This is a genomic window from Verrucomicrobiaceae bacterium, from assembly GCA_016713035.1.
Classification (GTDB): Bacteria; Verrucomicrobiota; Verrucomicrobiia; order Verrucomicrobiales; family Verrucomicrobiaceae; genus Prosthecobacter.
Genome location: JADJPW010000016.1, coordinates 1 through 115,343 on the forward strand (window position 1 = coordinate 1; position 115,343 = coordinate 115,343).

Consider the following 115,343-nt stretch of genomic DNA (forward strand, 5'->3'; position numbering starts at 1 on the left):
GCTTTTGGCCGTGGCACTGCTAGCCCAGGCTTTCTTTTTCGTGAAGCTTGTTTTTGATTTCATCAAAGCTCTTTTCGATATCCCAACGCATACGGTAAAAGGTGCGCGAGCACCGGAGTCACGTCCGTTTCGGTCAGATTAGATGAATTTTCAAAAGATGCGCCCGCTTTGCCCTTCCCCAGAAGCGTGGGCGCGTGCTGCAGTGTAACCCCGCAGGTGATTACGGGGTCGACCACCGTCGGCAAAGTTAATGCCTGCGTTCGATGGCATCCTTTGAGTCAAAGGAAAAAGCGTGCCGCAGACCATGAGGCTCATATTCTCTTTGCGGCGGGCTGCGAATGTAGATGCTACCGCCTTAAGCTTCCACCTAAACCATTGCGCGAAGTCGATGCCGGCGCACTGCATGGCGCGATGCGCGCAGTGGCGATAAGCGAAGCCATAAACGTACCTCGTGAGCGAAGCGAAGGACAATCCCAGATAATGAGTGTCTTGCCACCTTGAGGTGTGCCGTGGCGAAGTTGTTAAAGGATGTTCTGGCGCTTGACGCTTTCCGCATGTCGTGCTCCTTGTCCCGCTGTGCTTCGATCGGCGACGCACAGTGACTTAACGCGCCGCTACGTAGGTTGTGCGTGTAGAGATGTCCTTCAGTGAGGCGGTTGCCTTTGGCATCAAGCGGATCATGACAAGCATGGTCGTGGCTGTGACCATCGCCAGCGTAGATGGCATAATCATTGAGGTGGTGGTGCCACAATGGAGCGTATCGGGCAGTGTGCGGCAGAGTAGAGAGCGTAGGTGCCTATTGAGTTGACGGCACAATCGCAGGCGGCGCTCACTTTTTAAGGAGGCGAACCAGTGCGAGTGATCGGGGCAGAGATCTTGGAGCAATTGAGGCGAGAGTTTGCAGAAAGCTATGACTGAGGGGTAAGTGCTTGGATGCAACGAGCAACTCCCAAAGTGAGCCACCGTGCATCGGATAGAGTTCGGGACAATGACGAGGAGAGCACTCCGAGAAGAGCGGAAGAGCCGGAGCGAGTGGAGTAGATCGAAGACGGGGGAGTAGAGAGGTTTATAGAGGCCATAAAAAGAAAAATTTCGCTTGACCCCGCATAGTCACGACAGAGATGCGGTTATATTGCCCGCGGTGAAGTGGTATTATGGATCAGAGAATCATTTCCAACTCCATATCCCTCTACGCAGGACTCTGTCTGATTCACTACAGGACACCCATGCTCCTGCTATTAAACTGCTGGACCATTATTTTTGGACCAATCTTAGACACCGTTGTCGGTGGGGAACTTTGAGCACTGCTCAAAGTTGTTGCATTCTCGCTTTTGTGGCTCTGGTGGCTGCATTGTCCGTCCCTCGTTGCAATATGAACTCCCACGCTGCGCTTCCGCCTGTTGGATCTGCTCAGAAAACTGCCCCCTCGAAGAGCAGCTTTCCGTCGGGGTAAATGCCAAAACTGGCCCATATCTCATGATCGATGCCGGTAAATCCCCTGCGCAGGGTGAAGGGGCTTCCAGCCTACAGACAGAATATGTCCCTTCATGTCATGTCTCTCACCGCGGTGGGGCGGTGTTTGGGATGATGTGGAGAAGGAGGTGCGCTGCGCAGGGCATGTGGCGGCTAGCGGAGTTCTGTGAGATGGCTGCTCACCTACTGCGTAGATGGGGAACCACTTTCATGCGCTTGTGGAGGTGCCGGATCAGAAGAGGTGAGGAGCAGTTTGGTGGACCGCAGGGGGAGGTGAAAGCGCGATGCAGATTCAGTGCTGTATAGCAAGGGTGTTCGTAGAGCAGTTGCAGGAGATTTTTTGGTGGAGTTGCGGAAGGGGCTCTGAGGCGGTGGTGCAGCATCGGCTGGGGCTGTCGCGTTGATTTTGCGATGGCGGTGTATATGCGTGAGGTGAAACAACGATTTTCGCGTGGTGGAAAAAGACAACAAACGCCACAAGAGGAAAGGGACGCCCTGGATGGATCGGTCTCAGTGTGTGGTGGAGGGAAAGGGTGATCCGCTCTTGGCGATGGCGGCGTATATTGATTCAACCCTGTGCGAGGTGGACTGGTGAGTGATCCGAAGGATTACCGGTGGTGCGGGTATGCGGAGGCGCTGGGAGGAACAAAGAGTGCCAGAGAGGATTTGCCGTGACGGGACGAGATGCCAGTGAAACGGATTGGGTGAAGAGCGGAGCGCGGGGAGGGGTATCGACGAATCTTGTTCACGACCGGACGAGGTGAAAACAGCGGATGGAGGGCGATAGCTCCGCGAGGGTGAGTGTGGAGCAGGCCGAGGAGGTTTTGAGCTGGAGGGAAGTTATCGCTGGGTGAGTTGGTGCGCGCTCGCAGGTGCGGCATTTCACAGCGGGAGCGGTGATTGGCTCAAGGAATTCGTGAATGGCTATTTTGAGCGGTATCGCGGGCAATTTGGGGCCTCTCGCAGAGATGGCGCGAGCAGATTCGTGCTGCGGAGGGCTCCTTGCATGCGTTGCGCGATTTGCGGGCGGACTCTTCTTTCTCCTCTTAGAGTTGACGACTGAGGTTCCTCTCGCCTGCTAGTTTTCGATTCTCTACTTTGCCGATTTCCCACGTCAGCTGGCCATCTGGGCCCTGCGAGGTAGCTGACAGCTATGGGTGTTTTGTCTTTCCCAGGTGGAATGACACGTCCACGGGAGTCAAATTCGGTATTGCGAGTGTCGTGATAACGCGTCCAGCCACTTGGCGCGGAAGTATCTCCTTCGTAATGCAGGATGTCTCGCCAGGTTTTCCGGAGTGGTTATATTCGGTGGCACCCAGGCTGGCGCAGGGGAGCGCCCAGAGCACCTGCGAGTAATATCTGGCTAAGGACGGTGAGATGCAGGCCTCGTAAGGCATAAATCTCGCCCTGGAGAGTTTCTTCGGATTGCTAACGATCTTGTAATCAAGATCAGTTCCGCTGGAGGATGCTCACCAGGCTGAGGCGTCGGATTTCGGCACGGAGATCTTGCGGCAGCGGTGCTTTTCGGTGACTTGTCTGCGAGCGCGAGGATGGCTCTCTGCTCACGGACAAAGAGCAGCGGATCTGCGAGCAATTTTTCTAGCGCTTGGAGCAATGCGAGCACGCAGGGACGCGATTTCGGCCCTGGGAGGCTTTTGCAGTGCAGCGGCGATTTCGTCACGGACGATAGCGCGGAGCTTCTCTGCTGCGTCTTTCTGAGCAGGATCTCGCGCCAGAGTCTCGGCGGCGATGTGGCGTTGTGGATGTCGCGGCGAGTTTTGCGTATCGTATCGAGTTCTTCAGATGAAGGCTCCTTCGAGCAATCTGGCCAGTAGGAGGCTCCATGTCCCTCACACGAGTGAGCGCATCCATGAGCAGGAGCCAGCGCGGATCTTTATCCTCTGCGGGTAGGCCTGCGTCCGTGTTATGCGTTTGATAATGAATTTCGCTCACTCGGCCCTTTTCATCATAAAAGTGCATCTCGTTCGGCGGCATGTAGAAGCTGATGATGGCGGGTGCGCTGATTGTTTTCCCATCCGTGGCAAAAGACGCCGATGTCGATGCGGTGGCTGCGGATGCCGCGTGCGCCACGCACGGTGGCTGTCTGCGCACACGGATGCGTGAGGGCGCTGTCTGGCTGCTTGTCGATATGGACAAAGCGTGGATCACCCTGGAGCAGATGGTAGCTGACGGCGACTTGCCTACCGGGAGTCGGCGCTCTGCTGCGGCTGACACTCACGAGCATGCCATATTCGGTGACATTCCCGGCGCATCACGCGGGCGATGTTTACTGGCGTCGTAGCAAGCTCGATATTCCATTTCCCGCCTTGGGGCTCAAAGTCATCACGCCGTTCTCCAGCTTGGTTTCTTCTTTGACCTCCAGGAGGCTAGCGGTGGCACAGAATCTGGCTGCATCGAATGGGCTAGGCGGACCATCTTCTCCTCATCCATCTGTGTGCCATCGAAGACGACAGGATGGGCTTTGCCCGTGAGGTAATCTGCTGGCGTAGTGACCATCTTGTTGCTCTGCCGGAAGATGGACTGGAGTGTCGGCATGAGGATTTTATTCTCGATGAGAAAGCGCTGTGTTTGGGAGAAAAAGGCAGCCGTGGCACTGAGAAAGGCCTGCACGAAGGGCTGATCACTGAACGATGACCCTGGGAAATGACCAACGTAGGTGTGTTCAGTGGCAGCAGATCGCCGTAGCCACCGACGCCATTGCCACCCGCATCATGATCGAGGTGCTCAGGGTAAATGAAGAGGTTGTTATTCACATACTGCTGGAAGAGAAACACCGAGCCACCGGGCTCACCATAATAGACACCGCGCGGCAGGCAGCCGATCTGCTCTGGCGCAGAGGCCATGGAGCAGTTCCCGATGACGGGCTGCTGCCGCACTTTGCTGGCGGGGCCAGTTTGGCCATTCTCTGGCTTGATGATCTGGAGGCCAGGGTAGAGTGAGGTATTGAGCGCGGAGTGGCCCCATCGCGGTTTTCATAGCTGATGGCGGAGAGACCGGCGGCGGTGCCTTCTTCATGCCATTGATTCAGCAGCTTCGCGACAGGGTCTGTGCGAGACGTCACGATCTCCGCCGCGCAGTGAGCGTAGAGCAGGAGGAACAACACGGAGGAGAATCGGGTAGCCACACACCGAGTCTCGCGGCTGGGCATGCAGATGGCAAGCGCCGGAAGCAATTTCCCGCTCCGAAATGCCCTCTCTCCCAAGAAAATCGCCCCGCAGACGTGATTCGCCATCGCATGGATCGCCGTTTGACCTGGCGCATTCATGCGCCATCTCCATTCCCGTGTTCCAGGCACTTCATTTGCTCCTATTCATCCTGCTGCCGCTCGCATTGACGCTGAGGGCCGCACTGCACCGGAATGGCGATGCCCTGACGGAGTCCACCTCTGCGCTCTATTTTTGCCTGGGCATCGCCAAGGCTGTCCTGCTCGTCATCCCACTGATGGAGATCTCGCTACTGATCCTGCATGCAGGGGCAGCAAATGTCAGTCTCAGCGCGGCGTGGGTTTGCGTGCTCGCCTTGGCATTGTTCATCGGCTTATTCATCAGCAGTGTGCGTGATGTCGCTACTGGGCTGAGTGGGCTCTTTGGAGTCCAGCCATCTACCATCGAAAAAAAAGCCCCACTCTCGCGGAGTCGCTCGCTTCTGATGCTGCTAGCTGTCGTACTCGGTATGATGCTCGCCTTGACGCTTTCGCTCTCTGAGTGGGCACACTTCATCAAGGCGCTCATCTGGCCGCCACCCCGTAGCATTTCGGTCCTGATCCAAGATGCACGCGTGTGGACGGATTATCACATTCTCAGCCTTGCTGCCTCCGCAGCCATTTTCTTCCTCACCCCACCGACCACCGAGTTTCTGCGTGTGTGGCGGCCATGGAAGGCCATTTGGAGCCTCAGCGTGTTCGCCTTGGCTGCGGTGATGCTCTGGACTCGCTACATCCCTGTGTCATGAAACCCACCGCACAGCCCATCGATCCGACCAAGCGCACCGAGGTCAAACCGGAGCGCATACTGACGCGTGAGGAGGCATCACTGGTCCTGCGCATCTTTTTGCTCCTCCTGCTGCTGCCCTTCCTCTTTGAACTGGGCAGGCTCGTCACCAAATCGAATGCACTCACCACTAGCGCACGCAGCTTGATGCAGCGTGTGCTCACCTGGACGCTGAAGGAGGGCAGCCCGCAGGTCCACCTAGGCCAAGAAGGCTGGCTCTTCGATCAACGCGAGCTGAACTGGCTGCTCCGAGCCCGTGATGGCACCGAGCCAGCACAGAGCGCCATCACCGACCTCGCAGAGACGCTCAAAAAGCAAAATATCCCCCTCGTGCTCGTCGCCGTGCCGCAGCGGGCCACGCTTTATCCTGAAAAGCTCCATCTGCGCAATTACTGGGACCCCGTGCGCTCGAATGGCGAAAAAGCCCGCCTCGATGCCCTGCGAAAAAGCGGCATCGATGTGCTCGATGCTACCGATGCACTCTGGAAGCTGCGTGATCGCAAACAGATCTACTTCCGCCGCGATAGTCACTGGACCCCAGATGCCATGAAGCAAGTCGCCCTGCTCACCGAGAAGCATCTGCGTGAGAAGCACGCCACACTCTTCGGTTCAGAGACGCCACTCATCACGGCCACAGCACCTAGCCATCTCGATGCAGGTGATCTGACACGAAAACTCGATCCCCGGTCCCCCGATGCGCTCTTTGGTCTGGAGCAGGCAGATGTGCTCTCCATCGGCGGCATCAGCATGGATGAAAAATCTCCCGTCTTGTTGCTCGGGAGCGATTTCATGTGGATCTATGACGATGAGACTCAGGGCTTCGGTGGCGATAGCAGCGCGGGGTTTGTCACCCAGATGGGTCTGCTCGCCCAGCGCCCACTTGATGTCGAAGTGTGGCCTCTGAGCGATGAGAAGCGGCTGGAAGGGAAAAAACTCGTGGTCCTCGTCCTCCCTATGTCGCAGATTTTGCCATGAAGAAGTCTCAGCTCATTCTGCATCTGCTCTTTGGCGGCTTATTTATCTATGCAGGCATCGTCAAAGCGGCCGATCCGCAGTCCTTTCTCGATGACGTGCGCAGCTTCGACCTGCTCCGAGACCCCTGGTCCGCCTGGCTCGCGATGGGCCTGCCATGGCTGGAGATTTTTGCCGGATTGGCCGTCGTGACGGGCTTTTTTCGTCCAGGTGGCCTCCTCGTGCTCAATGCCGCCCTCATCGCCTTTCTCGGAGCCATCGGCATCGCGTGGTATCGCGGCATCGACATCCGCTGCGGCTGCTTCGGAGCCAGCGCCGCCACCTCCGACTACCTCAGCCTCCTCGCACGCGACCTTGTCCTCCTCGCCCTGGGTCTATGGCTCGCTTGGCGGGCGCGAGCGAATCAACCACAACAAAGCAATGGGCACTTGGGCATCGAATAATTTCGGCAACGACGGAGCCTGCGATCGGTTTTGATATTGATACTTTAAAGCATGTCGTGCTGCGAATCTACGGTGCCGATATCGACGATTATTGCCTTGATCCAGACTACAAGCAGGAACGTCGTGAAGTGGATCTGCCGCACGTTCAGTGAACTGCCTCGACGTAGCCAACACGCGATCATGGAGCCCTTTCACTTTTCTCCGACTCCCACCGTGCTCTGAATGTTAGGCGGATGCCGAACTTGGCGTTTTCCATGGCATGCGCGGTCTCTTCTTTTTTCTCATCGCTGCCACAATCCATGCGGAAAAGGCGCAACTCAGTGAACAGGGCCGCGCTTTGATGCCGGTGGTGCTTCAGAGTGAGGAACTACGGCCCGCTGCTACGGAGCTCAGTGACATGCTCCTGCGCATCACGGGGGCGGAATTTCATATCGAGAGTGGTCAGGAGCCGCGCGGCATCTTCCTGGGGCTAGAAAAGGCTGCGCCAGCACTAACGGAGAGGGAGGACTACTCGCTGCTTTCCAAAAAAGGTGCCGTGGTCATCCGTGGACGTAGCGCGAAGGCGGTGCGGCATGCGGTGTGGGATTTGCTGCACCGCTGCGGCTTCCGCCAGCTCCTTCCTGGTAAGAAGTGGGAAATCGTGCCGCGAGTGCCCTCGCTCAGCATCGACGTGAATGTGGAGGAATCGCCGGATTACCACGCACGGCGTATATGGGCCGGATTCGGCTATCTCAAGGAAAGGGAGGCGGATTGTGAGCAGTGGAACATTCGCAACCGAGCCACCAGCGGCATCCTGCTGAATTCCGGCCATGCGTATGATGGCATCATGAGGCGCCACGAGGCCGAATTCGCCGCGCACCCGGAGTTTTTGGCTCTAGTGGACGGAAAACGCCAAAAACCGAAGTTCTGCATTTCGAATGCGGATTTGCGCAAACTCGTCGTGGCGGATGCTTTGGCCCAATTTGGCGAAAAGGCCGATGTGGACTCGATTTCGTGTGATCCGAGTGATGGAGGCGGATGGTGCGAATGTGGCGAATGCGCGAAAATCGGCAGTGTGAGCGACCGTGCGCTACTTTTGGCGAATGAAGTCGCGGAAGCCGTCGGAAAGAGCCTCCCAGGCCGCCTCATCGGCATGTATGCCTACAATGAGCACTCGCCGCCGCCTTCCATCGAAGCGCATCCGAATGTGGTCATCAGTGTGGCGACGGGATTCATCCGCGGTGGCTTCACCGTGGACCAGCTCACTGCTGGATGGGGTGCCAAGGTGAAGACTCTCGGCATCCGGGAGTATTACAGCGTCAATACCTGGGACCGTGATCTGCCCGGTGCCGCACGCGGCGGCAATATCGAGTATCTGAAGACGTCGATTCCACATTTCCACGCTGCGGGGGCTCGCTTCATGTCGGCTGAGGCCAGTGACAACGCGGCATCGAACGGCCTGGGGTACTACCTAGCCGCTCGCATGCTGTGGGATGTGAAGGAAGCACAAAACATCACGGCACTGACGGCGGATTTTATCGATCGGGCCTTTGGCCCCGCACGTGTGCCGATGGCGCGGTTTTACGCGCTGCTCGATGGCACGAAGAAGCAAGTCACCAGCGATGATCTGATCGGTCGCATGTTTCGTCTGCTGGATGAGGCCCGTGCCCTGACGACTGACGAGGCAGTGCATGCGCGGCTGGATGATCTCGCACTCTACACGCAGTACTGCGGTCTTTATCTCGATTACAGCAGCGCGGCGGGCAAAGAACGCCAAAGCGCCTTTGAGCAGCTCTTCCGCTTCATCTGGCGCATCAGACACACGGGCATGGTGCATGTGAAGGCTCTGTGGCGTGATGTCCCGAATCGCGATAAGTCCGTGAAACTCCCACCGCTGGGTAGCTACCATGATCCAGATGCGACAAACCCATGGAAGAGCAGTGAGGCCTTCTCACGCGAGCAAATCGTGGCTTTTGCCCGCGAAGGCGTGGCGAAGCGGAAGCTGCTGGACTTTGAGCCGGTGAGCTACAGCACGGACCTGGTGCCTGCGGCCAAGTTAAAGCTCCCTGCGGTGCCGCGTGGCAATGCGGGCATCTATTTGAGAGGCGTCCGCGATTTCTGGACATGGATCGAGAAGGAGCCGGCCACGCTGAAGCTCACTGGCACCGCTGGCATCATCTACGCGGACCGTGGCACGGCCAAAGTGGAGCTTTACCCGCTGGCGGAGGCGGAGCTGAAGTCTGTGCATCACGCCGAGATCGAGCCGGACAAACAAAAGCAGGTGATGCATCTCGAAACGAGATTCCCTGGCCTGCACCGCATCGAGGTGAGTGATTCCTCGCAAGGCACGCTCATCGAATGGCCGGAGGGCATGCCGATGACCATCGTGAGCAGTCAGGAAATGCCCGCGCAGCTCTATGGCCGCTGGCATCTCTATTTTTACGTCCCACGTGGCACGCGGGTCATCGGCGGCTTCAGCAGCGGCGCTGGCTTTCTGCTCGATCCAGGTGGCAAAACGGCCTACACCTTTGCGGACAAGCCCGGATACTTCAGCGTGCCCGTGCCCACGGGGCAGGATGGCAGCTTATGGAGCTTCAAACACAGCGCGGGCAGCCGCCAGCTCCTCACCGTGCCGCCTTGCCTAGCCCGCGATGCCAGTGAGCTGCTGCTGCCTGCTGAGGTGGTGGTAAAGGATGCTGGAGAATGAGTGGCCTCAGGTCACGGGGTGACAATATTGACACGGCTTTAGCACTTGAGGATGGCGCTGGAATGCTTCCTGCTGTAGGAAGCCCGACAATGGAGTCGCGCAATTAACTCGATCCTCACTATGAATACTCTTACTCACTTTAGCCGGGCTTTCGTCGAGTTCGGACCTTTTACCAAAGAAGAAGTCCTAGATTTCCACCGGCGTGGGATGATGAAGGAGACGGATTACTTGCGTGATGATGGCACGAAAGAATGGCTGCACTACGAGGAGTGGCTGACTGGTTCCCCTACGCCGACTGTCGCTGCCAAGAAGCCACGTGCGGCGAAAAAGGCTGCCAAGAGTGCTGCACCCGTGGTGAAGAAGGCTGCGAAGAAAAAGGAGTAACTAGGGGACTCAGTCTGCGGGTTTTTTTTCGGTGGCTGGCTTTTGATGCTGCTGCTCCCACCATGCGTCGATGGCAGGGAGATCAAAGGAGCGGAAACGGCGCTGGGTGCGCTGCTCGAAGCAGATTTGTGCGTGCTTAGCGACATCCAGCGATGGATCGGCATGCATGGCTGCGATGAGGCGTGCATCGGTCTGGGGGTCGGTACTGTTTTTGAGCAGGATGGCGGCGCGGACACGTGCCTCCCAGGGTTGCTTGGCGTGATCTGCGAGGAGGCTGTGGAGCTGCTCTGTGGTAAGATCTGCCTCGGAGGTGATGGCAGAGTTTTTGAAAATCTCGCCGACGGGGAGTCGGTAGCTGGGATTCTCACGCTGGAGGAACCAGATGGTGCGGATGACGCGTAGGTACTCCGCCTGAGCGGCGTCATGGAGGTGCTCAGAGCCACTGTCACGCAGGTATTCGACGATGGTTTCGAGCGGTTTGCGCAGGCCAGTAGCGATGGCTTCATCCGCGTAGGCGGTGAGGCGGTTACGCTCTTTGAGCTGGATGAATTCTTTTTGCGTGGGGGTGATCTGCGGGACCATCTCCGCGATGCGGGAGGAGCCAGGAGTGCCTGCATCGAGGGTGCCAGCTGGGATGAGCAAGGGCTGGCCAGCAGATGCGGCTGCGGTGGTAGAGACGCGTTCGATGCTTTCACGCAGCTCTTTGTGGGCTAGGAGCTGCTCGCGTCGCCAGGTATCGAGCTGAGTCTGCAGGGCGGCCATCTGCTGCTGGAAATCGGCGCTGCTGGAGAGCGAGGATACAGGGGCCGCAGGTACCGGAGCGGCCGGAGGACGCTGCGCGAGGGCCTGAGCGACAGCTTTGTCAATGGCGGCACCAGTCCAGTAAATAAGCGCGGCGGCGGTGCCTAGCGTGACGAGGATGGAGATGCCAAAGAGCTGAGAGGCGACATTGGCACGGCGGAGATTCCCGAGTGAAGCACCGACGAGGTCACGCCCAGCGCTTTTACCAGCGGCGATGTCGTCATGCGTCTGTTCTGGTCCGATCGGGGGCTGCTGCGCGGCTTTGGAGGGAGCTGCGGGGGCTTTGCCGGGGTTTTCTTTTGGGTTGGAGCTGGCCATGAGTGTTTAGTGTAAAGAAAAGGGCAGAGGGGAAAAGTTGCCAGCACGGATTTTCCGGGGCAGCGTCGTTTCTCACTGACACATGCCGTCTGATTCGTCCAGCCCCGCTCCAGCGATTCCTTCCCCTTCTCCATCTCAATCGGCGAGGGTAGAGAAGGCTACGGGCAGTGAGAAAATCTGGCAAATCGCACTCGGTGTGCTGGCTGCGGTGATGGTGGTGCTCTATCTGGTGCAGCCGTATCAGCATTGGGAGTTCGGTTTTCGGATGAGTGTGCTGCGTGGCTGGCTGGCGTGGGTCACGAAGTATTCCGACTGGCAGTTTTGCCTAGTGGTGCCGGTGATCACAGGGTGGCTAGTATGGCTGCGCCGGGCAGAGCTACGGAGACTTCCGTGGTGTGGGAACTGGCTGGGCCTACTGCCGCTGCTAGCGGGGCTGTTTGTCTATTGGGTGGGCTATAAGGCGGACACGGGCTATCCGGGCTTCCTTTCCATCCAACTGGTGCTGGCAGGGATGATCCTGACAGTGCTGGGCCTTGAGTGGATGCGTAAGCTGTTCTTTGCGTGGCTGTTTTTGTTCTTTGCGTGGCCGATGCAGCCGCTGGAGGACAGCGTGGCCTCCCCACTGCGCCCGCACACGGCGGCGATGACCGGGCGACTACTTTCAATGGTGGGGATGCCATCCGTGAGTGAGGGCTCTGCTCTGCAATCTGCGCCGGATAAGGCGGCGGGGCTGGAACTGGGGGATCGCTTTAGCCTCGACATCGACGCCAAGTGCAGCGGCATCAACTCGCTCTTTGCGCTGATGATGATCGCGGCTCTACTGGGCTATCTGGCGCTGAAAAGCCCTCGCTCGCGATTGATTCTCTTTGTTTGTGCAGTGCCGCTGGCGGTGCTGGGGAATATCGCCCGGCTGGTGATGCTGGCGTTTGGCAGTGTGTGGCTAGGATCGGATGTCGCGGTGGGGAAACGCATCGGCGATCACCAGGAGATGTCGCTTTTTCATACCTGCGCGGGCTTCGCTGTCTTTGGCGTGGCTTTGGTTGGCATGTTCACCCTCTGCTGGCTGCTGGAGGGGCGAGAAATGAAAGTGAATCTGAAAAGGCTCCAAAAAACTGCCGCAGCGCCCATTTTGGGCCATGTAGGTGCTTTGGGAGCAAGGCGACAAATCTTGCTACATACGGGAGTAGTGGTGGCATTTGCGCTGCTGACTCTGGGAGTCTGCCAAATGACGGATACCCGCTATCTGGTCGCAAATGCCGGGGTGCGTGTGGAGTTGCCACTGGAGATCGGGACTTACCAGGGCCGCGAGCTTGAAGTCATGGCACTTGAGAAGAAACTACTCGATGAAGGCGTAAAACTAGCCCGCACTGCCTACATGAATGTCCAAGGCCGCCAGATCATCGCCTCAGTGATCCTCAGCGGCATGATAAAACGTAGCCTGCATCGCCCAGAAGTCTGTCTGCCAGGCCAGGGCTGGACGATCGCGGAATCACGCCCCACGCAGATTTCACTCAAAGATGGATCGAGCTTCGATGCGACGATGCTACGCATTTTCGTGGACAAGATGGGCGAGGACGGACGCCGCAAACGCATGCGTGGGGTGAACATCTATTGGTATGTCGGCTCGGATGACACGACCTGCGCCTCGCACTACGAGCATGTCTTCGTCACCTACAGGGATGCGATCTTTCGCAATGTGAACCACCGCTGGGCGATGGTATCGATTTTCATCCCGATCCCAGAGGAGTCAGGGGATGAGTTCGTCCATCCAGAGAGCATGTTCGCGGAGTTCAATGCCATCGAGGATGCGCGTGAATTCGCAGGGCAGTTCTTTCCCGCGATCCGAGAGCCTCAGCACTGAGAAATGAGACGCAGTCATGCCGGACATGAAGGCGAGCCTGATAGCTAAAAAGGCTTAACCAAATACTAGATTTACGAGATTGGTTTTGCATTGGCGAAACGTGAACCTTAGATTTTCGGGTAACTACAATGAATCTGCCATGGGGCGATCCATGGAGTTCTACATTCTAGCGCCTTCATAAAACCACAATGGCAGAGGAATTACCGCAGTTCGGAGCCCTGAGCATATCCCGTCGAGCAGACGGGAAGCCCGTGGTTTTGCAGCGGTCCCCGGATGAGATGGTCTTTCTGGCCTTTGACATGCGCATCCGTCGGCTGGTAGAGCTGCACATCCTACGTAGCGGGGAAGAAATGCCGGAAGCTGAGAAGACTTCCGCTTTGGACCGATCTCGCCAAGCCAGCGAAGTCTGCATGCCCTCTTTCATGCGGGTGCTGGAGGTGGGTGAGGATAATGGGCTCGTCTATTACACCGCGCATCTGAATGATGGAGAGTTTGTTCATCATTATATTGCTCGTCGTGGGCCGCTTTCTCCGCCGACAGCCTTTGCTTTGATTTTTCAGATGCTGGAGGATCTCCTTCAGTTGCGGGTCCGATTCCCGCGTTTGCTGGAGCACCTCACTCTCGATCAACTGCTTGTCGGCACGTTGGAGGATACGTTCTTGCAGTTCCGCGTGATTGATTACGGTCTTTCAAAATCGGAGTCCCCGCGCCCGACGGATGCTGGCAGGCTCGTGGAGGAGGTCTGTAGGCTCATTTTTCTGCTTCTGACGGGTGTGGAGTATGCGGGAGAGAATCCAGACCGCTTCCCAGCTCTCACAGCGCTGCCATCCAGCCTTCGCACGACGGTAAGAGCCGCACTGACCAGCAAAGAGAATGCCCCGACCTCGCTTGAAAAATTGCGTGATGAAGTGCGTGAAGCATTCTCCACCCTCAGCAGCGGCCCCCAGGGCAGAAATCTGCGGAAGCATCTCGTCGTCATCGGCCCGCTACAGCCGCTCCCCCAGCTCCAAAACCTACTCCTGGAAAACGTACCCGTACAGACGCTCTTTGGCAGCAACTTCCGCGTCGAGGATGCCGATCAGCTGCGCCGTTATCCTTTTTCCATCCCAGCACTGAATGCAAAGACGGAGCAACCTGTCACCGTCCACATGCTGCCGCCGACCCGCCTCGTGGATCGGACGAAATACGAAGCCGTGCCGCTGCAAATGTGGCGCTTCAATCCCGAGCGGCATCCGAACATCCTCCGCTCTCTGAGCCTGTGGGAGACGCCCGACTGGACCTTCCTCACCGAGGAGCGCGAGCCAGGCTTCCCACTCAGCCGCCTGATGGCAGAGCGTGTCGCACTCAATCCAGGGGAGGTGCTCGTCCTCATGCGCCAAGTCCGCTCTGGACTAGAGCAGGCCCAGGAGTGTGGCGTCCCACGCGTAGATCTCCATCCCTCAAACATCCTCCTGCGTGTCGGCAAGCATGGCCCCAATAAAATGCGTGAGACAGACCGTCTCATGCAGCGTCGTCTCGATGCCTGGCCCCCTTTCGCCGTGAAACTGCGGCCCCACATGACCATGCGCAGCCTCTATGAGCCTCAGTTGCTCGACATGGAGCTGCCCACGAACCGTAGTGAAGAACATGAATTCGACCGGGAATACCGTCATCGCTCCTTCATCGCCCTAGCAGCCTATTTACTAGCCGGGGAGCGGCACATCAGTGGCGGGCTCGAATTTAGCGAAGCCGTACCAGATGCCACAGCGGTGCTGATGCGAGAGATGTACCGCGCTACGCAGATCCCCGGCGCAGCCCCTTCCCCAACAGACTTTTTAGAAAAATTCGAGCAGACGCTCTCTGGTGCCACGGGCACAGACCTCGCCACCCGCCTGCGCGGCGAGACGGTGCCGATCGAAAGCATGGAAAGCGTGGGCGCAGTCTCTGATTTCGATGAGGACATCGACCCAGACCAAGCAGAGTCCACAGATGCTCCCTCCCTACTACATGCGCAGAAGCATGACTTCCGCCCACTGCATTCCACCCAGAGAGATGGCCTGCCATGGGTGGTCTGGGCAGCCGCAGCGGTGATCCTGCTGGCCCTGGGGGCCTGGATGTTGCTCGACAGGCCCATCACGGTGGATCATGCAGGACAAAAGGTGTCCGATGTGACCGTGCCGATCACCACCGAGACGGGTGGCGGAGGCCCAGTAGCCAAACAGGCGGCGCCAGTCCAGCCCACCGCATCCGCCCCTGAAAAGACAGTCACCCAGCCTCCGAGCACAGAGCCACAGCCCGTCATCATACGAAAAGCACTCCTCCCCACCGCTGAGGAACTCGAAAAAATGCGCCAAGGCCAGGTGAAGCAAGACATGATCGGCCGCGAAACCGGCCAGGACACCCCCAAACCAGTCGCCGATTTGGCACGGTGAACAGCCATTTTACGACGTTGGGTGTCCGATCTGCTTGGTTAAGGAAAGCGAACTAATTTCTAGCGTGTATTTTGCTTGGACTCTAGGCGAGCCAGCAGGTAAAACAATTATCCGTCACTTTGCACGGAGGTGGATCATCCAGACTCACTTTCACATCGCTGACACATCCCAAGTTGCATTCCCACAAGCTCCCTTTAACTCAAACCGCGAACCCTAGGAGAACCATCACTGATGAAGGTAAATAATGTTATCGTCGTGTCTATCGGCCAAGCCGGAAACCAGATCGCGGCTTCCTTTTGGAAAACCATCTGCCAGGAGCACGGCATCGACCCACTCACTGGCCAAACCCAGCAAGCACAGGAGCCGCGCGGGAACTGGAGCGCCTTTTTCTCACGCCTCGGCGATGGCTCCAGCGGCAGCTTCGTCCCCCGTGCCGTCATGGTCGATCTGGAGCCCAGCGTGATCGACAACGTGCGTGCCAACAGCGGCTCCCTCTTTAATCCAGCCAACCTCATCAGCCGCACGGAAGGTGCCGGTGGCAACTTCGCCGTCGGCTACCTCGGCGCAGGCCGTGAGGTCCTCCCAGAGGTCATGGGCCGTCTCGACATCGAAATCGACAAGTGCGACAACGTCGGCGGCATCATCGTCCTCCACGCCACTGGCGGCGGCAGTGGCTCCGGCTTCGGTGCCTTACTCATCGAGACACTGAAGGAAAAACACAGCGAGATCCCCGTTCTCTCCTGCGCAGTGCTGCCCAGCCCACAGGTCTCCAGCGTCGTCACAGAGCCCTACAACACCGTCTTCACGCTCAATTCCCTCCGCCGCAGCGCAGATGCCTGCCTCATCTTTGACAACGAAGCACTCTTTGAGCTCGCGAACCGCAAATGGAACATCGAAAGCCCCACCGTCGATGACTTGAACCTCCTCATCACCGAGGCACTCGCCGGGCTCACCGCCAGCATGCGCTTCAGCGGCTTCCTCACCGTCGAGATCAGCCTCCGCGAGCTACTCACCAATCTGGTGCCGCAGCCCAGCCTGCACTTCCTCATGTGTGCCTTCGCAGCGCTCACACCGCCGGATCGCAGCAAATTCGAAGAAATGGGCATCGAGCCGATGATCCAGTCCCTCTTTGACAATGGCAGCGTCTTCGCCGCCTGCTCGCCCATGGAGGGCCGCTTCCTCTCCACCGCCGTCCTCTACCGCGGCATCATGGATGACAAGCCCCTCGCAGACGCCACCCTCGCCGCCATGCGTGAGAAGCTCCCCCTCACCTACTGGATCCCCACCGCCTTCAAAATCGGCTACGTCGAGCAAAGCGGCATGTCCCACCGCAAGAGCATGGTCCTCCTCGCCAACAACACCGAGATCGCTCGCGTCCTCGACCGGATTTGCCACAACTTCGACAAGCTCTGGCAGCGCAAAGCCTTCGCCAACTGGTACCTCAACGAAGGCATGTCCGAAGACCAGATCAATGAACTCCGCGCCTCCGCGCAGGAGCTCATCCAGAGCTACCAAGTCGCCGAAGAAAGCGGCGCCAAGGCCAAAGTGCAAGACTCCAGCGCCAGCCGCGTCGCCGCCCTGTCCCCCACGGCAGACTCCACCGCACCGCAGGAAACACCCACGACCAATGTCAGCCTCCGCGACCTCGTCGATCGCCGCTAAACCGCCTCATCACCCTCACCGTCCCACTTCATCCCGAAAAAAGTCACCACCATGAGAGAGATCCTAAGCATCCATGTCGGCCAGTGCGGCAATCAAATCGCAGACCGCTTCTGGCGCCTCATCCTGCGTGAACACGGCCTCACCGAATCCGGCACCCCCAAGGCTGGAGCCAACATCGCCGCCAACACCAACATGGAAGTCTTCTTCCATAAAGTCCGTGACGGCAAATACACCCCCCGTGCCGTCCTCGTCGATCTCGAGCCCGGCGTCATCGCCCGTATCGAAGGCGGCGACATGGCCCAGCTCTTTGACGAAAGCAGCATCGTCCGGAAAATCCCCGGTGCTGCCAACAACTGGGCACGCGGCTACCACGTCGAAGGCGAAAAAATCATCGACCAGATCATGAACGTCATCGACGCCGCCGTCGAAAAGACCAAAGGCCTCCAGGGCTTCCTCATGACCCACTCCATCGGTGGCGGCAGCGGCTCCGGCCTCGGCTCCCTCATCCTTGAGCGCCTCCGTCAGGCTTATCCAAAGAAGCGCATCTTCACCTTCTCCGTCGCCCCATCGCCCGTCATCTCCGACTCCGCCGTCGAGCCCTACAACGCGATTCTGACCCTCCAGCGCATCCTCGACAACGCAGATGCCGCCGTCCTCCTCGACAACGAAGCCCTCTTCCGCATCGCCAAGTCCAAGCTGCATCGCAGCCCCAACTACATGGACTTGAACCACATCGTCGCCCTCATCATGAGCAGCGTCACCGCCTCCCTCCGCTTCCCAGGCCGGCTCAACACCGACCTCAGCGAATTCGTCACCAACCTCGTCCCCTTCCCCGGCAACCACTTCCTCACCGCCTCCTTCGCCCCCATGCGAGCACCCGGCCAGGAAGGCCAAGTGCGAATCAACTTCCCCGACGTCGCCAAAGAAACCTTCGCACAGGACAACTTCACCGCCGCCATCGACTGGCAAAACGGCGTCTATTTGAGTGCCTGCGCCCTCTTCCGTGGCGACGTAAAGGCCAAAGAAGTCGAAGAAAACATGGCCGCCATCCGCAAGACCCTCAACTTCGCCTCCTACGTCCCCACTGGCGTCAAACTCGGCGTCGCAGAGACCGCCCCCGAAGGCTTCGCCTCCTCCGGCCTCGCCCTCGTCAATCACACCGGCATCGCCGCTGTCTTTGAACGCCTCATCACCAACTTCGACATCATGTTCGACAACCACGCCTATACCCACTGGTATGAAAACAACGGCGTCTCCCGCGACATGATGGCCAAAGCCCGCGACACCATCGCCAACCTCGCCAAATCCTACCGCGACGCCTCCTAATTCAAGATTCTGGATTCCTGAATCCTGATTCATGAACCCAGAACCGCTGAATCAGCACTCAGGAATCTTAAAATCAGGAATTCAAAGTGGAACCCACCCTCGAGCAGCAAATCGGCTCCGCCTCCCGCAGTGTCGAAGAGGCGCGGCGGATCGCTTACCATGACACCAGCCGCATCGGAGCCCTCGTCGAGCAGATCAGCGTCCTCGCCGACCTCCGCCAAAAAGAAGGCGACTTCCGCAAAGCCGAATCCCTCTACCGCGAGGCCCTCTTCCGTGCCCAGGAAAGCCGCAAAACCGACTACGAGCTCCAAGTCGGCATCCTCAGCCTCCTCGCCCACCTCTATGATCGCTGGGGCAAAACAGACCAATCCCTCGAATTCTACGAAAAGGCCCTCCACATCAGCGAAACACGCGGCCTCGATGGTGGTGAAGCATCCGCCATCATCAAAAACAACCTCGCCATGATCTACAAGCACCGCCGCGACTATGAAAAAGCCGAGCGCTGCTACCAAGAAAGCCTCCACGCCTTCCAGAAGCTCGAAGGCGAGCACAGCTCCCGCGTCGCCTCCCTCTACAACAACCTCGGCGTCCTCTACTACGCCCAGCTAGAAATCGACCGCGCCCTCGAAATGCATGAAAAAGCGCTCGCCATCCGCCAGCACAATCCCGTAGGCCCCATCGACCCCGCAGACCTCTCCCAGACCTACATCAACCTCGCCGCCGTGTACAAAGCCACCGGCGACTTCAAGCGGGCCGAAGCCAGCATCACCCGCGCCAAGCAGCTCCGCGCCAGCATCAACGGCCACCACCCCGCCCCACGACGCGCCGCCACCCTCCTCATCGACAAAAACCTCTGAGCCACCACCCATCATCCCACCCATTCCATTCCATCCCATTCCATCCCATCCATGAAAAAAATCCTCCTCTCACTCCTCCTCATCGCGGCGGCCAGCTTCGCCGCCAGCATCCCAGACAGCGCCAAAGTCGGCCAATTCTACGCCGGCTGCCAAGCCTACAGCTTCCGCCTCTACACCGTCTTTGAAGCCATCGACAAAACCGCCCAAGCAGGCGGCAAAACCATCGAATTCTACCCCGGTCAGAAATTCGACGACACCGCTAAGTGGGACCACAACGCCACCCCCGAGATGATCGAAAAAATCAAAAAACACCTCACCGACAAAGGCCTCACCGCCGTCGGCTACGGCGTCGTCAAACTCGGCAAAGACGCCGCCCAGGACCGCAAAGTCTTCGAATTCTGCAAAACCATGGGCATCAGCGTCGTCATCTCCGAGCCAGACGTCGCCGGCATGGACGGCATCGAAGCCCTCGTGAAGGAATTCGACATCAAAATGGCCATCCACAACCATCCCAAGCGCCCCCTCGACCGCGCCTACATGTTCTGGGACCCCAACTACGTCCTCGACCTCGTCAAAAACCGCGATCCCCGCATGGGCACCTGCGCCGACGTCGGCCACTGGGTCCGCAGCGGCCTCAATCCCGTCGATTGCATCAAAATCCTCAAAGGCCGCATCTTTGACAGCCACATGAAAGACCTCAACGAATTCGGCAACGTCAAAGCCCACGACCTCCCCTTCGGCACCGGCAAAAGCGACATCCCCGCCATCCTCGCCGAATATACCGCCCAGGGCTACCCCGGCCCCCTCCACTGCGAATACGAGCACAACTGGGAAACCAGCGTCCCAGAGATCACCCAGTGCCTCGACTTCGTCCGCAACTGGAAGCCCGCCAAAGAATAAACCACGCCGCAGCACATCTCATCCCACCACCCAAAGCCGGAGCCCCCACGCTCCGGCTTTTTTTGGGTTCATCCGGGAAGTGGATTCGGAGAGTGCCCGTTTCGTTCTCGTCCTCCTACTCGTCCTCCTACTCGTCCTCGAAAAGGCGTGTGGAGTGCGGCGCGGAGCTTCAGTGGTGCCTGCGGCGCGGAAGGATCGAGGACGAGTAGGAGTAAGAGGACGAGTAGGATCACCTGCGGTGGGCTTTTCTTGCTCATCGACCACAAGGACACGGAGAAGCACAGAGATTTCAGAGGGTTTTGCAACGGGCTCACATCTCCGGCTTTTTTTGTCCGCACACTCCACACTTGCCAATTCAGCCATCAACCAGAGAATCCAGCGCATGAGCACGCCAGATCAAGACAAAGCACCGCTCCCACCTGCCGCAGAGGCGGTGCAAGGCTGCCTTTTTCTACCTGGCTGCTTGGGCCAAATATTTGGAGTCGTCTTAGCACTCACCACTGGAGCATACCTGATAGGCTTGTTGTTCTCGCTCGTCGCTGGCGGGCGGGCACCAGACTTCCCCATCCGCCAATCAGCCTACGAGTGGTTTAAACTGGGCCTGATCATCCTCAGTTGGGTCGTCTATCATTCGCTACGAACCAAAAAACAATTCCCCTATGTTTTCTGGCTCACCACGGCCTGCGGACTCGGATGGATCGGTTTGATCGCCTTCTCCGAGCCCAGCTACATCACGCAGCGCAGCCCAGGCACTCCAGAGCGGCCCCTCATGGATTCCCGCTGGATCATTGTTTTCGTGATCGCCCTGTTTCTGCTCCAATTCACACTCAGTCGGCAAAACCACCGCTACTTCAGACTCACCGACAGGCCGCCAGCACTGTAGCCCATCGCAGCGCCCATGGCCCGCCCCGCCGTCGTGGGAAATCAGACGGGCATTTTGAGAACCCGCCTCGGCCGCAAAAGCACCCTCGGCTCACACGTAGTAGCGTGTCCTCATGCCCGTTTGCAGACTCACCCTCCTCAGCATCCTGCTGCCAGCCGCACTCGCGCTCGCAGCAGACATGACGCCGGACCAGCGGGCCTTCTTTGAGAGCCGAATCCGCCCCGTGCTCATCAAGCACTGCTACGAGTGCCACTCACAGGACTCCAAAAAACTCGGCGGCAAGCTACTCCTCGATGCGCCCTCCGAAATGATCGCGGGTGGCGAATCTGGCCCCGCGCTCATCCCAGGGAAGCCGGAAGAGAGCCTCATCGTCCAAGCGGTGCGCTACGACGGCCTCGAAATGCCACCGAAAAAGCGCCTACCCGCCCACATCATCACCGACTTCGCCGAATGGATCAAAATGGGAGCCCCTGATCCACGCACCGACGCACCCAAAACCGCTCCAAAAGCCCCTCAGCAGCCCCTTTGGTCCCTCCAGCCGATTTCTGATCCCAAGGCACCCATCATCCAAAACACCTCCTGGCCACGCCAAAGCCTAGACACCTTCATCTTGGCCAAAATCGAGCAAAACGGCCTCCAACCCGCCCCCGATGCCGAAACGGCCATCTTACGCCGCCGCCTCTCCTACGACCTCATCGGCCTCCCGCCCGCCAACACCCCATTCACTCATCTGGAGGCAGAAATCGACCGCTTGCTCTCCAGTCCCCACTTTGGCGAGAAATGGGGCCGCCACTGGCTCGACATCGCCCGCTACGCCGAATCCAACGGCAACGACGGCCTCAGCCGCAATCCCAGCTTCCCCCATGCATGGCGCTTCCGCGACTACGTCATCCACGCCATCAATGAAGACCTGCCCTACGACCGCTTCATCACCGAGCAGCTCGCAGGCGATCTCCTACCCGCCACCTCCCCCGCGCAGCGTGACCGCCACCTCATCGCCACCGGCCTGCTCGCCCTCGGGGCAAAGCCCGCCAAGGCCATGAACGACAACTTCGACATGGATGTCGTGGCAGATCAGATCAACGTCATCGGCACGGGCATCCTCGGACTCAGCATCGGCTGCGCACGCTGTCACGATCACAAAACCGATCCCATCCCCACCCGCGACTACTACGCGCTGGCTGGTATCTTCCGCAGCACCGAAACCATGTGGGGAGCCGCCGCACACCAGGGCCTCACCGCACCCCAGACACCCCTGCACGAGCTGCAAACCGCCGCCAAAGTCAGCCTGCGCAGCGAATTGGAGCCCATCCTCGCCCCGCACAAACCACGCCGCCCACCTGCCAAGCCCAGCTTCAAGTACGCAGATGATGCCCCACTCGCCATGGGCGTGCGAGACGCCAAAAAAATCGAGGACTGCAAACTCAACATCGACGGTGAATCGAAAAAACTCGGTGCCGCCATCCCCCGTGGCTTCCTCAGCGCCTGCGGCGGCGGCCCCATTACCGAAAAGACACAAAGCGGCCGCCTCGAGCTGGCCCGCTGGCTCACCAGCCCGCAGAACCCGCTCACCGCACGCGTGCTGGTGAACCGCGTCTGGCTCCAGCTCTTTGGCGCAGGCCTGGTCGCCACAGCGGACGACTTTGGCCTCACGGGCGAGCGTCCCACGCATCCAGAGCTGCTCGATCACCTCGCGACCCGCTTCATGCGCGAGGGCTGGTCTCTCAAAAAACTCATCCGCCACATCGTCCTCAGCCGCACCTATCAACTCAGCTCCAAGAAGGATGCCATGGAGTCACCGAGCGCGATGGAAAAGCGCCGCGCCCTCTTCGGCCAGCAGCGTGTGCGCAGACTCGATGCTGAAACCATCCGCGATGCCATGCTCTGTGCCACCGGCCAGCTCGATGCCCAACCCACCACCGGCTCCCTCATCCAGCACCGCGACGTACTCATCAATGAACTCCCACCGCTGCATCAGCCCAGCCATCACCGCAGCGTGTACCTGCTCATGCTGCGCAATTCCATGCCGCCCGAGCTCACTCCATTCAATCTACCAGACGCCACCACCGTCACCAGCCACCGGGACACTGCCGCGCTCTCCACCCAGTCCCTCTACTTGCTGAACAATGCCTTCATCCTCGATCAGGCACGCAGCTTTGCCACACGCCTCTTGCACAGCAGCCCAGATCCCACCGCACGCATCCAAACAGCCTATCACAGCGCCCTAGGCCGCACCGCGAGTGACTCCGAGCTCCTTCGCGCCCGCGATTTCCTCCGCGAGGCAGACTCCATGCTCGTCTCCACCTTAGAAAACGAATCCCAGCGTGAAACTGCCACCTGGGCCGCCTTTTGCCAGGCCCTCCTCGTCAGCAACGAGCTACGCTACATCGACTGACCTGCGACTCCACACCGCTGAACAGATTCACTCCCGGCTGCGCCCCGCTGCGATGATCGCATCCAGTCGCGTGACCAGTTCCTTCACCTTCTCTGGCTTCTCCACGCTCAGATCCTTCTTTTCCGCAGGATCATCTGGCAGGTAAAAAAGCCGCAGCGCAGCGCCAGGCCCATTCGGCTGCTGCGAAGGCGTCTTAGCCTTCTTCTTCAGCGCACCACCTTTAGGCGTGCGCACCAGCTTCCAATCACCGACGCGTAAGCCCATGCTCGCACCGGCATTATCCTGTTGGAGCAAATGTTCGCGCCCCTTCGCACCCGGAGTGCCCAGCAGTGCAGGCAGCACGTTCTGGCTATCCAGGCAGGCTTCACGCGGCAGCGTGCTGCCCGTCAGCGCAGCAAAACTCGCTGCTAAGTCGATCGTACACACCACCGCGCTCGACACCGTGCCCGCTGGCACATGGCCCGGCCACCGGGTGATGAAAGGGGTCCGCGTGCCGCCCTCCAGCACACTGTATTTCCCACCGCTAAAAGGCCCTGCTGGCTGGTGCGTGCCCAGCTTCTCCACGGCACCATCTTTATAGCCATCATCGAGCACCGGCCCATTGTCCGAGCAGAGCACGATCAGCGTTTTCTCCGTCAGCTTCAGCCGGTCCAGCGTGCTCATCAGCGCACCCACACACCAGTCAAACTCCACGATGCAGTCGCCACGGAATCCCAGCGACGTCTTGCCCTGGAATCGCTCATGCGGCATGCGCGGCACATGGATGTCATGACTGGCGAAAAAGAGGAAAAACGGCTGCTCACGATGCGCCTCGATCCACGCGACACTGCGCTGCACCCACTCATCGCCCAGGTCTTCATCACGGAACCGCGCCGCCTGCCCACCCGTATAAAAGCCGATCCGGCTAATGCCATTATGAATCGTCTGGTCATGCCCATGGCTCCAGTCCATCCTCAGCGTGCTGCGATGCGTGAGCCCCGTCGGATGCGCGGCATCAGGCAGCGTATTGCCCACCCACAGCGGATCTTTCGGATCGAGATTCAGCACCCGGTGATCATGCACATACACCTGCGGCACACGGTCATTTGTCGTCGGCAGCAGATGACAATGATCGAAGCCGATCTCCAGCGGCCCCGGTTTGAGCTCCCCATTCCACTCCGGTGCGACATCACCCAGTCCCAGATGCCATTTCCCGATCACCGCCGTCGCATAACCAGCCTTTTTCAAGATCGAGGCCATCGTCTCCGTCCCAGGCCGGATCAGCGCTGGACCATTCGGCGGGGCCACACCCGTCCCCTTTTGCCGGAAAGCATACGTGCCCGTGAGCAGGGAAAACCGCGTCGGAGTACACGTCGAAGCGCTGCAATACCCACTCGTAAACCGCGCTCCCTGCGCCGCCAATCGGTCAATATTCGGCGTCGCCACTGCTTTGGCCCCATAACAGCCTACATCCCCGTAACCGAGGTCATCCGCCATGATCACGATGATGTTCGGCCTCTCCTGAGCGGCCACCGCCGATCCAAAAGCCACTACCGAGACCAAAAGCCGCATCAAAGGAGTCATCAAGAACATGCCAGACTCAACGCACCAACGGCCCCTGCTTTGCATCAGAATTCCATTCGTCGCACTTACCTCTTCGGAAGTGAAACGAGCAGCCAGATCACAGTTGCGGTGTCCAGCGGTGCTTGCGGCGGATGACGGGGAGGTCTTCGCGGCTCAGATGCACACCTTGGCGGTGGATATTGATCAGGATGCCCACGGCGATCATCGCCGCCAGCAGGCTAGAGCCGCCGTAGCTCACAAAAGGCAGCGGCAGCCCCTTGTTTGGCAAAATGGCCGTCGTCACGCCCATGTTTAAAAAAGCCTCCATGCCGAGCAAAAACGTCAATCCAGCTCCCAGTAGCTTGCCAAAGCGATTCGGTGCATACGCCGCGATCATGAAGCCACTCATCACCAGCAACGCAAAGGTGAACACCGTGCTCATCGTGCCACGCATGCCCAGCTCTTCACCGATCATAGGGAAAATGAAATCTGTCTCTGCCTCCGGCAAATAGGACAGCTTCATCCGCCCCTCTCCCAGGCCACGGCCCTCGATCCCGCCGCTGCCAAAGGCCAGCAGGGAGACCCACTGCTGCAAGCCGAGGCCTTCTTTATGCGCCTCCAGGTCAAACACCGCGATCACACGCTCAAATCGGTTCGGCAGCCACTTGATGCCCGCCGCGAGTCCACCGCCGACGAGCAGCACGATCAAAAACAAATACCGCAGCTTCGTCCCAGCGGTGAACATGATGCCACCACCGACCGTCGCCGCCAGCAGTGCATTCCCCAGGTCAAACTCACAGCCGATCAGCCCGACGATGCCCATCAGGATGAGTCCAGGCAGAAGGAAGCCCTTTTTAAAACTGCGCTCCAGCCCCTCATTCGTCGAAAACCACGCCGCCAGCGCGATGATGAGCGCGATCTTGGCAAACTCACTCGGCTGGATGCGAGCAGCCGTGATGCCCAGGCTTTGCAGCCCGATCCAGCGCCGTGCGCCATTCACCTTCACTCCGATGCCGGGCACATAGCACAGCGCCAGCAGCACCGCCGCACCGATCAGCAATTGCCAGCGCCAGCGCTTCAGCACATTAAAATCCAACAATGCTGTGACCGCACACGCCACCAGCCCCAGCCCTCCCCAGAACACCTGCCTCCACAGCCGCGAGTATTCTTCGCCATCCTCCACCACCTCAAACGTCGTGCTCGCCTGCATCGTGAACCCCAGCGCGAGGAGCCCGATGACAGCAGTGAGTAGGAGAATGATGGAGTGACGTGACATGAACTAGAATAGGAGTCAGGGGCATGGGGTTATGGCGCATGGACTCCATGCACCATCCCCTCGTGCTACAGGCTTACTTCGCAGGAATGACCAGTTTCATCCCATTCCGCATCGAATTGGGATTCTTGATGCCATTGGCTTTTTGCAGGGCTGCGACGGAGACGCCGTATTTCGTGGAGAGGCGGTAAAGCGTCTCGCCAGCGGCCAGCGTGTGTGTTTTGGAGCTGCTGGATTTGGTGCTGCTGGCAGTCTTGGTCGGCGTGGACTTCGTGCTGCTCTTTGGCGTGCTCTTGGTCGCAGATTTTTTCGGAGCAGGCGGCGCATCGGCCAGGCGCTTGCTCATTTGGCTCGGGGTGGGCACTGGATTGGGCTTCACCAGACGTGGCTCGGTTTTGACGGTGCGCTTGGGCTCCTCACGGACTGCGGGAGCTTCCTCTTCTTCCGCTTCCTTGGTCACAGCAGGGGGCTCTTTTGCAGCCGCCAGAGCTTTTTCATTCTCCTCAGCAGCTTGGGCAAAGAGTGCCACAGCTTGGGGATTGGGGGCTCCACCGATGATCTCGGTCGTGTCAGGCTCAGGAGCAGGCGTGGCGGTCGCGGGAGTCTCCGCAGCCGCGAGGAGTGAGGCCGCATTCGGTGCAGGCTCTCCAGGAGCGACGAGGGAGATGACCTGCGTGGTGGCTCCGATGCTGGCGGGTGCATCCTGGGTCTTCACAGCTTCAGCCTGGGGAGCAGGTGGTTGATCACGAGCGACCATCTTTTCCGCATCTTCGCGGCTGATGCCCAGGGCGACCGGAACAGCTCCCTTCGGCACATTGAGCAGCGTGCCAGGTCCGATCTGGATGCCTTTATCGAGGCGATTCATCTGGATGATGACTTCCTCACTGGTGCCATGCTTTTCCGCGATGCTGCGGATGCTATCGCCAGAGGCCACCGTGTACGTTTCCGTGTCGGCGACAGGATTCGCGACGGCATTGGCCTGCGCATTCATGATCTCCTCACTGGCCTGCGGCAGTTCCGATGATCCGCTGGCACTGGTAGCACGAGCAGCCTGGGTGATGGCCTGCGCGGGAGCCTCCTCCTCGCCCATGAAGTCATAAATGATGATGCCGCCGATGAGGACGACGTGGATGAGCAGCATGACGACGAACATGCGTGCCATGCCGGTGTTGGGTTCATGCTGATTCCACTCGCCTTCGTCGGTGACGAGGGCGACGCGGTGTTTATGCCGCTCACCATCGATGAGCCGCATCAGGATCGATTCGTTTTTGGTTTTCTTGGTTTTCATGGGTGCGCTGGGTTGGTGTTTACTGAGAAAAAATCAGGTCAGGGCATTCACGGCGTCGCGGAAGACATCCCCGCGCTGGCCGTAGCCGGTGTACATGTCAAAACTGCTCGTGCCGGGGCTCAGGATGATGGCATCACCGGGCTGTGAGAGCTGCGTGGCGAGCAAAACAGCCTCCGCCATGTCTGCGCCGCGTTTACACGGCAGCAGGTCGCCAAAAGTCTGCTCAAGCTGCTGCGAGATCTCGCCGATGAAGACCATGGCACGCACTTGCCCCTTCAGCTCGGCACGCAGCGGGGAGTAATCGAGCTGCTTGTCCTTGCCACCGGCGATGAGCACGATGGGCCGCTCTTGGCTGCGCAGACAGGCCTCCAGGGCGTGGAGATTGGTCGCTTTTGAATCATTGATGTACTCGCGGTCGGCGAGGGTGCGGATCAGCTCGCAGCGGTGGCGTGGCACCTCGTAATCCGCCAGCGCCTTCAGCATCGCATCGAATTCGAGTCCAAAGACCTTCCCCGTCATCAGTGCAGCCAACACGTTCTCCATGTTGTGTTTGCCACGCACTTTGAGATTCGCTGCCGAGCCGATCTCGCGGCCTTCGCGGTAGAACTTGCCGTTTCCGTAACTGTAATCTGCCTCAGCACCGTAGGCGGAAAAAGTCCAGCGCTGTGCTTTGCCGCTGGAGATGCTCTCACCGGCTCGCACGATGGCGACATCGCTTTCCGTGGCATTTTCAAAGATGCGGGCCTTCGCGTCAAAATACTCCGTCATGCCGGGATAGCGGTCCAAGTGATCTGGTGCGAAATTCAGCCACAAACTGGCCTTGGCGCGGAAATTCCGGATCGTTTCGAGCTGGAAGCTGCTGATCTCACACGCGAGCACATCGTAGCGAATGCCGCTGGCGACGACTTCGCTCAGGGACATGCCGTGATTGCCACAAGGGATGGATTTCATGCCGCAGCCATTGAAAAGGGCCGCGATGAGCTCCGTGCAGGTGCTCTTGCCATTCGTCCCAGTGATCGCGGCGATCTGCATGTCCGTCAGATTGAAGGCGAACTCGGTTTCACCGACGAGCGGCACACCTGCAGCGGTGAATTTAGCCGGAAGCGGCCAGTGCTCATCCAAGCCTGGGCTGATGATGACGAGATCGAAGTCCCCCGGCTTCACCACTAGATCGCGTGCGGGCTGACCGAGCACGCAGCGGAAGTCCTCGACCTGCTTGGCCTTATCCCCTTCATCAAAGATCGTCACCTCCGCACCATGCAACCGCGCCAGACGAGCAGCACCGAGGCCGCTGCGTCCAGCACCGAGGATAGCGAGATGTTGATGGGCGTATTTCATTAACGGAGTTTGAGCGTGGCGAGTCCGAGCAGGGCAAAGAGCAGACTCATGATCCAGAAGCGGACGATGACTTGATTCTCATGCCAGCCACCGAGCTCGAAGTGGTGGTGGATGGGTGCCATGCGGAAGATGCGCTTCCCGCGTGTTTTGAAGCTCCAGACCTGTAGAATGACGCTCATGGCCTCGATCACGAAGACGCCGCCGACCAGGGCCAAAACGATTTCTTGTTTGCAGCCGATCGCGAGCGCCGCGATGCAGCCACCGAGTGCGAGTGAGCCAGTATCGCCCATGAACATCTTCGCCGGATGCGCATTGAACCATAGGAAGCCCAGACAGGCACCTGCGAGCGCCATGGCGATGATGGGCAGCTCATTGGCGAGCGTGTGATGTGCGACCCCGAGGTAGTCGGAGTACTTCGCATTGCCGCAGATGTAGCCAAAACCCGCATAGGCGAGCGCGGTGGTCAGGGAACAGCCCGTAGCTAAGCCATCGAGCCCATCCGTGAGGTTCACCGCATTGGAGGCTCCGACGATGATGATGGTGAACATCGCGACGGCAAAGATGCCCATGTCTGCAATGACCGCGTCTTTGACGAAGGGGATGTAAAGTGCCCGCAGCGTGTGGCCATTATCCGCTGGCACGCAGTAGGCAAAAAGCATCGCCGTGATGAAGGCTACGCCGCCCTGCCAGATGAGCTTGGTGCGGGCGGAGACGCCCTTGGAGTTCTTTTTGCTGATCTTGAGGTAGTCATCACGGAATCCGAGCGCTCCGAGGCCCAGCGTGGTGAAGAGCACGATCCAGACCATCACATTGTCCAGCTTTGCCCACAGCAGTGTGGATAGGACGATGGTCGCAAGGATCAAAATGCCGCCCATGGTCGGCGTACCAGCTTTTTTGCCATGGAGCTCGGCGAGTTTATGCACTTCTTCGGCGGTGCGGATGGGCTGGCCGATTTTGAGGGAGATGAGCTTGCAGATGAGCTTCTCACCATAGAGCAACGAGAGCACAAAGGCGGTGATGGCGGCTCCACCAGCACGGAAGGTGTGGTATTTGAAGAGATTGAGGATTTTATACAGCGCGGCGTCGTCGCTGATCCAGTCATGGACCGCGAGCCATTCGCGTAATTCGTAAAGCCAGTACATCATGCGGGTTGAAGGTGTTGAAGAATTTTTTCCATGCCGGCGCTGCGGCTGCCTTTCAGCAGGACGAGATCGCCCTCACGCAGCACCTCGCGCAAATGTGCGGCGCAGGCGGCGTGATCTGGGAAATGGCGTGTGTGCAGTCCTTTGGCAGCGGCGGAGGAGATCCATTCGGCGTCACTACCACCGACCGTGCAGAGGGCGGTGAGATCGAGCGATGCGGCGAATTCACCGACGCGTTTGTGCTCGGCCTCTGCGAGAGCTCCGAGCTCGCCCATGCGGCCTAAAACGGCCACGCGGCGGCCTGTCGCCTCCAAATTGGCCAGAGTGCGCAGTCCAGCGATCATGCTGTCAGGATTGGCGTTGTAGCTATCGTCGATGAAGCGGATGCCATGGACGATTTTCGGCTCCACGCGGCCTCCGGTGAGCTTGGCATTGCTAAGGGCCTCTGCGATGTCTGCGGGCGAAATGCCGTGACGCCAGCCCATGCACGCAGCGAGTGCGGCATTGCCCACCATGTGCTCACCGAGGATGGGGAGCCGTGTTTCGACTTTCTCGCCGCTGAAATCGAGCGTGAAGGTGGTGCCAGTGCCATCCGCGCGGAGATTTGTAGCGCGGACATCTCCCGCATTCACACCAGCGGTGGAGACGGTGGCTTGGCAATGACGGGCGATGACATCGCTGTATTTGTCATTGGCATTCAGGACGACGATGCCGCCGCGTTTCACCTGTGCTGGTAGGGTGGCTTTTTCCCAGGCGATGGCGTCCTGCGTGCCCATGTACTCGATGTGAGCCATGCCGACATTGGTGACGATGGCCGCATCTGGATCTGCGATGTCGGTGAGCACCTTGATCTCACCTGGGTGATTCATGCCCATTTCCGTGACACAGCACTGCTCGCCGTTTTTGAGTGCGAGCAGCGTCAATGGCACGCCGATGTGGTTGTTGAGATTTCCAAAGGTGGCGCGGGTGACGAGCTTTTTGCTCATCACGACGGCGGCCAGGTCTTTGGTGGAGGTTTTGCCGTTGGAGCCCGTGAGGCCGATGATGAGCGGCGCATGCTGTTGGCGATAGCCACGGGCGATCTGCTGGAGTGCCACTAAAGTGTCCTTCACCTCCAAAATGGGGCACGGGAGCGATTTCCACGCGGGATCGACTTTGCTGACGACTACGGCTGCCGCACCCGCTGCGGCGGCTTGCGGCACGAAGCTGTGTGCATCGAATTTTTCGCCGATAAGGGCCACAAAGAGGTCCCCAGCGGCCACTTTACGCGTGTCCGTGCTCACGTTCTCGATCAGACGCGTGCCTTCGCCGTGCAGCGTGGCTGCGGCGTAAGTGGCGAGCGTTTGGAGAGCGGTGGGAGACATAGAGAAAGATAAAAAGACTTAGAAGCGGCGGTCGGGTGGACGGTCGAAGCCGCCTCCGCCGTTGCGCATGGCTTGTTGAGCCTCGCGTTCGGCTTGTTTTTCTTCGCGTTCGAGAGCGCGAGTGGTCTTGGTTTGTTGGAGGATCTGGCGGGCGACTTTGCGGTCGTCGAACGGATGCTTTTTGCCCTGGATGTCTTGGTAGTCTTCGTGGCCCTTGCCCGCGATGACGACGATGTCGCCCGGGCGAGCATTCTCGATGGCGATCTGAATGGCGGAACGCCGATCTGCGATGACGGCGTGCTGCTGTGGCCGGGCAAAACCAGCCTTGGCATCGTTTAAGATGATCTGTGGATCTTCCGTGCGTGGATTGTCGCTTGTGAGGACACAGATGTCGCTCCCCTGCTCGGCCGCAGATGCCATGAGCGGGCGCTTGATGCGATCACGATCCCCGCCGCAGCCGAAAACGGTGATGATGCGGCCAGGTCGCAGCGCACGCACCGTTTTGAGCGCATTGACGATGCCATCCGGTGTATGGGCGTAATCGACGAAGATTTGAAAACGCGTGATGGTATCTGTCACACGCTCGAGTCGGCCAGGGACCTGCGGGGCCTTTTGCATGTTGGCGATGGCTTCACGCAGATTCAGGCCACTGCTGCTAACTGCAGCGAGTGCCGCAAGCGTGTTGTACACATTGAAGTCGCCGATGAGGGGCGTGCGCACGAGGAAGCTGCGGCCTTTGGCCTCCAGCTCAAAATTTGTGCCCGTCATGTCGTAGCGGACGTTGTTGGCGCGGAAGTCGCTACCAATGCCGAAGCCGTATTTCACGACGCGGCCCGTGTAGGCGAATTTTTCTGCCAACTTGCGCCCCCAGGCGTCATCGGTGTTGATGACGAGTGCGGCGCGGGGTGTGTCCGCAGCGATCTGGAAGAGCTTGGTCTTCGCCTCGAAGTACTTCTCCATCGTACCGTGATAGTCGAGGTGATCCTGCGTGAGATTGGTGAAGATGGCGGCAGCAAAGGGCAAGCCGTGCGCACGATGCTGATCGAGCGCATGCGATGAGACCTCCATGCAGCAGGCGCGGCAGCCGTTGCCCCGCATCTCGGCTAGCAGGCCGTGAATCTCCAGGGACTCGGGTGTGGTGTGTGTGGCAGGCACATGCTGACCATCACCGAGGTCGTAAAAGATGGTGCCGAGCAATCCAGAACGCGTCTGACCGATATTGAACAAATGATGGGCGAGAAAGGCCGTGGTGGTCTTGCCATTGGTGCCGGTGACTCCGAGGAGGGTCATGTTTTTCGCCGGATGGCCATTCAATGCAGCAGCGGCATCTGCCAGCGCGATGCGTGACTGACGCACATGCACCCACGGCGTGGTGCAGCCGTCTGGCGGGGCTTGTTCAGCGATGATGGCAGCGCAACCAGCCTCGATGGCCTTTGGGATAAAGCTGTGGCCGTCTGCGCTACTACCGCGCAAGGCGACAAAGGCGATGCCTGGCGCAGCTTTGCGTGAGTCATAGGCGAGGCCGGTGATTTCTGTATCCAGCGAGCCGCTGGTGACAGGATGATCGAGATGGGTGATGATGTCGCGGAGTGTCATGTTAGGGCTCGCCTCCTTCCTGCGCGAGGTTCATGCGCTTTTGGTGGCGGGTAGCGAGGTGGTGAATGGATTCGCGGACGACTTCTGCGAAAATGGGAGCAGCGACTTTGCCACCACGGATGTCGTGATGATCTGCGGCGACAGGATCGTCAATGATGACGATGCAGACGACTTGTGGCTGCTCCACGGGGGCGAATCCGGCGAAGGAGGTGACGTAGTGATTCTCAATGTACTTTTTCTTCTTTTCGTCGAAACGGCGCGAGGTGCCCGTCTTGCCCGCGACGCGGATGTCTGGCAAAGCGGCGCGTTTGCCCGTACCTTCGAGCACGACAGCTTCAGCAAAATTCCGCAGGTGTGCGGCAGTGGCAGCGGTGCAGGCTTGGCCGACCGCCTGGGGCGGCACGATCTCCGTTTTACCGTCTGGACTGGTGATGCTGTCGATGATGCGTGCCTGCATGAGCGTTCCACCATTGGCGATGGCTCCATAGGCGAGAGCGACTTGTAGCGGCGTGGCGCTGACCTCGTAACCGATGGGGATGCGTGTGTAGCTGGGATTGCTCCATTTGCCCTGATTCACGAAACCTTTTTCCTCGCCAAAGCCTGCGCCGATGCCGGTGCGCTGACCAAAGCCAAAGCGGCCCATGTAGTCGAGCAAGGAGTCGCGTCCGATGCGCTTGAAGATCTTGTAGGTGCCGATGTTGCTGGAGTGGACGAAGACGCCTTTGACGGTCTGGCGGCCATTGTGCTCGTCGTCATTGATCCAGACTTTGAGATGCGGCTCATGCCAGCTCATCGCCTCGCAGTCGATGGTTTCACCGGGGGAGACTTTTTTGCGATCGAGCGCGGCAGCGAGTGTGACGATCTTGAAGGTGGAGCCAGGCTCGTAGAGCCCAGCGGTGATTTGATTGAGCCAGGCGCTGCTGTTTTGACCTGGTGATTCCTGCACACGAGCTGCAGCGGCGAGGATGCTGCCGCTGAAGGGATCTGTGACGACGATCATGGCACGCTTGGCTTTGTGCTTGCGGAATTCTCGCTCGCAGATGGCCTCCACGGTGTCCTGGAGCTGCATGTCGATCGTGAGATGGATGTCGTGGCCGTTGCGTGGCTCGATGACTTGGCCGCGGTAGGCTGGGAGTTCATTGCCATTGCGATCACGCTCGATGTACTGCTCACCAGAGGTGCCCGTGAGCATGCCATCCATGAGCATTTCGACGCCCCAGCGACCACGATGTGTCTGGCGGTCTGTGTCCCCGATGAAGAGTGCAAGCCGCTGCTGCGCGGGGAAGGTGCGCTCGACAGTGGGTCGCATGTGGACGCCGATGACGTGCTCCGCTTTGAAGAGGATCTTCCACTGGTCGGCGGTGTCGAGCTCGACGTTTTTGGCGAGAATGACTTCGCCTTTGGCCTTCTCTGTGATTTTGGCAAAAAGCTCGGCCTCCGGCTGCTGCAAAAGGCTACCGAGGGTTTTCGCGAGATGCTGGTGATAGGCGATGAGCGTGTCTTTCTCAGAAAGCTGCGCTTTGAGGTCGCTGGCCTTCATGCCGCGGAGTTTCGCGAGCTGGAAGCGCACGGGCACGATCTCATGGATCTGCCGCAGATCGGTGTAAAACTCAGCAAACGACTCGTCGAAGGCGAGGAACTCATCATTGCAATCGCGGATGGTGCCACGGTGCGCAGGGAGGATGATGTGGCGCTGATATTTGTCCCGTGCGAGCTGGGCTAGACGCGGTGCATCCTTGACCTGGATGTGATAAATGCGCCACACGAGGATGGAGAAGCCGATCAGCAAAAAGGACAACAGCAGCATCATGCGGCGGCACAGAGGGCGGTCGCGGCGGAGCTGGATGTGATCTGGGAGTGGCTGGCTCAAGGTGGTGACGAATTCTGCGCAAGTGTGTGCGTGACGGGGAGAGCAGCAGGCGGTGGGCCTTCTGACTCTGTGGCGACCTTTTGAGGCTGGGTGACTGGCGGAAGCAGGATGATGCGGTCTTTTTCCAGGGGTCGTAGCAGCGTGGCGATCTTCACCAGACGTGGCTGGAGACGCTGCGAGGTGAAGGCCTTCTCCCGAGACTGCTCAAGGCGGATGATCTCATCTTTGAGCAGGCGGATTTCGGACTCCACCTTCCGCTGCTCCTCACCGAGAGCACGAACGCGGTTTTTACTGATCACCACGAGCAAGCCTACGCACGCAAGCGATGCGACGACGACGAGGATGACCATCAAGGCAGGTAGCCCGAGGCGATTGCGATAAGTGGTGCGGCGGCGAGTACTCATGGCGCGGCGGGGAGGCGTTCGGCGACACGCAGACGAGCGCTGCGAGCGCGGGGATTGAGTGCAGTCTCGTCAGCACTTGCCTCGATGGGCTTTTTGGTGACGAGGGTGAGAAAATGGTCGGGATTCGGCCTCGGAGCGGGCCACTCGGGCCTATCGAGCTGCGGCGCGGCGAGGTGCGCGAGCGTTTGCTTCACGATGCGGTCCTCTAAAGAGTGAAACGTGATCACCGCGAGGCGACCACCGGGTTTCAGCCACTTCGGTGCTGCTGCGAGGAAGTCACGCAGCGCGGCGAGCTCGTCATTCACAGCGATGCGTAGGGCCTGGAAGACGAGCGTGGCCGGGTGGCGCTTCCCACGCTTTGGCGATGCCGTGCTGACAATTTCTGCGAGCTGCATGGTCGTGGTGATGAGCCGTGATGAGCGTGCTTTCACGATAGCTCGTGCGATGCGGCGTGCGTTTTGCTCCTCGCCATAATCGAAAAAGATACGCGTAAGTTCCTCATCCGACGCGGTATTCACGATGTCAGCCGCTGTTTGCTCCGCATCTGTGTCCATGCGCATGTCGAGTGGTGCATCCCGCATGAAGGAGAAGCCGCGAGCGGCATCATCGAGCTGATGACTGCTGACGCCGATGTCGATGAGCATGCCATCGAATCCGCTAATGCCAGTCTCCTCGATGATCTGCGGGAAATGGCGAAAATTTCCCCTCAGGGCACAAAAGCGCTCACCATAAGGCTTCAGTCGTGCGCTGGCATGCTTGATGGCCTCTTCGTCCTGATCCATCGCGACGACACGGGCACCGTGCTGGAGCAGCGCCTCGCTGTGGCCACCACCACCCAGCGTGCCATCAAAGATGAGCTTGCCCTTCTGCGGCTGTAGCGCCTCCAGCACCTCCTGCATCAGCACCGGCAGGTGATAAAAGGGCATCGCCCGCTGCCCGAGCACCTGCATCTCTGGTCCATCAGGATCAAAGGAACTGCCGCCTCCGCTTTCACCACGCTCCGGCGTCATTTGACCACGCGTGGTCACTCCCGCATCGGAAGCCACATCAGCCGCGCCGAACCACGGCCAGCTCCCGACGTGAAACAACTCCGTCACTCTATATAGGGCATCTTGCAGCACACGCTGCGGCCAGCCACTACCTTGCGGTAGGCTGAAAGGCTGCGGAAATGCGATGGAGGCGTTCATGAGACGGGAGGGAACAGAAAGAAATGGACCCGAAGGTCGGCACCCATTTCAACCGGTATAATTGATAGTTAATCAATCTTTATAATCTGGTTTCTACGAGAAATGCAACGCTGTTTTCAAATTTTTCGCGGATTCGCTAACTACCGTAGAAACTCGAAAATACTGTTCATGCAAACATTGGCACTGATCATAATTTCCACCAAAAAACCCGCATATTTGGCTTTTTGCCTTCGCAGTCAGCCTTTTCTTTATGGCGCTGGAAGCTCCATTCTAGGCCGGTTCCACGAGCTTTCCGTTCGTAATTTATTCGTGAGCACCCCAACACCATCCTCGACATCTAGCCGGTTTTCTTGCTAGCCTGCGAAAAATCCTAAAATCGAACCAATACACAAGCCATGGCTAAAAAACCTGCTCCCAAGAAAGCGTCCCCGAAAAAGCCTGCTCCTAAGGCTCCAGCCAAAAAAGCCAGCGCAGCCAAAAAGCCTGCTCCAGCAAAAAAAGCCACCGTTGTGAAAAAACCAGCACCGAAGCCAGCGGCAAAGCCAGCGAAAGCAGTCAAGGCAGCACCTGCGAAGAAGCCAGCCGCACCAGCCCCCGTCGCCGCTGCACCTGCCCCCACGCCGAAAAAAGAGCCAGCTCCTATTTTTAAGCCCGTCTTTGAAGCCAGTCCGCCACCACCACCGCCAGCTCCCGCACCCGCACCAGCTCCGTCACCAGCACCCGCACAAAAGCTCGTCATCGCCAAGAATCCATCGCCTGCCGGCACACCATTAGCCCTCTCTACCCAGGCCTCTGCTGGCGCTGCCGCCAATGGCAACACCCATCCCGCCAACATCCTCGTTCTCGTCAGCAGCGGCGGCTGGCCCGTGACAGACCTCTCCAAGGACAACTTCACGCTCATGGAGTACTTTGAGGTGCCTGGGCAGCAAGCCCCCTTCAGCAACAACATCACTTCTTTCCGCAATGTCGGCACCGGTGCCTACCTCATCCAGGTAAAGCCCATCAATAGTGCCACTTGGCGCAGCGGCCATCACCTCGCCCAGATCATCGTCAGCTCAGATGACAATCGTCAGGGCCAAGGAGCCGTGAAAATCATCATCCGCTGATCGAATCACCGCGATCCTCCAAGATCTCCACGAAAAGGCTCCAGACCCACCTGGAGCCTTTTTTTGCGCCTACACCTCCCAAAGACAAATGCATCCCCCCATCACCGTATTTGGCAGCGTCATGCGCCGCCTACTCTACCTCCTCCTCACCGCGCCAGCCCTGGCTGCGGACCTCCCACTGGATCAGAGCAGCGACATCCCAGCCAGCGCCAAGCGGCCCGTGGTGGTTACAGAATCAGGAATCAGGAATCCAAAATCAGGAATCCCCCGCCACGACCTCCCACCTGGTTACACCTTAGAGCTCGCCGCTGCACCACCGCTCGTCACACACCCCATCATGGGCTGTGTCGATGATCGGGGTCGTCTATTCATCGGTGATGCCACCGGCGTGAACTGGAACAAAGAACAACTCGAAAAAAATCCGCCCAACCGCGTCCTCATGCTCGAAGACAGCAACAAGGACGGATACTTCGACAAAAGCACCATCTTCGCCGACAAGATGACGTTCCCCCAAGGTGCCTGCTGGCTCGATGGCAGCCTCTACGTCGGCTCTCCGCCCTCCATCTGGAAACTCACCGACACCGATAACGACGGCGTCGCTGATAAACGCGAAGAGATCGTCACCGGCTTCGACTACACGGGCAATGCCGCCGACATCCACGGCCCCTTTTTGCACCCGAATGGCCGCCTCTACTGGTGCCACGGTCGCAAAGGCCATGATGTGAAACAGAAAGACGGCACCCCAGTCGATAACTCCAAAGCCTGCGGCATCTGGAGCTGCAAACCGGATGGCAGCGACGTCTCCTGGCACTCCCTCGGCTGCGGGGACAACCCCGTCGAAGTCGATTTCACCCCTGAGGGCGACATCATCGGCGTGCAAAACCTCTACTACACCCAGCCACGCGGTGACACCATCATCCACTGGCTCTACGGCGGCGTCTATGAGCGTGCCGATCAGCTCCAGGCCATCGCCCACCTGCCGCGCACACTGGAGACCATGCCGGTGATGTACAACTTCGGCCACGTCGCCGTCAGCGGCTGCTGCTTCTGGCGCAGCTACCCCACCAACCGAGAACAGCGAACCGAGAACCTTCTCGTAACTCACTTCAACACCCAGCGCCTCGTGCGCATGGAGCTCACCCCAGACGACAGCACCTACAAAGCCGTCGAAAACGAGTTCCTCAAATTCCACGACAGCCCCGACATCCACCTCACCGACGTCATGGAAGACGCCGATGGCTCCCTCCTCCTCCTCGACACCGGCGGCTGGTTCCGCATCGGCTGCCCGAGTAGCTTGATGGCGAAGAGTGATCTGCTGGGGGCTGTGTATCGCGTGAAAAAGCAGGGAGCTAAAGTCGATGACCCTTATGGATTGACACTCAAACTGAAAATAACTCCACCCGATCCTCAAAGGAAAATAACAGTATTCAAATACGACCAACAGCAGCTACTCGAACTACTCAGCGACAATCGTGAGTTCGTTCGTCAAAAGGCCGCACGTCTGCTTGTAGAGGATGGGTTATCATTTAGTCCAAAGCTGGAATGCATCTGGGACATGTGGGCCTTTGCTTTGGTCGACAAAATTGCGGTAGGCCTTTATACAACAGATCATGCAGCTCGGCAGGCGGGATTGTTGGCAACTTTCATTGCAGGACAGGTCGGACACCCGGATGCAATGCGGCCATTTCTAGACCCAAGATTGTCAGAGCAACCCCTTCCCAAAAGTCCTGACTACATTAAGGCTCTGGGATGGTTCCCTAGCTATAAGCTGCGTGTTCCAACTGGTGAAAATACTTCCGTTAGCCTCTCCATGTTGAATATGGCGGCAGGCAGTTGGGAGATCGGGCCAACGATCTGGAGTGATCCCGTTACAAAATCTGGCACTGGAACAAGTTATTACAGACGCCCGGCTGGTATGCCTCAAACTCTAAGCGCGGGCGAGCTCATGCAAATTGCGATGACCCGTAAGTTGCCCACCGAGGCAAAGGGTCTGCTTCTAAATACTCTATCAAGCTTTGAACTTGATCCTGCAACGGAGCACGCAGCCATTTACGCGGCCATCGTGACCAAGGCATTCGATTTGAAAGATTTGGAGAACGCCGAACAAGACACAACGCAACGACGAATGCTCGCAATCATTCGTGGCATTGCGACCAATGATCCGAGTCTGAACCTACCCGCATTACATATTGCCATGAGTTGGTTGAACTATTTCGGCGAATCAAGTCGGGCGGCTATTGAATTTGCCAAAACCAACCCGGAGGCTGCCGCGAAACTGGAGCCCATATTGGAAAAATGGCTTCAAAAATCCTCAACCTACGGCTCGAACTGGTTTGAGCGTGTTTCGCCTATCCTTTACGCTCATTTGGCAACAGAACCAGCCCAGCGAATGAATTCGAAGCTACTCGCCTCTGAAAATCCAGAGCTACAAACAGTAGCCCTTCGAGTCATCGCTAACCAATCGGGCGGCATAAGTCATGCAGGATGGCTCAAACCTCTCGAAGCCCTTCTCGCAAAACCCACCCCACTCCTTCTCGATGCGATCAAGAAGCTCAAGACGCCACACTTCGATGCAAAGCTGCAAGCCATTGCCAATGACACGAAGCAGCCGCTTTCCATCCGGCTCAAGGCGCTGGATGCGGCGAAGTCGGTGAAGCTAGAAGGCGAAACCTTTACGATGGTCAAAAATGTGCTCACGGACGTAGCATCGGGCGCTGCGGCGAAGATCCAGGCGGCGGAGATGATCGTGCATGCGCCGCTTCCGAAGATGCGTGTGCCGGAGATCGCGCCGCTTTTTGCCACCGTGGGGCCCGTGGAGCTCAAAACGCTCCTCCCGCTGCTGAAACGGCACAAGGACGCGGACATCGCCCGCGCGTTCGCACGCGAGATCGCGAAGAATCCGGCCATCGCCAGCCAGCAGGAGAGTCTATACCGCACCGCGCTCGCAGACCTGCCCACAGACATTTTTGAAACCATCCTCCTCCCGGCCTACAATGCCGCCGCAGCCGCAACGGAGGCCAAAAAGCGCCAACTCGGCCCCTTGGCCGAAAAAGCTGCCTCCAGTGGTAATGCGGCCAAAGGCGCAGAGCACTTCAAAGCTGGAAAAGGCACCTGCATCGCCTGTCACAAGATCGGCGACGCTGGGCGGCCCATCGGCCCGGACCTGAGCAAGATCGGAGCGATCCGCACCGAGCGCGATTTGCTCGAAAGCATCCTTTTCCCCTCCAATACCCTCGCCCGCGACTACGAGGCCCATGTCATCGAGACCAGCGACGGGCAGCAAACGCTCGGCGTGATCAAGAGCCACACAGCGGAGGGCCTGCTCGTCGTGGATGTGGCCGGTCAGGAGAAAAATGTGCCGCATCAGAGCATCACGGGTGATGTGACACTCACCACCAGCCTCATGCCGATGGGGCTGGATCAAACAATGCCAGAAAACGAGCTGCTCGACCTCGTCGCCTGGCTGCGGAGCCTGAAGTAGCGGCAAACAGCAGTTGCGCAGATGCAGGACTCCTTTCAGCATCCGCGCCCATGAAATGGCTCCGCTCACTCTACGTCCAGGTACTCATCGGCATCGTGCTGGGAGTGTTGCTGGGGCTCTTTTGTCCTGATTTGGCGGTGCCGCTGGAGCCACTGGGCACTGCCTTTGTGAATGCGGTGAAGATGCTCATCGCGCCGATCATTTTCTGCACGGTGGTGCATGGCATCGCTGGCATGGGCGATCTCAAAAAACTGGGCAGTGTCGGCTGGAAGGCGCTGCTGTACTTTGAGGTCGTGACGACCCTGGCGCTCATCATCGGCCTCATCGTGGCCAAGGTGATCGAGCCAGGTGCTGGCATGCATGTGGATGCGGCGCAGATGAGCGTCAGTGCGGCAGACTCCGCCAAACTGGAGGGTTACACTCAATCGGCGGGCAAGCAGACCCTCGTAGCGCACCTGATGCACATCATCCCGAAGACCTTTGTCAGCGCTTTCGCCGAAGGGGAGATTTTGCAGGTGCTCTTCATCGCGATCCTGGCCGGGATCGCCCTAGCACGGCTGGGAGAGCAGGCGCGGCCGATCACCGAACTGCTGCACACCATAGCGCGGATGTTTTTCGGCATCGTGAGCATCGTGACAAAAGCCGCTCCCATTGCCGCATTCGGTGCGATGGCCTTCACCATCGGGAAATATGGTGTGAGCGCTCTGGGGCGGCTCGCGCTGCTCATGGGCTGTGTTTACCTCACCTGTGCGGTGTTTATTTTTGTGGTGTTGGGCCTCATCGCACGCTGGAATGGCTTTTCGCTGTGGAAGCTGCTCAAGCACATCCGCGAGGAGCTTTTGCTGACTTTGGGCACCTCATCCTCTGAGGCCGCGCTGCCGCAGCTCATGACCAAAATGGAGCACACAGGCTGCTCACGCGGTGTGGTGGGCATCGTGCTGCCAGCGGGCTATTCCTTCAATCTGGATGGCACCAGCATCTACCTGACGATGGCTGCTTTATTCATCGCTCAGGCCACAGACACGCATTTGTCGCTCTGGCAGGAGCTGGGCATCCTGGGCGTGCTGTTATTGACCTCCAAAGGCGCTGCGGCAGTCACCGGCGGCGGATTCATCACGCTAGCAGCCACGCTCGCCTCCACGGGCACCATTCCCGTCGCGGGGCTCGCCTTGATCCTAGGCATCGACCGCTTCATGTCAGAAGCCCGCGCGATCACCAACCTCATCGGCAACAGCCTCGCGATGCTCGTCGTCGCGAAATGGGAGGGCGAACTGGATGAATCCAAGGCCGGAGCTGTTTTGCGGGATTAGGGTGCCAGTTCGGCCCCAGTGCTTCCTGATTCGATCACCGATACTCCACCAGTCCGTCGTATCCGTGTAGGAAGGGGATGCGGTAGCCGACATCGCTCAAAATCTGCTGCGTGAGGTTGTACTTCGCATGCAGAGCGCTGTCGTCATGGTCGGGATCATGATGGACGGCGATCCACTTCTTCACGCCAGCCAGCTTGGTCAATGCGCATGCGCTGGCCAGATTCGAGTGCCCCCAGCCGATTTTTTTGGGGTAATCAGCCGGTAGATACTGCGCCTCATGCACGAGCAGATCGACGCCCTCGACAAAGCTGAGTAGGGGCTCATGTGGCACGACGATGTCACTGCCACGCTCCAGACCTACGGGTGATCCAGTGTAGCCCTGGAGGAATTCATTATCCGGGATAAAGACCACTTTCCAGCCGTCGTGCTCCACTTTGAAGCCCACCGTGGCTCCAGGATGCTGCACATACTCACGGGAAATCTTTGCCCCACCGATCTCGACCGGCTTGTCATCGAGAAAGACGAAGTTCACCTTCGCGGCGAGATCCTCACGCTGGACCGGGAAGTAGTCCCGATCGAGCTGACCGACGAGGAGCGACTCCAGATTCTTGCCGAAGCCACGCTCGCCATAAACGGTGATTTCATAACCGGGGACGTAAATCGGCGTGAAAAAGGGAAAGCCCTGGATGTGATCCCAATGCGTGTGCGTGATGAAAAGATGAATGTGACGCGGCCCATCCTTCAATATCGAGAGCCCCGCATCTCGTAAGCCTGATCCGGCGTCAAAAAGGATGCGATCCTTCCCCGTGCAATACTCAAAGCATGTCGTGTTGCCGCCATGTTGTGCGTAGCGACCGCCAGAGACCGGGATCGAGCCACGCGTGCCCCAGAACCGTGCATGGGGCCTGCTGGAGTCCAAGCTGGGTGCATAGATGTCGGTCGGTTTTGTGCTACGAGCTGGCCGCGCCGCCTCCAGTGAGCAACTCGCGGAGGTGCTGAAAAAGCTCTCCAGGCGATTCAGCAGCACTTTCGGCTCGAAGGGCTTGATCAGCACATCGAGCGGCCCGCTTTGGCGGATGTGCTGGAGTTCCGTGGAGTAATCCTTCGCCGTAGTGACGATGACGGGCAGATTTTCCGTCTCAGGGGCCGCACGCAGCATGCGCATCGCCTCGAGACCATTGAGCTTCGGCATGATGAGGTCCAGCACCAGCACGTCTGGGTGAAAGGAAGCCACTTTCTCCAGGCACTGCTCTCCATCGCTCGCGACATCGACCACATAGCCCGCCTTTTCCAGCGCATGCCGGAGCTGCATGGCGATAGCGCGGACATCTTCGGCGATGAGGATTTTTTTGGGGGCGGCGGCTGACATCGCTCAAAATCTGCCCCTGATCCCGCTGCGGCTCCAGCACGAATTTCGTTCTTTAAAAGGCGGCCAGCATCATCAGCGTGATGAGACCATTATTCAGCGCATGCGCGGTGATGCCCCCGATGAGGCTACCACGCCACGCACGAATGAGGGAGAAGGCAGCGGCCAGCACCATCAGCGGTGGCACACCAGCCCAGCCCTGCGGATGCACCGCAGCAAAGAGGAATGAGCTCACCACGACGCCCGCCACCAGCCGCCAACGTGCCGCCAGCCCAGGGAATAGCAGCCCGCGAAAAGTCAGCTCCTCTGTCACCGGAGCCCACAGCACCGCCAGGGCCAGTGCGGCGAGCCGAGAGGCATCACTACCGGCAAATTCCTTCACGATAGGGTGGACCGGCGTGCTACCACTGTACGCAGCCAACCATGAGGAGAGCAGCAATGCCAATGCCGTAAAGGGCAGCGCAGCCAGCCACACGGCTAGACCCGCACCCATCTCCCTCCACAAGCCCGCGCCGCAGTGGAGGCCCAAAGCCTGCCGCCACGTCGCGGTGGGCACTCCACGCCAGCGCGGCCACAGCACCGCGATGCACACCACGCCTAGGATGACCAGATAGAGCCACTGCTGCGGCATCTCTGGGTAGACCAGCAAAACGAGCGCTGGGAGCCACACAAAACCGCCGAGATAAATCGCAAAGGCCTCCACCAGCACGCCACCAGCCACCGGCGACTCGCATGGCCGAGTGAAGCGGATCGGCGGCGGCGCCCCCCGACTGCGTGCGGCATTTCTCTTCACGATGAAAACGATGCACAGCGCCAGACCAACCGCCATCGCCACCACCACTCCCATCGTGCCCAGCCCCAGCGCCATCAGCGTGCGTGTCGCCTGCTGGTAGATGGTCACACGGGTCTCATGGGTGTTTTCATGTGGCAGGGCTTGTGCGAGCTGTGCTAGCCAGCCATGCCGCTCCTCCAGCCGATGCCACGCCGCGTCATCGAGAGCGGTTTTTTTCTGGAGGAGCCGGATTGCCTCCACATCGGCCTTCAGGGCCTCATTTTGAGAAGCTAGCGCATCCAGCCTCTCTGCACGCGGCCACTCCGAGCGCAGCCAGGCTCGCAGTAGCTCCACCTTCAGCTCATCCGCAGGTGTTTTCACCTGGGGCGCTACATTGCCGAGGTACTGGGCCTCGACCGCCTCCGTCCACATGCCCGTTTGGCTAAAAACATGATGGGCCCCGACGGTGTAGCGCCCGATCAGCTCCAGCACGATATTCGATGCGCCACCGCTCGCCGCTTCCTCTTTCTTTTTCCAACGTGGCTCGGACTGGATGATGAAGGTGATCGTGCCCACGATAACCAGCCAGGCCAAAACCAGCCCCATACGACCTCCGCGCACACGGAGCTCTCGCTCATCCCCTGCTGGGATGACTGGCGCAGCCTGCGGCGGCAGAGGTGGCGGTAAAGGAGGCGGGGGAGATGAGTCCGATGAGTCTGCCATGAGCGGATGCCATCGCCCGAGTTCAGAAAAATCAAAGTTCCCTTTTCGCAAACCGCCGCCAACATAGCTCCATGCCCGCACGTCTCGCCCTTTTCGGCGGCAGCTTCAATCCACCTGGCCTCCATCACGCGCACATCGCGCGGGAGCTGACGCGTCACTTTGATGAAGTGCGTATCATCCCCTGTGGCCCACGACCAGACAAGCCCGTCACCGATAGCGTGCCACCGGTCTATCGTGCAGCCCTCGCAGACATCGCTTTTGGCGGCATCCATGGCGTCACGGTCGATCTGAGTGATTTCGAGCGTGATACCTTTTCTCGGAATCACGAGCTACAGACTCGCTTCGAAGGAGACTATGAGGTCTGGCACGTCGTCGGTGCAGACCTGCTCACTGGCGGTGCCAGTGGCCAGTCCGCCATCCAGCGCACCTGGGAGCGTGGGGCAGAGCTCTGGTTCACGGCACGCTTCGCGGTGATGCAGCGCCCGGGTTACTCACTCAAGGAGGCGGATCTGCCGCCCCACTCACGCATCATTGATATCAACGTCGAAGGAGCCAGCAGCACGATCCGTGGGCTGCTAGAGCATGGTCAAACCGTATCCGAGATGCTCCATCCGCGTGCTTTTGCCTACATCGAGCGCTACGGCCTCTACCGCGCTCCGATCCCTGCAAACTGGGCCCGTGGTAGCCTGGTCCACTCACGCTACTTCCTCCAGGCCGACGCAAAAAATCCCCAAGCACGCGAGCTCGCCGCCCCTTTGGAAAAAAACCACACTCCGGCCTCCGAGGCCGATTTCATCACCGTCATCGGCGGTGATGGGGCGATGCTACGTGGCATCCGCGAGCACTGGCGCGGTCGATTGCCTTTTTTCGGCATCAATGCTGGCCACATCGGCTTCCTGCTCAATGGGGCCGAGCACGCCGGATCAGCCGCCTTCCCGCCCTGCGACGTTATTTTCCGCCAACTGCCGATGCTGTTCCTGGAGTTCGAGGACGATGCAGGTCGGCGCCACACGGCACATGGATTCAATGACGCCTGGCTAGAGCGGCTCACCGCGCAGTCCGCATGGCTGGAGATCATCGTCAATGGCGTGCCCCGCATCCCCAAACTCGTCAGCGATGGTGCCCTGGTGGCCACAGCCGCCGGTAGCACGGCCTACGCCCGCAGTATGGGGGCCTCCCCCCTGCTCGCAGACACCCCTGCGTGGCTCCTCGTCGGCTCGAATGTGCTGGAGCCTGCCCACTGGCGCAGCGCCCTGCTTTCACCCGATACCACTGTGGAAATACGCTGCCTCGATCCCAAGCGCAGGCCCGTGGAGGGCTACGTCGATGGTCAGAGTGTCGGTGAAGTCGTCCGGATGCGTGCGCGGCTCTCCCGCGCGGCTGCGGCGGAGCTCGTCTTCTGCGCTAGCCATGACATGGCGGAAAAAATCGCCGCCATTCAGTTCGGTGCCTGACCTGCGTGCGGGCACTCTGCACCACTCCTTGCACTCCCCTGCCCTGCCGCGTAGCGTCACGGTGAAAACGCATCATGAAACTCACCATCATCGGCTCTGGTTACGTCGGACTCACCACAGGTGCCTGCTTTGCAGAAGTAGGCCACCACGTCTGCTGTGTGGATAACAACGAGCAGAAAGTAAAGACCCTCCTCGCTGGAGAAATCCCCATCTACGAGCCCGGCCTAGAGGCCATGGTAAAGAAAAACGTGGCCGCCAAGCGCCTGCGCTTCACCACCAGCACCGAGGAAGGCGTGGAGCATGGCGAAGTGATCTTCATCGCCGTCCCCACACCACCCCAGGCGGATGGCAGCGTCGATCTGAGCTTCATCGAAAAAGTCGCCCGCGAAATCGCCGTCCACCTCAACTCCTACCGCGTCATCGTCGATAAGAGCACTGTGCCAGTCAAAACCGGCGAACGCGTCTCCAACACCATCCGCCGCTACTCGAAGCCCGGCGTGGAATTCGATGTCGTGAGCAATCCAGAATTCCTCCGCGAAGGCAGCGCGGTGGAAGACCTCATGAAGCCCGACCGCATCGTCATCGGAGGCAACAGTGACCGCGCCCTCGCCCTGATGCAGAAGATTTATGAGCCCTTTGTCGCTCCCGTGCTCGTCACCGACATCAACAGCGCCGAGCTCATCAAACACGCTGCCAATAGCTTCCTCGCCCTCAAAATCAGCTACGCCAACGCCTTATCCGAAATCTGCGAAGCCGCTGGGGCAGATGTCATCAAAGTCACCGAAGGCATCGGCACCGACAAACGCATCGGCCGCGCCTTCCTCAATGCCGGCCTCGGCTACGGCGGCTCATGTTTCCCCAAGGACATCGCCGCCTTTATCGCCATCGCACGCCAGATGGGCACGCCATTCAAGCTCCTGGAAGAAGTCCAGCGCATCAATGAGCACCAATTCACGCGCTTCCTCGCTGGCATCCGTGAGGCACTCTGGGTGCTCAAAGAAAAAAAACTCGCCGTCTGGGGCCTCAGCTTCAAACCCAATACCGATGATGTACGCAGCTCCACCGCCATCAGCCTCGTCGAGGCCCTAGTCGCCGAAGGAGCCGCTGTGACAGCCTATGACCCCAAAGCGATGGATAAAGCCCGTGAGCTCCCCATCGCCTCCAAGATCAAATTCGCCTCCAGCGCCCTCGAGGCCGCTACGGATGCCGAAGCACTCATCATCGCCACCGAATGGCCAGAATTCGCCTCCATCGACCTCGCAGATCTCCGTGAGGCCATGCGCACTCCGCTCATCTTTGATGGCCGCAACCTCATCGACCCCATCGCCGCAGCCGACTTCGGATTCCAATACCGCGGCATCGGACGCGGTGTGGTACAGGAGCGTGGTTAAGGACACCTGGCAGGGCTTTTCATCATGCCAGACTCATCCCCAGCTACTCCTGGCATCCTCTCCAGCATCAGCAGCGTCTTCCGGCAGAACCGCGTGCCCTGCGTGCTGCTCAACATCGTCGTCGTGCTACTCGTCGGTAGCTACTATCAGCTCCCAGCCGTCGCAGATGCATGGCAGAGCATCGGCGAGCTTAAAATACGCTGGTCCTACTTCTTCTCCCTCTGCTCCACCATCCTCGCCGCAGTCCTACTGCCGTCGTTTGTCCAATGGTTACTCGGCACACTCCCCCAGGCGGACCGCATGCGGAGAATCGGCCTCCTAGCGCTCTTTTGGGGTTACCGCGGCATGGAGATCGACCTTTTTTACCGCCTCCAGGGCTACCTCTTCGGCACCGGCAATGATGCACGCACCCTCATCACCAAAGTCGCCGTGGACCAATTCATCATGAGCCCACTCTGGTTCGTGCCCACACTACTCATCGCCATGCGCTGGGTGGACATGGGCGGCTCCTGGGCACGCACCCGAGCCACACTCGATCGCAGCTTTTGGACACGCACCTGCCCCACCGTCCTCATCACCAACTGGCTCGTGTGGATACCCACGCTCGCACTCGTCTATAGCCTCCCACCCGCCTTGCAGTTCCCACTCTTCTCGGTCGTGATGTGCTTTTTCATCCTCATCGTCACCGTCCTCGCACGGCAGCAGACCGCAGAGTAAGCCGCGTTCACCTTGCTGGAAGCGCATCACATGCTTTCTTGACCCTGCCTGACACCCTCCCTCCTCCAGACTCTTGATTATTCCGTGCTCCAGCAGTGCATGCACTGCGGCATGTGCCTGCCGACATGCCCCACCTATGTGGAGACCAAAATGGAGCGGAACAGCCCGCGCGGACGCATCTCCCTCATGCGCTCCGTCGCCGATGGCGAGCTAGCGATCACTCGTGAGCTCTCCGACGAAATGTACTACTGTCTGGGCTGCCTCGCCTGCCAAACTGCCTGCCCAGCAGGAGTCAAATACGCAGAGCTCTTTGAAACTGCCCGCGCCTCCGTAGAACAAGCAGGCGTCGCCCGCAGCACCCAGCGTGACTTCTGGCGCTGGCTCACACTCAACGTGCTATTCATGCACCCGTGGCTCCTGCGGCTCGTCGGCCGCTGTTTGCGCCTCTATCAAAAAACGGGCCTCGATCGCTTCATGCGCCGCATGCGCTTCTTTGGCCTCATGCCCCGCTCACTTGCGAAACTCGAGCCGCAAACACCACGCATCGCAGACGCCTTTTCGGACGAAATCATCACCAGCATCGAAACACTTGCCACCGCAGTGAAACACCGCGTCGGCATGCTCACCGGCTGCGTACAGGACTTAGCCTTTTCCAGCATCAACCGCGACACCGTCGATGTCCTGCTAGCCAATGGCTGCGAAATCATCACCCCACGCTCACAGAGCTGCTGCGGCTCACTCCACGCCCACAATGGAGAGCTCGAGCTCGCCCGCGAACTGGCCCGCAGACAAATCGATGCCTTCCCGCAGCTCGAATCGCTCGATGCCATCATCACCAATGCCGGCGGCTGCGGCTCCCACTTGAAGAGCTACGGCCATCTCCTCCACGATGACCCACACTACGCCGCGAGAGCAGCCCTTTGGGACCAAAAAGTGCAAGACATCCACGAGTGGCTCGTGCGTAGCCGCTTTCGTCCACCACAAGCAAACGCAGGCATCACCGAAATCACCTACCACGAAAGCTGCCACCTCACCCACGGCCAAAAAATCGTCTCCGAGCCACGCCAAGTGCTCACCAGCATCCCCGGCCTCACCCTCAAAGAACTGCCCGAGTCCAACTGGTGCTGCGGCAGTGCCGGCATCTACAACATCACCCAGCCCGAGCAGAGTCAGAAGCTCCTCGAACGAAAAATCGCACACATCCGCTCAACAAAGGCCCCATTCGTCGCCACCAGCAATCCCGGCTGCCACCTCCAACTCGCCAATGGACTCCGCGCCACAGGCGAAACCGTCACCCAGCCCGTCACGCTGCTAGCGCAAGCCTACCGTGCCGAAAAAACAGCAAACGGAGCACTCGCAGAGTAAATCCGCTCACCCACGCGGCCCGAAGACATCCACTCGCAAATCACGCATCGAGTAAAGCCCCGCGTCGTCCTCCTTTGCCTTCAGCAAACCACGCACCTTACGCGCACCATCCTTGCGCCCCGCGCCAAATCGCCGTCGATGCGACTTAAACATCGCATCCACAAAGCATTTGGACCCAATTACCGCCCCATCCGTGAAATAGCGCACGCGGCACCTCAACAGCTCCGCCACGGGCAACTTCCCGCCACTCCTCACCACCTCTGCATAGTCCTCCTGTCGGATCGCACCTCGCGTCCGCCCTTCTGCATCCACTTTGGACTTCACCCCCCAGGTAAACATCATCTGCCGGTAGCTCTCCAGCACACCATACGGCGCCTTTCTACCCTCCCAATACGCCCGCACCGCCACCTCGATACCCTCCCGCGCACGCCTCACACCCGCCACCGCCGCCGCATAGCCACACCAGCGGTAATCCTTTGGATCACTCACCAATCTCGCTCGCACCGGGTTTAGATCCACATACGCCGCCACCATGGCTAGCGCCACACCACCGCCCTCCACCAGCGTACTGCGAAAACGCTCCTCCCACAGCGTCCCTTTGCGCTTCTGGCACTTGTTAAACCACTGCGTGAATCGCTGTTTCAGCGACTTCATAAACGCCGACACATCCCACGTCCGCGCCGTCAGCCCGTCGATAATCTTTTGAGCCTCCGCATGTGCCCCGATCTTGTGAAAATGCTCCAATTCCTCCTGAAGCTTCCAAGCCGCAGCCTTGCCAAACGCCCTACGCACGATCCCCACCACCTCCTGCTCGGCAGGCATCACCTGTGGACGACGCGGCACCTGAACAAGCACATGAAAATGATTCGCCAACACGCAGTAAGTCACCACTCGCAGCTGACCGAACTCCTCATACATCCGCATCAGCCCCACGAACATCTCCCGTTCCTGCTCCTGCAATCGGAACGTTCTATCCACCACGCGCGAAACGCAGTGATAGTAAGCAACTTGGTGGTGCTTCGGAGCTTTGAGACGAGCCTGACGCATACCCGAGCGATGCCACCAAATGGTAAGAGCGCAAACGCTTTTTTGATAAAGGGACAGGTGTTTCATTGTTACCCATACGAGTGCTTGTTGCAATTTGCTGTGTGGTTTGAATTGGGCGTTTGCGCTTGCTTGGGGACTTTTAGTCCTACTTGGCCAAATAGGGGGTGAATCGGCTTTCCAGACGCTTGGGCACGACGCATTGGACCTTGGCACGGCCTGTTTCGTAGTCTTCGGCGATGACTTTGCCCTCCTGATGCGCCAGCGCGACGAGATCCATTCGATCCAGTGGCAAATCTAAATCTAGACGCACTACCCGGTCGATCATGAAGTCGTGGAGGCGATGATGCAGATCGTCGATTCCTTGCCCGGTCTTGACGGAGATTTCTACGGCATCTGGGAATGCTCGACGGAGTTCTTGCATCCGAATGTCGTCGATGAGATCGATTTTATTGAGTACCAGAAGGACGCGTTTTTCGCCGGCACCGAGTTCCCCGAGGACTGTGGTGGTTGTATGATGAAATTTTTCCGCCTCGGGTGAACTCGCGTCCACCACATGAATGAGAAAGTCTGCGAGAACGGCTTCCTCTAAAGTGGCGCGGAAGGATTGGACTAGGTCATGCGGTAGATTCCGCACGAAACCGACGGTGTCAGTCACCAGCATCTGTTGGCCATCTGGTAGCTCCATGCGGCGTGTCGTGGTGTCCAGTGTGGCAAAGAGTTTGTTCTCTGCGAGCACGTCTGAGGCGGTGAGCTTGTTGAGCAGGGATGATTTCCCTGCATTGGTGTAACCGACGATGGCTGCGTGGGGCACTGGCACTCGGCTACGCTCCTTACGCATGGTGTCACGCACTCGGCGCACGTCTTCGAGCTCGGCTTTCACGCGATCGAGCCGCTGATGGGCTAGGCGGCGGTCTGTTTCGAGCTGCGTTTCACCTTCTCCACGGGCAGCTCCTGCGCCGCCCTTGCCGCCGCCTGCTCCGCCGCCTTGTCGGTCAAGGTGTGCCCACATGCGGGTGAGGCGGGGGAGTGAGTATTCGAGGCGTGCTAGCTCGACCTGGAGCCGAGCCTCGCGGGTGCGGGCACGCATGTTGAAAATGTCCAGGATCACCTCATGCCGGTCGATGACGCAGATGTCTCCCTCGCTTTCCCAGGCTCGTTGCTGGGCGGGTGAGAGCTCATTGTCCCAGACGATGCAGTCTGATTGGAGAGCTTTTGCTTTGGCGATGATTTCCTCCGATTTTCCGCTGCCAATGAGGTGACGTGGCGTGCGCTCACGGGCATAGACCAGGTCTGTGCCTACGACTTCGATGCCGAGTGTGCGCACCAGTTCCCCCAACTCATCGAGGAGAGCTTGTGCCTCAGGTTTGTCACGACGGTCAAAGCACGCTCCGACTAAAAAGGCGCGTTCGACTTGGTTGGGTTTTTCTCGTACATCAAACATGGGTCGAGGAGTATGGCGCAGGGCCGCGTATTGCCAACACGAGTGTTCCGTGCGATGTAGGGCACTCGTTATGCTCTCTCGCCGTCTTTTTATTCTCCTTGCGCTCTCTCTTTCTGCCTGCGGCAGACATCCTGTGCCTGCAAGCTATGAGAATGATGCGGGTGAGGCTGCGATACGGCATGTGATCGCTACGCTACCGCCACTGAATCCTGGGGTGTCGAAGAATTACAGCATCGTTTTGGGCGAAATCACTGCGGATGGACTCATGACGCCCGCAAGTGATGTGTTTACGGCTCGTTTTGCGGATCTGAAACTGAAGTTCGTGAATGCGCTGAATTTGAAGGCGGTGGAGCCTGGCCCGATCATCGTGGATAATGCGGAACGGTTGGCGACTTTCGTGCTGCAACTGCGTGAGCTAAAGGCGACGGGGGATGGGCACTGGTCTGCCGAGGTGGGATGGAGCTACAAGCAGGAATTCGAGCGCAAAACGCTGAAGCTGGAGAAGAAAGACGGCAAAATCGTGGTGACTCCATGATTGGCCTCACAGCGGTAGCCTGTGCTAGGTGATCGAACTCTCAATGACCGAGAGTGCGAGGAATGACAAAGACCAATAGGTAGATGACTCCCAGTACACCACCACCGAGGAGGAAGGTGTAGCCTTGCAGATGTCCGGCGTGGAGCTGACGCGTGGCGGCTCCGATACGGGCAAAAAGCGCCGCAGGCAGCCTAGCGATGAGTCCATCGACAAAAATACGCTCGATGCCGGTGACGATCCACGCCAGTCGATCCTGGAGCACACGGACGATGACGGCGTAGATCTCGTCGAAGTAGAATTTGTTGGCGAAAAGCTTCACCTTCACCGGATCGCTGTCTTTGCCACGGTAGAGGAGGACAGCCGAGCCGACTCCGACCACGAGGGCGATGATAGAGGCAGCGAGCACAGTGGTGTGTGGTGGGACGTGCTCCGGCATCATGGCCTGAAGGAAATGGGCGATGGATTCCCAGGCGGAGAAAATGGACAGGATCGCCAGCAACACCAGTGGCAGCAGCATGATGACTGGCACCTCCGTGGCGTGGTGAGCGGACTCCGTGCGTGGCTTCCCGAGGAAGGCGACGATGAGCAGCCGTGTCATGTAGAAGGCCGTGAGCGTGGCTGTGATGGCGGCACCGTAGAAAAGGATTTTGCAGTCGCTATCATAGGCGGCACCGAGGATGGATTCCTTGCTAACGAAGCCGCTGAGTCCTGGCACGCCCATGAGCGCTGCGGTGCCGATGGCAAAGGTCCAAAAGGTAACGGGCATGTGCTTGCGCAAACCGCCCATTTTCCAGATGTCCTGCTCGTGGTGGCAGGCGTAGATCACGGCACCTGAACCGAGGAAGAGCATCGCCTTGAAAAACGCATGCGTGTAGAGGTGGAACATGGCCGGGTGGCCGGGATGTGCACCGTGCGGCGCATGTCCCGCCTGTGCGATGATGGCGACGGCTCCGACCGCCATGACCATGTAGCCGAGTTGACTGAGTGTGGAGTAGGCGAGCACCCGCTTGATGTCATTTTGCTGCGTAGCCATCAGCGCGGCGAGCAGGGCGGTGAAGCAGCCGATCCCGGCGATCACCTCCGCCGCCATAGGCGATGCGGTGACGACAAAGCTCACTCGCACCATCATATAGACACCTGCGGCGACCATGGTGGCCGCGTGGATGAGCGCGGAGACGGGTGTGGGGCCCTCCATCGCGTCTGGCAGCCATACATGGAGGGGAAATTGGGCCGACTTGCCCACGCAGCCCATGAAGAGGCAGAGCGCGATCGCAGTGACGACTCCAGGGTTGCTTTTCGTTATATCAAAAAGCGGGCCGCCTTGGACGAAGGCGTCTTGGAGGTTGTCGAGGTTCAGATCGCCTTTGTTGAGCCCAAACAGGAGCAAAATGCCGATCATGAAGCCAAAGTCACCGATGCGGTTCACAAGGAAGGCTTTTTTGGAGGCTTCTGCGGCGCTGGCTTTTTCAAACCAGTGACCGATCAGCAAGTAGGAGCTGAGTCCTACGAGTTCCCAGAAAATGAACATCATCACCAGATTGGCCGCCAGCACGATGCCCGTCATGCTGAACATGAAGAGGGACAGCGCTCCGAAGAAGCGCGGCTTGGCCTCATCGTCCTTCATGTAGCCGAGGCTGAAAATGTGCACCAGCATGCCGATGAAGGTCACGATGAACATCATGCCACGGCTTTGACCGTCGATCATGGCCTCGATCCCGGCGCTGAAGCCAGGGATGTCGATGAAATTCAAAAGCGGCACGACGGGGGCATCCGCTCCATCTGTGGCCAGCAGTGTGACGCTAGCGAAGAGGCAAACCACCGACGAGCCGACCGAGATGAGCACGCTGGCGTTTTTCAGTGCCTTGTGGCCGAGCAGGATGACCAGCGCGGATAAAAAGGGCAGCAACAGCAGGAGCGTGGGGATGAATTGGCCTTGAGGCTGAGAATCAGTGACGGCGGCGAGGATTGGCATGGGCGGCGGGCGGGGTTCGGGCGGCGGCGTTTCGAGATCAGCCCTGGAGCTTGGTGATGGCCTCGGTGTCCACGCTTTGCTTCGCACGGAAGAGCGCGACGATGATGGCGAGGCCTACGGCCACCTCTGCGGCGGCGACGGTGATGGTGAAAAAGACGAGCGACTGCGCGGTGTAGTCTGGCAGACCATGCACGAGGTGAAAGCGGCTAAAGCCCACCAGCGCCAAGTTCGCGGCACTGAGCATCATCTCCAGGCACATGTAGATGATGAGGATGTTCCGCCGGGCGATCACTCCGGCGAGGCCGAGTGAGAATAGCAGTCCACTGACGACGAGATAGTGACCTAGCGTGATCATGCGGCACCTCCTGGATTCTTTTCGCGTTTACTCAGGACCACCACGCCCACCGTGCCGACGAGCAGCAGCAGGCCCACGACCTGGAGATGGAAGCCATATTGGTCAAAGAGCGTGAAACCGATCATTTTCGTATCCGGCAGCATCCCTGCATCCAGGTCTCTGGCGATGGTGGGCAGCTTGGCTGCTGCGCCGAGGGTCGATTTCGCCTCTGCAAAGGCTAGCGGGGTGTTTTCTGGTGATTTGTCCGCGATTTTCGCGTGACCGACCACGCTCGTGATTTGCAGGGCTAGCAGGGCAGCCAGCATCGCGCCCGTAGCGATGGCGATCATGTTCTTGGACTTGCCCTCCTCTGCCTTGATGTCCAGGAGCATGATGATGAAGAGGAAGAGCACCATCACCGCCCCCGCATAGACCAGCACCTGGATGGTACCGATGAAATAAGCGTCTAAGCTGATGAACAGTGCGGCTAGACCGACAAAGCATGAGGCCAGCGACAGAGCGCTGGTGACCGGATTCCGCGCCGTGACTACCATGAGCCCAAAGCCCAGGGTGATGGCGGCGAGGAGGTAAAATAAAAGCGGAGGCATGCGCAGAGAATGACGAAATCCGAGTCCAAAAGGGTGCCTGGCTGCCACGAAGCAAACCAGTGCCCAAAAACACAGGGAGAGGCCGATGATGCGAGCGAGGGCGGGAGGCGGCAACCCGATTTTGTGAAAAGTTTCACAAAGGGGGCTTTCGAATGAGCTAGAGGAGGGCGGATCAGCGCAATGTCGCCTCGCAGACCCCCGTTTCAGCAGTGCCATGACCCGCTTTGTCTCCCTTTTCTTTCTCGGTGTTCTCTGTCTCCCGCTCCAGGCTGCCTCGCGGCCGAATGTCGTCCTCTTCCTGGTCGATGACATGGGCTGGATGGACAGTGGCGTGTATGGATCGAAATACTACGAGACACCGCAGATCGACCGCTTTGCCACACGGGCCATGCGCTTCACCAGTGCCTACTCGCAGCCACTCTGCTCCCCCACCCGTGCCTCCCTGCTCACCGGGCAGTACACCGCACGGCACGGCATTACGAGTGCTACGGGCCACCAGCCGCCACAGGCTCCGGGGCATGTCTTTTTGCCCGCGTCTGCCCCGGCCACAGCCCCTATGCTCACCCCAGAGAGCAAAAACTACCTCGAGCCAGCACAGATCACGCTAGCAGAGGCCTTGCAGCAAAATGGCTACCGCACGGCCCACATCGGCAAGTGGCACCTCGGCCTCACCCAGCCACATTGGCCAGAGCAGCAGGGCTTTGATGTCGCCTTCCACGGCCATCCTGATCCGGGGCCGCCGGGGAATTACTTCTCCCCCTACGGCGTGCTGGCAGACGGGAAACCCGGCGGCAAAACCAAGGTCGGCACTATCACCGATGGCCCTACGGGCGAGTACATCGTCGATCGCCAAGCCGCCGAGGCAGAGAAATTCATCACCGCGAACAAAAGTGGTCCCTTTTTTCTCAATCTCTGGTGCTACGGCGTCCACGGTCCCTGGGGGCATAAGGAGGCATACACGCAGACCTTCCTCAGCAAAAAGGACCCTACTGGCCGCCAGGGGAACCCGATCATGGCCTCCATGCTGCGCAGTGTGGACGAGTGCTTTGGCCGCATCCTCACCAGCCTGGAGGAAAATGGCCTCGCAGACCACACTCTGATCATCTTCACCTCCGACAACGGCGGCAATGCACATAGCAACATCTCCTCCACCGGCAAAAAATCTGCCAACGCCGACTGGATCAAGTGGGCAGGCAATCAGCCTCCCACCCAGAACACTCCGCTGCGGGATGGCAAAGGCACCCTCTATGAAGGAGGCACCCGCGTGCCGCTCATGTGGGCCTGGGCCGGGAAAATCGCCCCCGGCACCACCTCGGACGCCATCGTCGGCCCGATCGACGTCTATCCCACCATCCTGGACCTCCTCGGCCTCGCGAAGCCAGCCGCGCAGCACTTTGATGGCATCAGCTACGCGAAGGTGCTGCGAGGCGAGGGCTCACTCGACCGTGAGGCCTACTTCAATTACCACCCACATGCCGGCGCAAACCGCGCTGGCGGTGTATCCGTGCGCAGCGGCCACTTCAAGCTGCTGCGCTGGTTTGGCAATCCTGCCACCCATGAGCTCTACGACCTGGAAAATGACCTCAGCGAGGCCCACGACCTCTCCGCCGAGCAGCCAGACCGCGTGAAGCAACTCAGCACCCTCATCGACACCTTCCTGCAAGACACCGCCGCCACCTATCCGCGCCCCAATCCCGCCTACAAGCCCCTCGCCGCCAAAACACCCGCCCAGAGCACCGACCCGCTCGCAGGCTGGAAAGAGCGTCAATGCAAAGCGACGATCTCCGACGGCATTCTGAGCCTCAAAGGCACCGCAAAGCCAGGAACCGCCTTTTTAGGCCATGGCATGGCAAAAATGAACGCCCCAGCCACCATCAAGCTACGAGTCCGCAGCGCCACCGGCGGCGCAGGAAAAATCGAGAGCTACCCCCACGGCTCCGCAGATCCCAATGGCCTCACCACCGTGCCCTTTGCGGTCAAAGCCGGCGATTGGCAGGAATTGAGCATCGATCTGACCACCCAGGCAGCACTGGGCACACTTCGTCTCTATTTGCCAGATAGCGACATCGACCGCATCGAAGTCGCTCCCGCGAAGGGCAAAGCGATGAGCTGGGATTTTTGATGCGTTTCCCACCTCCGCCGCACACGGCGCATGGAAGTTCGCACTCGATTTTTCGCCAAAAACGGCCACCTCATCGCCGTCATGAAAAAACTGCCGCTGCTCGCCCTCGCTCTCACAGCCACACTCCACGCCGCTGACTGGCCGAAATGGCGCGGCCCAGCCCGCGATGGCATCTCCACGGAAAAACTCACCGGCGCCGAGGTGAAGAAGCTCTGGACCGCGCAGATCGGCATCGGCTTTGCCGCCTGCACCATCGCAGAGGGCCGCGTCTTCACCACTGGTCACACCGATGGCAAGGACACCGTTTTTTGCTTTGATGCAGCAGATGGCAAACTCGTGTGGAAGCACTCCTACACCGCCGAATTGGGTGATAAATACTACGAAGGCGGCACCTCCGCTGGCCCCACTCTCGATGCCGGCAAAGCCTACCATCTCAGCCGCTGGGGCGACCTGATCAGCTACGAGGCCGCCACCGGAAAAATCCTCTGGCAAAAAAACATCCTCGAAGAAACCGAAGCCGAAATCCCCGAATGGGGCTTCAGCGGCTCCGTGCTCGTCACGGGCGATCACTTGATCCTCAACATCGGCAAAAACGGTGCCGCATTCGACAAAACCACCGGCAAGCTCATCTGGAAATCCGAAGCTGACACCGCCGGTTACAGCACCCCGCACCCCATCACCGTAAATGGCAAATCGCAGATCGTCCTGAGCACCCGCCGCGCCTACAAAGGCATCGACCCCAGCAACGGCAGCGTGCTCTGGGAGCACACCTGGAACACCAGCTACGGCGTGAACGCCGCCGATCCCATCCTCAGCGGCACCCAGCTCTTCATCTCCTCCGGCTACAACAAAGGCTGTGCCCTGCTCGATCTATCCAGTGCCGAGCCCAAAGAAATCTGGCGCAGCCGCATCATGCGCAATCAATTCAACTCCAGCGTGCTCATCGACGGCCATCTCTACGGGAGCGACGGCGATGAGAACAAAGAAGCAGCCCTCAAGTGCATCGACTTCGCCACCGGCACCGAAAAATGGACCGAGCCCAGCACCGGCTTCTGCTCCCTCACCGCCGCCGATGGCAAACTCATCATCCTCACCGCGAAAGGCGAACTCATCATCGCCAAAGCCAGCGCCACCCAATTCGAGCCCATCTCCCGCACCCCCGTCCTCACCGGACGCTGCTGGACCGTCCCCGTCCTCTCCCACGGCCGCCTCTACCTCCGCAACGCCGCCGGCGAAATGGCCTGCTTTGAAGTGAAGTAATCTCGTGTGAGCAAATGACGCCTTCACAGCCCCGCGCTGCCGTAGCCGTGGCCGCGGGAGCAGAGGCGGTGGAGGTGGCTGAAGACCTCGTGCGCGGCGACGGTGCCGCTTTTCGGCAGGGCATCGAAGTCGCCGATGAGTAGCGGCCAGTCATTGAAGTCAGCGGGGAGTCGGCCGTGGCTGCCTTTGACTAGCGTGGCATCGAGCGGGATGACATCCATGAGCATGCGCATGCCGCACATTTTTTTCAGCAGCTTGCCAGCGATCTTGAGCTTGGGGAAGCGCAGCTGCGGATCGAGCAGCAGCTCGGCGGGGTCGTAGCCGCACTTCCGATGAATATCGACGCAGCGGGCAAAGTCGGGCGCTTTGGCATCATCCTGCCAATAGTAGTAGGTGAACCAACTGCGCTCATCGGCGATGGCGATGAGATCGCCGCTGCGCTCGTGATTGAGGCCTGCGAGATGCTTTTCCATCTTCCCGAGCACTTGCGCCACGCCGGGTGTGGCCTCTAGCGCAGCACGCACGTCATTGAGGATGCTAGGATCATTCACATACACATGAGCGAGCTGGTGATCCGCGATGGCGAGGGCTTTGCAGCCGCCTTCATCCAGTGTCTCTAGGCCGAGCTCGTCTTTGATGCTCAGCCAGCCTTTGTCACGAAAGACGCGGTTCAGATGCACGGGCTGGGTGACGTCGGTGATGCCGTATTCACTGAGGATGACGACCTGGATGTTCCGTTTTTCATAAAAGCGGATGAGGTCGCCGACGACGCGGTCGATGTCCCGCAGGTCGCCGCTGATTTTCGTCATGTCGAGGCCGTGGCGTTGCAGATTGTAGTCCAGATGCGGCAGATAGACGAGGCTGAGGCTGGGCCAGTGCTTTTCCTCGATCCACTTCGCGCTCTCAGCGATCCAGATGCTGCTCTTGATGTCGCTACCAGGGCCCCAGAAGCTGCGGAAGGGGAAAGGGCCGAGGTCTTTTTTGATCCGCTCACGCAGCGGCATGGGCTGGGAGTGGATGTCGAAGACCTTTCGCCCATCCGCCGGATAAAGCGGGCGCGGTGTGATGGCGATGTCGGCGGTGGAGTGCATGTTGAACCACCAAAAGAGCTTGGCGCAGGTGAACTCTGGCTCCACGCGGCGGAGGGACTCCCAGAGCTTCTCTCCATGCATGAGCTGCTCTGGCTGCTTCCAAAAGCGGTGCTCGGCATAATCGCGATCATACCAGCCATTGGCCACGATGCCGTGGTCACGCGGTAGTTTGCCAGTCAGGTAAGTCGCCTGTGCGGTGCAAGTGACCGCAGGTGTGACGGGCTCGATGAGCGCGATGCGATTCCGCTCTAAAAAAGCGCGAATTTCCGGCATTTGAGCACCGATGAGCCTGCTGGTGAGGCCTACGACGTTCAGGATGGCGGTGCGTTGCATGTGTGGGGGGAGAGTTCTGGCGGGCGATTATCCCGCGCTGGAGGAGAACTGCAAACAGGGAACCATTGACGAACTCTCCATCGTGGTGAATCCGCATCCCATCATGCCAGAGTGGATCGAATACCTTGCTGTGGCCGTCTGTGCGGTGTCTGCCGTGCTCGCGGCTGAGGGGCGTGGCATCGACTTGCTCGGTGTACTGGTGCTGGCGCTGGTGACGGCGGTGGGCGGCGGCACGGTGAGGGATTTATGCCTGGGTGTCTCGCCAGTTTTCTGGATCGGGCGGCCAGATCTGGTGTGGATGGCGCTCACGGCTGCGGCGGTGACTTTTGTGGCGGCGCGGTTCGTGCATCTGCCAGAGCGGATGCTGGATGTGGCGGATGCTTTCGGCCTAGCGCTCTTCGGTATCGCAGGCACGGAGAAGGCACTGCAATACGGCACATCGGGCATCGTGGCGGTGCTGCTCGGTGTGGTGACGGGCGTGGCTGGTGGGATTTTGCGTGATGTGCTGCGGCGTGAGATCCCGTGGGTCTTCCGCCAGGAGGTGAATCTGTATGCGACGGCGGTGGTGGCCGGTGCAGCCGTTTATTTGCTGCTGCTGGAGTGGGCTCCGCAGTCCAGCATGCCACGCTATGCGGGTATGAGCGTGATTTTGCTGCTGCGACTGGCCGCGATGCGCTGGGGGCTGCGCTTGCCAGCCTTTGTGCGGAAATAATGACCTCAACCTGCGGTGACGCAGATTTCACGGCGATTCGCTGCGAGCTGGGTGGCGTGCACTGGCGCGGGGGCAAAGCCACGAATGAATTTCAGATACTCATCCATGCGGCGCTCGTGCGCATCGGAGTTCATTTTCAGCGTGAGGATGAGTCGCTGCGCCCGCAGAGCAGCCTGGAGTCGTGCGACATGCGGCAGCACCTCCGGCGGGGCTAAATTGATGTCGCAGAGTATGAGATCGACATGTGCGGGCAGTTTCTCGATGTCTAGGCGAGCCAGTGGCACGCGGAGCTGGCGGAAGCCGCCGCTATCATGCCGCAGCACGGATTCATCCATGTCCCCCGTGTCCACACCGAGCACACGCACTCCGCGATCCAGCAATGCGAGCGATGCACCACCTGGCGCACAGCCTAGATCGAGTGCGGTAAGGCCACGCAACTCCTCTGCATCCCATCCGCGCCAGGCCAGCGCCTGCTCCAGCTTCAGCCACGCACGCGATGGTGCATGCGCAGGCAGCACGAGGCGCGGCAACTGCGTGCTCAAACCTACACGATGGCTGTGGAGGCCTGCGAAGAGCGGCTTTGCCCCACTGGCATCCACCAGCACACTCAGCACGGCATCTCCGGCCTGGGGTGCATTTATTAAAGTGAGGCCCGCTGCGCTCACAGCAGCATGCAGGGCTGTCTGCACGGCTTCGGGGCCGCTCCAGTCGATCACGCCATCTTCTGAAATCTCACGCGGGGCGACCTCGATGGCGATTTCGCGGAGATTTTGCTCCTGGAGCTTCTGCGCGAGCTCCGTCACGCTGGCGAAGGAGCCGATCGAAAAGCCACTCACCCGCGCCAGAGGTGATCCGAGCTCAAAGCTGGCCGGAAGCGCCTCTTTTGACTTCCAGGTGATGAGTTGTGGCCGCATGAAGGCCGGCGTGAGCTGCCCAGCATGTCGGCGTGCCACATCTGCCTTCAGCGCTGCTTCAGATCCCGCACGGCACGCGGCAAAGACAAAAGGAGAGACGGGGAGACTGGATGGGGAGGGCATGAAGAAAGTGATGACTCATTCCTTCCCCGCTGAGGGCAGAGTGCAACTAGGCAATCCATGAAACCCACCGCGATCAGCGTAGCTCCTGCATAGCTCGCATCTTAGCGTGGGCGGCACCGCGATCGAGCATCTCTTCTGCGCGGGCTTTCCCTTCATCGAGCTCACTGCTGAGTCCGGTGATGACGAAGCCTGCCGCCGCGTTCAGCACGGCGATGTCACGCTTCGGCCCACGGATGGTGCCAGCGAGCACACCTTCCAGGATGGCGGCATTTTCACGAGCATCACTACCGACGAGGTCGGTGAGCTGCGCCTCTGGGTAGCCGAGCTTTTGCGGATTGAGCTGGAGGTCACTGATGTCTGCGCCTTGGAGCATGCAGACTTTATTCACACCCAATGTGGAGAGCTCATCCATGCCCTGATCGCCGCCAGCACTGCCGTGGACGATCCAGGCGGCTTTGCGACCGAGTTTGACCAGAATCTCGCCGAAGACATGCGTGAGCGCGGGATCAAAGACACCGATGAGCTGGTAATCCGGCCTACCAGGATTCAACAACGGCCCGAGCATGTTAAAAATGGAGCGCTGGCCTTCTGCGGCGAGTAGCTTGCGGGCATCTGCGACGGCTTTGAATGCCGGGTGGTAGAGCGGCGCAAAAAAGAAGCCCAGGCCGAGCTTTTCGATGCCTGCGACGACTCGCTCACGCGGCAGATCGATGTGGATGCCCAGCGCCTCCAGCACATCTGCGCCACCGGCTTTGGAGGTGATGCCGCGATTGCCATGTTTCGTCACGCACACGCCGCCAGCGGCCAGAATGAACATGGCAGTGGTGGAGACATTGAAGAGATGCAGCTTGTCACCGCCCGTGCCGACGACATCGAGCATCGGACCGGGTAATTTGTCACGATTGAGCCCAGGATCGACAGCGAGCTGGAGGAATTCCTCCACGAAGGCGGCGATCTCTGCGGGAGTCTCGCCCTTTTTGGCCAATGCACGCAGGAAGTCCGCTTTCTCCGCCGCAGGCCGTGCCGGATCGACGAGCTGGCTGGCCGCACTGCGGACCTGCTCGGAGTCGAGGTTCTTTTTGGCGCTGAGCTGCTGGATGAGTGATTGCATGATTTGATTTTGAATGCTGACCCGTGTTTAGCAATGCGAACATCACTCCTCACTTGAACTCTGATCTCATCCTCGGCATCGACCTCGGCACCACGAACTCGCTGGTGGGCGTGGTGGATAGTGGTTTCCCCATTTTGCTAGCAGATGAGCATGGCAGCCGCAGTACACCGAGTGCGGTGAGCTTTGGCAGTGAAATCATCGTCGGCGCTGCGGCGCTGCGGCAGCGGGCGCTGCGACCTCAGAGCACGGTCACATCGGTGAAGCGCCTCATTGGCCGCCGTGGTGGCGAAAGTGGCTGGCAGCCACATTATGACCTGAAATCGCTCGGTGTGACGGCGGTGGAGGTTTCGGCGGAAATCCTCAAAAAGCTCAAAAACATCGCCGAGCGAGCTTTGGAGCAAAAAGTGAGTCGTGCGGTCATCACGGTGCCTGCGTTCTTCAATGACGCACAGCGTGCCGCGACGAAAAAAGCCGGTGAATTGGCCGGATTGAGCGTGGAGCGCATTTTGAGCGAGCCGACGGCTGCGGCGCTGGCTTACGGGCTGGATAAACTCGGCGAGCATCAAAAAGTGGCCGTCTATGACCTGGGTGGCGGCACTTTTGACATCAGCGTGCTGGAGATGCGCGAGGGCGTCTTCCAAGTGCTGGCTACAGCGGGTGATACGCAGCTAGGCGGTGATGATTTGGACCGAGCGCTGGCGGATTTCATCGCCCAACGGCTGAATTTGCCGCCAGACGACATGCGTGTGCTGGAGGCTGCCGAGGCTGCGAAAAAACGCCTCTCCAGCGATGAATCGACCGAGTTTGATGGCCTGACGATCACGCGTGCTGATCTGGAAAAAATCGCCAAACCATGGCTGGAGCGCACGCGGGTGCACTGCCTGCGAGCTTTGAGCGATGCTGGGGTGAAGGCGGGTGATCTGGATGAAGTCATCCTCGTCGGTGGCAGCACACGCATGCCGCTGGTGCGTGAGTTTGTAGCGCAGCTCTTCGGCAAAGCGCCGAACACGACGCAAAACCCGGACGAAGCGATCGCCCTGGGTGCGACGATCCAGGCGGGCATCTTGAGCGGTAGCTTGCGGCAGGTTTTGCTGCTCGATGTGACGCCGCTATCGCTCGGTATCGAGACTTTTGGCGGATTGATGAACATCATCATCCCACGCAATACGACGATCCCCGCGAAGGCTGGGGAGATGTTCACCAATGCGGTGGCGAACCAGGATTTGATGCTCATCCGCATCCTGCAAGGCGAGCGTGAGCTGGCGAAGGATAACTGGGAGCTAGGCCGCATCGAGGTCCCCTTCCCCGCCGGGCCAAAGGGCAGCGCCCGCGTGGGCGTGCAGTTCAGTCTGGATGCAGATGGCATCCTGCATGTGCTGGCACGCGATACGGCGACGGGCACCGACACTACGCTGGAAATCCGTGGCACCGCTATCGACGTGGAGGATGAGCGTGTGGAGCAAATGATCTCCGAAAGCGTGGAGTATGCCTTTGAGGACATGAACGAACGCGTGTGGACGGAGGCCCGCATGAAGGCGGAGGAGCTGCTTCCCGCTGTAGATGCGGCGCTGGAGCAGCTCGGTGACTCTGCCGAAGTCCGTGCCTGCGCTGCGGAGGTTCGCCGCATACTGGATGCGCCGGAGCATGATGCGCGTGCGCTCAAAGCCGCCACGCAGCAGCTCGATGATGCTACTCAAACTCTTGCGGTGATGCTCATCGACCGTGCGATGGAGGAGTCCCTGGCCCGGCGCGGTGTCTTGTGAGGTGCTGAAGCCGCGAAACAAAGAAAACAGGCACGGAGGTCATCCGTGCCTGTTTAAAAAGAGTTCGTTGTCGCTGCCGATTAAGCCTGGAGGGCTGCTGCGGAGTCGATATTCACGCGGCGACCATCTTTGTCGAAGCGGACGGTGCCGTCCACGAGGGCGAAAATGGTGTGATCTTTGCCGATGCCGACATTGCGACCGGTGATCCACTTGGTGCCGCGCTGACGGAGGATGATGTTGCCAGCGATGACGACTTCGCCGCCGTATTTCTTCACGCCGAGACGCTTGCTGTTGCTATCGCGACCGTTTTTGACGGAACCTTGACCTTTCTTATGAGCCATGACGAGTGAGGGGTATAGAGGTTGAGATGAATCAGGCGTTGATGGCAGTGATCTGCACCAGCGTGAGCGGCTGGCGGTGGCCACGGGTTTTGTGGAAGCCCTTGCGCTTGCGGAATTTGAAGGTGGTCGCCTTGTCGGCCTTGTGCTGTTTGAGCACCTTGGCGCTGACGCTAGCACCATCGACAGTAGGAGCACCAACACGGATGCTGGAGCCCTCGCCTGCTGCGAGCACTTGGTCGAATGTTGCGGTGTCGCCTTCGGCAGCAGTGAGCTTCTCTACGTCGAGCTTATCGCCGACGGAGACTTTGTACTGTTTGCCACCTGTTTTGATGATTGCGTATGCCATAACCTGAAAGGGAGAGTTGGAGGGGACCCACGCCAGGGGCGAGGGGGGCGGAGACTTCCACACCTGCCTAGACTCGGCAAGTCAAAACTTGCCCTCAAAAGCACTGTTTTGGGCCTCAGACGGGGCCTACTCACCAAAAAACGCAATTGCACGGATGGAAATGAGGACAGGATTAACAAGATTTTCAGGATTATGCAGGATTAACGGCATCTAACTTGATAGCGGCAAAACATCCGCAAGGACAGAGCTTTGAAATCGCCGCGACCACACCTAGTTACCCAGGGTAAATCCTGCATAATCCTGTAATCTTGTTAATCCTGTCACCCGCTTGGTATTTTCCAGGTTCAATTCGTCATTTCATACGTAAGACGGGCCTCAGACGGGCTTGGGACCACCAAAAAAGTGCGTCAGGGCCTCCATCATGCCCTCACTGGCGTAGCGGGTGGCCACAAATCCACCCCTGGAGCGTACGATGTCCTTCACGGGCTCCAGGGCATTCCCTGGGCAGGCGATCATGTGCGCATGGCGGGTGTCGAGCATGCTGAGGTCATTGTAGTTATCCCCGGCGGCGAAGCAGGCGGCGGCGTTCAGCCCGAGCTGCCGCGCTAGCTCCGATAGGGCGGTGCCTTTGCTGTATCCACTGTGGGAAAAGCGCAGATAGATGCCGTTGCGCTGGTAGCCGATGTCGGGGGCCTGCTGCGCCTGCTGGTCGATGAATTGGCAGACTTTCTCCATTTCAGCGTCCTGTTTACCGACGATGCCGATGCCGCCGTCGCCATCCTCGATCCAGTCCGCCTGGGTGGTGGTGGTGACGAATTGCTTGATGGCATCCAGCGCGGTGCGGTGATCTTTGACGAAGCGCTCATGGGCCCGCTTCGCCTCGCGATTCCACTTCCCGGAGTCCTTCCAGGCGGAAAAGAAGCCCGGTTTATAGATCTCGCACTCCTGGGCGATGATGAAGTCCGGGTCCATGAAGATGCCGTGCTGGGCCAGCCCGTCCATGGTCTGCCCGAGGCTGCGACCCGTATTGATGACCCAGGCTGCACCTTGGGAGCGTAACAACTGAATCATCTGCCCGAGACCAGGGTGAAAGACCGGATCACTCTGCGGATGCACTAGAGTGCCATCGAAGTCGAAGCTGAGGATGAAACGGTGTTTGACGGCGGCCATGGACGCAGTGTGGGGGCGGGAAAGGGCTCGCATTCATGGCGAGGCAGCATGCCCCCGCAAGAGCCGGGATGAGGGAGTGAAGGAGAAGTCTCAGATCAAATGCCTCCCCGATCTTGCAGGAGCCTACCAGGCAGGTGCGGCGGCCTGAATTCGTTTTGTTTTTATAACGGATTGGCTCATGGTGCGGCGCTTATGTTTTCCCTCTCGTTCCCACGCTTTTTCTGCTGCTTACTCGCCATCGCCAGCGCCGTCCAGGCAGAGCAACGGGCAAAGCATGTCTTCATCATCAGCATCGACGGGGGGAAGCCAGCCGTCATCGCGCAGAGTGAGATGCCTACGCTGAAAAAGATCGCGGCTGAGGGTGCGGTGACATGGGAGGCGAGCACCATTTTCCCCTCCATCACGCTGCCATCGCATACTTCGATGCTCACGGGCACGAGCCCTGAGACGCATCAGGTGCTCTGGAATGGCTACACGCCGATCAAGGGCTTTGTGAAGGTGCCGACGGTGTTTTCCATGTTGCGTGCAGTGCGGCCACAGGCGGTGACGGGCATGTTTGTGGGGAAGGTGAAATTCCGCCACCTGTGGCTAGAGAACTCGCTGGACGTCTTTGATTTCGGTGGGCCGCAGACGCGTGATCCTGTGGCAGGCACACCCGCCATCGAAAAGGACAAAAAGCCCTCTCAGCTTGTGGCGGGTCAGGCTGCCGCGTGGATCAAGGAAAAGAAGCCAGAGCTATGCTTCATCCATTTTGCGGACCCAGACAGCGCCGGGCATAAGAGCGGCTGGGGCTCCCCCGAGCAAAAAGAGGCCTTCAAAGTGACCGATCAGGCTCTCTGGCAAGTCTGGCAGGCGATCAAGGATGCAGGGATCGCAGAGGACAGTGTGATGCTCATCAGCGCAGACCACGGCGGGCATGATAAGACGCATGGGCTGAACATCCCGGATGATATGACGATCCTATGGGTCGCCTGGGGAAAGGGCGTGAAAAAAGGCCACTCCGTCACGGAGAAGGTGACGACGTATGACACCGCCGCGACGGCCCTGTGGCTGCTGGATGTGCCAGCGAGCTTTGAGGGAAAGCCGGTGGTGACTGCTTTTGAGTGAGCGTGGTGCTGCGTGGCCGATTTTACTCGCCGGGGAGCGGCTCGGTGGGCCAGGTTTCCACCCACGGCAGGCCGTAGGCATTGAGATCGGCCATGAAGGGGTCTGGATTGAGCTGCTCGACATTCCAGACGCCAGGTTGGCGATACTCGGCCGGATTTGTCAGTAGCTGGCGAGCTGCGATCATGGCGGGAACGCCCGTGGTGTAGCTGACGCCTTGGCTATTGGTCTCGCGGTAGCACTCTTGATGGTCGCAGATGTTGTAAACGTAGTAGCGCTTGGCCTTGCCGTCTTTGCCGGTGCCTTCGATCCAGTTGCCGATGCAGGTCTTGCCTTTGGTATCGGGGCCGAGAGTGCCGGGCTCGGGTAGGAGGGTCTTCAAAAACTCGATGGGGATGATATCGACGCCTTTGTGCTTCACGGGATGAATGCCGGTCATGCCGACATTCACGAGGACTTCCATGTGCTTGATGTAGGCATCGCCAAATGTCATCCAGAAGCGAGCGCGGCGCATGGGGATGTGCTTGGTGAGGCTCTCCAGCTCTTCGTGATAGAGGCAGTAGATGTTTTTGGGGCCGATGCCGTCTGGGAAGGAGAAGCTGCGCTTGATTTCGAGCGGCTTGGTTTCGACCCACTTGCCGTCTTGCCAGTAGCGGCCGTTGGCGGTGACTTCGCGGAGATTGATCTCGGGATTGAAGTTGGTGGCGAAGGCTTTGCCGTGATCGCCAGCGTTGCAGTCGAGGATGTCGAGGGTGTCGATCTTGCTGAAGTGGTGCTTCAAAGCGTAGGCGGTGTACACATTGGTCACGCCGGGGTCAAAGCCGCAACCGAGCAGGGCGGTGAGGCCTGCCTTTTTGAATTTATCCTGATAGGCCCACTGCCAGTGGTATTCGAATTTAGCGACGTCCTTGGGCTCGTAGTTCGCGGTGTCGATGTAGTGCACGCCAGCTTCTAAGCAGGCGTCCATGATGGTGAGGTCCTGGTAGGGCAGTGCGACATTGATGACGACCTCGGGTTTGAAGCTCTGGAGCAGCTTCACGAGCTCGGGGACATTGTCGGCATCGACACCGGCGGTCTGGATTGGGCGCTTCAGCTCGGCGGCGATGCTGTCGCACTTGGATTTGGTGCGGCTGGCGAGCATGATTTCGCCAAAGACCTCTGGGAGTTGGGCGCATTTGTGGGTGACGACGCGGCCGACGCCGCCGGCTCCGATGATGAGGACTCTGTGGGACATGATGAGGTGTGAGGAGTGATTCTTGGTGTCTGAATCAGGTGCGCGAGTCTAGCAGGCATGCTGGGAATGCAAGCCTGCATCGGTTACTCGCGTGACACATCGCGGAGCGGTGCTCCGCAGCTACTTTACGGGATGTTTCCGTTCGGAGCCTCTGCTTGCTCCAGCTTCAGTGCCCATTTGATGCCGCCGATGAGCATTTCCTGATAGGTGCGGGCGATTTCTGGGCTGTTTTTGCGATCTTTGGTGCCCTCTTTCCAAGTAGGGTCCCAGACGTCTTCGCGGTGGCCGAGGGAGTTATAATAGACTCTGCCTTGGCCGTACTCTTTGCACCAGGAGACGGGGAAGTAGCCGGGAGTTTTGTCATTGGGATGGGCATTGAGTCCGAGCAGGCCATGGACCGCAGCTTTATCGAAGGATTTGATGATGTAGATCTCATCAAAGACCTTCCAGCCACTCGGGACGGACTTCACTGCTGGATGCATGGGTGAGTGCACGATGGGCTGGATTTCGACCTGGGCTTTGTGCGTTTCAAATTCGCCGCCGAGCATGTCGATGTAGCCACGGAAGGGGTGATAGGTGTCGCTGCCGGAGTGCATCGCGACGAAGGCTTTGCCGCCCTTGATGAGCTGGATGAAGCCTTCGCGGTCTGGGAGTTGCAGATCGCCCGTGGTATTGGCGAAGACGAAGCCGTCGTAGTGCTTGATTTTATCGAGGGCCATTTTGTCGGCCATGTAGGCTTTGATTTTATCGCCCCAGAGTTTGTTGGCGGCATTGAAGTCAGCGAGTGCGGTGCTGTAAGCCTCCTGCTTGGCTTTGAAGGCCTCATCGGTCTCTTTTTCGCCTTTCACGGGCGGTTTGCCGGGGTTCTTCGGCTGGCCTTCAGGGTGGTGTACATAGTCCACTGTCCATGCGCCGGTTTTTTGGCCGCGCTCGGCGAGCACTTTCTCCGCGGTCTCGATGGATGAGTGGCGGAATCCGGTCGTGACAGTGACGACGAGCAGTTTTTTCGGCTCAGCAAAGGCGGAACTCAGTGAAAGGGTAGCAGCGAGGAGGAGCGTGAAGCGTTTTATCATAGGGTGGTGGTGAGCTAACGCGATTTTGCGCGGTCTTTTGCACCCGAATTGATGATCGCGAAGATGCGCTTTTTTTCGCCGAGCCCCCTTTTGCGAAAAAAGTGCTCCAGAGCACTTTTTTGCTCACATCGGAGCATTTTCGGCTAGAACAGCATTACCATGAAAAACCTGCACCTCGTCCTCCTCGTCGGATTTGCTGTCATTTTGGGTTCTTGTGCCATGCAGGGGCCGCAGGCCGTGCCACCGGGTGTCACGGTCGATTTGGTGCCGCGTGGGATGTATGCGCGGCGCATCTACCGCCCCATGACCCCGCGCTTCATCACCATCCATGCGACGGAGAATTTCGGTCGTGGTGCGGATGCTCGCTCCCATGCTCAGGTGCTGAAAAGCGGCTCCCTGAAAGGGCCGAAGAACGCCATCGGCTATGTGTCGTGGCATTTTACCGTGGATGATCATAGCGCCTGGCAAAGCCTACCGACGAATGAGCGCGGCGAGCACGCCGACTATGATGGCATGGGCAATCGCAGCTCCATCGGCATCGAGATGTGTGAGAACCGTGGCAATGACCGCGCACGCACCCTCGACCGCACAGCGCGGCTCACAGCCTGGCTGATGAAGCAGCACAACATCCCGCTCTCCCATGTGGTGCCGCACATGCACTGGCGCATGATCCGTCATAGTGATGGGCGTGACCTGGGGCATAAAAAATGCCCACACTTCCTGCTCGATGGGGGCCGCCTCGGTCCGAAGTGGGCGGCCTTTCTCCAGCGTGTGAATGCTTACCGCCGGGCTCTGTGAGCCCCGAGGGATCTTAAACCTCCAACTGGATGCCTAGCTCGATGACTTGGCGCGGTGGCAGCTCAAAGTAGCCCGTGGCAGGCCGGGCGATGCGGGAGAGGATGACGAAGAGATTCTTCCGCCAGCGGGCCATTTTGCCTGGGCCATTGGTGTGGAGCACTTCGCGGCTCTGGTAGAAGGTGATGCCATCACGTTTGACCTTGCCCTTGGTATGGAGGGCGGTGCAGAGGTCATCGAGCACGCAGGGGGACTCGGCAAAGCCGTAGTGGAGCACGATGCGGTAGAATTCGTCATGGAACTCCTCGATGACGAAGCGGTTTCCCTTGGTGACGTGCGGGATTTCATCGAAGCGCACGGTGAGTAGCACGACTTGTTTATGCAGGGCTTTGTTGTGCTTCAAATGATGCAGCAGGGATAGCGGTAGGCCATCGGCGCTCGCACTCATGAAGACAGCAGTGCCGGGGACGCGGATGATGCGGTCTTTTTTGATTTCATCGACGAGGAAATCGACCGGCAAGCGTCCGCGCATCATCGCCTGGTAGAGGATGCGCCGCCCGTCGATCCAGGTCTTCATGATGACCCACATGGTGGCTCCCACGGCCAGCGGGAACCAGCCACCTTGGGGGATTTTCAGTATGCCACCGCTGAGGTAGCCTAGCTCGAAGACTATGAAGATCAGCATCGGCAGCAGGGCCTTCCATAGATCCCACTTCCACACATGGCGTGAGACGAGGAAAAAGAGAATGCTCGTCATGGTCATGTCCATGGCCACGGATAGGCCATAGGCAGCCGCGAGATTGGTGGAGGACTTGAAGGTGAAGACCAAGCCCAAGCAGGCGATCATGAGCAGGTAATTGACCTGCGGCATGTAGATCTGGCCGCGCACATGAGCATTGGTGTGGATGATTTTCAGCCGTGGCAGGTAGCCGAGCTGCACGGCCTGCTGAGTGAGCGAGTACACCCCGGTGATCATGGCCTGGGAGGCGATGATCGTCGCGGCGGTGGCCAGTAGGATGACCGGGATGAGGGCTGGTTTTGGCACTAGGCTGAAAAAGTGGTGGTATGAGGGCTGGAGAGAGGCCTTCACATCTGAGAGCACCAGTGCCCCCTGCCCCAGGTAATTGAGCATCAGCGCCGGGAGTACGATGACATACCAGCTCCTGACCAGCGGCGGCCTGCCAAAGTGACCGATGTCTGCGTACATCGCTTCGCAGCCTGTCACGGCGAGCAAGACCAGTCCCATGAGCACGAAGCTTTCGTAACCGTGATGCAGCAGGAAATTCACCCCGTGATGAGGCAGCAGTGCGGAGAAAATGCCTGGATAGGCACCGATATTGAGGATGCCCAGCGTGGCCAGCGTCAGGAACCACAGAATCATGATGGGCCCGAATGCGACGCCAATCTTGGCCGTGCCGTGCCGCTGGATCAAAAACAGTCCCATGATGATCCCTGCCGCGATGGGCACGACATACTCCGCCAGATTGGTGCCTAATTGGGCATCCAGCAGGGCTAGCCCCTCCACGGCGGACAACACGGAAATCGCAGGTGTGATCATCCCATCCCCATAGAGCAAGCAGGCCCCGAAAATGCCGATGAGCACCACTGCGCCTGTCGTCTGCGGTTTGAACGACCACTTCGCCGAGCGAAACAATGTCAGCAGGGCGAACATGCCGCCTTCGCCATGGTTGGTGGCCTTGGTGATGAAGGTGAGGTATTTGAAACACACCATCACTATCAGCGACCAAAACATCAGCGAGAGCGGTCCTAGCACACCGAGCGGATCACCCGGAATGGGCTTGGCATGCGTGAGGCTTTCTTTCAGAGCGTAGAGTGGACTGGTGCCGATGTCACCAAAGACCACACCCAAGGCCACGAGGGCCAGGGTCCAACTGGAGGAGTTCTTATGTTCAGACATGAAAAGTCTCCAGGGAAGCTCCTGGAGCCCTGGGATGAAGTTCAGGGACGGCAGGCGTTAGCCAGCGGCCCTCGCCGCGCAAGGGACAGTTCGGCACAGAAGGGCTATATGCCGCTGTGAGGGTTAACAGGCCCAAGAACTCTCTTCAGCAGCATCTGGAGCACCGGAAGGTCTGCTGGAGCCAATTCGTAGTTCTCGAGGTCTTGCAGAGCACTCCAGGCCAGCTCCGTGTGCTCATGCGCCACGGGCTCCGTGCTCCCTGGGGCCAATTCGCACAAAAAAGGCAGCAGCCGGATCGCTCCCCATTCATAGACATGATCTACAGCGGCAAACTCGGCCAGCACACGCACCGTACAGCCTAACTCCTCCGCCAGTTCGCGATGCAGCGCCGCCTCCGGCAGTTCCCCAGGCTCCACCTTGCCACCAGGGAATTCCCATAGGCCGCCCAGCCTCTTCCCTGGCGGACGGCGGGCCAGCAAAAAAAGATCATCACGCCGCAAAATGGCGCATACGACAGAAACATGGGACATCCCCTTGCCCTGGCACCAATCCATAGGCGCAGCAAGCAAAGTGAAACGATTTGCAGCGGCAGGCTTGCACCTTTTGCGGATGGCTCTTAGCGTACCTGCCTCACAATGATTCTCTGCCTCGAATCCTCCGTGCTCGGAGGCTATCTCACGAACGAAATACCCGGTCTCGTCACCGGCATGCTCCACCTCACTGGCCAGAGTAAACCCGTGCGCATCGAGCTGGTCGGGAATTTCCTCCGCGACATCGCCGGCTGCCGCGTGGACTTCCATAATCCGCTGCCCGAGATGAATGAGGCCGCCGTCGAAGCCGTGCATCCACTGCAAAATGGCCACACGGGTGTCATGACCGCCTCCTACCGCGTCGCCAAGATGCCGCGCCGTCGTGGGGGGAAAGTCGCCTCCCCATTCCCCGAGCCACCAGGGCTCAAAAACATGCTCTTCTTTGAGTGGTTCAATCAGCAGGGCCAGCGTGTCCTCATCCAGTCCTGGCACCTCCAGCTCCGCGTCTCCGCCCCACGCTGGCAGCTCACCAAAGACGAGGAATCCGCCCAGCTCCGCCACAGCCGTGCCCGCCGGAAGCACTTCCTCCTCGGCCAGCGCCAGCCCGATGCCGAGGACATGCCCGATGCACTCCAGCCCGCAGGCGGCATGGCAGACCCTTTTTTGCCCAAAACACCCCAGGCAGACCCCTTTGACAGCCGCCCACCGGCACGCAGGCGCACTCAGCCCGCCGCAGGCAAAACGAGCGGCAGCCCCATCGCACGCTCCACCGCACTCGCCAACGAACTGCGCCGCTTTCAGAGCCTGCTGGTCTTTAATGATGAGATCCGCACACGCCCCGCCGTGCTGCGCCTGCTGGCCACCGTCTCCGACCTCGCTGCGCACCTGATCCATGTACTACGGCCCTTTTCCGAAGGCCAGCAGCCACAGTGGGACTTCCTCGTCACCGATCTGGAGCAGAGCCTGCCACTCTTCGCCGCCGCCCTCAATGCCACCGACAAACTCGTCCAACAACATCCCCAGGGGGCCGACATCGAGTGGCTAGCCGGCGTACAGGCCAGCCTCCTGAATATCGAGCTGCGCATGCGGGAGCTCCTCAGCCTCCTGCGGGAGGACTCCCCGCAATGAGGGCAGCTCCCACGCCACTCCCACCCGCCAGAGTCAACTTTGGCATCATTCCATGCCCAGTTTCCGGTTGACACTCCATCCTTGTCTCCTATCCTCGCCGCCCCTCCGACCCCAGGGTCCGAGGAAAAAACACTCGAAAGCCCCCATCGTTCAATGAAGACATTTTCCGCCAAAGCCCAGGAACAGACGAACCGCCAGTGTACGTCATTGATGCCAAGGATCAGATCCTCGGTGACGTCGCCGTGGCTGCGGCCAATATCCTGCGCGGCAAAACCAAGCCTACTTTCACCCCTCATGTGGACACGGGCGATTTCGTCGTCGTGCTGAATGCAGCCGATGTCCGCCTCAGCGGCAAAAAAGAAGAACAGAAGATCTACACCTCCAAAAGAGGCTTCATCGGTAACCAGAAAGTCGAAAACGCCTCCCGCGTCCGCCAGCGCCGCCCAGAGCTCCTCATCGAGCGTGCAGTCAAAGGCATGGTGCCTCACAATCGCCTCGGTCGCGCCGTCCTCGGCAAGCTCAAAATCTACCGTGGTGCCGAGCATCCTCATGCCTCGAACAATCCGCAGCCTTTCGTTCTTTCCTGAGTCACCCGTCCATCCCTAGAGCCTCCCAGCACGTCTTTTCATGAGCAAGCCCATCGCCAACTCCACAGGCCGCCGCAAAACCGCCATCGCCCGCGTCTTCATCCGCGAGGGAGCCGGTTCCATCACCGTCAACGGACGTGATTTCGAAGAATACTTCCCCATCGTCGCTCACCAGAACCAGGTGATCTTCCCCCTCGCCCTCACCAACACCCGCATGACCTATGACTTCAGCGTCACGGCCAATGGTGGTGGCATCACCGGCCAAGTCGGCGCAGTCCGCCTCGGCATCGCCCGCGCTCTCATCCGTGTGAACCCAGAGCTCCGCGGAGCCCTGAAGCAAAACGGCCTCCTCACCCGCGACAGCCGCGCCAAGGAACGTAAGAAGCCAGGTCGCCCAGGTGCTCGTAAGCGCTTCCAGTTCTCCAAGCGTTAATCCGCTGCCGAGGCTGTTGCCTGCCCATCATTCCCCACATCCAGAGCCCCGCAGCAACGCGGGGCTTTGTTTTTTCCGGCAAGAGTCCCCAGAAGACCAGCACCAAAAAGCCAGTCCTCCACACCGACGGCGATGATCACGCCGCCAGCTTCCGATACAGCCGCTCCAGAGCCTCTGGACTACGACAAGCCAGCGCCGCCTGGGCAAGAATGCTCGCCACATCCAGGCGTGAGATTTTGATCCCCGCCAGCACACGCTCCCATGGTGCTGCACGCATCTTCGCCACGGTCTGAATGCCCAGCAGCAGCGGCAGCGCCGTGGCATAGCGCAGCTTCCCATGGCTCACATGCTTCACATAGCAAAGCCCCTGCTCCAGGTGCTCCACGCAGACCTCCAGCCATCTCCGCCACTGCGCAGGGATCTCTGCCTCCTCACACGGCAGATAGCAGCGGCCATCCCGTGTATCCTCACCCACATCACGCAGGATATTGATCAGTTGCAGCCCCTTCCCCATCCGCGCACCCCAGGCCTGCATCTGCGCCGTCGTCACCGCCCCATCCAGCGATGCGGGCAACTCACTGGCACATAGTTGCGTCCAAAACTCACCCACACAGCCCGCTACCAGCCAGGTGTACTCATCCAGCTCCTGCTCATTGGCTAAGCGGCGTAATTCCCCATCCGCTGGGAAGCGCCGTATATCCAGCATCTGCCCATCAATGATATGCTCCAGCACACTCTGGATCGCCTCCAGTGGCCGTGGCCCCATCGTCCGCAGCCACGCGATCCCTTCGGCGAATTTTTCCATCAGCCGCCGCTCCGCCTCATCCTCCTGCATCGGGCAAAACTCCGCTCTTAGCCGCTGTGCCAGCGCTGCCACCTCATCCCCACCCCGCAGCAGCCTGCGATACTGCTCCAGGCACTCCAGCCTCACCGCCGCACTCACACTCGCCGTATCCGCGATCGTATCCGCCGTCCGCGCCAGCAGATACGCCAGCGAGATCGGCTCCCGCAGCTCCACCGGCAGCGCCTTCAGCGTCAGATAAAACGACCGCGACACCGAGGCCAGCAACTGGCCTCCGAGCTCGCGTTCATGGTGGGATTCGTCGTTCATGTGTCTTGCTGTCGATGCGCAGTCGCTCCATGAATCCGCAAACCGCCATCCGCAATCCGCAATCGCGTGCAGCACCTCTACGTCCACATCCCCTTCTGCCACCGCATCTGCCCCTATTGCAGCTTTCACAAGCACACGCCCGGCAGCACCGACATCGCCGCCTTTGTCGATGCCCTGCTCAAAGAAGCCACCGGCCATGACTGGCAGCCGCGCACCGTCTTCTTCGGCGGCGGCACACCCACCATGCTCAGTGACACGCATCTCGCTCGTCTCCTGAGCGGACTACGAGATCGCATCGACCTCTCCCAAGTCACCGAATACACTCTGGAGGCCAATCCACGCACCATCACCGCGTCCAAAGCCGCCCTCATGCGTGAACACGGCGTCACCCGCGTCAGCCTCGGCGTCCAAGCCTGGGACCAGCCCACACTCCACACCCTCGGTCGTGATCACACACCCGCAGAGGCCGAAGAAACGTGGCAACTGCTCCGCGCAGCCGATTTCCCCAGTTTGAGCCTCGATGTCATGTTTTCCATCCCTGGCCAAAAAATCGAAACTTGGCGTGAAACGCTCGAAAAATCACTCCAGCTCGCCCCAGACCATCTCTCTGCCTACAACCTCAATTTTGAAGAGGACACCGACTTTTTCCGCCGCCTCCAAAAAGGTGAATACCGCACCGATGAAGACCGCGACGCCACTTTTTTCGCCCTAGCAGCCGATCTGCTCGAAAGCCGTGGATACGAGCACTACGAGATCAGCAACTACGCCCTCCCCGGCCATCGCAGCCAGCATAACGAAGCCTACTGGCTCGGAGCAGACTACGCCGGCATCGGCCCAGGGGCCTTTTCCACGCTCGCAGGCCGCCGCTGGAAAAACATCGCCGATACCGATCTCTACATCGCCCGAACACTCGCAGGAGAAAGCACCGTCACCGACCTGGAAGAGCTCACTCCAGAAAACCGCCGCACCGAGCGCTTCGGCCTAGAGCTACGCACCGCACGCGGCCTCCCCCAGCACCTCATCGCACCCCAGGCCCGCACCATGCTAGAAACTCTCCGTGACCAGGGCCTCCTCATCATCGCCGATGACCACATCCGCCTCACCCGTGCTGGCAAGCCCCTCGTCGATCCCATCGCCGTCGCACTCATGTCCTGATTTGCTTTTGATCATCCAAGCGGGGTCACTCCGCATCCACACTCATCCCCTCATGATTCGTCGCATCCTCCTCGCCCTCCTGCTCACCATTCTCGCCTATGGCGTGTGGTGGCTCTTTCTGCGCTCACCAGAGCAGCAGATACTCGCCGCGCAGGAGCACTTCCTCGCCGTCGTAGAAGATCGCGACTGGGAAAAGGTCAAAGACACCTTCGCCAGCGATTTCGCCACCTTCGGCGGCATGAACCGCGACTCCATCATGCCCGAGCTGGACAAAGCACTCAATGGATTCGTCACCCTCGACATCGAAGCCCGTGAAACCACCATCCAGGCGAGCCGTGATCAAGGCGTATGCCGCCAAGTCATCCGCGTGACCGGCCTCGGCAGCCAGATCGCCATCGCCGTGCGTGATCGTGCAAACCAGCTCCGCAGCCCATGTATCTTCCATTGGCGGAAAACCGGCGGCTGGCCCTGGCAGTGGCAGCTAACCCAGGTCCATCACGACGAGTTGTGATCCATCGCAGCTAAGAGCGACGAACCGCTCTTCCGCTTTTTGGCCTTTTTTCCATGTTTCAATCTCGCCCGCCCCCGCTTCATTCCGCACCGTGCCCGAAACCGTCCCCGCATACGACACACGCCGATATGACTGCCCGCAATGCGGAGCACCCGTACCATTTCGCTCCTCCGTAGCCATTTTCGCCGTCTGCGAGCACTGTCGCTCCACCGTCGTGCGCGATGACTTTCAAGTCAGCACCTTCGGCGTCATCGCCGAGCTACCGCCAGACCTCTCTCCGCTGCAAATCGGCACCCATGGCCACTTCACCGGTCAGGCATTCACCCTCATCGGTCGCCTACGACTTCATTGGGGTGAAGGGAGCTGGACCGAGTGGTGCGCCGATTTCGGCAATGGCCGCATCGGCTGGATCGCAGAGGTCATGGGCTACTACACCATCAGCTTCGAAAAAGACGCCCCAGAAGCCTCCAAGCTCACCAACACGCCACAGGCTAAAAAACGCCTCAAACTCGCCGGAGCCGAGTGGCTAGTCACCGATGTCAAAACAGCCCGCTGCATCGCCGCAGAAGGCGAGCTGCCCTACGCCGTGCAACCCGGCGCAGAACGCCGCAGCGTCGATCTCACCGGCCCGCAGGGCACCTTCGGCACCCTGGAGATCGAAGGAGAGACGCGTACTTTTTACGAAGGGCACTATGCCCAGTTCGATGAGTTGCATTTCACCCATCTGCGCAAAGTCCCCGGCTGGGATGAACATGCACAAATCACGCGGCAGCAGAGCACCGCCACGAACTGCCCCAACTGCGCCGCTCCCGTAAACATCCGCGCAGAAGGTCTCTCCATGTCCGCCGTCTGCGGCTCCTGTGGCACCATATTGGACAGCTCACAGCCCGTACTGGCCGCCGTCGGCCATGTGGAAAAAACTGCCCTCCGCATCCAGCCCATACTGCCCATCGGAGCACGCGGCGTCCTCTGCGGTGATACCTGGGAAGTCATCGGCTTCATGCGCAGAAAGGACCGCTGGTGCCAGTGGGATGAATTCCTGCTCTTTAATCCCTGGCTCGGCTTCCGCTTCCTCGTCACCTTCCGCGGCCACTGGTCACTCGTGCGCATCCTGCCCGGTCATCACACGAACCAGCTCTGGATGGGGCGAATGTTCGCACTCTTCGCCGCAGAGAACGTCTCCACCACCGACGTCCTCGGGGAATTCTACTGGCGTGTAAAATCCGGTGAGCGTGCCGACGTGCGTGATCACATCAGCCCACCCTATGTCCTTACCTCGGAATACAGCAAAGACTTCGATGAAATCACCTGGTCCGGTGGACACTACGTCACGCATCCAGAAGTCGCCGCCGCCTTCCTCCCCGCAGGCCGCCATCTTCCGACACCCACGGGCCGCTACCTCAATGAGCCCAATCCCCATCTCCAGCGCTGGCAGGAGACACGCAGCTCCTTTTTCTTTGCCCTAGCCGCCTACATCCTCATCCAGCTCCTCTTCATCGGCATCGATCACACCAGTCGCGTACAGGAAGCCACCGTCACTTATGCAGGAGCCAGCGCTCTGGAAAAAACCATCCTGTCACCCAGCTTCACCCTAAATGGAGGCTCAGCGCCGCTGCACATCACCTCAGCGACTGGCCAGCTCACCACGGGCGGCTTCCTCGCCCTCAAAGGCGACCTCGTGAACGCCGAAACACAGGCCACCGTGCCCGTCACGCTACCCATGAGCAATCACAGCGGCCAGCTCGAAGAACAAACCGCCAAAATCATCCTCCCAGCCATCCCCGCAGGAAAATATTACCTGCGCTTTGAGCCAGATGCCTCCGCCTCCCTTCCCATGACCTCCGCACGACTCACCATCGAGCGTGGAGGCCTCTTTTGGTCAAATTTTTGGCTCGGGCTCGGCCTCATCTGTCTCTGGCCCATTTGGGTCCGCCTACGTCCCTCAACCTTTGAAAAACAACGTTGGATGGAGAGCGACTTCAGCCCCTACGCCACCGCCTCCAGTGATGACTGAATCGCCGATCACCGCAGACTCATGAAACACCCCATCTACAACACCCTCAGCATCCTCGCCTGCGGCTACCTCGCCCTCGCGAACACACGCGGCTGGAGCATCCTCCAGAGTAGCTCCAACCGCTCCGCCATCCACAGCACCAGCTACCGTTACCGTCCAGCCATCTCCAGCAGCAGCGGCGGCTGGTCCTTCGGCAGTGGCTTTCACAAATAACCCCGCACCTCCCACAACCCACATGGACACCACCATCCTGCTCAACTCCTTCATCTACGCCCTACTCGGCGTCGTCATCTTCATCGTCAGCTTCATCATCGTGGACAAGCTCACGCCCTACGACCTCTGGAAGCAACTCGTCGAAGAAAAAAACATCGCCCTCGCCATCGTCGTCGGAGCCGCCGCCCTCGGCATCTGCCTCATCATCGCCTCCGCCATTCACTGACATCCGTAGGCTCATTCTTCCTTCGCAAAAGGACGAATGACCCCCTCGGCAAGCTAGGGCGAATAGATTGTTTTCAGCGCCTACGGCATCTCCGTCACCCACTCCGGGCTAGGCAGCGCAAACGGCCGGAATGTCTCCATCCGTGACTCGTGCTCGCTGTAAAACAGTGCACGATTCAGGCCGAGGGAGCCGGCTTTGGGGGAGTCGATGAGGCTGGCGCTATCGTTGGCGCTCATTTGGAAGAGCACGCGCATGCCGAGCTCGCTCAGGGCTTTGCGGCTGAGGCAGCGCTGGATGTTGTTGAGCGTGTCGAGGCTGGTGATGAGATGGATACCTAGCGGTGGGCCTTCGTTGATGATTTCGTTGAGTTGGTTACCGGGCTTCGGGCTGTCATCGCCGCCGAAGGAGAAATCCTCCTCTTAGCGCAGCATGGATGTCGTGCTACCCGTCAGAAACGAGAGCGCCCCCACCGCCGCCAATACCGCTGCAACAGTCTCCAGCGAAACCACCACCGAACTGCATCTTCAAGTCGTCGCCCGCCCTGACCGAATGGTGCCGAGCTGCTGCTGCGCCTATAGTCCAGGAACTTCCTATGGTGCCCAAAATCGCCGCCAATCATTGCAAATGCGTGATCAGCCTTATGAAACTGACGGACTGGGGTTAGTTGGACGACTGGGGTAAGGCTGGCTCAAGTGGTTGCATGGGAATGCGCAGCTCACTTTCGGTTTCCGCATTCAGAATGATGGGGTTCGCTTGATAGCCTTCAGATTTGAGCGTGACAGTGACTGGCTGAACGGCTACGCCGGAGAACTCAAGTTCCATGCCCTCTCCCCCACTTTGGGATGAGACACTCAGTTTGGGCATCCTAACCTTGCCATGCACCTCGGACTTAATTTGAGCGCTCTCAAAGGAGAGCGATTTAAGTCCTTCTCCGGTCTTAATGTTGTAGGGCGTGACCTTGGTGTGGATCGAGTAAACTTGGCTAAGAGTCTCCTCCGTCCACCATAGCAGTGTCTTTGTTGTAATGTGTAGGACTGCTGTCACGACTGCCACAGACCAGCAAAAAGACTTCAATGGGGGATTCTCCGCTTTTGTGGCCTCAAACCATTCTCGATGCTGTTTGGTGATTAAGACGATAAAAACATACAAGCAGCATGCAGCTATAATGGACCATTCGATCACGAAGAAATTCGAATCTGGATAAGGAAGAGCGAACGAAGTCAGAAAAAGCCAAAGGCCGCCTGCTCCGATAAAAAGTAATGCAATGCCTGAGAAAAAGAGTGCCAGTTTTCGTGAAATTGGGCGACCTATCAAAAGCCCGTAGCCAATTGGCATCGCCAAGAAGCCTAAATTGAGGTTCAACCCTCCTTTGCTCCACGAAACTAGCATCTCCGTCACAGAACCTACCGCTGCTGCAATCAACAGCGATCCTGCAATGCAAATGTGGCGTGGAGGAAATGAATTCATTCTGATTGAATAGAGTCACCCAGATCATCACACCTCAGTCACCCACTCCGGGCTAGGCAGCGCAAAAGGCCTGAATGTCTCCATCCGCGACTCGTGCTCGCTGTAAAAAAGCGCGCGATTCAGGCCGAGTGAGCCTGCTTTCGGTGAGTCGATCAAACTCGCGGAATCATTCGCGCTCATTTGGAAGAGCACACGCATGCCGAGCTCGCTCAGCGCTTTGCGGCTGAGGCAGCGCTGGATGTTGTTCAGCGTGTCGAGGCTGGTGATGAGATGGATGCCCAGCGGTGGACCTTCGTTGATGATCTCGTTGAGTTGGTTGCCGGGCTTCGGCGAATCGTCGCCGCCGAAAGAGAAATCTTCTTCGTAGCGCAGTTTGCGGAACTTTTGCAGGCCGTGGATGAGCAGGAAGATGGGCGCATCGCCTGCGCTGCCCTCATCACTGCGGCGTTTCATCTCAGCGTGTACTTCGCTGATGAAATCGGGGGCTTCGTGCCCCTGTGTGATCTTCGCGTGACTCCGTGCGGCGGCGGCTTCGAGGAAGTCGAAGTCCGGTGTCTCAGCGAGGGCACTGTGGATGAGATAAAAGGCAGGCGCTTTGTCGCGGGGATGCTGCGCCGTCATTCCGATCATCGCTAGGCCCATGATCGCGGCGATGGCTTCATCGTTCTGTCCGACGAGGAGCAGATGGCGGCCACTCTGACGTGGGAAAAGAGCATCCGTGGGGCCTTTGATCGCATTCGGCAGGCCCAACCACACGCGTGGATCGGCAGGGGCCTTTGCGGGCGGATTTTCGAGTGCGGCGGCCAACAGGACGTTGTCGCGGACATCGGCGGGCATGTTGCCTTCGAACACGATGGGGCGTTTTTTGCCGAATCCGCGTGTCTGGGCCAGTGCGGCCACTTTGGCGAGGTTTTCGTCGCGTTCTTCATCCGTGAGCCAGACGACTTGGAAAGGCGAATTGCCCTCCAAAGCACCCGCCGCGTCATTGTAGATGCCTTCACCGGGCCGTGAGAGCATGCGGGCTGCTGTGTTGCCCTCGTCCATAATGAGAGCGGCATCGGCCTCGTTGCACTGCAAAGCGATACGGATGACCATTTGACCCAAAGTCGTTCGGGCGAGCGTGTAGGCACCGCCGAGCGTTTGGGAGCCGAGGAAGACATGAATGCCGAACGCACGGCCCTGGCGCACGATGCGGTCGAGCAGCAGTGCGGCACCTTGAGCGACGGAGTCGTCCTCGACGAAGAATTCCTGGAATTCGTCGATGATGAGCATGCTGCGCGGCATCGGCTCCGTGCCGCCGGCTTTTTTGTAACCGGCCAAATCTTGAGCGCCGAGTTTGCGATACAGCTCGCCACGGCGTTTCAATTCTTCGTCGATGCGTTGCAGCACACTGAGGGCAAACTCGCGGTCGCTTTCGATGGCGATGACTTTGGCGTGCGGCAGCCGGGCATCGGCGTAGCACTTGAACTCGACGCCTTTTTTGAAGTCGATGAGGTAGAACTCGATCTCATCCGGGCTGCATGTGAGCGCCAGATTTGTGATGATGATGTGCAGCAGCGTCGATTTACCGGAACCGGTCTTACCGGCGAGCAAGGCATGCTGTTTGGTGCCTTTGCCGATGGCGAGCATTTGCAGCTTGGTGGCTCCGGTGCGGCCGATGGCGATGCGCAGCTCGTTGGTGGTGCTTTCACTCCACATCTCCTTCGGTGCGACGACGGAAAACGGCACCTGCACGCGGTTTGAGTCGATGCTGGCCTGCCCGATCTGATGCGCGAGGTCGGCGGCAATGTCGTCGCTGATGAAAGGATCGAGCGTGAGCGTGGAGATGCCGCCAAAGCTGACGACGCCCTTTTCACGAACGATGCGCACGCAGTGCTTGCGCAGATCTTCCACCGTGAGGCCCTCTGGCAGCGCCTGGCGGCGATCCCAATGCGCGAGCACGAAAACCCCGCAGCGCGGCCCGCTGGCGAGGATGCTCTTCAGTCGCGACATGGCCGATTCGCTGAATCCAGCGGGCAATCCGGCGATGACGAGGAAGTGGTATTTCTCCGCCACGCTGCCGGCTTGCTCATTGTACTCGGTGATGGTGGCGTATTCGTTGCGCAGGTACATCTGGATGACCTTTTCCACGTGCTCATTGAGCTCCTGGAGGCGCTCTTCGATGTGGTCACGCTGCGTCCAGATGCGGCGATTGATCAGCGCAGGCTCGTAATCAGCCAGATGCATCAATCCGGCGAAGTTTTGACCCAGGCCGACGGCGTCGATGATGGTGAAGTGCGCTTTCCCCGGAGGTGCGGTGCTGAGGATGCGGAAGATGAGACTATTCATCACCTCCGGCACCCATTTGCCACCGTCATCATCGGTTTCGATGAGCAGGGAGCCCTCATGCGGGAAGGTGAGTGCCAGTGGCAAGGAAACGTGCTCGTGGCCATCGAGCGAGAGCGGCGTGTCCTTGGCGAAAACGGCGGTTTCATGGCTCAAATCGAGATTCAGGGTCGCGAATCGGCTGTGAGGCGGAAACGTGCTGCTCGGCGTGAAATCGCTGCTCCACGCAGCGGCGGGGAATGCAGCCGTTTCGTCGACCTGGGCGAGCAAGGACGGGATTTTCGCGTCCCATTCGGTTTCTAGGTCGATCCAGCGCTTTTTCGATGCGGCATCGTAGGCCGCGAGCCAGTCCTCATGCTTGGCGATGGCGGCATTCCGCGTCTCGGCAGCAGGCGCAGCCAGTTCAGCGAGGTGGGCGGCTTTTTGGGCCTCGACGTGTGAGGCACTGCGCTGCCGCAGGCGGTCATTGAGCGTCAGCATGCGCGGGAGCTGCGTAGCATTGCGATGCAGCATATCCGCTTTGTATTTCTGAGCGATCTCATCGGCACGATTCCACTCTGCGCTGACGATGGCGTCCTCGGCATCATAGAGGGCCTGTGCCTCCGCGTTGGCGGCATCGGTGGCGGCATTGAGCTCGGCCACAGCGGTCTCGTAATCATGCACAGAGGCACTGAGCTGATGCAGATCGACGGGCGATTTGCTAAACATTTTCAACAAGCCGCCGCTCTGGGTGGCGAGCTTTGCCTCGTAGTCCGCAGCTTGGGCCTCGATGCTCTCGACACGGGCTGGGATGTCGCTCAGAGCGATGGCGGAAGGGGTGACATCTCCCTGGCGTGTGAGTTTTCCGCCCGTGGCTTTTAACACGGCGAGTAGCCGGCCTTTGGCCGCAGTGAGCCGATCTGCGAGCGGCGCAGAGAAGACCTGTATCTGAGCGAGCGCTTTTTTCAGCGCAGACTGGGCATGGATGCGGCGCATCTGCTGCCGACCGAGCCAGCGCTCGCGCTCCTTTTGCATCAAAGAGGGCATGTCACGCTCGATGCGGTGCTGGTAGCGCTGAAAGGCCGTGTCGCGTGCCGCATGGCGTGCCAGCACGGTATCGAGATGCCCCTGCCACTGCGCAGCGGTCTCAGCAGCCTGCGCGGCAGCCTGGGCATCGAGGGATTCAGCCTGGTGGAGGTGATTCTGCTCGGCGGTATAGCGCCGGGCACGGACCTCACGGGCGATGGTCTCACTGCGCCGGGCGAAGTCGGCGGAGGTGTCTCGGAGCGTGGTATGAAGCTGGAGAATGCGCGAGGCGCGGAGGTCAGTTGGTTTGCTCACAGTCTTTGCGGATCTTGCGGAGGAGGTTTTCGAGTTCGTTCATCATCGCACCGGCTTTGCTGACAAGTCCAGGGAGAGGTTCGAGGTAGAGTTTTTCAAATTCGATGGCTTTGCCGTCACGCCAATGCGCCTTGGTAGCATGCCAGCGCTCGGAGAGCTCGCGAGTGGTCTGAGTGAGATTCATGGTGGGGAGTCGGTGGCGGATTGTGGGTTATGCTCCACCATCGGGGCGGCAGAAGGTGCGTGGGCCTCGGAATAGGCGGTGAGGATTTTCAGGATTTCTGTGAGGAAGGAGACAGCGCGGGCGAGGTCGTTGTCGAGGTAGTCGCGAAGGCCGTCGAGCTTTCGGGAAAGTGGATCGACACTGCGGTCGTAGTCGCGTGCCCAGTGCTTGGTGCGCTCCAGCTTCTGCTGCGCTTCTTCCAGGGCATAGCGACATTTGCGCACGGCCATTTGCTGCACGGTGGGGCTTTCCACGAACTCGGACATGCGTGCGGACATGAGCTCGGCGTTCGCTTGATCGAGGCGCTTCTGCCGCGCCTTGATCTGCGCAGTCCAGTACTGCGGCTGCTCGGTTTGTAGCCAGCCGCGCGTTTTTTTGACGGCATCCTGCGCCTGATCGAGCGACTGCCGCGCCTTCGCGATGAAGACGATCAGCGCCGAACGAAAGGCCTCGATGGCGTCGAGATTGGAGATGCGGGCTTGGTCGGCCATGGTTCGATGCCTCAGCGTTGATTGAGATAGTCCTCGATCCTCTGTGCTTTGCGCAGGAGGAAGGGGGTGTGCTGCTCGCTCATTTCCATGAATTTTTTGATCGTTTTCATGGTGGTGAGGAATTCGGCACCGAATTTTTCGTGCTCGGCGTCCTGCCAAGTCTCACCGAGGGCTGCGAAGCGGCTTTGCAGCGAGGAAGCACGCTGCTGCATGTCGGTATTGAAGCGTTTGAGCTCCGCCGCGAAACGACGGACCTCTTCGGGGTTCATGATTGCCTGGGCCATGCAGCATCCTAAATGATCTGGGAGCTACAGGGCAATTTTTTCTTGCTCCTTTTCTGGCGCAAAGGCTGGATTTCGTGCGTTCTCTTTGGTCCATGAAACTGCTTTCTACGTCGATTTTCGCTCTTTTAGCCCTCCAGGCCGTCGCCGCGCCGGATGTGGTCATTTACGGCGGCACCTCTGGCGGAGTCACCGCTGCCATACAGACGGCGAGGATGGGCAAAACGGCCATTTTGATCGAACCGACGAAATTTCTCGGCGGCCTGACCACAGGCGGTCTCGGAGCGACGGACATCGGCAACAAAAAGGCCATCGGTGGCATCTCGCGTGAGTTTTATGCCAATGTCTTCACCTACTACGCCGACGCCTCGAAGTGGAAGCAGCAGACCCGCGATCAATACTACGCCAAGCGTCCGCATGGCAACTCCAGCACCGAGACGACGATGTGGACCTTCGAACCACACGCGGCGACGGAGATTTACGACGCGATGCTGGCGAAGGTGAAGGACAAAGTCACCGTCGTGTTCGGTGAGCGGCTCGATTTGAAGAAGGGCGTGGTCAAAGAAGGCGCAAAGATCACGAAAATCATCATGGAGAGCGGCAAGGAGTTCGAGGCAGCCATGTTCATCGACGCCAGCTACGAGGGCGATCTCATGGCAAAGGCCGGAGTGAGCTACCATGTCGGGCGTGAGCCGAATTCGCAGTATGGCGAAACGATCAACGGCCTCCAGATGGCCGGAGCGAAGCATCATCAGTTCATCAAAAACGTCGATCCGTATGTGAAACCGGGCGATCCGAGCAGCGGGCTACTGTGGGGCGTCACGCCGATGCCAGAGGGCAAGGATGGCGACGGCGACCACCGCATCCAGGCCTACAATTTCCGCATGTGCAACACGGACGACGATTCCAACCGCGTCCCTTTCCCCAAGCCGGAAAATTATGATGAAAAGCAGTTCGAGCTGCTGCTGCGCAACTGCGAGGCTGGTGATCCGCGCCACCCGTGGGCTCCCACGCCGATGCCGAACCGCAAAACGGACACGAATAACAACTTTGCCTTCAGCACCGACATGATCGGCATGAATTACGATTACCCGAACGGCGACTACGCGATCCGAGCGAAGATTTGGAAAGCCCACGAAGACTATCAAAAAGGCCTCCTGTGGACGCTCGCCAATCATCCGCGTGTTCCAGAGAAAATCCGCGCCTACTACTCGCAGTGGGGACTGGCGAAAGATGAGTTCACCGACAACGGCAACTGGCCTCGCCAGATGTATGTGCGTGAAGCCCGCCGCCTGATCGGCGGTTACGTCATGAGCGAGCAGAACTGCAAGCGTCGCGTCATCGTCGAAGACAGCGTCGGCATGGGTGCCTATAACATGGATAGCCACCACACGCAGCGCTACGTCACAGCGGAGGGCTTTGCCCGCAACGAAGGCGATATCCAGATCGGCGTGCGTCCGTATCCGATCAGCTACCGCAGCATCACGCCGAAGGCCGAGCAATGCACGAACCTGCTCGTGCCCGTGTGCCTGAGCGCCAGCCACATCTCGTATGGCAGCATCCGCATGGAGCCCGTCTTCATGGTCATGGGCCAAAGCGCCGCCACAGCCGCCGTCCTCGCCATCGAAAACGGCGTCGAGCTGCAAAAGCTCGACTACGCGAAGCTCAAAGAAAAGCTCCTCGCTGACGGTCAGATGCTCGATTTTGAGTCTCCGCCGATGCCCGAGCACGCAGCCATCACCAAGGAGCAACTCGGCGGCATCGTCGTCGATGACAGCGAGGCTGATCTGACCGGCTTCAGCTCTGAAGGCCACACCACGCCTGGTTTCGTCGGCCAAGGCTACCGCCATGACAGCGACAGCCTCAAAGGCGAGCAAAAGGCCCGCTTTACGCCCAATCTGCCCGCCGCAGGCCAATATCGCGTGGCCATCGCCTACACCGCACTCGGGAATCGGGCCGAAAACATCCCCGTCATCATCCACCACGCTGAGGGTGAGAAGACCGTGATCGTAAACCAGAAGGACAAGCCCACCGAGAAGCACAACCTGCTACCCCTCGGCACCTTCCACTTCGAGTCCGGCAAAACCGGCTGGCTAGAAATCCGCAACGAAGGCACCACCGGTCATGTGATCATCGACGCGGCACAGTGGGTGCCGGTGAAGTGATTCGATTGGCAGTGCTTTGACGGTGTCCTCAGGGCATTTTTTCGAATGGGTTGAACAGACGAAGCCCCGAGATGTGTTTGAAATCATCCGTGTTTCGGGTTCCGAGTTCAAGGTCATGAAGCAATGCTGTGGCGGCAATGAAGGCATCACCAAGAGTCATCTTCTTTTGCTGGCGCAGCTCGACGGCCTTGTCAGCCACAGTGTCGGTTATGGATAGCCGCGTGCCGGTGGCGAGAAATTCTTCCAGGTCCCTCTGATCTTCCGGCGTCAACTTGTGCCAGCCCAGGACCTCTATCCGCGTTGCTTGTGACACGGCAAATGGTTGAGATGTGATCTCCACCCGCAGCCACTCGTTGGCAGGCTGAACGGCGTAGATCACGAGATTGCTGTCCAGGAGTCTCATGAATCACGTCCGGGAAGAGGGCGATCCGCCCGCTGTTCACGCTGCCAGGCTAGTGGATCAGAGATACCTGCGATACCACCTCGGGCAGCGATGCGACTGAGCGCAGCCATACCCTGTTCACGGCGTTTGTCGGCATCTTCCGCGCCTGAGTCTGGGGCTGTCTCGGGTTCCATATACTCGAGAAGTCCGATCAATAAATACTCCAACCGTTCCGCCCGCTGGGGGGGCAGTTGGCTTAGGCGTCGGTCGATACGTTCAGCGATGGCACTCATAGTACCAGGATAGTAGGGTTCAGGAAAAAAGGCAACGCGCTGAATCCTACACCCAGAGAGTATGGAAGGCCTCCGAGTAATTTTGGGTTCAGTCGCCACAGGCCTTTCCTGCCAGTTTGGAACCGATGAAGTGCCCAATCATCCCCGAACCGGGCCATCAGGCCGAAAAGGAGCCCTTTTTGAGGTTTTTGTGATAATTTTCAGAAATCATGATTGACTAGGGGCATAAACTTTCGTTGAACGAGGGCTGTTTTCCGGCCTGCGCCCGCCTTCTGCTGTTTTCAGCCCCATTTTCCTCCAAAAAGTCCGCGCAGAGTCCCGCGATCTCAGTTAGACTGTTTGCCCCCCGCGTCTGGCGGGAGGGCAAAGATTTACCCCTTTGCACCGTTAATCAGAAAGACATCTCAACATGGAACTCGATGGAGGAATAAAGATCTACCTGCGTGAAATCGGCAAGACCGACTTGCTGACACCTGAGCAGGAGGTCGAACTCGCCGAGCGCATCAAGCGCGGCGACCCCGAGGCACGCTCCCACATGATCCGCGCAAATCTGCGCCTCGTGGTGAAGATCGCCCAAGACTACGCAAACTACGGCCTACCACTGCTAGACCTCATCTCGGAGGGCAATATCGGCCTGATGAAGGCCGTGGAGCGCTTCGACCCGAATAAGGGTGGCAAGCTCTCAACCTACGCCGCCTGGTGGATCAAGCAGTCCATCAAGCGGGCCCTAGCCAATCAATCCAAGACTATCCGTCTGCCTGTCCACATGGTGGACAAGATCAGCAAGATGCGCCGCGTCGCCATGGCCATGTCCGAGGAACTCGGTCGTGAGCCCACGGATGACGAGCTGTCTGAGGAAATCGGTATCGACCGTGCGAAACTCAGCCAGCTCAAGGTCGCCAGCATGCGCCCAGCCTCGCTCGATGCGCCGATCAGCGAAGACGACAGCACCGAATTCGGTGAAATCGTCGGTGATGAGAATGCGCTCACGCCTTTCGAACTCCTCAGCCACAAAAACATGCACGGCCAGCTCGATGGCCTGCTCACCGTGCTCGATGCACGCGAGCTGAAGATCATCGAGGCCCGTTTCGGTCTCAGCGGCCAAAAGCCGCGCACGCTCGAAGAGGTCGGCCAGGAATTCGGCGTCACGCGTGAGCGTATCCGCCAGCTCCAGAACATCGCCCTACGGAAGCTGCGCCGCGCCCTCCAGAAGAAGGAAGACCCGATTCCGAAAGCTCTACGCAATGCCGGCGGCAAGAAAAAGCGCGGCAAGAAAAAGGAGCAGGAGGAAGTCGAGCCCGAGATCGAGGCAGAGGCATCTGATGATGCCCTCGGCGAGGAGTAATCCTGCGCTTTCGGCGTAACTTTCGCCCATGCCTCCCGTTCACCGGGGAGCATGAAGCTCCTCGCGTTTCTCTTTCTCCTCCCGCTCGCTGTTTTCGCCGCAGATCGGCCGCCGAATATCATCTTCATTATGGCAGATGACTTGGGCTGGACGGATTTGGCCAGCTTTGGCTCGAAGTATTACGAGACGCCGCACATTGACCGGCTCGCCGCACAGGGGATGAAGCTCACCCGGCATCACCATTGCCAAAACTGCCAGCCTACCCGTGCGGCACTCATGAGCGGTCAATACGGAGCCCGCACTGGCGTGTACACCGTCGGTGGCACCGACCGCTTTGACTGGAGCATGCGCCCGCTGCGGCCGGTGGATAATGTTACGGAGCTACCGCTGGACCGCATGATCCTGCCGCAGGTGCTGAAGCAGGCGGGCTACGCCACGGGCATGTTCGGGAAGTGGCATCTCGGCGAAAAAGGCGACCAACATCCTGGCAAGCGCGGCTTTGACGAAGCGATCGTCTCCATGGGAAAGCATTTCGACTTCAACACCAATCCCAAGACCGAATACCCGGAGGGCGAGTACCTCGCGGACTTCCTCACTCACAAAGCGGTCGATTTCATCACGCGACACAAAGACGGGCCTTTCTTCCTCTACTTACCGCACTTCGGCGTGCACTCCCCCATCCAGGCAAAGGAAGAATGGATCGCCAAATTCAAAGACAAGCCCGCCGCAGGTGGTCACCATGATCCGCGCTACGCCGCCATGATCGCCAGTGTGGACGAGAGCGTGGGGCGTGTGATGCAGACGCTCGATGAGCTGAAGCTGGCGGAGAATACCGTGCTCATCTTCACCAGCGACAATGGCGGCGTAGGTGGCTACACGCGGGAGGGCATCAAAAGCGGCGGCGATACCACGGACAATGCACCGCTGCGCAGTGGCAAAGGCAGCCTGTATGAAGGTGGCACCCGCGTGCCCTTCATCGTGCGCTGGCCCGGCGTCACCCAGGCAGGATCGAGCTGCGACGTGCCCACCATCCATGTCGATATCCTGCCCACACTGGCCGAGATCGCCCATGCTGCACCGCCACCGAGCACACAGCCGCTCGATGGCGAGAGTCTTGTCGCTCTCTTCCGCGATCCAGCGGCCCATTTGAAGCGTGAGGCCATCTTCCAGCACTTCCCAGGCTATCTCGGTGCTGGGAACAATACCTGGCGCACCACGCCGGTGAGCCTCATCGAGGTCGGAGACTGGAAATTGATGGAATTTCTCGAAGATGGCCGCCTAGAGCTCTACAACCTCCAAGATGACATCGGCGAGTCGAAGAACCTCGCTGCCGAAAAAGCTGAAAAAGCTGCCGAACTGCACTCCAAGCTCAAAAACTGGCGTGAAGCCATCCAGGCCCCCATGCCGACAAAAAACACCCCCAGCGCAGAAAAGCCGAAAAAGAAGGGGAAAGGCAAAGGAAAAGCGAAGAAGAAGGCCGATGCATAAATTCACACGGCACAACCTGCTCCAGGGGCTCTGCCTTCTCCTCACTCTGAGCTCATGCAGCAATGAGACAAAGGAGAAGCTCGATACCATGTGGCTGCGCTATGATCCTGTGGGCCACCGCCGCTTTCACCGCGAGAAATATTACCCGAACGAGCAGCGCATGGGCCTACGCATGCCAAAGGGCTACACCGAATGAAGTGGAAGCATCGCTTGAACCTGCTGCGATCCACCGTAGCGAAAAAGCCGCCCTTATGAGACTCCTCGCCATCGTCGCCATGTCCAAAAACCGCGTCATCGGACGCCAGGGAAAGCTGCCGTGGCATTACCCAGAGGATTTGAAGTTTTTTAAGCGCACCACGCTCGGCCATCCCATCCTCATGGGCCGCGCCACCTTTGACTCCATCGGCAAGCCGCTGCCAGGCCGCCAAAACATCGTCCTCAGCAGTACCATGGCACCGCGTGAAGGCGTGACCGTCATCCGGGATGCCAGCGAGCTGCCATCCGTGTGCGAAAAGGATACTGTCTTCGTCATCGGCGGTGCTCGTGTTTTCGAGGAGCTGCTACCACGCTGCGACGGGCTCTACTTGACCTACATCGATCAGGACTACGACGGGGATGTGCTTCTACCGCCCTTTGAGCATCTGTTCGGCCTCAAAGAGGTCATCGAGAGAATGGGCGAGCTGGAATTCCGCTATTACGAGCGAGTAAGTTGATCGACGCACTCACCACTTCAGCCCACTGGCAGGCAATCGCACCGCGTTGTGCTTTTCCTGGATGATTTTTCCATCGCTGAGATGCAGCACGCGGTCTGCCATGTCAGCCATCGCGGCATTATGTGTGATGACGACGGTGAGTGTGCCGAGATCACGATTGATGCGCTCTACGGCCTCCAGCACGGTGATGCCGGTGGTGACATCCAGAGCACCGGTGGGCTCATCGCAGAGCAGCACCTCCGGCTTTTTCGCGATGGCACGGGCGATGGCCACACGCTGCTGCTCGCCGCCACTGAGCTGGGAGGGGAAGTGGTCCATGCGGTGCCCCAGGCCCACCATCTCCAGCGCTTCCTCGGGCCGCATCGGGTCCGGGGCGATCTCGGTGATCAGCGCCACATTCTCCCGCGCGGTGAGGCTGGGGATGAGATTGTAGAACTGGAAGACAAAGCCCACGCAATTCCGGCGGAAAAGCGTCAGTGCACGCTCATCGCCACCGAGATCCCAGCCTTTGTAGCGCAAGGCACCTGCCGTGGGCGTATCGAGCCCGCCGAGGATGTTCAGCAGCGTCGATTTCCCGCTGCCAGAGGCTCCTAGCAGCACCACCAGCTCACCACTTCGTAGTGCGAGGTCCACACCATGCAGCGCCACCACATCTAGCTCACCAGTGTGGTACACCTTTCGCAGCCCGCGTGCTTCAAACACGGGCTGGAGGGCAGATGGAGACTCATTAGGCATGCAGCACCGTGCGCGGTTAGAGTCCGAGTGCCAAGTGAATCATGCAGACTCACATCATCCCTGAATCACCACAGATCCACGGGCTGATGCATCTCTGGGCGGATGATCTCGGTATCAGGGATGCTCTCGCGGAAGCGATTCGTGAACCACATCTGCGCAGGGTCCTCCCCATGCACCAGTAGCAGCTTTTTGGGCCGTACTTTCTCCACGTAATCCGCGATCTGCTCACGCGTGGCGTGCGCACTGAGGTCAAAGCTCTCCACTCGGCAGCGCAGCGGCACGGGCGGCAGATCGGCGGCCAGCTTGATCAGGTCGCCCTCCTTCGCGTGGCGCACTTTGTAGCCTGGAGAGTCTGGATCGGTGTAACCCACGAAGCAGATGGCATTGCGCGGATTATCCAGGAACTTCCACGCGAACTGATTGCTCGCCGTGTGCTCCGTCATCATGCCGCTGGAGAGCGCGTAGATGCAGCGTGCGTTCGCCGTGAGGTCCGTGCGGCCGCGCTTGCGTGGCGTGAGCATTTTGATGTCCTCCAGGATCTGAAAACCAGGGTAACTCCGGCGGCTGCGAGCTGCGTAGTGATCATAGAGCACGGTGATCTTCGTGCTCAGACCACCCATGAAGAGCGGGCACTGCGGGATCAGTCCTTCTTCCAAAAGCTCATGCAGCATCAGCATCACCTCCTGCGTCTTTCCCAGCGCAAAAACCGGGATCAGCACCGCGCCACCTGCCTCATACGTTTCACGAATGACGGATGCGAGACGCTCTTTTTCGCCTTTGCGGCTGTAATCCGCAGGCCGGGCATGATCACCGCGTGTCGTCTCCGTGATCAAAACATCAATCCCGCTCGTCGGGAAGTCCGCCGCGCGGCAAATCGTCTGCGCCTCAAAATTCACATCTCCGGTGTAAAACAGCGTATTGCCGCCTTCGCGGATCAAAATGCCCGTGGAGCCCAAGATGTGCCCCGCATCGAACATCGTCGCCTCCATGTCGGTATCCGGCACCTCAAAGGCGCGATCCGTGTCGCGGTAGATCCATGTTCTACGGATGCCATCGAGCTCGCGGTGTGTGAAGAGCGGATACTCACGGATGCTGTCCTCCTCACGCTGCTTCGTCATCACATTGACGGAGTTGTGCAGCATGGCGTTAGAAAGCTCACCCGTGACCTCCGTCATAATCACAGGAGCCTCCTGCTGCCGCCGCTGCAGCACCTGCAGCGAGCCGATGTGGTCGTGGTGAGCATGGGTGATGAAGATCGCCTTTGCCGCATTGTCATGCAGTGGGCCAAAATCCGGCGTCGCGGCATAACCCGCCTTTTTGGGGTGCATACCTGAGTCCAAGACCACGCGGGCATCGCCAGATTCGAGAAGGTAACAATTAGCGCCGATCTCGCGGCGGCGGGTGAGGTTGCGAAAGCGCATGCGTCTTGCTTGGGGAGGGAAAAAGGAAGGGCCTGAGACTAGGCGCAGATCACGAACTAGCAATGGCGGCATTACTCCAAGTCGCAGACCCGCCGATAGTCGGCCACCATTCGCTCGATGCTAAAAAGTCTGCCCGCTCGCTCATGTGCCGCCTTCCGCATGCTCGCACGTTTCTCCGCATCATGCAGCAGTGTGAGCATCGCCGTGGCGAGCGCGGCATCATCCCTCGCGGGCACCAGCAAGCCATTGACGCCGTGCTCGATTTGCTCACGGGCACCACCGACGTCTGTGGCGATGATCGGCAGGCTGGAGGCCATCGCTTCGAGTGAGGCGTTCGGACAGCCAGCAGGCTCTGAGATCATCACAAAGAGGCACACGGAATCGTGAAAAGCGCCCAGTTCACTCAACTCACCACACCACTCGATGGGCAGATCCTGCGCGGTGACTCGCAAGGCCTCTGCATAAGCCTCCTGACCTCCATCTGGCCCCCCAGCGATGCGCAGTCGTGCCTGGGGGCACTGCGCATGCACTTGGCGAAAAGCGGCGATTAGATCCTCGATGCGTTTGTGCGGATGCAGACGTGCCGCAGTGCCTAGCGTCCACTCGGTGCCTTCAGGCTCGGTTTGGAAAGATCGCAGCGGCACGCCATTGGGAATATGACGGACGACAGGACATCGCAGCGTCGCCTTCGCCTGCACCAACTCGCTTTCATGCTTCACTATCACAGCGCTCAAACGCTGTCCGTAAGCCGCAGCATCCTGATCGGGCCATCCAGGCCGTGGTCGGTAAAAATATCGCTCCAGCGAGGTGAAGAACATCTCTCCAGGACTCACGTCCAACACCGAAATGCGGTGCATCGCCTCAGCGAGCAGGATTTTGTATTCAGGGATCACATTCCAAAATAAAACAAGCTGTGGTGGCCGCGCTGCGAGGTCCTGGAGCAATGGGCGGAGGGCCACCGCCGCGTCACATGTCCCCGTCGGAGAGAGTGAGAGCACCTCGATTCCTGCGGCGCGGAGCGATTCACTGCCAGGGGAGGCCTCCGGCTCCTGCAGCACCACAGCACGGGCTGGGATGCCGATGTGACGCAGTAGCCGCCTCGCGCTAGATTGAGCACCACCGGTGAAAAAATGGTTCGTCACCAGCATCAGGCCGCAGCGCGGCTTCTCCGACGCGATGAGCATCGCATGCGCCAAAAAAGCATGGCGAGCGGCCATGACCTCGGCGGTGAAATCTGGCGCGAGTGAGCCACTGGAGCGGCGCTGAGGTGCCATCTCACGGATCGCCGCTGCGAAATCCGCTGTGGTGGCATCCACAGGCAGGATGCGCATCATTCCCGGATGCCGCCGTGCGATGTCCGAGGCACCGCCGACATCCGTACACACGACAGGCACGCCACAAGCCACCGCTTCGAGCTGCGCGAGGCTCATGCCCTCATGCAGGCTCGTCGAGACAAAAACATCCACGCGTGCGAGCAAGCATGGGATGTCCTCCACCGCGCCTAACCACTCCACATCGGCCTCACGGCCATATTGGCGGCTTTTTTCACGGCAGAGCTCCACCTCACGCTGCGCATCGGGATGGCGAGTGGAGGCCTCACCCGCGATAGAGAGGCGAGCCCCTGGCAGCAGCGCCAGCACGTCCATGAGCATGGGCAGTCGCTTTTGGGGCCGTGGATTGGCCACCGCAGCGATTCGTAAGCGATCCCCTTTTTCATGTGCATGCGGCGTTGGCGGCGAAATGCCATTCCACACCGTGCGCACCTGCATCTGCGGGAAATAGGCCTCCATCTCGTCCGTGACGGCTTGGGAGCATCCTAGTAGAAGCGTCTTGGGCCGTGTGGTGAGCTTTTCGATCTCCTCCGGCCAACCTAGGCGCTGATTGTGAAAAGTAACCATCATCGGCACCGCTGCATCGACACGGCTGAGTGTATCTCCGTCAATGAGATGTCCGTGCAGCACATCCGCACCAGTTTCACGCAGGGCGCGGTGGATTTCCTCACTACGAATGACCGCATCCGGCGGCGTCTGGCGTGCGATGACATCCGCAGGCACCGGAAAAGTGGCCCGCCCGGCCGTGCCGAGTGTCAGCAGCACACTCGCCACATCATGGCGTGGCAGCCACTCATGCAGATTCAGCGCTAAGCGCTCGGCACCGCCGCGTTGCAGACTGGTGATGGCTTGGAGCACTCGCAGCCGCTCATCACGGCACACATCCAGCGCCGCGTGGCGAAAAACCGGCCATCCATGCGCCAATGCATACGTCACCATCTCACTCATTTCAGACGGCAGATCATGTGCAGCAGCGGCGGCATCACTGAGCCATAGACTATGCATCGGCGGCATCTCATGAGGTCGAAAGACGCCGCCATTTTGCCGCAGCAGCTCCATCCATCGCTGCGTCGGCCTCCGGTCTATCCCCAGCTCACAGCCCAGCAGCACACAGGGGATGGTGATGCGGGAGGGGATGGGGCTCACCACGCCGCGCGGCACCCAGGAGCCCGCACGCAGCAGCCACCTACCATCTATCTGCTCAGTAACCGACACGCTGCGCCGCGTGCGTGCCGCCCACCAGGGTGGATCAGCCGCTGCCCGCCCGTCGTCTGCACGCGCACACTATGTGGCCTCTCACCCGTGAAGATGAACTGCCCCTCTGGCCCCGGCGTGAACGTCACCTGATCCACGATCACGCGTGAGCCGATGTCTGCCGTGTACTCGATCACATCACCCACCGCCTCCGCTGGGCCGATGATGTAAAAGCCCGAGTCTGCCATGCGGAATGAAAAACGCTGCGGCAACGGCGGTGGACCATTGCCGAAATGATCCGCCACCTCATCCGGCGAAAGCGCATCCAGCCCTGCACGATGCCCTCCGCTAAAACCACCCATGCTCTTGAGGAACTTATACGCAACGAGAGCGACCCCACCCAAAGGCAGCAAAGAGAAGATGCCTAAACCGCCGCCGCTTGGCCCGGAAGATGATGCATAGGAATGCGATCGTGATGAAGATGGTTGGGTTCTTGGAAAAGACGTAGGCGATGGCGAAACCGTGGACGCAGACTGGGAGGCAATAGTACTGCGAGGTGTCATCGTCTTCGTCTTAGACGCTGTGGACACCAGTTTTGGCCTCTCCACTACGCTGCACACGATGCGGAATCCATTGTCCGCATTTCGACTGCGGGGATCGTTGCGGTAACGCTCCGCTGAGCGCGAGTGGCTCACATCACTCAAACACGAGCCCCCACGCAGCACCATGCGTGGCTTATCACTCAGGTTGCGATTACGCTGAAGCGGATCGGTGCTGCTGCCAGATGAGTAGGGAGCATACCAGTCCGCGCACCACTGCCACACAGGTCCGTAGCAATCATACAGGCCCCAGGCGTTCGGCTTTTTCTGGCCCACTGGATACGTCTGCCCATCGCTATTGGCACGGAACCACGCCACCTCATTCACCGGCTCCGCATACAGAGCTCCCGCACTCCCAGCGCGGCAGGCATACTCCCACTGCGCCTCCGTCGGCAGAGAGCATGCTCGTCGCGTCTTGCGCTCGATCCATTGGCAAAAAAACTGCGCATCCTCCGCGCTCACGATGACGACTGGGTGCTCATCCGTCTGCGGAAAGCCGGCGTTCTTCCAGGAATAGAACTTCTTTTGCACCAGTTTCCCATTCTCCACACCGAAGCCGCCACTTTGGCCTTTCTCCGCCTCCGTGCGGAAGCTCGTGCTTCGTGCGAAAGCGGCGAATTGCCCACGCGTGACCGGATACTTGCCAATGTAAAAGTCACTCGTCAGCGTGACGGAGCGTAGCGGTCCCTCATCCGGCTCACGCCCAACCTCAGGGGCCGTTGAGCCCATCTGGAATGTGCCAGCTCGCACCAGCATCATCTCCAGGCTCACACCAGCTCCCAGATCCAGCCGCAATGTCGGCGGCGGCGTCTGAGCATGGAGTGAAAGTGCGGTCAGCAGCAGAAAAAGCGCGGATCTCATAGTGGGCAGAAAGTGCAGGGAACTCACAGACTCTCAAGAGCGGCATTTGCCACCTTCACATCGCGGCTTAATCTCCACCTCCATCCCATGGCAGATTCATCCTCACTCAACTGGAACTCGCACAACGTCACCCGCGGCTGGCAGCGCGGCATCACCGCCTTTTTCTGGGGCCTCGGTTTTAAAGAAGAAGACTTCCAAAAAGCCCAAATCGGCATCGCTACGCCCTTGCTCGATGGGAACATCTGCAACGTCCACTCCCACGAGCTCGCCAAGCTCATCGCCCAGGGCTGCGCAGACGCAGGCATGATCGGCTTCCCCTTTGGCGTCTCACCAGCCAGTGACAACATCACACAGGGCAACATCGGCGGCGCGGCATCGCTCTGCTCACGCAATCTCATGGCCAATGGTGCTGAGATGGTCTGCACCGCACACAGCTACGATGCCATGATCGGCCTGCACCATTGCGATAAAAACGGCCCCGCCTTTGCCATGGCGCTGGCGCGGATGAATTTCCCCGGACTCATCGTCAATGGCGGCAGCATCATGCCTGGCTGTCACAAAGGCCAGTCCACCAGCATCCTCGATGTCTATGACGCCGCGGCAAAGGAAGCGCAGGGCACCATGAGCTGGGATGAGAGTGAGCAGATCATCCGCACTGCATGCCCCGGCCCCGGCGGCTGCGGCATCGCGGCTTCTTTTAATACCTGGGGCATCACACTGGAGGCCATGGGCCTCAGCCTGCCTGATACATCCTCCATGCCCGCCATCGAGGCCGGGAAGCGCGAGGAATGTCTCCGCGTCGGCATGGCCATGCGCAACCTGCTCGAAAAAAACATCCGTCCGCGTGACATCATCACCAAGCAATCACTCCGCAATGCCATGAGCGCCATCGCCGCCATCGGCGGCAGCACCAATGGCGTCCTGCACCTCCTCGCCGTTGCACGCGAGGCCGGTGTGGACTTCACCCTGCGGGATGTGCAGGCCATCTGCCGGGAGGTGCCCGTGCTGTGCAGCTTCGCACCACGCGGACGCGGCACCATGGTCGATCTGCATCGCCTCGGTGGCACCTCCATGCTCCTGAAGCACCTGCTCGATGCCGGATTGCTCGATGGCTCCTGCCTCACCGTCACAGGCTGCACTTTGGCCGAAAATCTCGCCAGTGCCAAAGCGGTGCCTTTTCCGAATGACCTCATCGCCCCGCTCGATCGGCCTTTCAAAGAATACGCCGACATCCAGGTCTGCTTTGGCAACATCGCACCTCACGGCATGGTCTTTAAAGTCTCCTCTCTCAAAGAACCGCGCTTCAAAGGCCGCGCCATCTGCTTTGAGAGCAGCAAAGGCGTCTTCGAAGCCGCCGCACAGGGCCGCATCCAGCCTGGGCACATCGTCATCATCCGTGGCAGCGGTCCCGTCGCCCTCGGTATGCCAGAGATGCACGTCGCTAGTGCTGCGCTCGCCGTGCCAGAGCTCTATGGCAAAGTCGCACTCATCACCGATGGTCGCGTCTCCGGCGTCTCCGCAGGTGCTGTGGGTGTGCATTGCACCCCAGAGGCCGTCCTCGGGGGCCCCATCGCCCAGGTGCAGGATGATGACGAGATCGAGTTCGATCTACTCGCAGGCACCATCGAAGTGAAGGCAGACCTCACCGCACGAAAAGTCACCGCACAGCAGGTGCAGCATCCCTTTGGCTACCTCGCAGACTTCGCCACCACCGTCTCCCAGGCTCACGAAGGCTGTGTATCGAAGTGGACGCTCACACGCCCACTTTGAGGCTCACAGCGGCAGCACGCAGCGCCTCTTTTTTCTCCATCTCTCGCAAATCCTGTCCTACAAAGCGCAGGCTCAAGACACACACTCCCTGCAACCACTCCGTAGCCCCGTGGTTCAGCCTGTCAGACATGAAAAAAGCTCTCCTGCTCCTCCTTGCCACTGTGGCGTCTGCTCAAGACGCCGCTGACACCGCCTTTCAGAAATACGATGCGGATCGCGACGGCAAAGTCACACCCGCAGAACTGCCGCAAAAGCCCATCTTCAAGCGCTTTGACCTCAACAGCGACGGCTACATCACGCTCGAAGAAACCCGCAGCATCATGGGCGGCACCGAATCCGCCACCAGCGTCCCCACCGACCTCAAGCAGGGCAAAAAGCTCTGGCAGCGCCTCGATAAAAACACCGATGGCAAGCTCACCCGTGACGAAGTGCCCAATGCCGCCCTCTTTGCCAGATTCGACCTCAATGCCGATGGCACCATCACGCAGGAGGAAGGCAAACAAGCCATCGCAAAGGCCATCTCGCCCGCAGCACCCAGCGCAGCTCCCGCAGCTCCCGCAGCCCCCATCGTCACCTCCGGCCCGCAAGTGCTCAAGGCCACCCAGCACGGCATCGGCCGCCAAATCGACGATTTAGCCTTCACCGACCTCCAAGGCACTCCCCATCGCCTCAGTGAGTTTCAGGCCACCGTCATCGCCATGACCAGCGCCACCTGCCCTGTGAGCAAAAAATACCTCCACAGCCTCTCCAGGCTCCAAAAAGAGCTCCAGGCAGAAAAAATCACCCTCATCCTCCTCAATCCCTTCGCCAGCGAGAGCACCGCAGACATCCAATCCCAGCTCACCGAAGCACAAATCACCTCCATCTACATCCACGACACCGAAAAGGCCCTCGCAGCCGCCTTGGATGCCCAGACCACCACCGAGGTCTTCCTCCTCGATGCCAAACGCACGCTCATCTATCGCGGCGCACTCAATGACCAATACGGCATCGACTTCAGCCATGACACACCCCGCAGCAGCTACCTGCGTGATGCCATCACCGCCATGCTCACCGGCCAGCGCCCCCTCATCGCCGCCACCACCGCACCCGGCTGCGAACTCGATCTCAAACCCAACAACCAACAACAAGGAACCAAGAACAAAGAACCCACCATCACCTACCACCGCGACATCGCCCGCATCCTCCAGCAAAACTGCATCACCTGCCACCGCGACAGCGGCATCGCCCCCTTCGCCTTGGACGACATCGCAGAGGTCACCGACCGCGCCAAAGTCATCCGCCGAGTCATCACGGAGGGCACCATGCCTCCGTGGTTCGCCGCAGCCACGCCTGAGGGCAAAGCCAGCCCCTGGGCGAATGATTGCAGCCTCTCCACTCGCGATAAAACCGATCTCATCACTTGGCTCGACAGCCCAGACCGCCCCCTCGGTGACGCTGTGGATGCCCCCACACCGCTTCACTTTGAAGACGAATGGACCATCGGAAAACCCGACCTCATCGTGCAAATACCCCGCCCCGTCGCCATCAAGGCGGAAGGCTACATGCCCTATCAATTCCTCACCACCCAGACCACCCTCACCGAGGACAAATGGGTGCGTGGTTACGAAATCATCCCCACGGATCGCAGCGTCGTCCACCACGTCATCGTGAACGTGCACAAGAAAGACGGCGGCAAAATCCGCGACCGCGATGAAGGCAGCAGCGGCTACTGGGCCGCCTACGTCCCTGGAAATGCCTCTAAAGTCTATCCCACTGGCTTTGCCCGCAAACTCCCCGCCGGCAGCACCATCAGCTTTCAGATTCACTACACCCCCAGTGGCAAGGCCACCCAGGATCAGCTCCGCATGGGCCTCCTCTTTGCCCAGAGCGAGCCACGCTACATCATCGAAACCCTCGCCGTGCCCAAGCGCCCGCTCAACATCCCCGCCGGAGCTGCCGACCACCAAGAAACCCTCACCAAAGTCGTCCCCACCGATCTCAATGTCCTCGGCTACATGGCCCACATGCATATACGCGGCAAAGCCTTCAAATACGAGCTCATCACCGCCAGCGGCACCGAGACCCTGCTCGACATCCCTCGCTACGACTTCAACTGGCAACTCCGCTACGACCTCGCTCAGCCCAAATTCCTCCCCCGTGGCACCCAGCTCAAAATCACCGCTCACTTTGACAACAGCGCCGCCAATCAAGCCAACCCCGATCCCACCAAAACCGTCCACTGGGGCCCGCAAACCTACGACGAAATGATGATCGGCTACTTAGAGACCTTTCGGCCACTGGAGAGCACGAGCGCGGAGTAAGCTCGCTCCGACACGCCTCCATCCGCATGAGAATCCGGCTCCACTGCTGAAAAGCCGCGAAGGCATACCCTGCGGCAGCGTATTCTCAGGATGAGATACCTCCTGCGCCTACTCCTCAGCTCGGTTTCAGCTCTCGCGGTCCAAATCGCCCCCTTCCGGGCCGATGTCACGCCACCGGTCGGTGCACCTCTCTGCGGGGGGCTCGTCAAACCCGCCGTCGGTGTCAGTGAGCCGCTGCTGGCACTCGGCATCGTGCTTTTGAGTGAGCAAAAACCGGTCGTGCTTTGCGCGGTGGATTTCTGTGAGATTCGCGGTGCAGATCATCACTACTGGCGGGAGGTTTTGGCCAAGGCCGCAGGCACGACGGCAGAGCGTGTGGCGCTGCACTCACTCCACCAGCACAATGCGCCGCTGGTGGATCAGGCCGCACAGCGGCTCCTGCCCGAGATCGGCATCATCGAAGCCGTAGCCACGGAAAAAGCAATCACAGGCATCGCCAGCAGCATCACCACCGCATTGAAGACGCCGCAGCACGTCACACACATCACCACGGGCGAGGCCCCAGTGCTGGAAGTGGCCGGCAATCGCCGCGTGCAGGTCATCGACGGCAAAGTGGGCAAGATGCGTGGTAGTGGCTCCAGAGATCCTGTGCTGCGTGCGCTGCCAGAGGGGCTCATTGATCCCCAACTCAAAACCATCGCCTTTTGGGATAATGACAAAAAACTCGCCGTGCTGCACTACTACGCCACGCATCCCATGAGCTACTACGGTGATGGCATCGTGAGCCATGACTTCGCAGGCATCGCACGCGAGCGGCGCACCCAGGAGGATGGGGTGCCGCACATCTACTTCACCGGCTGCGGGGGCAATATCGGCGCGGGCAAATACAACGACGGCACGCCGCCGATGCGCCCCCTGCTCGCAGGCCGCATCCACGCGGCGATGGTGGAGTCCGAGAAAAACGTGAAGCGTGTGCCTCTGACCCAGATCGCATGGCGACATGTGCCAGTCGTGTTGCAGCCCGATCCCGAATTCCCGGAGGAACGCGTGATGAAAGTGATGCAAAACTCCGCCACTTCGTCCTCGCAACGCATCGCTGCAGCCCTGCGGATCGGCTTCATCCGTCACCGCAAGCCTATCCCCTTCACCAGTCTGCATCTCGGTGAGGATGTCTGCCTGCTGCACCTGCCTGGAGAGAGCTTTGTCGAGTATCAGCTCTTTGCCCAGGAGCAGCGTCCGGGCGGCTTCATCTGCACCGCGAGCTACGGTGATGGTGTGACGGGCTACATCCCACTGGAGCGATCTTTTGCCGAAGGCGGCTACGAGCCCACACAGGCCTACGCAGCCCCTGATTCGGAAAAAATGATGAAACAGACCATCTCGGACCTTTTGAAGAAATGACCATGAAACACCTCCTCCTCGCTCTCCTCCTCACTGGCACCACCTGGGCCCAAGACAGCCTCAAACAGCTCCGCGCTGGCATCGTAGGACTCGATACCTCCCACGTCCCCGCTTTCACGAAGCTCTTCAACAAAGGCGAGAAGGAGGGAGAACTGGCCGGCATCCGAGTCACCACAGGCTACACCGGCGGCACCGACATGCCCGCTAGCGCCACACGGAAAGAGAAGTTCACGCAGCAACTCCGCGACATGGGCGTGGAGATTGTCGATACCATCCCGAAGCTGCTCGCCCAAGTCGATGTCGTGCTGCTCGAGAGCGTAGATGGCCGCATCCATCTCCAGGAGGCACGGGAGATTTTCGAGGCAGGCAAACCGGTCTTCATCGACAAGCCACTCGCTGGCACGCTCGCAGAGGCCATCGCCATCACAGAGCTCGCGCAGAAGCATGGCGTGGCATTTTTCAGCAGTTCCTCTTCACGCTTCGGACCTGAGATGATGGCACTGCGTGGCAATGCTGAAATCGGCGACATACTCGGTGCCGCGACGTGGGGCCCCTGCTCGTATCAGGAAGGCACGCCGGACTTTTTCTTCTACGGCATCCATGGTGTGGAGGCGCTCTACACGCTCATGGGCACGGGTTGCGAGACCGTTTCACGGGTCAAAGCTGGCAATCATGATGTGGCGACGGGTGTGTGGAAAGATGGCCGCGTCGGTGCCTATCGCGGCATCGTCAAGGGCAAGGCAGACTTCGGAGCCGTCGCCTACGGCAGCAAGAGCATCGGCCAAGCTGCGAAAGCGGTGAGCTATGAGGGCCTATGCCGCCAGATCGGCAAATTCTTCCGCAGTGGGCAGGCCCCCGTCAGCGCAGCGGAGACGATCGAGATCTTTACCTTCATGGAAGCCGCGGATGAAAGCCTGCGCCAAGGCGGCAAGCCCGTCGCACTGGCAGAAGTGCTCGCGAAGGCTAAAGCTGAAGCTGCCAAGCTGCTCCAGAAGTAAGCATGCGTGCCGCCTACGCCATCCTACTGCTTTTTCCGCCCACCGGCTCGCGGCGGAAAGCGTGAGCTACAATCGCGATGTGCGTCCCATCCTCGCGGCGAAGTGTTTTGCCTGCCACGGACCCGATGAGGACAAACGTGAGGCGGATCTGCGTCTCGATGTGCCTGGTGAGCACTTTGACGGCAAAGAAATCATCCACCGCATCACCACCACGGATGCGGACGAGGTGATGCCACCGCGCACCTCGCCCAAGCCGCTCACACGCCAGGAAAAAAGCATCCTGAAGCAATGGATCGACTCTGGGGCCAAGTATGAGCAGCACTGGGCTTTCCGGCCCATCACTCACCCCGTCGCACCGACAGGCATCGACGGCTTGATCCGTGCTGAATTGCAAAAACACGGCCTCCAGCCCGCCCCGCGTGCAGATGCCACCACACTCATCCGCCGCCTCTATCTCGACCTCATTGGCCTACCACCGCCAGCGAGCCTTTCCATCCCAGCGAGGCCCCACGGACGGAGCCTACGCTGCCCTCGTCGATCAGCTCCTCGCCGATCCACGCTTTGGCGAGCGCTGGGGCCGCCATTGGCTCGATATGGCACGCTACGCAGACTCGAATGGCTTCCTCGGCGATGGTCTGCGCCCCAATGCCTATCGCTACCGCGACTGGGTGATCCAGGCCTTCAATGACGACATGCCTTTCGATCAATTCACCATCGCACAGATTGCGGGTGATCTCACATCAGCGCCCGCAGGCACCGGCTTTCATCGCAATGCCGCTCTCAATACCGAAGCCGGCGTGGATAAGGAAGAAGCACGCTACCAAAACCTCGTCGATCGCGTCAATACCACCGCTCGCGTCTGGATGGGCCTCACCGTCGGCTGTGCGCAGTGCCACACGCACAAATATGACCCGATCACCATCCGCGACTACTACAGCTTCTACGCCTTCTTTGATAACACCGAGGACCGCGAGGATGCGAGGACCAAGGCCCCACTGCTTGCAGAGGTCAGCAAAGACCGCCGCCAGACCTATGTGCACATGGCGGGCGACTACACACGGCGCGGGCCCGATGTGGTGCCTGCCACACTCTCCGCGCTGCCTTCACCATCTGGCCCCACTCGGCTCGATCTCGCCAAGTGGCTCGTCTCACCGCAGAATCCACTCACGGCTCGCGTGGCGGTGAATCACCTCTGGAGCAAGCTCTTCGGCTACGGCCTCGTGCGCACGCCGGATGACTTCGGCACCAGTGGCGAGTCTCCCAGCCACCCAGAGCTGCTCGACTGGCTGGCCTCCGACTTCATGCGGCACGGCTGGAGCCGCAAGCATCTCATCAAGCGCATCGTGATGAGCGAAACGTATCGACAGAGCAGCGCAGTGCCCGACTCTCACCTCTTGGCACTCCGCACTGAGCTTGATCCACTGAACAAGCTCCTCTCGCATCAAAACCGCATCCGATTGGATGCCGAAATCCTGCGTGATTCCGCGCTCGCTGTCAGCGGCCTGTTGAAACCTACCATCGGCGGCCCCAGCTTCCGCCCGCCGTTGCCCGAGGACGTTTTCGATGTCGGCCGCTCGTCGAACTGGCAGGCCAGCCCCGGCGATGAAATCTACCGACGCAGCCTCTACATCATCACGCTGCGCAGTGTCTTGTATCCCACGCTCACCACTTTCGATGCACCGGATGCGGCGGATGCCTGTGTGCGCCGCGAGCGCTCCAATACGCCGCTACAAGCCCTCACCATGATGAACGACAGCGTCTTCGTCGAAGCCGCCCAAGCCCTGGCGCTGCGAGCACTGCGTGAGAGCAGCGATGCGCTCCCGCACCTCTTCCGCCTTGTCTTGAACCGTTCCCCGCGCCCCGAGGAGCTACAGCGCCTACAAGCCTTTCACCGCGACCAAAAAGCTCGCGTGCAAAACGGCGGCAGCGCTGCGCTCCGCGTGCTCGGCACACATGAAAAAGGCTTGTCCGCAGGCAGCGCCATCGAGGCCGCCACCCTCGTCGCGACCGCACGCGTGTTGATGAATCTCGATGAGTTCATCAATCGCGAGTGAGGTGCCCCACCGCTCCCGCTTGATCAAAGAGCGGGCAAACATGTCTGCTCCACGGCGTTCTTCTCCTGTCATGAAACGCACCACCCTACTCCGCCTTGTCCTCGCTCTCTGCCTCGTTCCCATGGTCCATGCGGACACGCCACCCCAGGGGCTCCGCGTGCTCACCGCAGGGCATAGTTTTCATGTCTGGATGCCCGGCCTCTTGATCGACGTCACCAAGAAAGCTGGGATCAGCGGCCACCAGCAAGTAGGCCTCTCATCCATCGGTGGTTCACGCGTCTATCAGCATTGGGACGCCGTGGGCGAAAAGCAGAAGATCAAACCCGCGCTCATCGAGTCCAAGGCGGACGTGCTCACCCTCTCGCCCATCTTTCTGCCCGATAACGGCATCGAAAACTTCGTCAAACTGGGCCTCGAGCACAATCCGAACCTCCGCATTACCGTGCAGGAATTTTGGATGACCTTTGAGAACCAGGAACTCTGGGGAAAGCCAAACAAAGGCCTCGTCATCGACCGCGACTCCATGACCGTGGCGCAACTGCATCAAGCCCATGATGCCTACTTCAAGTCCATGGACGACCATGTGCGTGAGCTGAACGCCAAGTATGGCAAAACCGCCGTCTTTGTCGTCCCCGTCGGTCAGGCCGTCATCGCCCTGCGTGATCTCATCATCCAAGGCAAAGCCCCCGGCATCGCCAAGCAGAGCGAACTCTTCACCGACGCCATCGGCCATCCGCGTGATCACATCAAAGCACTTGCCACCTACTGCCACTTTGCCGTGATCTACCGCCGCAGCCCCATCGGCCTCTCCACGCCTGCCGCCATCGCCAAACTACCCGATGGCGACAAGCTCAATCCCATCCTCCAAAAACTCGCCTGGGACGCCGTCACCCAGCATCCCCTCAGCGGCGTGAAGGCCACGCCATGAAGCACGCCCCAGTCTTCTGCGCACTGCTCTTCGCCTCCGCGCTCTCGGCGGCGACCATTCAGGTGCCCAGAGACGCTCAGAGCATCCCAGAGGCACTCCAGAAGGCCAAAATGGGCGATGTCGTGCTCGTCGCGGCAGGGACCTATCGCGGTGACTTGAAGCTCAAAAACGGCGTCACGCTCCAAAGTGCCGGAAATGACAAAAAAGGCCAAATCGGCCTCCTACGAGCTGAAGCGACCATTCTCGAAGGAAGCATCGAAATGGCCGAAAAGGCCATTTTGGATGGCTTTAGCGTCACCCAGGTCGGCAAATACGACGAACAGCTCTGGAAGCACCATTTTGAAACCAAGGGCGAGGAGCAAGACCACCAGTCCATCGGCGCTGCGGGCACTCCAGGCATCGCCGTCGCCACCACATGCCAGGTGCGGCACAACATCGTCCACCACATCGGCTACACCGGCATCGCCATCACCGCAGGATCGCCGCTCATCGTGGGAAACGTCTGCTACCGGAACATGGGCGGCGGTATCGGCTCCATGAGTGGCTCCACCGCCCGCATCGAGAAGAATCTCTGCTTTGAAAACTTCTACGCCGGCATCGGCTGCGACTCCGCCAGCCCACTCATCCAGGAAAACACCTGCCATAGCAACATCCGCGCTGGCATCGGCATCAGCGAGGGCTCATCGCCCCAAGTTCTCAGCAATCGCTGCGATAACAACCGTCGTGCAGGCATCGGCATCCGCACCGGGAGCGACACACGCCCCGTGATCAAAGGCAATGAATGCCGTGGAAATGAAATGGCAGGCATCGGCATCGAAGAAGGCGCACAGCCCGAGATCCTGAACAATCGACTTATCGACAACAAACTCGTCGCCATCGGCATCAGCGGCGGATCACGGGCCATCATCACCCACAATGAACTCCGCCGCGAAGGCGGCATGCCGCCGCTCATCGCCGTGCTGGAGGACTCCCAGGCCAGCATCACACAGAACACGCTCCACGGCGGCGGAGTCGCCGCCATCGTCGTCAAAGGCGCAGCCGACATCTCCCGCAATCACTTCGTCATCCCAGGACCGAAGAAGCACCTCCTCGCCTTCCCAGATGCGCAAGTCACCGAGTCCGAGAACATGCTTCTCACCGACACCGCCTTTCGCTCCACGCTCGATGGCACCGAGCAGCGCTACGTCCAACTCCACCCCATCGGGGACAAAAAACCACGCACCGCCCTCATCGCCCTACACGGCCACGGCTCTGATCGCTGGCAATTCATCCGCGACACCCGCGGCGAGTGCCAGGGCCTGCGTGATGTCGCCGCGAAGCACGGCCTACTTTTCATTTCCCCCGATTACCGCGCCAAAACATCCTGGATGGGCCCCGCTGCGGAGGCCGATGTGCTCCAGATCATCACCCAGCTACGCCAGCAGCAGCAGATCGACCGCATCTTCATCGCTGGCGGCTCCATGGGCGGCACCTCAGCACTCATCTTCACCGTGCTACACCCAGACCTCATCGCGGGCGTGTGTAGCCTCAATGGCACCGCCAACATGATCGAGTATGCCGGTTTCAAAGCCGCCATCGACACCTCCTACGGCAGCGCAGAGCAGCGGCGCATACGCAGCGCCGAGCTGCACGCCCAGCGCCTCTCCACCCTGCCCGTAGCGCTCACTACCGGGGGAAAGGACACCATCGTCCCGCCAGCCAGCACCCTGCGCCTCGCCAAGCAGCTCCCGCGTGTCCTCCATATCCACCGTGACTCCGGTGGGCACTCGACATCGTATGCCGACACCGTGCAGGCCATGGAGTTTCTACTCAAACAGCGTCCTTGACGCCGCCCACCCCGTCTCGCACTATCCCCGCCCCATTTTTCCCCTCTAAAAACTACCCATGGCCCAAGAAACTACCCTCATCCTGCTCAAACCCGATTGCGTCGCCAAAGGCATCAACGGCTCCATCTCAAACGCTTCGAAGACGAAGGCTTCCGCGTCCGTGGCTGCAAGATGATCCGCCTCACCGATGAGCTGCTCAAAGAGCACTACTCCCACATCGCTGACCGCCCCTTCTTCCCCACCGTCGCTGAGTTCATGAAGAGCAAGCCCGTCATCGCCATCGCCCTCGGTGGTGAAAACGTCATCGCCCATGTCCGCGACCTCCTCGGCCCCACCGATTCCCAGGCCGCTCCCAAAGGCACCATCCGTGGTGACTTCGGCACCGATAAGATGACCAACGTCGTCCACGCCTCCGACTCACCAGAAGCCGCCGCTCTCGAAATCGAGCGCTTCTTCCACCATGGAGAAATTTTCAGCTATTGAGCCCAGCCTAGCCTGCGCTACACTCGCGCTCGCTAGCATCCCCACGCCGATGTGGTGAAATGGTAAACACAGCAGACTTAAAATCTGCTGGGGAGCAATCCCCTTGCCGGTTCGAGTCCGGCCATCGGCACCACCTGGGCTTTTCAGCCCAGCTCACCCGCACGCTCCGTCGCACGCCGCACCGCCTGCAGCAGTGCATTGCGCAGACCATGCTTTTCGAGCTGCTCTAGGCCCGCGATCGTCGTCCCACCGGGGCTGGTCACCTCATCCCGCAGTGCAGCCGGGTGTTTCCCCGTCTCCAGCACCATTTTCGCCGCTCCCAGCACTGTCTGCGCCGCCAGCCGCTGCGCCGCCACACGCGGCAGCCCCATCAGCACGCCGCCATCCGCCAGCGCCTCGATCACGGTATAGACATAGGCCGGACCACTACCGCTCAGGCCCGTCACGGCATTGATCAGCTTTTCTGAAACCTCATCCGCCGTGCCCACGGCTCCCAGCAGGCTTTTCGCCATTTCCGCGTCCGCCGCCGTCGCGTGCGTGCCACGACAAAAAGCCGCCGCACCCGCCCCGACCAGCGCGGGCGTGTTCGGCATGCTGCGAATCACCCGCTGGCCGCTTCCCAGCCATTTTTCCAGTTTTTCCACCGAAACGCCCGCTGCGATGCTGAGGTAAAGAGGCCGATTTTTCGCCTTTCCGAGCTCTAGGCACAGTTTTTCCACATCCGCCGGTTTTACCGCCAAAATCACCACCTCGCTCTTTTCGGCCACTTCGGCTGCCAGACCGGCCTCACAGGCACAATTTAGGCCCTTTTTCAGCGAATCGACCGCCTCCGGCACCGCATCGCACAGCGTCACGCTCACCTCCGCTGCTCCCAGCGCCGTCTCCACGCCCCGCAGCAGTGCCCCGCCCATTTTCCCACAGCCGATAAGTCCGATTTTCATGATTCCTGATTTTAGATTTTAGATTCCTGATTCGCCCCCAGCATTCGAGCTTCCTCGCCGCATTTCAAATCAGGAATCAGGATTCTAAAATCAGGAATCCAGTCCCCGCATTTGACGCACCCCGCAGACCATGCAAGATGCCGCGCTTTCCGGCCTAAGTAGCCTAGTTGTTGTGCAACTAGAGCCACCCAGGCTCCCGAAAGCGCCCCACGGGAATCCTGATTCTAGATTCATGATTCCTGATTCATCCCAGCGCATCGCGAACAGGCCCGAATCAGGAATCAGGAATCAAAAATCAAGAATTCCGCCCTAACCCCCCCCGATCTCCGCCCTTCGCTCTCTGCTTCCCCCATGCCCAAAGACACCTCCATCAAACGCATTCTCGTCATCGGTTCCGGCCCCATCGTCATCGGCCAGGGCTGTGAGTTCGACTACTCTGGCGTCCAGGCCTGCAAGGCCCTGCGCGAGGAAGGCTATGAGGTGGTGCTCATCAATTCGAACCCCGCCACGATCATGACCGATCCGGAGTTCGCCTTCCGCACCTACATCGAGCCCATCACGCCCGAGATCGTCGAGAAGATCATCATCAAAGAAAAGCCGGATGTACTCCTGCCCACGCTCGGCGGCCAGACGGCGCTGAACACCGCCATGTCGCTGCACCGGGCCGGGACGCTGGAAAAACACGGCGTGCGCATGATCGGTGCGAAGCCGGAGGCCATCGAGAAGGGCGAGGACCGTCTGCTTTTCAAAAACGCCATGCTCAAAATCGGCCTCGACCTGCCGCAGTCCGGCGTCGCGCATAACATGGACGAAGCACGCAAGATCGCCGATGAGATCGGCACGCTGCCGCTCATCATCCGCCCCGCTTACACGCTCGGTGGCACCGGCGGCGGCATCGCTTACAACCGCGAGGAGTTTGAGACCATCACCGCCAGCGGTCTCGATCTCTCGCCTGTCACGGAAGTGCTCATCGAGGAGAGCTTGCTCGGCTGGAAAGAGTTCGAGATGGAGGTCATCCGCGACAAGGCGGACAACTGCGTCATCATCTGCTCCATCGAGAATCTCGATCCCATGGGCGTGCATACCGGCGACTCCATCACCGTCGCACCGATCCAGACGCTCACGGATCGCGAATACCAAATCATGCGCGACTTCAGCTTCGCGTGCATCCGCGAGATCGGCGTGGAGACCGGCGGGTCGAACATCCAGTTCGCCGTGCATCCCGACACGGGCCGCATGATCGTCATCGAGATGAATCCTCGCGTCAGCCGCAGCTCCGCGCTCGCGTCGAAGGCCACCGGCTTCCCCATCGCGAAGATCGCCGCGAAACTCGCGGTCGGTTACACACTCGATGAGCTGAAAAACGACATCACGCGCCACACGCCCGCCGCGTTTGAGCCGACCATCGACTACGTCGTGACGAAGGTGCCGCGCTTCACCTTTGAAAAATTCCCGGGTGCCAACGAGGTGCTCACCACGCAGATGAAATCCGTCGGCGAGGTCATGGCCATCGGCCGCACCTTCAAGGAGAGCCTGCAGAAGGCCCTGCGCGGCCTGGAGATCAAGCGCTTCGGCCTCATCGGCGACGGCGCGGACAAAGACATCGACGACGAACAACTCGAAACCAAGCTCAGCGTGCCCAACGCCGAGCGCATCTTCTGGCTCGGCGCCGCCTTCGCGAAGGGCTGGGACGTGGAGAAGGTCTTCGCACTGACGAAGATCGACCGGTGGTTCTTGAGGCAGATTGAGGAGATTGTGAAGGAGCAGGCCAAATTGGCTTCCGGTGCCTTGGCCGCTGTTGCGGAGTCTGCAAAGCTTGCTGGCGACGAAATAACAAGCGAGCGGCACAATCCAGCCCATGGCGGAGACATGCAGGAGGCGCTTGTTCAGCTTCGCAAGGCCAAGCGGCTTGGTTTTTCCGACCGCCAACTCGCAATTGCTACTTCTGTGCCTGAGAAGACGATTCGCAACTTGCGCACCTATTTCTCTCAAACCCCCACCTACCGCCTCGTGGACACCTGCGCCGCCGAGTTCGAGGCTTACACGCCTTACTACTACAGCACCTACGGCATCGAGGACGAGGTGCGCGATGGCGACAAGAAAAAGGTCATCATCCTCGGCGGCGGCCCGAACCGCATCGGCCAGGGCATCGAGTTCGACTACTGCTGCGTCCATGCCAGCTTCGCCCTGCGCGAGCTCGGCTTTGAGACCATCATGGTCAATTCCAACCCCGAGACCGTCTCGACCGACTACGACACCAGCGACAAGCTCTACTTTGAGCCCCTCACGCTCGAAGACGTGCTCAACATCTACGACCGCGAAAACCGCAACGACCAGGTGCTCGGCGTCATCGTCCAGTTCGGCGGCCAGACCCCTCTCAATCTCGCCAAAGGCCTCGAAGAAAACGGCGTCCGCATCATCGGCACTTCGCCGAAGAGCATCGAACTCGCCGAAGACCGCAAACTCTTCGCCAAGCTGCTCGACGATCTCGGTTTGAACCAGGCCCCCAGCGGCATCGCCACCAGCCTGGAGGAAGCTTTGGCCGTCACCGCCAAGATCGGCTACCCCAGCCTCGTGCGCCCCAGCTTCGTGCTCGGCGGCCGCGCCATGCAGATCGTCTATAACGACAACGAACTCGCGCACTACATGCGCACGAACCTCGAGCTGGAAGGCGCCAGC

General features: G+C 59.5%; 92 protein-coding genes, 1 tRNA gene and 3 pseudogenes (1 of these 96 running past the window's edge). 52 read left to right on the forward strand and 44 right to left on the reverse strand.

The window, feature by feature from the left end:
- Positions 1-3,439 precede the first annotated feature (3,439 nt).
- Both IPK32_25465 and IPK32_25470 read right to left on the reverse strand, forming a co-directional pair.
- Positions 3,440-3,718 (reverse strand): hypothetical protein, encoded by a 279-nt coding sequence (locus IPK32_25465; GenBank protein MBK8095227.1) that lies wholly within the window; start codon positions 3,716-3,718, stop codon positions 3,440-3,442.
- A gap of 98 nt (positions 3,719-3,816) precedes the next feature.
- Positions 3,817-4,104, reverse strand: coding sequence for a hypothetical protein (locus tag IPK32_25470; protein ID MBK8095228.1), 288 nt, complete (start codon positions 4,102-4,104; stop codon positions 3,817-3,819).
- Positions 4,105-4,124: 20 nt separating this feature from the next.
- On the opposite strand from IPK32_25470, the gene IPK32_25475 reads away from it, so the two are divergent.
- The 6 genes from IPK32_25475 (at position 4,125) to IPK32_25500 (ending at position 9,968) form a co-directional block, all read left to right on the forward strand.
- Positions 4,125-4,433: a hypothetical protein gene (locus IPK32_25475; protein MBK8095229.1), complete on the forward strand. Its 309-nt coding sequence runs from the start codon at positions 4,125-4,127 to the stop codon at positions 4,431-4,433.
- Positions 4,434-4,776: 343 nt separating this feature from the next.
- A complete protein-coding gene (locus IPK32_25480) occupies positions 4,777-5,445 on the forward strand; it encodes a hypothetical protein (GenBank protein ID MBK8095230.1) in 669 nt (222 codons plus the stop codon).
- Positions 5,442-6,458 (forward strand): hypothetical protein, encoded by a 1,017-nt coding sequence (locus IPK32_25485; protein MBK8095231.1) that lies wholly within the window; start codon positions 5,442-5,444, stop codon positions 6,456-6,458. The genes IPK32_25480 and IPK32_25485 overlap by 4 nt, the downstream gene beginning before the upstream one ends.
- A complete protein-coding gene (locus tag IPK32_25490; protein ID MBK8095232.1) occupies positions 6,455-6,898 on the forward strand; it encodes a DoxX family membrane protein in 444 nt (147 codons plus the stop codon). The genes IPK32_25485 and IPK32_25490 overlap by 4 nt, the downstream gene beginning before the upstream one ends.
- Before the next feature lie 259 nt (positions 6,899-7,157).
- A complete protein-coding gene (locus IPK32_25495; GenBank protein MBK8095233.1) occupies positions 7,158-9,584 on the forward strand; it encodes a DUF4838 domain-containing protein in 2,427 nt (808 codons plus the stop codon).
- Between the two features lie 120 nt (positions 9,585-9,704).
- On the forward strand, positions 9,705-9,968 hold the full coding sequence (locus tag IPK32_25500; GenBank protein ID MBK8095234.1) for a hypothetical protein: 264 nt from the start codon (positions 9,705-9,707) through the stop codon (positions 9,966-9,968).
- A gap of 9 nt (positions 9,969-9,977) precedes the next feature.
- On the opposite strand, the gene IPK32_25505 is transcribed toward IPK32_25500, so the two are convergent.
- Positions 9,978-11,087 carry a hypothetical protein gene (locus IPK32_25505; protein ID MBK8095235.1) on the reverse strand — a complete coding sequence of 370 codons (1,110 nt, stop codon included), beginning with the start codon at positions 11,085-11,087 and terminating at the stop codon, positions 9,978-9,980.
- A gap of 82 nt (positions 11,088-11,169) precedes the next feature.
- On the opposite strand from IPK32_25505, the gene IPK32_25510 reads away from it, so the two are divergent.
- From IPK32_25510 to IPK32_25545, 8 genes are all read left to right on the forward strand, one after another.
- Positions 11,170-12,948 carry an exosortase/archaeosortase family protein gene (locus IPK32_25510; GenBank protein MBK8095236.1) on the forward strand — a complete coding sequence of 593 codons (1,779 nt, stop codon included), beginning with the start codon at positions 11,170-11,172 and terminating at the stop codon, positions 12,946-12,948.
- Between the two features lie 188 nt (positions 12,949-13,136).
- Complete coding sequence (locus IPK32_25515; protein MBK8095237.1) at positions 13,137-15,359, forward strand: hypothetical protein; 2,223 nt, start codon at positions 13,137-13,139, stop codon at positions 15,357-15,359.
- A 231-nt stretch (positions 15,360-15,590) separates the two neighbouring features.
- A complete protein-coding gene (locus IPK32_25520; protein MBK8095238.1) occupies positions 15,591-17,021 on the forward strand; it encodes a tubulin beta chain in 1,431 nt (476 codons plus the stop codon).
- A 51-nt stretch (positions 17,022-17,072) separates the two neighbouring features.
- Positions 17,073-18,347, forward strand: coding sequence for a tubulin beta chain (locus tag IPK32_25525; GenBank protein ID MBK8095239.1), 1,275 nt, complete (start codon positions 17,073-17,075; stop codon positions 18,345-18,347).
- An 86-nt stretch (positions 18,348-18,433) separates the two neighbouring features.
- The gene (locus IPK32_25530) at positions 18,434-19,204 is read left to right on the forward strand and encodes a tetratricopeptide repeat protein (protein ID MBK8095240.1); all 771 of its coding nucleotides are present in this window, start codon (positions 18,434-18,436) and stop codon (positions 19,202-19,204) included.
- A 51-nt stretch (positions 19,205-19,255) separates the two neighbouring features.
- Positions 19,256-20,104, forward strand: coding sequence for a TIM barrel protein (locus IPK32_25535; protein MBK8095241.1), 849 nt, complete (start codon positions 19,256-19,258; stop codon positions 20,102-20,104).
- A 382-nt stretch (positions 20,105-20,486) separates the two neighbouring features.
- Positions 20,487-20,987, forward strand: coding sequence for a hypothetical protein (locus IPK32_25540; GenBank protein MBK8095242.1), 501 nt, complete (start codon positions 20,487-20,489; stop codon positions 20,985-20,987).
- A gap of 112 nt (positions 20,988-21,099) precedes the next feature.
- Positions 21,100-23,382, forward strand: a complete 2,283-nt coding sequence (locus IPK32_25545) for a PSD1 domain-containing protein (GenBank protein ID MBK8095243.1) — start codon at positions 21,100-21,102, stop codon at positions 23,380-23,382.
- Between the two features lie 27 nt (positions 23,383-23,409).
- Here IPK32_25545 and IPK32_25550 read toward each other — a convergent pair whose 3' ends face one another.
- From IPK32_25550 to rsmH, 10 genes are all read right to left on the reverse strand, one after another.
- Positions 23,410-24,990 carry an arylsulfatase gene (locus IPK32_25550; GenBank protein MBK8095244.1) on the reverse strand — a complete coding sequence of 527 codons (1,581 nt, stop codon included), beginning with the start codon at positions 24,988-24,990 and terminating at the stop codon, positions 23,410-23,412.
- Positions 24,991-25,042: 52 nt separating this feature from the next.
- Positions 25,043-26,200, reverse strand: a complete 1,158-nt coding sequence (locus IPK32_25555; protein ID MBK8095245.1) for a cell division protein FtsW — start codon at positions 26,198-26,200, stop codon at positions 25,043-25,045.
- A 73-nt stretch (positions 26,201-26,273) separates the two neighbouring features.
- Positions 26,274-27,485: a LysM peptidoglycan-binding domain-containing protein gene (locus IPK32_25560; GenBank protein MBK8095246.1), complete on the reverse strand. Its 1,212-nt coding sequence runs from the start codon at positions 27,483-27,485 to the stop codon at positions 26,274-26,276.
- Between the two features lie 33 nt (positions 27,486-27,518).
- Positions 27,519-28,823, reverse strand: coding sequence for a UDP-N-acetylmuramoyl-L-alanine--D-glutamate ligase (gene murD / locus IPK32_25565; GenBank protein MBK8095247.1), 1,305 nt, complete (start codon positions 28,821-28,823; stop codon positions 27,519-27,521).
- Positions 28,823-29,968, reverse strand: coding sequence for a phospho-N-acetylmuramoyl-pentapeptide-transferase (locus IPK32_25570; GenBank protein ID MBK8095248.1), 1,146 nt, complete (start codon positions 29,966-29,968; stop codon positions 28,823-28,825). The genes murD and IPK32_25570 overlap by 1 nt, the downstream gene beginning before the upstream one ends.
- The gene (locus IPK32_25575) at positions 29,965-31,329 is read right to left on the reverse strand and encodes a UDP-N-acetylmuramoyl-tripeptide--D-alanyl-D-alanine ligase (protein MBK8095249.1); all 1,365 of its coding nucleotides are present in this window, start codon (positions 31,327-31,329) and stop codon (positions 29,965-29,967) included. The genes IPK32_25570 and IPK32_25575 overlap by 4 nt, the downstream gene beginning before the upstream one ends.
- A gap of 18 nt (positions 31,330-31,347) precedes the next feature.
- A complete protein-coding gene (locus IPK32_25580) occupies positions 31,348-32,925 on the reverse strand; it encodes a UDP-N-acetylmuramoyl-L-alanyl-D-glutamate--2,6-diaminopimelate ligase (protein ID MBK8095250.1) in 1,578 nt (525 codons plus the stop codon).
- Between the two features lies 1 nt (position 32,926).
- On the reverse strand, positions 32,927-34,795 hold the full coding sequence (locus IPK32_25585; protein ID MBK8095251.1) for a penicillin-binding protein 2: 1,869 nt from the start codon (positions 34,793-34,795) through the stop codon (positions 32,927-32,929).
- The gene (locus IPK32_25590) at positions 34,792-35,199 is read right to left on the reverse strand and encodes a hypothetical protein (protein MBK8095252.1); all 408 of its coding nucleotides are present in this window, start codon (positions 35,197-35,199) and stop codon (positions 34,792-34,794) included. Before IPK32_25590 ends, IPK32_25585 begins: the two co-directional genes overlap by 4 nt.
- Entirely contained in the window at positions 35,196-36,125 is a 930-nt protein-coding gene (rsmH, locus tag IPK32_25595; GenBank protein ID MBK8095253.1) for a 16S rRNA (cytosine(1402)-N(4))-methyltransferase RsmH, read from the reverse strand. Before rsmH ends, IPK32_25590 begins: the two co-directional genes overlap by 4 nt.
- A gap of 656 nt (positions 36,126-36,781) precedes the next feature.
- Here rsmH and IPK32_25600 point away from each other — a divergent pair.
- From IPK32_25600 to IPK32_25610, 3 genes are all read left to right on the forward strand, one after another.
- Entirely contained in the window at positions 36,782-37,492 is a 711-nt protein-coding gene (locus IPK32_25600; GenBank protein MBK8095254.1) for a hypothetical protein, read from the forward strand.
- A gap of 88 nt (positions 37,493-37,580) precedes the next feature.
- Positions 37,581-40,973 carry a c-type cytochrome gene (locus tag IPK32_25605; protein ID MBK8095255.1) on the forward strand — a complete coding sequence of 1,131 codons (3,393 nt, stop codon included), beginning with the start codon at positions 37,581-37,583 and terminating at the stop codon, positions 40,971-40,973.
- 50 nt (positions 40,974-41,023) lie between these two features.
- Positions 41,024-42,283, forward strand: coding sequence for a dicarboxylate/amino acid:cation symporter (locus tag IPK32_25610; protein ID MBK8095256.1), 1,260 nt, complete (start codon positions 41,024-41,026; stop codon positions 42,281-42,283).
- Positions 42,284-42,317: 34 nt separating this feature from the next.
- Here IPK32_25610 and IPK32_25615 read toward each other — a convergent pair whose 3' ends face one another.
- Both IPK32_25615 and IPK32_25620 read right to left on the reverse strand, forming a co-directional pair.
- Complete coding sequence (locus IPK32_25615; protein MBK8095257.1) at positions 42,318-43,652, reverse strand: response regulator; 1,335 nt, start codon at positions 43,650-43,652, stop codon at positions 42,318-42,320.
- A 52-nt stretch (positions 43,653-43,704) separates the two neighbouring features.
- Positions 43,705-45,144, reverse strand: a complete 1,440-nt coding sequence (locus tag IPK32_25620) for a CPBP family intramembrane metalloprotease (protein ID MBK8095258.1) — start codon at positions 45,142-45,144, stop codon at positions 43,705-43,707.
- Between the two features lie 71 nt (positions 45,145-45,215).
- Here IPK32_25620 and IPK32_25625 point away from each other — a divergent pair, with 71 nt between their 5' ends.
- From IPK32_25625 to IPK32_25640, 4 genes are all read left to right on the forward strand, one after another.
- The gene (locus tag IPK32_25625) at positions 45,216-46,598 is read left to right on the forward strand and encodes an NAD(+)/NADH kinase (GenBank protein ID MBK8095259.1); all 1,383 of its coding nucleotides are present in this window, start codon (positions 45,216-45,218) and stop codon (positions 46,596-46,598) included.
- A 74-nt stretch (positions 46,599-46,672) separates the two neighbouring features.
- Positions 46,673-47,989: a UDP-glucose/GDP-mannose dehydrogenase family protein gene (locus tag IPK32_25630; protein ID MBK8095260.1), complete on the forward strand. Its 1,317-nt coding sequence runs from the start codon at positions 46,673-46,675 to the stop codon at positions 47,987-47,989.
- A gap of 24 nt (positions 47,990-48,013) precedes the next feature.
- Positions 48,014-48,706, forward strand: a complete 693-nt coding sequence (locus IPK32_25635) for an Mpv17/PMP22 family protein (protein ID MBK8095261.1) — start codon at positions 48,014-48,016, stop codon at positions 48,704-48,706.
- Positions 48,707-48,805: 99 nt separating this feature from the next.
- The gene (locus IPK32_25640) at positions 48,806-50,071 is read left to right on the forward strand and encodes a (Fe-S)-binding protein (protein ID MBK8095262.1); all 1,266 of its coding nucleotides are present in this window, start codon (positions 48,806-48,808) and stop codon (positions 50,069-50,071) included.
- 6 nt (positions 50,072-50,077) lie between these two features.
- On the opposite strand, the gene IPK32_25645 is transcribed toward IPK32_25640, so the two are convergent.
- Together IPK32_25645 and hflX are read right to left on the reverse strand one after the other, a co-directional pair.
- Positions 50,078-51,049 (reverse strand): chemotaxis protein CheW, encoded by a 972-nt coding sequence (locus tag IPK32_25645; GenBank protein ID MBK8095263.1) that lies wholly within the window; start codon positions 51,047-51,049, stop codon positions 50,078-50,080.
- 214 nt (positions 51,050-51,263) lie between these two features.
- On the reverse strand, positions 51,264-52,559 hold the full coding sequence (hflX, locus tag IPK32_25650; GenBank protein ID MBK8095264.1) for a GTPase HflX: 1,296 nt from the start codon (positions 52,557-52,559) through the stop codon (positions 51,264-51,266).
- 133 nt (positions 52,560-52,692) lie between these two features.
- On the opposite strand from hflX, the gene IPK32_25655 reads away from it, so the two are divergent.
- Positions 52,693-53,094, forward strand: coding sequence for a hypothetical protein (locus IPK32_25655; protein ID MBK8095265.1), 402 nt, complete (start codon positions 52,693-52,695; stop codon positions 53,092-53,094).
- A gap of 40 nt (positions 53,095-53,134) precedes the next feature.
- On the opposite strand, the gene nuoL is transcribed toward IPK32_25655, so the two are convergent.
- The 3 genes from nuoL to IPK32_25670 are packed head-to-tail and all read right to left on the reverse strand — an operon-like array spanning position 53,135 to position 56,008.
- Complete coding sequence (gene nuoL, locus IPK32_25660) at positions 53,135-55,066, reverse strand: NADH-quinone oxidoreductase subunit L (protein ID MBK8095266.1); 1,932 nt, start codon at positions 55,064-55,066, stop codon at positions 53,135-53,137.
- Positions 55,067-55,103: 37 nt separating this feature from the next.
- Positions 55,104-55,421 (reverse strand): NADH-quinone oxidoreductase subunit NuoK, encoded by a 318-nt coding sequence (nuoK, locus tag IPK32_25665; GenBank protein ID MBK8095267.1) that lies wholly within the window; start codon positions 55,419-55,421, stop codon positions 55,104-55,106.
- Complete coding sequence (locus IPK32_25670) at positions 55,418-56,008, reverse strand: NADH-quinone oxidoreductase subunit J (protein ID MBK8095268.1); 591 nt, start codon at positions 56,006-56,008, stop codon at positions 55,418-55,420. Before IPK32_25670 ends, nuoK begins: the two co-directional genes overlap by 4 nt.
- 214 nt (positions 56,009-56,222) lie before the next feature.
- Here IPK32_25670 and IPK32_25675 point away from each other — a divergent pair, with 214 nt between their 5' ends.
- Positions 56,223-58,130 (forward strand): sulfatase, encoded by a 1,908-nt coding sequence (locus IPK32_25675; protein MBK8095269.1) that lies wholly within the window; start codon positions 56,223-56,225, stop codon positions 58,128-58,130.
- An 81-nt stretch (positions 58,131-58,211) separates the two neighbouring features.
- Positions 58,212-59,390, forward strand: coding sequence for a PQQ-like beta-propeller repeat protein (locus tag IPK32_25680; GenBank protein ID MBK8095270.1), 1,179 nt, complete (start codon positions 58,212-58,214; stop codon positions 59,388-59,390).
- A gap of 23 nt (positions 59,391-59,413) precedes the next feature.
- Here the strand turns inward: IPK32_25680 and IPK32_25685 are convergent, their stop codons facing one another.
- Positions 59,414-60,814, reverse strand: a complete 1,401-nt coding sequence (locus tag IPK32_25685) for an alkaline phosphatase family protein (protein MBK8095271.1) — start codon at positions 60,812-60,814, stop codon at positions 59,414-59,416.
- Between the two features lie 103 nt (positions 60,815-60,917).
- On the opposite strand from IPK32_25685, the gene IPK32_25690 reads away from it, so the two are divergent.
- Positions 60,918-61,526 (forward strand): TRIC cation channel family protein, encoded by a 609-nt coding sequence (locus IPK32_25690; GenBank protein MBK8095272.1) that lies wholly within the window; start codon positions 60,918-60,920, stop codon positions 61,524-61,526.
- 5 nt (positions 61,527-61,531) lie between these two features.
- Here the strand turns inward: IPK32_25690 and IPK32_25695 are convergent, their stop codons facing one another.
- Both IPK32_25695 and trpD read right to left on the reverse strand, forming a co-directional pair.
- Positions 61,532-62,563: a hypothetical protein gene (locus tag IPK32_25695; protein MBK8095273.1), complete on the reverse strand. Its 1,032-nt coding sequence runs from the start codon at positions 62,561-62,563 to the stop codon at positions 61,532-61,534.
- A 73-nt stretch (positions 62,564-62,636) separates the two neighbouring features.
- Positions 62,637-63,674, reverse strand: a complete 1,038-nt coding sequence (gene trpD / locus IPK32_25700) for an anthranilate phosphoribosyltransferase (protein MBK8095274.1) — start codon at positions 63,672-63,674, stop codon at positions 62,637-62,639.
- Positions 63,675-63,727: 53 nt separating this feature from the next.
- Here trpD and IPK32_25705 point away from each other — a divergent pair, with 53 nt between their 5' ends.
- Complete coding sequence (locus IPK32_25705) at positions 63,728-65,437, forward strand: Hsp70 family protein (protein MBK8095275.1); 1,710 nt, start codon at positions 63,728-63,730, stop codon at positions 65,435-65,437.
- Positions 65,438-65,517: 80 nt separating this feature from the next.
- Here IPK32_25705 and rpmA read toward each other — a convergent pair whose 3' ends face one another.
- From rpmA to IPK32_25720, 3 genes are all read right to left on the reverse strand, one after another.
- On the reverse strand, positions 65,518-65,778 hold the full coding sequence (rpmA, locus tag IPK32_25710) for a 50S ribosomal protein L27 (protein ID MBK8095276.1): 261 nt from the start codon (positions 65,776-65,778) through the stop codon (positions 65,518-65,520).
- A gap of 31 nt (positions 65,779-65,809) precedes the next feature.
- Complete coding sequence (gene rplU / locus IPK32_25715) at positions 65,810-66,124, reverse strand: 50S ribosomal protein L21 (protein ID MBK8095277.1); 315 nt, start codon at positions 66,122-66,124, stop codon at positions 65,810-65,812.
- 375 nt (positions 66,125-66,499) lie between these two features.
- Positions 66,500-67,294: an HAD family phosphatase gene (locus IPK32_25720; protein MBK8095278.1), complete on the reverse strand. Its 795-nt coding sequence runs from the start codon at positions 67,292-67,294 to the stop codon at positions 66,500-66,502.
- Between the two features lie 192 nt (positions 67,295-67,486).
- Here IPK32_25720 and IPK32_25725 point away from each other — a divergent pair, with 192 nt between their 5' ends.
- The gene (locus IPK32_25725; GenBank protein ID MBK8095279.1) at positions 67,487-68,401 is read left to right on the forward strand and encodes an alkaline phosphatase family protein; all 915 of its coding nucleotides are present in this window, start codon (positions 67,487-67,489) and stop codon (positions 68,399-68,401) included.
- A 22-nt stretch (positions 68,402-68,423) separates the two neighbouring features.
- Here the strand turns inward: IPK32_25725 and IPK32_25730 are convergent, their stop codons facing one another.
- The gene (locus tag IPK32_25730; GenBank protein MBK8095280.1) at positions 68,424-69,632 is read right to left on the reverse strand and encodes a saccharopine dehydrogenase family protein; all 1,209 of its coding nucleotides are present in this window, start codon (positions 69,630-69,632) and stop codon (positions 68,424-68,426) included.
- A gap of 125 nt (positions 69,633-69,757) precedes the next feature.
- Complete coding sequence (locus IPK32_25735; protein ID MBK8095281.1) at positions 69,758-70,705, reverse strand: ThuA domain-containing protein; 948 nt, start codon at positions 70,703-70,705, stop codon at positions 69,758-69,760.
- A gap of 159 nt (positions 70,706-70,864) precedes the next feature.
- On the opposite strand from IPK32_25735, the gene IPK32_25740 reads away from it, so the two are divergent.
- Complete coding sequence (locus IPK32_25740) at positions 70,865-71,503, forward strand: N-acetylmuramoyl-L-alanine amidase (protein MBK8095282.1); 639 nt, start codon at positions 70,865-70,867, stop codon at positions 71,501-71,503.
- Between the two features lie 13 nt (positions 71,504-71,516).
- On the opposite strand, the gene IPK32_25745 is transcribed toward IPK32_25740, so the two are convergent.
- On the reverse strand, positions 71,517-73,364 hold the full coding sequence (locus tag IPK32_25745) for a KUP/HAK/KT family potassium transporter (GenBank protein MBK8095283.1): 1,848 nt from the start codon (positions 73,362-73,364) through the stop codon (positions 71,517-71,519).
- Positions 73,365-73,522: 158 nt separating this feature from the next.
- A complete protein-coding gene (locus tag IPK32_25750; protein MBK8095284.1) occupies positions 73,523-73,948 on the reverse strand; it encodes a (deoxy)nucleoside triphosphate pyrophosphohydrolase in 426 nt (141 codons plus the stop codon).
- A gap of 105 nt (positions 73,949-74,053) precedes the next feature.
- Between IPK32_25750 and IPK32_25755 the strand changes: the two genes are divergently transcribed.
- From IPK32_25755 to rpsI, 3 genes and pseudogenes are all read left to right on the forward strand, one after another.
- Entirely contained in the window at positions 74,054-75,076 is a 1,023-nt protein-coding gene (locus tag IPK32_25755; protein ID MBK8095285.1) for a hypothetical protein, read from the forward strand.
- Between the two features lie 153 nt (positions 75,077-75,229).
- Positions 75,230-75,663: pseudogene (gene rplM / locus IPK32_25760) on the forward strand (50S ribosomal protein L13).
- 40 nt (positions 75,664-75,703) lie between these two features.
- On the forward strand, positions 75,704-76,096 hold the full coding sequence (rpsI, locus tag IPK32_25765; GenBank protein ID MBK8095286.1) for a 30S ribosomal protein S9: 393 nt from the start codon (positions 75,704-75,706) through the stop codon (positions 76,094-76,096).
- A 136-nt stretch (positions 76,097-76,232) separates the two neighbouring features.
- Here the strand turns inward: rpsI and IPK32_25770 are convergent, their stop codons facing one another.
- Positions 76,233-77,207, reverse strand: coding sequence for a squalene/phytoene synthase family protein (locus IPK32_25770; GenBank protein ID MBK8095287.1), 975 nt, complete (start codon positions 77,205-77,207; stop codon positions 76,233-76,235).
- Between the two features lie 54 nt (positions 77,208-77,261).
- Between IPK32_25770 and hemW the strand changes: the two genes are divergently transcribed.
- From hemW to IPK32_25795, 5 genes are all read left to right on the forward strand, one after another.
- The gene (gene hemW / locus IPK32_25775) at positions 77,262-78,362 is read left to right on the forward strand and encodes a radical SAM family heme chaperone HemW (protein ID MBK8095288.1); all 1,101 of its coding nucleotides are present in this window, start codon (positions 77,262-77,264) and stop codon (positions 78,360-78,362) included.
- A 52-nt stretch (positions 78,363-78,414) separates the two neighbouring features.
- Complete coding sequence (locus IPK32_25780) at positions 78,415-78,873, forward strand: hypothetical protein (GenBank protein MBK8095289.1); 459 nt, start codon at positions 78,415-78,417, stop codon at positions 78,871-78,873.
- A gap of 91 nt (positions 78,874-78,964) precedes the next feature.
- Positions 78,965-80,887, forward strand: a complete 1,923-nt coding sequence (locus IPK32_25785; protein ID MBK8095290.1) for a DUF4178 domain-containing protein — start codon at positions 78,965-78,967, stop codon at positions 80,885-80,887.
- A 21-nt stretch (positions 80,888-80,908) separates the two neighbouring features.
- On the forward strand, positions 80,909-81,100 hold the full coding sequence (locus IPK32_25790; protein ID MBK8095291.1) for a hypothetical protein: 192 nt from the start codon (positions 80,909-80,911) through the stop codon (positions 81,098-81,100).
- A gap of 22 nt (positions 81,101-81,122) precedes the next feature.
- Positions 81,123-81,326, forward strand: coding sequence for a DUF350 domain-containing protein (locus IPK32_25795; protein MBK8095292.1), 204 nt, complete (start codon positions 81,123-81,125; stop codon positions 81,324-81,326).
- A gap of 80 nt (positions 81,327-81,406) precedes the next feature.
- On the opposite strand, the gene IPK32_25800 is transcribed toward IPK32_25795, so the two are convergent.
- From IPK32_25800 to IPK32_25825, 6 genes are all read right to left on the reverse strand, one after another.
- Positions 81,407-81,580 carry a hypothetical protein gene (locus tag IPK32_25800; GenBank protein ID MBK8095293.1) on the reverse strand — a complete coding sequence of 58 codons (174 nt, stop codon included), beginning with the start codon at positions 81,578-81,580 and terminating at the stop codon, positions 81,407-81,409.
- A 406-nt stretch (positions 81,581-81,986) separates the two neighbouring features.
- Positions 81,987-82,793 carry a hypothetical protein gene (locus IPK32_25805; protein MBK8095294.1) on the reverse strand — a complete coding sequence of 269 codons (807 nt, stop codon included), beginning with the start codon at positions 82,791-82,793 and terminating at the stop codon, positions 81,987-81,989.
- A 27-nt stretch (positions 82,794-82,820) separates the two neighbouring features.
- Positions 82,821-86,144, reverse strand: coding sequence for an ATP-binding protein (locus IPK32_25810; protein ID MBK8095295.1), 3,324 nt, complete (start codon positions 86,142-86,144; stop codon positions 82,821-82,823).
- Between the two features lie 277 nt (positions 86,145-86,421).
- Positions 86,422-86,622, reverse strand: a complete 201-nt coding sequence (locus IPK32_25815) for a hypothetical protein (protein ID MBK8095296.1) — start codon at positions 86,620-86,622, stop codon at positions 86,422-86,424.
- A complete protein-coding gene (locus tag IPK32_25820) occupies positions 86,619-87,152 on the reverse strand; it encodes a hypothetical protein (protein MBK8095297.1) in 534 nt (177 codons plus the stop codon). The genes IPK32_25815 and IPK32_25820 overlap by 4 nt, the downstream gene beginning before the upstream one ends.
- Before the next feature lie 11 nt (positions 87,153-87,163).
- Positions 87,164-87,436: a WXG100 family type VII secretion target gene (locus IPK32_25825; protein ID MBK8095298.1), complete on the reverse strand. Its 273-nt coding sequence runs from the start codon at positions 87,434-87,436 to the stop codon at positions 87,164-87,166.
- 92 nt (positions 87,437-87,528) lie between these two features.
- On the opposite strand from IPK32_25825, the gene IPK32_25830 reads away from it, so the two are divergent.
- Positions 87,529-89,598, forward strand: a complete 2,070-nt coding sequence (locus IPK32_25830) for an FAD-dependent oxidoreductase (GenBank protein MBK8095299.1) — start codon at positions 87,529-87,531, stop codon at positions 89,596-89,598.
- Between the two features lie 28 nt (positions 89,599-89,626).
- Here the strand turns inward: IPK32_25830 and IPK32_25835 are convergent, their stop codons facing one another.
- Positions 89,627-90,001: a type II toxin-antitoxin system VapC family toxin gene (locus tag IPK32_25835; GenBank protein ID MBK8095300.1), complete on the reverse strand. Its 375-nt coding sequence runs from the start codon at positions 89,999-90,001 to the stop codon at positions 89,627-89,629.
- Between the two features lie 681 nt (positions 90,002-90,682).
- Between IPK32_25835 and IPK32_25840 the strand changes: the two are divergent.
- From IPK32_25840 to IPK32_25855, 4 genes and pseudogenes are all read left to right on the forward strand, one after another.
- Positions 90,683-91,501, forward strand: a pseudogene (locus IPK32_25840) (RNA polymerase sigma factor RpoD/SigA).
- Positions 91,502-91,669: 168 nt separating this feature from the next.
- Positions 91,670-93,106 (forward strand): sulfatase, encoded by a 1,437-nt coding sequence (locus IPK32_25845; protein MBK8095301.1) that lies wholly within the window; start codon positions 91,670-91,672, stop codon positions 93,104-93,106.
- Positions 93,099-93,302, forward strand: coding sequence for a hypothetical protein (locus IPK32_25850; protein MBK8095302.1), 204 nt, complete (start codon positions 93,099-93,101; stop codon positions 93,300-93,302). The genes IPK32_25845 and IPK32_25850 overlap by 8 nt, the downstream gene beginning before the upstream one ends.
- A gap of 55 nt (positions 93,303-93,357) precedes the next feature.
- Positions 93,358-93,819, forward strand: coding sequence for a dihydrofolate reductase (locus tag IPK32_25855; protein MBK8095303.1), 462 nt, complete (start codon positions 93,358-93,360; stop codon positions 93,817-93,819).
- 9 nt (positions 93,820-93,828) lie between these two features.
- Here the strand turns inward: IPK32_25855 and IPK32_25860 are convergent, their stop codons facing one another.
- The 4 genes from IPK32_25860 to IPK32_25875 form a co-directional block, all read right to left on the reverse strand.
- On the reverse strand, positions 93,829-94,554 hold the full coding sequence (locus IPK32_25860) for an ABC transporter ATP-binding protein (GenBank protein ID MBK8095304.1): 726 nt from the start codon (positions 94,552-94,554) through the stop codon (positions 93,829-93,831).
- A gap of 65 nt (positions 94,555-94,619) precedes the next feature.
- A complete protein-coding gene (locus tag IPK32_25865; protein MBK8095305.1) occupies positions 94,620-95,975 on the reverse strand; it encodes an MBL fold metallo-hydrolase in 1,356 nt (451 codons plus the stop codon).
- 71 nt (positions 95,976-96,046) lie between these two features.
- A complete protein-coding gene (locus tag IPK32_25870) occupies positions 96,047-98,521 on the reverse strand; it encodes a glycosyltransferase (GenBank protein ID MBK8095306.1) in 2,475 nt (824 codons plus the stop codon).
- On the reverse strand, positions 98,500-99,960 hold the full coding sequence (locus tag IPK32_25875; GenBank protein MBK8095307.1) for an SUMF1/EgtB/PvdO family nonheme iron enzyme: 1,461 nt from the start codon (positions 99,958-99,960) through the stop codon (positions 98,500-98,502). Before IPK32_25875 ends, IPK32_25870 begins: the two co-directional genes overlap by 22 nt.
- 87 nt (positions 99,961-100,047) lie before the next feature.
- Here IPK32_25875 and IPK32_25880 point away from each other — a divergent pair, with 87 nt between their 5' ends.
- Positions 100,048-101,730 carry a dihydroxy-acid dehydratase gene (locus tag IPK32_25880; protein ID MBK8095308.1) on the forward strand — a complete coding sequence of 561 codons (1,683 nt, stop codon included), beginning with the start codon at positions 100,048-100,050 and terminating at the stop codon, positions 101,728-101,730.
- On the opposite strand, the gene IPK32_25885 is transcribed toward IPK32_25880, so the two are convergent.
- Positions 101,714-101,860, reverse strand: coding sequence for a hypothetical protein (locus tag IPK32_25885; protein MBK8095309.1), 147 nt, complete (start codon positions 101,858-101,860; stop codon positions 101,714-101,716). The two genes, IPK32_25880 and IPK32_25885, sit on opposite strands and share 17 nt — an antisense overlap.
- Between IPK32_25885 and IPK32_25890 the strand changes: the two genes are divergently transcribed.
- The 9 genes and pseudogenes from IPK32_25890 (at position 101,859) to IPK32_25930 (ending at position 111,856) form a co-directional block, all read left to right on the forward strand.
- Positions 101,859-104,033, forward strand: a complete 2,175-nt coding sequence (locus IPK32_25890; GenBank protein ID MBK8095310.1) for an EF-hand domain-containing protein — start codon at positions 101,859-101,861, stop codon at positions 104,031-104,033. The two genes, IPK32_25885 and IPK32_25890, sit on opposite strands and share 2 nt — an antisense overlap.
- A gap of 90 nt (positions 104,034-104,123) precedes the next feature.
- A complete protein-coding gene (locus tag IPK32_25895) occupies positions 104,124-105,434 on the forward strand; it encodes a hypothetical protein (GenBank protein ID MBK8095311.1) in 1,311 nt (436 codons plus the stop codon).
- A gap of 80 nt (positions 105,435-105,514) precedes the next feature.
- Entirely contained in the window at positions 105,515-106,432 is a 918-nt protein-coding gene (locus tag IPK32_25900; protein MBK8095312.1) for a Gfo/Idh/MocA family oxidoreductase, read from the forward strand.
- Between the two features lie 61 nt (positions 106,433-106,493).
- Positions 106,494-107,120 carry a DUF1549 domain-containing protein gene (locus IPK32_25905; GenBank protein MBK8095313.1) on the forward strand — a complete coding sequence of 209 codons (627 nt, stop codon included), beginning with the start codon at positions 106,494-106,496 and terminating at the stop codon, positions 107,118-107,120.
- The gene (locus IPK32_25910) at positions 107,026-108,486 is read left to right on the forward strand and encodes a DUF1553 domain-containing protein (GenBank protein ID MBK8095314.1); all 1,461 of its coding nucleotides are present in this window, start codon (positions 107,026-107,028) and stop codon (positions 108,484-108,486) included. Before IPK32_25905 ends, IPK32_25910 begins: the two co-directional genes overlap by 95 nt.
- Positions 108,487-108,556: 70 nt before the next feature.
- Positions 108,557-109,414: a hypothetical protein gene (locus IPK32_25915; GenBank protein ID MBK8095315.1), complete on the forward strand. Its 858-nt coding sequence runs from the start codon at positions 108,557-108,559 to the stop codon at positions 109,412-109,414.
- Positions 109,411-111,240 carry a right-handed parallel beta-helix repeat-containing protein gene (locus IPK32_25920; GenBank protein MBK8095316.1) on the forward strand — a complete coding sequence of 610 codons (1,830 nt, stop codon included), beginning with the start codon at positions 109,411-109,413 and terminating at the stop codon, positions 111,238-111,240. Before IPK32_25915 ends, IPK32_25920 begins: the two co-directional genes overlap by 4 nt.
- A 58-nt stretch (positions 111,241-111,298) precedes the next feature.
- Positions 111,299-111,723 (forward strand): annotated as a pseudogene (gene ndk, locus IPK32_25925) (nucleoside-diphosphate kinase).
- Between the two features lie 45 nt (positions 111,724-111,768).
- Positions 111,769-111,856: transfer RNA gene (locus IPK32_25930), tRNA-Leu, on the forward strand.
- 10 nt (positions 111,857-111,866) lie between these two features.
- On the opposite strand, the gene proC is transcribed toward IPK32_25930, so the two are convergent.
- Positions 111,867-112,664 (reverse strand): pyrroline-5-carboxylate reductase, encoded by a 798-nt coding sequence (gene proC, locus IPK32_25935; protein ID MBK8095317.1) that lies wholly within the window; start codon positions 112,662-112,664, stop codon positions 111,867-111,869.
- 351 nt (positions 112,665-113,015) lie between these two features.
- Between proC and carB the strand changes: the two genes are divergently transcribed.
- Positions 113,016-115,343, forward strand: partial view of a carbamoyl-phosphate synthase large subunit gene (gene carB, locus IPK32_25940; protein MBK8095318.1) — the 5' portion only. It continues 1,029 nt past the right edge of the window; the window shows 2,328 of its 3,357 coding nt (coding positions 1-2,328); the start codon lies at positions 113,016-113,018; its stop codon lies off the right edge, out of view.

Excerpts from the sequence above, each read along its gene's own strand:
- IPK32_25860 (MBK8095304.1), bottom strand. The coding sequence starts at position 94,554 with ATGCCTAATGAGTCTCCATCTGCCCTCCAGCCCGTGTTTGAAGCACGC.
- trpD (MBK8095274.1), bottom strand. The coding sequence starts at position 63,674 with ATGCAATCACTCATCCAGCAGCTCAGCGCCAAAAAGAACCTCGACTCC.
- IPK32_25865 (MBK8095305.1), bottom strand. The coding sequence starts at position 95,975 with ATGCGCTTTCGCAACCTCACCCGCCGCCGCGAGATCGGCGCTAATTGT.
- IPK32_25555 (MBK8095245.1), bottom strand. The coding sequence starts at position 26,200 with ATGTCACGTCACTCCATCATTCTCCTACTCACTGCTGTCATCGGGCTC.
- IPK32_25560 (MBK8095246.1), bottom strand. The coding sequence starts at position 27,485 with ATGAAAACCAAGAAAACCAAAAACGAATCGATCCTGATGCGGCTCATC.
- IPK32_25805 (MBK8095294.1), bottom strand. The coding sequence starts at position 82,793 with ATGAATTCATTTCCTCCACGCCACATTTGCATTGCAGGATCGCTGTTG.
- IPK32_25890 (MBK8095310.1), top strand. The coding sequence starts at position 101,859 with ATGAAAAAAGCTCTCCTGCTCCTCCTTGCCACTGTGGCGTCTGCTCAA.
- IPK32_25725 (MBK8095279.1), top strand. The coding sequence starts at position 67,487 with ATGTTTTCCCTCTCGTTCCCACGCTTTTTCTGCTGCTTACTCGCCATC.
- IPK32_25490 (MBK8095232.1), top strand. The coding sequence starts at position 6,455 with ATGAAGAAGTCTCAGCTCATTCTGCATCTGCTCTTTGGCGGCTTATTT.
- IPK32_25845 (MBK8095301.1), top strand. The coding sequence starts at position 91,670 with ATGAAGCTCCTCGCGTTTCTCTTTCTCCTCCCGCTCGCTGTTTTCGCC.
- IPK32_25690 (MBK8095272.1), top strand. The coding sequence starts at position 60,918 with ATGCCAGAGTGGATCGAATACCTTGCTGTGGCCGTCTGTGCGGTGTCT.
- IPK32_25675 (MBK8095269.1), top strand. The coding sequence starts at position 56,223 with ATGACCCGCTTTGTCTCCCTTTTCTTTCTCGGTGTTCTCTGTCTCCCG.
- IPK32_25850 (MBK8095302.1), top strand. The coding sequence starts at position 93,099 with ATGCATAAATTCACACGGCACAACCTGCTCCAGGGGCTCTGCCTTCTC.
- IPK32_25835 (MBK8095300.1), bottom strand. The coding sequence starts at position 90,001 with ATGAGACTCCTGGACAGCAATCTCGTGATCTACGCCGTTCAGCCTGCC.
- murD (MBK8095247.1), bottom strand. The coding sequence starts at position 28,823 with ATGAAATACGCCCATCAACATCTCGCTATCCTCGGTGCTGGACGCAGC.
- IPK32_25825 (MBK8095298.1), bottom strand. The coding sequence starts at position 87,436 with ATGGCCCAGGCAATCATGAACCCCGAAGAGGTCCGTCGTTTCGCGGCG.
- IPK32_25670 (MBK8095268.1), bottom strand. The coding sequence starts at position 56,008 with ATGCCTCCGCTTTTATTTTACCTCCTCGCCGCCATCACCCTGGGCTTT.
- nuoK (MBK8095267.1), bottom strand. The coding sequence starts at position 55,421 with ATGATCACGCTAGGTCACTATCTCGTCGTCAGTGGACTGCTATTCTCA.
- IPK32_25550 (MBK8095244.1), bottom strand. The coding sequence starts at position 24,990 with ATGCAAAGCAGGGGCCGTTGGTGCGTTGAGTCTGGCATGTTCTTGATG.
- IPK32_25540 (MBK8095242.1), top strand. The coding sequence starts at position 20,487 with ATGAGCACGCCAGATCAAGACAAAGCACCGCTCCCACCTGCCGCAGAG.
- IPK32_25740 (MBK8095282.1), top strand. The coding sequence starts at position 70,865 with ATGAAAAACCTGCACCTCGTCCTCCTCGTCGGATTTGCTGTCATTTTG.
- IPK32_25580 (MBK8095250.1), bottom strand. The coding sequence starts at position 32,925 with ATGACACTCCGCGACATCATCACCCATCTCGATCATCCTGTCACCAGC.
- IPK32_25575 (MBK8095249.1), bottom strand. The coding sequence starts at position 31,329 with ATGTCTCCCACCGCTCTCCAAACGCTCGCCACTTACGCCGCAGCCACG.
- IPK32_25535 (MBK8095241.1), top strand. The coding sequence starts at position 19,256 with ATGAAAAAAATCCTCCTCTCACTCCTCCTCATCGCGGCGGCCAGCTTC.
- IPK32_25590 (MBK8095252.1), bottom strand. The coding sequence starts at position 35,199 with ATGAGTACTCGCCGCCGCACCACTTATCGCAATCGCCTCGGGCTACCT.
- IPK32_25640 (MBK8095262.1), top strand. The coding sequence starts at position 48,806 with ATGCACTGCGGCATGTGCCTGCCGACATGCCCCACCTATGTGGAGACC.
- IPK32_25520 (MBK8095238.1), top strand. The coding sequence starts at position 15,591 with ATGAAGGTAAATAATGTTATCGTCGTGTCTATCGGCCAAGCCGGAAAC.
- rplU (MBK8095277.1), bottom strand. The coding sequence starts at position 66,124 with ATGGCATACGCAATCATCAAAACAGGTGGCAAACAGTACAAAGTCTCC.
- IPK32_25615 (MBK8095257.1), bottom strand. The coding sequence starts at position 43,652 with ATGTCAGCCGCCGCCCCCAAAAAAATCCTCATCGCCGAAGATGTCCGC.
- IPK32_25895 (MBK8095311.1), top strand. The coding sequence starts at position 104,124 with ATGAGATACCTCCTGCGCCTACTCCTCAGCTCGGTTTCAGCTCTCGCG.
- IPK32_25875 (MBK8095307.1), bottom strand. The coding sequence starts at position 99,960 with ATGAGATCCGCGCTTTTTCTGCTGCTGACCGCACTTTCACTCCATGCT.
- IPK32_25495 (MBK8095233.1), top strand. The coding sequence starts at position 7,158 with ATGCGCGGTCTCTTCTTTTTTCTCATCGCTGCCACAATCCATGCGGAA.
- rpmA (MBK8095276.1), bottom strand. The coding sequence starts at position 65,778 with ATGGCTCATAAGAAAGGTCAAGGTTCCGTCAAAAACGGTCGCGATAGC.
- IPK32_25915 (MBK8095315.1), top strand. The coding sequence starts at position 108,557 with ATGAAACGCACCACCCTACTCCGCCTTGTCCTCGCTCTCTGCCTCGTT.
- IPK32_25510 (MBK8095236.1), top strand. The coding sequence starts at position 11,170 with ATGCCGTCTGATTCGTCCAGCCCCGCTCCAGCGATTCCTTCCCCTTCT.
- IPK32_25750 (MBK8095284.1), bottom strand. The coding sequence starts at position 73,948 with ATGTCCCATGTTTCTGTCGTATGCGCCATTTTGCGGCGTGATGATCTT.
- IPK32_25630 (MBK8095260.1), top strand. The coding sequence starts at position 46,673 with ATGAAACTCACCATCATCGGCTCTGGTTACGTCGGACTCACCACAGGT.
- hflX (MBK8095264.1), bottom strand. The coding sequence starts at position 52,559 with ATGTTTGATGTACGAGAAAAACCCAACCAAGTCGAACGCGCCTTTTTA.
- proC (MBK8095317.1), bottom strand. The coding sequence starts at position 112,664 with ATGAAAATCGGACTTATCGGCTGTGGGAAAATGGGCGGGGCACTGCTG.
- IPK32_25610 (MBK8095256.1), top strand. The coding sequence starts at position 41,024 with ATGAAATGGCTCCGCTCACTCTACGTCCAGGTACTCATCGGCATCGTG.
- IPK32_25475 (MBK8095229.1), top strand. The coding sequence starts at position 4,125 with ATGACCCTGGGAAATGACCAACGTAGGTGTGTTCAGTGGCAGCAGATC.
- IPK32_25855 (MBK8095303.1), top strand. The coding sequence starts at position 93,358 with ATGAGACTCCTCGCCATCGTCGCCATGTCCAAAAACCGCGTCATCGGA.
- IPK32_25780 (MBK8095289.1), top strand. The coding sequence starts at position 78,415 with ATGATTCGTCGCATCCTCCTCGCCCTCCTGCTCACCATTCTCGCCTAT.
- IPK32_25695 (MBK8095273.1), bottom strand. The coding sequence starts at position 62,563 with ATGCCCTCCCCATCCAGTCTCCCCGTCTCTCCTTTTGTCTTTGCCGCG.
- IPK32_25620 (MBK8095258.1), bottom strand. The coding sequence starts at position 45,144 with ATGGCAGACTCATCGGACTCATCTCCCCCGCCTCCTTTACCGCCACCT.
- IPK32_25570 (MBK8095248.1), bottom strand. The coding sequence starts at position 29,968 with ATGATGTACTGGCTTTACGAATTACGCGAATGGCTCGCGGTCCATGAC.
- IPK32_25525 (MBK8095239.1), top strand. The coding sequence starts at position 17,073 with ATGAGAGAGATCCTAAGCATCCATGTCGGCCAGTGCGGCAATCAAATC.
- IPK32_25680 (MBK8095270.1), top strand. The coding sequence starts at position 58,212 with ATGAAAAAACTGCCGCTGCTCGCCCTCGCTCTCACAGCCACACTCCAC.
- IPK32_25920 (MBK8095316.1), top strand. The coding sequence starts at position 109,411 with ATGAAGCACGCCCCAGTCTTCTGCGCACTGCTCTTCGCCTCCGCGCTC.
- rsmH (MBK8095253.1), bottom strand. The coding sequence starts at position 36,125 with ATGCCCTTTTATCACCTGCCGGTGCTGATGCAGGAGGTGCTGGAGGCG.
- rpsI (MBK8095286.1), top strand. The coding sequence starts at position 75,704 with ATGAGCAAGCCCATCGCCAACTCCACAGGCCGCCGCAAAACCGCCATC.
- IPK32_25465 (MBK8095227.1), bottom strand. The coding sequence starts at position 3,718 with ATGCTCGTGAGTGTCAGCCGCAGCAGAGCGCCGACTCCCGGTAGGCAA.
- IPK32_25485 (MBK8095231.1), top strand. The coding sequence starts at position 5,442 with ATGAAACCCACCGCACAGCCCATCGATCCGACCAAGCGCACCGAGGTC.
- IPK32_25605 (MBK8095255.1), top strand. The coding sequence starts at position 37,581 with ATGCATCCCCCCATCACCGTATTTGGCAGCGTCATGCGCCGCCTACTC.
- IPK32_25910 (MBK8095314.1), top strand. The coding sequence starts at position 107,026 with ATGGCACGCTACGCAGACTCGAATGGCTTCCTCGGCGATGGTCTGCGC.
- IPK32_25600 (MBK8095254.1), top strand. The coding sequence starts at position 36,782 with ATGGCTAAAAAACCTGCTCCCAAGAAAGCGTCCCCGAAAAAGCCTGCT.
- IPK32_25635 (MBK8095261.1), top strand. The coding sequence starts at position 48,014 with ATGCCAGACTCATCCCCAGCTACTCCTGGCATCCTCTCCAGCATCAGC.
- IPK32_25885 (MBK8095309.1), bottom strand. The coding sequence starts at position 101,860 with ATGTCTGACAGGCTGAACCACGGGGCTACGGAGTGGTTGCAGGGAGTG.
- IPK32_25720 (MBK8095278.1), bottom strand. The coding sequence starts at position 67,294 with ATGGCCGCCGTCAAACACCGTTTCATCCTCAGCTTCGACTTCGATGGC.
- IPK32_25880 (MBK8095308.1), top strand. The coding sequence starts at position 100,048 with ATGGCAGATTCATCCTCACTCAACTGGAACTCGCACAACGTCACCCGC.
- IPK32_25810 (MBK8095295.1), bottom strand. The coding sequence starts at position 86,144 with ATGCCCTCTTTGATGCAAAAGGAGCGCGAGCGCTGGCTCGGTCGGCAG.
- IPK32_25800 (MBK8095293.1), bottom strand. The coding sequence starts at position 81,580 with ATGCGCGTGCTCTTCCAAATGAGCGCCAACGATAGCGCCAGCCTCATC.
- IPK32_25515 (MBK8095237.1), top strand. The coding sequence starts at position 13,137 with ATGGCAGAGGAATTACCGCAGTTCGGAGCCCTGAGCATATCCCGTCGA.
- IPK32_25755 (MBK8095285.1), top strand. The coding sequence starts at position 74,054 with ATGATTCTCTGCCTCGAATCCTCCGTGCTCGGAGGCTATCTCACGAAC.
- IPK32_25830 (MBK8095299.1), top strand. The coding sequence starts at position 87,529 with ATGAAACTGCTTTCTACGTCGATTTTCGCTCTTTTAGCCCTCCAGGCC.
- IPK32_25820 (MBK8095297.1), bottom strand. The coding sequence starts at position 87,152 with ATGGCCGACCAAGCCCGCATCTCCAATCTCGACGCCATCGAGGCCTTT.
- IPK32_25625 (MBK8095259.1), top strand. The coding sequence starts at position 45,216 with ATGCCCGCACGTCTCGCCCTTTTCGGCGGCAGCTTCAATCCACCTGGC.
- IPK32_25795 (MBK8095292.1), top strand. The coding sequence starts at position 81,123 with ATGGACACCACCATCCTGCTCAACTCCTTCATCTACGCCCTACTCGGC.
- IPK32_25730 (MBK8095280.1), bottom strand. The coding sequence starts at position 69,632 with ATGTCCCACAGAGTCCTCATCATCGGAGCCGGCGGCGTCGGCCGCGTC.
- IPK32_25500 (MBK8095234.1), top strand. The coding sequence starts at position 9,705 with ATGAATACTCTTACTCACTTTAGCCGGGCTTTCGTCGAGTTCGGACCT.
- IPK32_25685 (MBK8095271.1), bottom strand. The coding sequence starts at position 60,814 with ATGCAACGCACCGCCATCCTGAACGTCGTAGGCCTCACCAGCAGGCTC.
- IPK32_25815 (MBK8095296.1), bottom strand. The coding sequence starts at position 86,622 with ATGAATCTCACTCAGACCACTCGCGAGCTCTCCGAGCGCTGGCATGCT.
- IPK32_25545 (MBK8095243.1), top strand. The coding sequence starts at position 21,100 with ATGCCCGTTTGCAGACTCACCCTCCTCAGCATCCTGCTGCCAGCCGCA.
- IPK32_25770 (MBK8095287.1), bottom strand. The coding sequence starts at position 77,207 with ATGAACGACGAATCCCACCATGAACGCGAGCTCGGAGGCCAGTTGCTG.
- IPK32_25505 (MBK8095235.1), bottom strand. The coding sequence starts at position 11,087 with ATGGCCAGCTCCAACCCAAAAGAAAACCCCGGCAAAGCCCCCGCAGCT.
- nuoL (MBK8095266.1), bottom strand. The coding sequence starts at position 55,066 with ATGCCAATCCTCGCCGCCGTCACTGATTCTCAGCCTCAAGGCCAATTC.
- IPK32_25790 (MBK8095291.1), top strand. The coding sequence starts at position 80,909 with ATGAAACACCCCATCTACAACACCCTCAGCATCCTCGCCTGCGGCTAC.
- IPK32_25735 (MBK8095281.1), bottom strand. The coding sequence starts at position 70,705 with ATGATAAAACGCTTCACGCTCCTCCTCGCTGCTACCCTTTCACTGAGT.